This is a genomic window from Actinosynnema sp. NPDC050436 (assembly GCF_040655415.1).
In the GTDB taxonomy this organism is placed as follows: Bacteria; Actinomycetota; Actinomycetes; order Mycobacteriales; family Pseudonocardiaceae; genus Actinosynnema.
Genome location: NZ_JBFAJV010000010.1, coordinates 57,001 through 170,355, shown reverse-complemented (window position 1 = coordinate 170,355; position 113,355 = coordinate 57,001). Strand labels below are relative to the sequence as shown.

Genomic DNA, 113,355 nt, shown 5'->3' with positions numbered 1-113,355 from the left:
GTGGGTGCGGACGTGGCTGCGGCGGGCGTGGGTGCGGACGTGGCTGTCGCGGGTGCGGGTTCAGGTGTGGACGTGGCGGGAGCGGGTGCTGGTGAGGTGGCGGCGGATCGGCGGGAGCAGTTCCTGCGGGCTTACCTGAGGCACCGGGTCGGGGAGCGGCTGGCCGGGTTCGAGCAGGCCCGGACCACCTACGCGAAGGCCCGCCGGTGGACGACCGGGTCGACCGCGCTGCTGTTCACGGCGTCGGCCGCGCTGGGCGCGGTCGCGGTGGCGGACCCCGGCCGGCGTGCGCTGTGGGGGTTCCTTGCCACGGTGGCGGCGGCGCTGGCGACGTCGGTCGCGGTGTACGAGGCGGTGTTCGCGTTCCGCGCGCGGGCGCGGCGCTCGGCCGACAGCGTCGCGCTGTTGCACCTGCTCCAGGCCCACGGCGCACCGCAGGGCGAGGACGGCGTGCACGCTTTCCGCGCCGAAGTCGAAAGCGTGCTGCGGCATTCGGACTAGCTCGACCCGATAGGTGCTATTGCCCGGACTTATGGACTGCGGAGTGCGACCTGCCGTTTTCGGTATTCCCCCACTAAAGTCGGGCACTCCGCGCCGTTTTCCGTGGAGGTTCCCGTGCCACCGAAGATGAAGAAGATCCGGATCCGTCTGCCCGGACCTGTGCCGCTGGCCGCCGCCGCGTGCCTGGTCCCGGCCCTGGCGAGCTGACGGATGGCCGACCACCTCTGGCTCCGGGGACGGCGCGCGGTCGACCGCGCGCGGCTGCGCGCCGGGCTGGAACTGCCGCCCGCGCTGGCCGACGTGAACGCCCACCGGGGCCTGCGCGGCCCGTACACGGCCGGCGGCACCCTGCTGCGGGCGGTGGCGGACGACGCGTTCGCGCGGTGCCCCGAGCTCGCCGCCCGGCACAACACCGAACTGGCCACCGCCGCGCCGGAGCTGGCGGTGTCGGTGCCGACCGCGTGGGCCACCCTGGAGTGGACGGTCGGCGACGAGCAGCGCACCCGGTACTACTCGCGGCTGCACACGCGCAACATCGCCAACGGCATCGCGGACTTCCTGCGGGCGTACCTGGCGTCCCTGGGCGACGCGCCGAGGACGTTGTTCGTGGACAACCTGCACCACGCCGACCCGACCGACCGCGAGCTGCTCGCGGTGTTGTTGCGGCGGCAGGACATCCCGCAGCTCACGGTGGTGGTTGGCACCGGGATGGACCCGGTCGTGGACCCGCCCGGCGAGGTCGCGGTGTCGCTGGCGGACGTGCTGCCCGCGTTCGCGCGGCGGGTGGACTGCGTGGTGGAGTCGGACGAGGTCGAGGACTTCGTGCTCAGCGACGGGACCACGGACGACCCCGGCGCGTTCGAGTCCTATTCGGCCCTGCCGCCCGACGAGCGCGCCCGGCGGCACGACGAGCGGTGCGCGCGGCTGTACGCGTTGGGCGAGCAGTCGCTGGCGTTGGGCGCGATCCCGTTCCACGCGGTGCGCGGCAGCCGGCCGGAGGCCGGTGTCCAGGCGGTCAAGCACGCGCTGGGGCACTGCCGGAAGGTCGGGCTGTACCACGCCGCCGCGTCGCTGGCCCTGCGCGGGCGGGAGCTGGTGGTGCGGGGCTCGGGCGACTGGTGGCACTTCACCGAGGCCGCCGGGGCGTCGCTCGCGGTCGCCGGGCGCGCGGAGGAGGCCCAGGTGGTCTACGCGTCCGCCGCGCAGGTGGCGGACGGCGTGCCACAGCGGTTCCGGCTGGCCCACGGGACGGCGATGCTGCACGTCCGGCACCTGCCGGAACCCCGGCGCGACCTGGTCCGGGCCCGCGACCTGATGAACCGGGCGGTGGCGCTGGCCGCCGAGCTGGACGACCCGGAGGAGCGCGTCTTCCACTCGGTGTTCGCGCGCAACGGCCTGGCGCTGGTGGAGATGCGCGAAGGCCGGGTGGACGAGGCGCTGCGGCTGATCGAGGAGGGCCGGACCGCGCTCGACCGGGCGTTCGGGGCCGCCGAGCACCCGCTGCTGCGGTCCGTGCTGCGGCTCAACCGGGGGCTGCTGCTGGGCATGGCCGGCCGGGACGAGGAGGCCCTCGCCGAGCACTCCGCGAACGCCGTGGTCGACCCCGGGTTCTTCGAGCACCACTTCCACCGGGGGGTGCTGCTGCGCGAGCTGGGGCGCGACGAGGAGGCGGTCTCGGCGTTCGAGCGGGTGCTGCCGCTGTGCCCGCCGTTCCCCGAGGTGCACTACAACCTGGCGGACGCGTGGCTGGAGCTGGGCGACGTCCGGCGGGCGCTGGCCGCGTTCGACTACGTGCTGGAGCTGGACCCCGGGCACGTGCCAGCGCTGGTGAACAGGGCCTCGCTGCGGTGCGAGGTCGGGGATTCGCACGGGGCGTGGGACGACGTGCGGGCCGGGTTGGCGCTGTCGGCGGACAACGTGCACCTGCTGTGCGTGCAGGGGCGGCTGCTGGCGGAGGGCGGTGACGGGCGGCAGGCGTGCGACGTGGTGTCGGCGGCGCTGCGGACCGACCCGGACTTCGCGGCGGGGTGGGCGTTGCGGGGCCAGATCCGCTTCGAGACCGGCGACCTCGACGGGGCGGTGGCGGACTTCGACCGGGCCGTGGCACTGGCCGACTCGCCGGAGGTGCGGTTCAACCGGGCGGTGGTGTTCGAGAAGGTGGGCCGGTTCGGCGACGCGGCGGCGGACTACCGGTCGGTGCTGGCGGTGTCGGAGGACGTGGACGCGCGGTCGCGGTTGGACTTCTGCTTGAGGGCGGAAGGGGTTTGTTGAGGCGAGCCCGGTCGAAGGGGTTCGTCGGGGCGGAGCCAGAGGCGTTCCCTATGGCGGCCGTTTGCCGTGGAGGGGGTGGCCGGGGATCATCTGCGGCACATTTCGGGCGCGGTTCTGCTGGGGAGAGCGCATGGGATCGTCCGTTCGGGGCGGGTAGTCGCCGTGGAGATCCGCAGGTTGGATCCGGGTGAGTTGGTGCGCGACCGGGGGTTGGTGGCGCGGCGGCTGATGCCGTGGCCGGTGGTGAACGCGCCGTTCGACGGGTCGTGGTGCGTGGTGGGGCCGGGTGCTTCGTCGTCCACGCACGGGCACCGGGAGCACGAGGTCTGGGTTGCCGTGTCGGGAGTGGCGGAGATCGTGACGGCGGACGGGGCGGTGCCGTTCTCGGCCGGGGATCTGGTGCACTTCCGGCCCTACGAGGAGCACCGGCTGGTGAACCGGTCCGAGGAGGACTTCCAGTTCTTCGCCGCGTGGTGGGACATGGAGATGGCTGAGCGGTTCGTGGCTCGGGATGAGGACGGGGTGTAGGGGTTCAAGGGGGTTCAAGGGGTTTTAGGGAGTCCTCGCCGGACGGGCGAGCCGCCAAGGATGACGGGTGGTGAGGGTCGTCGTGTCATCCCCGTATGGCCCGGTCAAAGACAACCACCCTTGAGTGGGGTGTGCAAGCGAAGGGCGTGCTTGCACACCCCACTCAAGCGCGGTTCGCTGCGCGCGGGCCATACGGGGATGACACGACGCGCTTGGGTGGGGAGTGCGGGAGTGCGCGAAGGGGTGTGTTAGCTGGCGGCTGCTGCTAGGCCGGTGGGGGTGGCTCGTTGGTGCGGGTTTCCCCAGACCTGTTCCTGGTACGCCTCCAGCAGGGCGGCGTGGATGTCGTCCACGTGTTGGGCCGCCACGTGTTCTCGTTGCCAGGTCAGGGTTACCCGGCGGTGGATCGGATTGCCCGCGATCGGTTTGAGGACGACTCCGGGGAGGTTCTGGGGCGTGGGGAAGAAGCACGCCACGGTCTGCGCCGAACGTACCAGCTCCGCCGCTGCGGCCGGGTCTGCGCCGAAGTGCACGCAGCGGGGGGTGAAGCCGGCGGCTTCGCAGGCCAGGTGGAGGTTGAGCTTGCCGCCGCCGTAGTTCTCCTCGGGGACGGCCCAGTCCTCGTCCGCCAGCTCCGACAGGCGGATCTCGGTGCGGGTGGACAACCGGTGGCCTGCCGGGATTCCCACCAGCATCGGTTCGGTCACCACCGGGCGGTGGGCGACCTCTTCGGGAATCCGCAGTGGACTCTGCGGGAACTCCACGACCAGTGCCACGTCGAGCTTTCCGGTGCGCACCAGTTCCAGCACCGCGTCGCAGCTGCGCTCGATGTGGGTGGTCTGCGGCTGGTCGGGCAGCAGGTCGCGGACGACGCCCACCAGCAACGGCGTCAGCGAGCCGGCCACCCCGCCCAGCCTGATGCCCAGGCTGCCGCTCTCGGCGGCGATCTTGCGCGCGGTGGCCAGCAGGTCGTCGAACCGTTCCACCAGGTCACGCGACCGCTGGACGACGTGCCTGCCCAGCTCGGTCGGTTCCACGCCGTCGCTGCGGCGCACGAACAGCGGACCGCCGAAGCCGCGCTCTATCCGGCGGAGCTGCGCGGTCAACCCGGCCTGCGCGATCTTGAGCGACGAAGCGGCCCGGCTGATGCTGCCCGCTTCGGCCACGGTCAGCACAACGTGGAGGTGTCTCAGCTCCATGTGCACTTCCGCAGCCTAGGGCAAACGGATCAGGTCAAACACCGACCGTGCGAGTGTGAGGGGTTGACGCTCCGTCGCGGAGTTGTCGTACCGCGTTGCTCCAAGAGGTGCATAACTGCCGAGTTATCGCCACCTGCCACCTCCCCGCAAGAGTCGGGTTCCACCACTCTGCTCCATGGCCTGAGCCGGAACCCCGGCGGCGGAACCACGGGAGGTGTGAGCGCATGAGGAAAGCGTTGCGGCTGCGACGGCTTTCCCGGCCGCGTGACGACAGGTACCTGTTCGTCCCGCTGGACCACAGCGTCTCCGACGGGCCCGTCGTGCCGCGCGACCGGTGGCACGAGCTGATCAGGGCGGTCGTCGTCGGCGGTGCCGATGCCGTCATCGTCCACAAAGGACGGGTGCGCACGATCGATCCCGGCCTGCTCGGCAGTTGCGCGCTGGTCGTGCACCTGAGCGCGGGCACCGCGCACGCGGTCGACGCCAACGCCAAGGTGCTGGTCGGCGAGGTGGAGGAGGCGCTGCGGCTGGGCGCGGACGCGGTCAGCGTGCACGTCAACATCGGCTCCGACACCGAGGAGCGCCAACTGGTCGACCTCGGCGTCGTCGCCAACGCGTGCGACTCGTGGAACGTGCCGCTGATCGCCATGGTCTACCCGCGCGGGCCGCGCATCGGCGACCCCCGGGACCCGGCCCTGCTCGCGCACGTGGTCAACATCGCCGTCGACCTCGGCGCGGACCTGGTGAAGACCAACCTGGCGCTGCCCGTCGAGCGGATGGCCGAGGTGGTGGCGAGCTGCCCCATCCCGGTGCTGGTGGCGGGCGGGCCCGCGTCCGGCGGCAACCCCGTCGACCACGCCCGCGCCGCCATGGCGATGGGGTGCGCGGGGCTGGCCGTGGGCCGCCGCGTGTTCACCTCGCCCGCCCCGCTGGCGCTGGTCGCCGAGCTCGCGTCGGTGATCCACGCCGACCACCACGCCGGCCTGGTGCCCGCCATGACCGGTGCCGCGTCCTGACCACGCATTGGAGTCTGGCGTGAAATTCGCCTGGATCGACCTGCGAACCGTTCCCGAGGCGCACCGCGAAGCCGTGGTCGACGCCGCCGTGCACGCCCGGCTGGCCGGGGTCGTGTCCGACGACCCGGCCCTGCTGGACGCCCTGCCGCCGACCGTGACCCGCGTGCTGGTCGCGCCGGAGGCGGTGGACAGCCCGCACCTGGTCGCCGTGACCGTGGACGACCGGGACCGGCTGGACCGGCTCACCGCGAGCGCGGCGTTCGTCCGGGTGCGCGACGACCGGACGCTGAAGCTGGCGTGCGCGGCGGCGGTGCGGCTGGAGCACACCGTCGTCGAGTTCGCCGACCCGACCAAGATCCCGCTGGAGATCGTCATCGCGGCGGCGGACGGGGCGGCGGGCAGGCTCGTCACGGTGGTCGCCGACCTGGAGGAGGCGGCGATCGTGCTGGACGTGCTGGAGCACGGCTCGGACGGGGTGCTGCTCGCGCCGCGCGACGCGGCCGACGTGTTCGCCCTGGCCCGGCTGCTGGAGGTCACCACGCCGCCGCTGGCGCTGACCACGCTCACCGTCGAGGGCATCGAGCACAACGGCCTGGGCGACCGGGTGTGCGTGGACACCTGCTCGCACTTCCGGGAGGACGAGGGCATCCTCGTCGGCTCGTACGCGTCGGGGTTCATCCTGTGCTGCAGCGAGACGCACCCGCTGCCGTACATGCCGACCCGGCCGTTCCGGGTCAACGCGGGCGCGCTGCACTCCTACGTCCTGGGCCCGGACAACCGCACCAACTACCTGTCCGAGCTGCGCTCCGGCAGCGCGGTGCTGGCGGTGGACTCCGAGGGCCGCACCCGCAGGCTCACCGTGGGCCGCGCCAAGCTGGAGTCCCGACCGCTCCTCACGATCACCGCGCACTCGCCGGAGGGCGTGGTGGTCAGCCTGACCGTGCAGGACGACTGGCACGTCCGGGTGCTGGGGCCCGGCGGCAAGGTGCGCAACGTCACCGAGCTGTGCCGGGGTGACGAGCTGCTGGGGCACCTCGCCACCGAGCAGCGGCACGTCGGCATCCCCATCGGCGAGTTCTGCCGGGAGACCTGACCGGTGCGCGAGTTCGTCTCCGACCTGCTGCACCGCTACGGCGACGACGTGCCGGTGCTCACCCACCAGCACACCGTGACGCACGGCCGGTTGCGGGAGTCGGTGGCCGCCGAGGCGGGGCTGTTCGCGGCGGCGGGCGTCGGCGAGGGCAGCAGCGTGGCCGTGCAGGTGCCGCCGAGCTTCACCCGCCTCGAAGTGGTGCTGGCGCTGTGGGTGCTGGGCGCGCGGGTCATCCCGCTGAGCCCCCGGCGCACGCCCGCCGAGCGCGAGGCGGAGCACGCGCTGGTCCGGCCGCAGTTCGTGGTGCGGTCGGCCGGGCGGTTCGGCGGCGCGTTCCGGGAGCGCCACGAGCTGGTCACCGAGCGCCGCGCGGACGGCGTGCCCGCGCTGACCCGGCACCGCCTGGTGCGGCTGCGCCCGGCTGCCGGCGGGCCGTCGGCGGTGGTCGGCCGCTCCACCGAGTCGGTCATCCGCGAGGTGGTGCGGTTCACGTCGGCCGAGGGCGTGGCCCGGCGCGGCGAACGGCTGCTGCTGCCCACCGGCACGTCGACCGGTTTCGGGCTGCTGCACGCGCTGGCCGAGGGCGTGCACCTGGTGTTCCCGGCCACCGGCTCGGCCGGGGACGTCCAGCGCGCCGCCGCCGCGCACGAGGTCGACTTCGTCGCCGGGCTGCCGGTGCACTTCGCGCGGCTGGTGGCCAGTCCGGACCGGGCCGCGCTGCGCACCGCGCGGGCCGCGCTGTCCGGCGGCGAGCCGATGCCGCCCGAGGTGGCCGACGGCTTCGCGCGCGCCTACGGGTTCACCGTCGGCGAGTGCTTCGGCACCACCGAGACCGGCGCGCTGACCGTGGACGTCGCCGGCACGTCCCGCCCGTCCGTGGGCCGGCCGCTGGGCGACACCGCGCTGCGGGTGCGCGACGGGCTGGTGGAGGTGGCGCTGGACGAGTCGCCCTACCTGCACGACGACGGCGGGCGGTACGCGGACGGCTGGCTCCGCACCGGGGACCGGGGCCGGTTCGACGCGCGCGGCAACCTGGTGCTGCTGGGGCGCGGCGACTCCCTGGTGGTGGTGCGGGGCCGCAGCGTCGACCTGACCGAGGTCGAGGCGGTCCTGCGGGCGCACCCGCTGGTCACCGAGTCCATCGCGGTGTTCGACGGGGCCGTGCGAGCCTACGTGGGCGCCGGGGGCGGTGGTCCGGACGAGGCCGAGGTGCTGCGCTGGTGCCGGGAACGCCTGGCGGCGCCCGCCGTGCCGGACCGCGTCCACGTGCTGCCGGCGCTGCCCCGGACGTCGGGCGGGAGGTTGGTGCGCGACGCCGGGGTGCTCGCCGCTTCGCGATGACGCCGGCCGGTGTGGCAGGGTGGCCCGCGTGGAACAAGTCGTGTTGCTGGACGAGTCGGGGACGGGCATCGGCGTTGCCGACAAGGCGCACGTGCACCACGAGGACACCCCGCTGCACCTGGCGTTCTCCAGCTACCTGTTCTCGCCGGACGGTCGGCTGCTGCTGACCAGGCGCGCGCTGCACAAGAAGACCTGGCCGGGCGTGTGGACCAACACCTGCTGCGGCCACCCCGCGCCCGGCGAGGACGTGGCGTCGGCGGTGGCCCGCCGGCTGGTCGACGAGCTGGGCCTGGCGGACGTGCGGCTGGACCTGGTGCTGCCCCGGTTCCGCTACCGGGCGGTGATGGACAACGGCGTGGTGGAGAACGAGATGTGCCCGGTGTTCCGGGGCCTGCTCGACCGCGACCCGACGCCGAACCCGGACGAGGTGGACGACGTGGAGTGGGTGCCGTGGGCGGAGTTCGCGCCCGCCGTGCTGGCCGGGGTGCGGCCGATCTCGCCGTGGTGCGTGCGGCAGGTGGAGGAGCTGGCCGCGCTGGGCGACGACCCGTGGGCATGGCCGGTCGGGTCGGCCGCCGAGCTGCCGCCGGCCGCGCGGGGCTGACCGGCGGCGGTCCGGCCGGTCAGTAGTTGTCGCCGCCGAAGAAGATCTCCTCCAGCCGGTCGGCGGTGCCCGCGAGCAGCGCCAGCGGGTCGGTGAACTCGTGGATGTCCAGGTCGACCAGCGGCAGCGAGTGGCGCAGCACGACGTGCTCGCCCATGATGGCCGCGCCGCACGAGATGGTGGAGTTGCCGACCTCGACCAGCAGCGCGTGCAGGTCCACGTTGGCGGCCAGCCCGATCGGCGAGGCGATCTGGACCCACTCGTGCATGTTGTCGAGCACCTCCCGCACCAGGATGATCACCTGCGTGCGCTCGTCGTCCTCGTCGAACTGCTCGAAGTTGAACAGGATCCGCAGCTCGTCCTCCTGCGCGGCGATGACGTCGTAGGTGTCGTGGACGTACGCGGCGAGGTCGCCCCAAGAAGCCATGTGCTCACCCTAGAGGCGCTACCGCGCCCCACACCGCATCCGCCACCACATCGCGCGACGCGGCCAGGTCGAAGCCGCCCAGCAGGAACCGCCGGGCGCACTCGTGGGCCGGGCCCAGCACCACCGGGTCCAGGGCCCACAGCGGGAACGCGCGCACCTCGCCCCCGGCCATCCGGTCCGCGAACCACCCCGCGACCGGGGCGAGCGCCGCCGCCTTCGCCGCCGGGTCGGCGGTCGGCGGTGCGGCGTAGAGGAACCCGGCCCGCCCGGGGTGCGCGGCGACCCAGTCGAGGTAGCGCCCGGCCAGGCCGCGCACCGCCTCCCGCGCGCCTTCCGCCGCCAGCGCCGGGGTCATCGCCGCGACGCACCGCGCGAAGCTGTCCTGGTACAGCACCGAGAACACCCCGGCACGGCTGCCGAAGTGGTGGTAGATGCTGCCGTTGGACACGCCGGACCGCGCCGTCAGCGCGCTGATCGTCACCGGCTGCCCGGACTCCACCAGCGCCAGCGCCGCGTCGAGCACCGCCTGCCGCCGTTCCGCCCGCACACCCACTAGAGTAACGCTCCAGAGCACCGCTCCGCCGCCTGGAGGACGCCATGGCCCGGTCCATACCCGACCTGCTGCGCGACCGCGTGCGCGCGACCCCGGACGCCGAGGCGCTGCGGCACCGCGCCGACGGCGGGTGGCGGTCGCTGACCTGGCGCGAGGTCGGCGAGCAGGTCCGCGCGCGGGCGCTGGGCTTCCGGCAGCTCGGCGTCCGGGACGGCGTGCGGGTGGCGATCATGGCGCAGACCAGCGCGGAGTGGGTGCTCGCGGACCTCGCCGTGCTCGCGGCCGGTGGCGTGACCACCACGATCTACCCGAGCAGCACCCCGGAGGAGGCCGCGCACATCGTCCGCGACTCGGGCTGCGCGCTGGTGGTGGCCGACCCCGACCTGGTGGACCGGCTGGGCGACGTGCGGGTGGTCACCACCGACGACCTGCCCCGGTCCGACGAGGGCGACTACGACGCGCTGGTCGACGCGCTCGCGCCCGAGGACCTGGCGACCCTGATCTACACCTCCGGCACGACCGGCGTGCCCAAGGGCGTCGAGCTGACCCACGACAACTGGCTCTACACCGCCGAGGCGGTCGTGGAACTGGGCGTGCTGCGGCCCGACGACCTGCACTTCCTGTGGCTGCCGATGTCCCACGCGTTCGGCAAGGTGCTCCAGATCGCCATGATCGCCACCGGCGTGGCCACCGCCGTGGACGGCGCGGCCGACCGCATCGCCGACAACCTCCGGGAGCTGCGGCCGACGATCGTGGCCGGGGCCCCGAGGGTGTTCGAGAAGATCCACAGCCGGGTGGTGGCGGCGGTGCGCGCCGAGGGCGGCGTGAAGGGCAGGCTGTTCGCCTGGGCGCAGGAGGTCGCGCGCAACCCGGGGTGGAAGGTGCGCAACAAGATCGCCGACGTGCTGGTGTTCGGCCGGTTCCGGGCCCGGGTGGGCGGGCGCATCCGGTACTTCGTGTCCGGTTCCGCGCCGCTCTCGCCCGACGTCGGCCGGTTCTTCGCCAGTGCGGGCATGGTGATCCTGGAGGGCTACGGCCTCACCGAGACCTCCGCCGCGTCGTTCCTCAACCGGCCCGGCGAGCAGGCGTTCGGCACGGTCGGCAGACCGCTGCCCGGCACCCGGCTCCGGATCGCCGAGGACGGCGAGGTGCTGGTCGGCGGCCGGGGCGTGATGCGCGGCTACCACAACCTGCCCGAGGAGACCGCGCTGGCGCTGGACGGCGGCTGGCTGCGCACCGGCGACATCGGCGAGCTGGACGACGAGGGCAGGCTCAGGATCACCGACCGCAAGAAGGAGCTGATCAAGACCTCTTCGGGCAAGTACGTCGCCCCGCAGTCGGTGGAGAGCAGGATCAAGGCGGCCAGCCCCTACATCGGGCACGTGCTGGTGCACGGCGACCTGCGCAACTACTGCGTCGCGCTGGTCACCCTCGACCCGGACACCGCCCCGTCCGGCCTGGACGCCGACGCGGAGGTCGGCGCGGCGGTGGAGCAGGCGAACGCGGGCCTCGCCCGGCACGAGACCGTCAAGAAGTTCGCCGTGCTGGAGCAGGACTTCAGCGTCGCCGACGGCACGCTGACGCCCAGCATGAAGATGCGCCGCAAGGAGATCGAGAGCCGCTACCGGGACGTGCTGGACGGCCTGTACGCGGGCTGAGCCGCCGCGATCGCCCACCACCCGAGCGCCAGCACGGCGATGACCTCGACCACGACGAGCAGCCGCTCGACGTACCCGAGCGGCAGCACCCGCCACCACGCCGTGCCGACGACCACGTCCACCAGCACCGCGTACAGGATCGGGGTGAACGCCAGCGCGGACAGCAGCCCCAGCCGGAACGCGCGGGTGGCGTGCCGGCCCCACGCCGCGTCCCGCCGCCACGGCCGGGCGAGCAGCGCCACCGCCACCGGCAGGCTGAGGAACGCGACCAGGCTCGCCACCCGGTGCACCGTGCCGCTCGCGCTCGGCCCGACCGACCAGTCGTGCTTGGGGAACGCCACGACCAGCGCCAGCCCGGCCGACCACGCCAGGAACGCCAGCGAGCCCGGCGAGGTCCAGCGGGCGACGCCCCGGCGCACCAGGACGGCCAGGATCGCCACCGAACCGGCCGCGAGCAGCAGCACGGCGGTGTCGAACACCCAGCGCGTCGGCCCCAGCGCGTACTCGGAGATCGTGCGCCGCAGGCCGACCGCCGAGGTGACCAGGCGGTGCGCGTCCAGCGCGCCCACCATGACGACGGTCAGCGCCACGGCGAGCGCACCGCCCACGGCGAGCGCGCGGGCGGGGGAGCGGGGCGGGGCGTCGGTTCGGGCGGTAGTCGGCACATCGGTCGAAACGGACGGGGGCCGGGCGGAGTTCCGGCGTTCAGCCAACCGACAGCTCCGGGCGGCCGAGCGGCCACGATAGGGCGGCCCGGCGTGATCCATTGGGAAGGCGAATCGCGTCCGCCCGGCGTCCGGCCCCGTCGCGCATAGTCTGTCCGCCGTGTACGAGTCGATGACGGTGCAGGTCCGGGCGGGCCTGGGGGAGTTGCGGCTGGCCGAGGCCGTCGGCGAGCTGGCGCGCGGCCACGGCGTGCTGCGCGACGCCACCGCCGCCGTCCGCCGGGTGGCCGTCGCCGACCTGGCCCGGGTGACCGCCGAGGTGGTGGCGGACGCCCCGGCGCGGGCCGCCGGCTTCCAGGCCGTGTGGCTGGACGCGGGCGAGGAGGGCCGGCTGGTGCTGCTCGCCCGGCACGAGGTGCTCGACGCCCTGCCGTGGCACGTCCTGCTCCCCGAGCTGGTCGCCGCGTGGAAGACCTTCGCCGAGCCGAGGATCCCGGTCCAGGCGCGGTGACCCGGTGCCGGTCAGCCGACCGGCCAGGTGTGCACGGGTTCGTTGCTGTGCATCAGGTCCCGGTAGGTCCGCAGCATCCGCCGCAGCGCCTCCGGCCGGTCCAGCGACGAGTGGTCGTAGTGCCGGTGGAACGCGCGGGCCTGCCAGGTCGCCCCGTTCACGCCGGTGAGGCAGCGCTGCTCGATCACGCCCAGCAGCCGGTCCCGCTCCTGCTGCTCCACCCGCAGCTTCACCAGGCCCTCGTGCGCCAGCGGGAGCAGCCGGCGCAGCACCAGCTCGGCCACCGGCACCGTGCCCAGCCCCGGCCAGTAGACCTTGGCGTCGATGCCGTCGCGCGCGCCGGCGGTGAAGTTCTCCTCGGCCGCGCTGAACGACATCTGCGACCACAGCGGGCGCTCCTCCTCGGCCAGCATCCGCACCAGGCCGTAGTAGAACGCCCCGTTGGCCAGGGTGTCCAGCACGGTCGGCCCGGCGGGCAGCACCCGGTTCTCCACCCGCAGGTGCGGCTGGTCGCGCACCACGTCGTACACCGGCCGGTTCCAGCGGTAGATGGTCCCGTTGTGCAGGCGCAGCTCGCCGAGCGCGGGCGTGTCGCCGCGCTCCAGCACCTGGACCGGGTCCTCCTCCTCGCAGATCGGCAGCAGCGCCGGGAAGTACCGGACGTTCTCCTCGAACAGGTCGAAGATGGAGGTGATCCACCGCTCGCCGAACCACACCCGGGGCCGGACGCCCTGCTCCTTCAGCTCGTCGCTGCGGGTGTCGGTGGCCTGCTGGAACAGCGCGATCCTGGTCTCGCGCCACAGCTCCTTGCCCATCAGGAACGGCGAGTTCGCGCCCACCGCCACCTGCACCCCGGCGATGGCCTGCGCCGCGTTCCAGTAGGACGCGAACGTGTCCGGCGACACCTGGAGGTGGAACTGCGTGGACGTGCACGCGCCCTCGGGGACGATCGAGTCGGCGGTCATCTGGAGCTTCTCCACCCCGCCGATGGAGATCTGGAGGTCCTCGCCGCGCGCGGCCAGCACCTGCTCGTTGAGCAGCGCGTAGCGGGGGTTGCCGGACAGCGCGTCCAGCCCCAGGTGCCGGGCCTGGAGCGTCGGCAGGATGCCGATCGTCACCATGTGCGAGCCGGTCTCGCGGGCCTTGCGCTCGGCCTCGTTGAGCGAGTCGCGCACCACCGCCTCGAACTCGCCGATCCCGCCCCCGCCCAGCTGCCGGGGTGCGACGTTGATCTCCAGGTTCCACTGGCCCAGCTCGGTGACGAAGTCCTCGTCGGCGATCGCCGCCAGCGCCTCGGCGTTGCGCATCGCCGGGTCGCCCGCGTCGTCCACGAGGTTCAGCTCGATCTCCAGCCCGGCGGTCGGGCGCTCGAACTCGAACCGGGACTCGCTCAGCATCCGGGCGAACACGTCCAGGCACCGGCGCACCTTCGTGCGGTACCGGGTGCGGTCATCGCGGGTGAACTCGTGCCGCGCCACCTCGTCGCCCATGCAGCTCCTCCTAGGTCGTCAAGGCAGGTACCGCGATAGCGGTCACCACAAACCCCTCCCGCGCCAGCCAGCGGCCGGTGAACCCGTCCAGCGGCACCCCGTCCACCACCGGCGGGTCGATCAGGACCCGCGCGGTGAACGTCCCGTCGTCCGGGTGCACGGTCACCTCCGCATCCTCGAACCCCAGCCACGCCCGCGCCAGCGGGAACCACGCCTTGTACACGGTCTCCTTGGCGCTGAACAGCAGCCGGTCCCAGGACACGCCGTCGTGCCGGGCGCGCAGCTCCTCGACCATGGCCAGCTCCGCCGGCAGCGCGACGGCGTCCAGCACGCCCGGCGGCGTCGGCGCGTCCGGCTCGGCGTCGATGCCGATCGAGCGGACCGCCGACGTGCGCCCCACGGCCGCCGCACGGTAGCCCTTGCAGTGCGTGATGCTGCCCACCACGCCCGCCGGCCACGTCGGCTCGCGGCTCGGACCGGGCAGCACGGGCGCGGGCGGGTAGCCCAGCAGGCCCAGCGCCGTGCGCGCGCAGTGCCGGCCGGTGGTGAACTCGCGGCGGCGCTTGTCGACGGCCTTGGCGACCAGCGCCTCCTCCTCGGGGAACAGCTGCGCCTCGTGGTCGGCGAACGTGTCGAACGCCGCGACCCCGTCGGGCAGGATGTCGCCGATCACCGGGCGTCGTCCTCCCTGAGCACGTCGAGCAGCGGCGCCTGCGTCCAGCCCCGGGGCTGCCACTCGCGCGGGTAGCCCAGTGACACCTCGTCGAACCGGACGCCGTCCTTGCGGATGGTGCGCGGGATGTGCAGGTGGCCGTAGACCATCACCGCCGCCCGGTACTTCAGGTGCCAGTCGGCGGTGCGCTCCGTGCCGCACCACAGCGCGAACTCGGGGTACCGCAGCACGAACGTGGGGTCGCGGACCAGCGGCCAGTGGTTGATGAGCACGGTGCGCAACGACTCGTCCACGGAGCGCAACCGGCGCTCGGACTCCTCCAACCGGGCCGCGCACCACGCCTCGCGGCTCGGGTACGGGTCGAAGTGCAGGAAGTACTCGTCGGTGCACATCACGCCGGCGTCCTGGGCGGCGTCGAGCGCGGACGCCTTGTCGGTCGTCCCCTCGGGCCGGAACGTGTAGTCGTAGAGGGTGAACAGCGGGGCCACCGCCACCGGGCCGCCCGCGCCCTCGAAGACGGCGAACTCGTCCTCCGGGGTGAGCACGTCGAGGCTGCGGCACAGCTCCACGAGCTGCTTGTAGCGCACCTCGCCCCGCGACTGGGCCGGGTCGTCCTTCACCGTCCACAGCTCGTGGTTGCCCGGCGACCACACCACCTTGCGGAAGCGCTTGCGCAGCACGCCCAGCGCCCACTCCACGTCGGCGAACTTCTCCGCCACGTCACCGGCCACGATCAGCCAGTCGTCGGGGGAGTGCGGGTGGATGGCCGACACGAAGTCGCGGTTCTGCCGGTAGGTCACGTGCAGGTCGCTGGTGGCTAGCAGGCGCGGCGTCACCGTTCGAGGGTATCCGGCCCCGCCCCTGGCGAGGGGGCCTGCCGAAAACCGACCGCTCGCCCGTTCGTCGCTCCAGGAGTGCCGTTGAGCGGCTTCGAGGGGTCCGTGTGACGCTTGCAGACCCCGTTCGGCGGGAACGTGGTTACCCGTGAGCGGCCGGCTTCCTAGCGTGATGGGCATCACGACAGTCCCCTGGCGGAGGACCCGATGAGCAACTACGCACGACCCGCGCAGCCGTTCGGCCGCACGGTGGGCGCCGAGATAGCCCGACAGGCCCAGCAGCACACCTACCCGGCGGTGGCACCCCGGCGGGACGAGGCGGCGCTGGCGACCCTGCTGCGCGCCCGCCAGCGCGGCGACGCCCAGCGCCAGGAGCCGTGGGTGCGCCGCGCCCCCGACTCGCCACCCAAGCCACCGCACGCGGACGTGATCGAGCACCTGGCCAACCGCCTGGTGCCGCCCGCCCTGTGGGCGATGGTGGAACCGCTCATCCCACCCGCGAAGGTCCGCCGCCAGGGCGGCGGCCGGGGCCGGGTGTCCGACCGGGCCATCTTCACGGCCATCGTGTTCGTGCTGACCAGCGGCTGCGCGTGGCGCCACCTGCCCGCGACCTTCGGCGTCACCGTCCCGACCGTCCACCGCCGCTTCCAGGAGTGGACCGACGCCGGCCTGTGGCTGCGGCTGCGCCGGGTGGCGCTGGAGAGCTCGGCGGCCGACGCGGAGTGGCTGAGGCTGGTCCTGGACGCGGCCGAGCGCCGGGGCACCCGCGCGGCGGGCTGAGCCCGGACGGCGGCAGGTCCCGGGACACCCGCGCGAGGGTGCTCCGGGACGCCGTGGGCCGGTGCCGCGACCCGTCACGCGACGGTCGCGGGCGGCTCAGGCGTGCACGCCCGCCTGGTACTTCGGCACCCGGACGCTGATCTTCGTGCCGAGGCCCTGTGCCGTCTCCACGACCAGCCCGTAGTCGTCGCCGTAGCAGCGGCGCAGGCGCTCGTCGATGTTGCCCAGCCCTATCCCGGCCGTTTCGCCGACCTGGCCCGCCAGGGTGCGGCGCAGGGCCTCCGGGTCCATGCCGATGCCGTCGTCCTCGATGGTGATGTGGGCTTCTTCGCCCGCGTCCGCCGCCAGGATCGTGATGCGGCCGGGGCCCACCTTGCCCTCCATCCCGTGCCGCACGGCGTTCTCCACCAGCGGTTGCAGGCACAGGAACGGGACGGTCACCGGCAGCACCTCGGGCGCTATCTGCAACGTCACCTGCAACCGCTCGCCGAACCGGGCGCGTTCCAGTGCCAGGTACTGGTCGATCGAGCGCAGCTCCTCCGACAGCGTGGTGAAGTCGCCGGCCCGCCGGAACGAGTAGCGGGTGAAGTCCGCGAAGTCCAGCAGCAGCGTCCGCGCCCGCTCCGGGTTCGTCCGCACGTAGGAGGCGATGGCGGACAGCGAGTTGTAGATGAAGTGCGGCGAGATCTGCGCCCGCAGCGCGCGCACCTCGGCCTCCACCAGCCGGGTCCGCGACCGGTCCAGCTCCGCCAGCTCCAACTGCCCCGACGCCCACCGGGCCACCTCGTTGGTCGCCCGCACCAGGCCCGCCGACGGTTCCCGGCTGTAGGCGGCCAGCACGCCGACCACCCGGCCCTCCACGGTCAGCGGCGCGAGCACGGCCGTGTGCACCGGGCAGTCCGGTTCGGCGCACGCGATGTCGAACGCCCGCGTCCGCCCGGTGGCGAACACCTCGGCGGCCAGGCCCATCGCGTCGGCCGCGTGGTGGTCGCCGCTGCCCTCCCACGCCACGACCTCGGTCTCGTCGGTCAGCGCGAGCGCCGGGGTGCCGAGCAGGGTCCGCAGGTGCTTCGCGGACTTCTTCGCCGCCTCCGGCACCAGGCCCGCGCGCAGCGGCGGCGCGGCCGACCACGCGGTGTGCAGCGTCTCGAACGTGATGCGCTGCTCCTGGGTGAGGAAGTCGTCGCGGCTGCGGGAGGTCCGCCACAGCGTGATCACCACGGCCAGCCCGGCCAGCAGCACCGCGCCGGCCGTCCACACCCCCGTCACAACCGGTCCTGGCTGCGCAGACCCAGGTTCTCCGGCGCGTGCAAGCGCACCATGACGTGGTTCACCCCCGGCGGCACCTTGCGCGGCGTCATGAGCGACACCACGTACATCACCACGAAGCCCAGCGGCACGGTCCACGCGGCCGGCCGGGCCAGGAACACGTTCCCACCGCCGGCGCTGATCGTCACCAGGCCCGCCACCAGCGCCGGCACGCCGCCCGCGAGCATCCCGGCGACCGCGCCGACCGTGCTGACCCGCGTGCTCCATATTCCCAGCACCAGCAGTGGGCACAGCGACGACGCCGCCACCGCGAACGCCAGCCCGACCATGTCCGCCACCGGCACCTTGCCCACCAGCCAGGTCATCCCCAGCGGCACCAGCACGGCCAGCACGGTCGACACGCGGAACCCCCGGACGTCGCGCTGCCGCAGCACGTCCCGGCTCAGCACCCCCGCCAGCGACACCATCAGGCCCGACGACGTGGACAGGAACGCGGCGAACGCCCCGCCCGCCACCAGCGCGCCCAGCAGCTGGCCGCCCAGCCCGTCGACCACCCGGCCGGGCAGCACCAGCACCACCGCGTCGGTGTCGCCGGTCATCAGCAGCTCCGGCACGTACAGCCGGCCGAGCGCGCCGTAGATCGGCGGCATCAGGTAGAAGACCCCCAGCATCGCCAGCACGATCAACGTCGTGCGGCGGGCCGCGCGGCCGTTCGGGTTGGTGTAGAAGCGGACGATCACGTGCGGCAGCCCCATGGTGCCCAGGAAAGTGGCGATGATGAGCGAGTACACCGCGTAGAGCGGGAAGCCCTCGCCGTCGCGCGTCGGCAGCGCCCACGTCTCGTTGGTGTTGAACGGGATGGACGACATCCGGGGCACTGCGGCCCCTTCGGGGAACACCAGCCGGGACCCGGCGGCGATCGCGTGGTCGCCCTCCTCCAGCACGCGCGCGCCGTTCACCCGCAGCCCGTCGACCGCGCCCGCCCCGTGGAACACCACCGGCCGGTCGACGTGCACGGACGTGTCGGTGTCGAAGGACACCGTGGTGTCGCGCGGGAAGACGGGCAGCTCCGGCCCGGTCAGGTCACGCGCGCCGTGCGCCTGCCACGCCATCACCAGGAACACCACGGGCACGGCGATCGCGGTCAGCTTGAGCCAGTACTGGAACGCCTGCACGAACGTGATGCTGCGCATCCCGCCGGAGATCACGTTCGCGGTCACCACCACGGCCACGAGCAGCGCGCCCACCCAGTCCGGCGCACCGGTCAGCGTGTGCAGGGTCAGGCCCGCGCCCTGCAACTGCGGCAGCAGGTACAGCCACCCGATGCCCAGCGCCAGCACGCTCGCCACCGCGCGCACCGCCGCCGACCCGAACCGCGCCTCGGCGAAGTCCGGCAGCGTGTACGCGCCGCTGCGCCGCAACGGCGCCGCGACCAGGGCCAGCAGCACCAGGTAGCCCGCCGTGTAGCCGACCGGGAACCACAGCATGTCCGGGCCGTGCGCGAAGATCAGCCCGGCGATGCCGACGAACGACGCCGCCGACAGGTACTCGCCGCCGATCGCGGAGGCGTTCCACCACGGCGACACGGTCCGCGACGCGACGAAGAAGTCCGACGTGGTCCGCGACACCCGCAGCCCGTACGCGCCGACCAGCATCGTCCCGACCGCGACCGCCAGCACCGCGATGATCCCGTAGGTACTGCTCACGAACGTTCCACCAGTTCGGCGAACTCCCGCTCGCCCCGCTCGGCCTGCCGCACGTAGAACCAGCCCGCGCCGACGAACACCGGGAACACCAGGCCGCCCAGCAGCAGCCACGGCAGCGGCAGCCCGAACAGCCGCTGCGCGGCGACCGCCGGCGCGAGCGCGAACACCAGCGGCAGCCCCGCCACGCTCCCGCACACCACCGCGCACAGCAGCAGCCCCAGCCGCCGCTGCGTGCGGATCAGCGAGCGCATGTAGACCGCGCCCAGGTCGCTCTGCTCGTCGATCTCCCGCGACGCCGGGTAGGGGCGGGGCGCGCGCGGGGCCCGGGTCCGGGGACTGGTCACCACCACGCGCTGGGTCGGCGGCGGCTGCGCGCCCGGCGGGCGTTCCGGCGTGGTCACGGCGACTGCCGGTTGCGGCGCACCAGCAGTTGGCGCAGGTGCCGGGCGTGCCGCCGGCTGACCGGCAGCACCGCGCCGCCGATGTTGACGCTCAGGTGCCCGTCCTCCAGGCGCAGTTCGTCGATGTGGCCCAGCGACACCAGGTGGCTGCGGTGGATGCGCACGAACCCGGCCGACCGCCAGCGCTCCTCCAGCCCGTTGAGCGCGGCCCGCACCAGCCCGCTGCCGGTCGCCGTGTGCAGGCGGGCGTAGTCGCCGTGCGCCTCCACGTACCGGATGTCCGCGAGCCGGATGAACCGGGTGATCCCGCCCAGCTCCACCGGGATGACCTCGTCGCCGACGTCGGGCGCCTTCCCGGCGGGCGCGGGCGCGACCGGTTCGGCGGCCTTGGAGTCCAGCACCTCGTGCACGATCCGGTGCACCGACTCGGCGAGCCGCTCCGGCCGGACCGGCTTGAGCAGGTAGTCCAGCGCCTTGAGCTCGAACGCCTCGACCGCCGGTTCCTGGTGCGCGGTGACGAACACGATCGGCGGCGGCTGCGCGAACCGCGACAGCACCCGCGCCAGGTCCAGCCCGTCCAGGCCGGGCATCCGGATGTCCAGGAACACCGCGTCCACCGACTGGCCCGCGTCCATCGCCCGGTGCAGGGTCCGCAGCGCCATCGTGGCGTCCGTGACGCCCTCGACGTGCGCGACCCGGGGGTCGGACCTGAGCAGGTAGACCAGGTCGTCCAGGGCGGGCGCCTCGTCGTCCACCGCGAGGACCCGGAGCGTGCGCTCCAGCGCGCCCCGGCGTTCCGGCCCCTCGCAGGTCGGGCACGGCAGTCCAGACGTCATGGAAATCCAATGCGGGTCGACGGCGTCGGCGATTGAACCACCGGACGGTCATCCTCGCCCGTCGGCCCGCCCGTCGCAATGCCCCGGCCCCGCGCTGCCATTCCCCTCGCACCGTTCGGGCGTCAGCCGCAGCCCGGCAGGGGTCAGCCCAGCTCGGCCAGCAGACCTGCCGCCATCGCCGCCAGCCCGCCGAAACCGCAGCGCGCCGACAGCTCGTGGCCGATCCGGGCGTGCCGCGCGGCCTCCGCGCGCCGGCCGTCGAACGCCATGGCCCGCACCAGGTGCAGGTGCGCCACCGCCACGCCGTAGCGGTAGTCGCACGCCGTGGCCAGCTCCAGCGCCCGCAGGTGCGCGGCCACCGCCCGGCCCGGCTTGCCCAGGTGCCGCAGCACCAGGCCCAGCGCGTTGTGCACCTCGCACTCGATCCTCGGGCTGCCGCCCAGCTCCTGCACCAGCGCCAGCGACCGCTGCGCCGTGCGCAACGCCTCCGCGTGCTCGCCGCCCAGGCACAGCGCCGTCGCCAGGTGCGCCATGCCGTCCGCGCGGGCGTGCCGCGCGCCGGTCCGGTACCAGTCCGCCAGCGCCTGCCGCAGCAGCGCCACCGCCCTGGGGTGGTCGCCCTCGGCGGTGCGGCAGCGGCCCAGCAGCGCCGCGCACGTCGCCACGATGTTCACGCCCTCCGCCGCGCGCCCCAGCTCCAGCCCCGCCACCAGGTGCTCCTCCGCCCGGCGGTAGTCGCCGGACATCAGCGCCAGCGCACCCAGCCCGGCCAGGCCGCCCACCCGGATGTGCGGGATGTCCGGCAACTCCTCGCTCAGCTCCAGCATCGAGGCGAACGCCTCGCCCGCCGCCGGGAACTCGCCCAGCTCCAGGTGGACCACGCCCGCCAGGCCCGCGTGCAGCCACCGCGTCCGGCCCGACGGCGACGCCTCCCGCAGGTACCGCCGCGCCGTGCGCAGGTTCCCGAGGTTGCGGTGCTCGGCCGCCAGCCACACCAGCATCGACGTCTCGGCGTCCGGGTCGCCCGCCCGCCGCGCCGCGCCCAGCGCCGCCGTGATCGCCCGCACGAACTCCACGTGGTGCCCGTGCGTGCCGAAGTACCCGCTCACCGCGTCGATCAACTGCCACGACAGCGGCAGCGGCCCCGCCGACGCGCAGTGCTCGGTCGCCGCCAGCAGGCTCGGCCGCTCCGCCGTCAGCCACGCCCGCGCCGCGTCCGAGGTCAGCCCGGTGGCCACCGGGGGAGCGGACGGCGGGCGCAGCTCCGGGTACAGCACGCCGCCCACGTCGGTCGCCGTGCGCAGGTACCACTCGAACAGCCGCCGCCGCGCCGAACCCCCGTCCTCGCCGGCCGCCGCCGCGCGGTCCGCCGCGTAGTCGTGCAGCAGGTCGTGCACCGCGAACCGGTCCGCGCCCACCCGCTGCACCAGGTGCGCCGAGGCCAAGTCCTCCAGCAGCCGCCGGGCCTCCGCCTCCGGCGCGTCCAGCAGCGCCGCCGCGCCGAACGCGCTGAAGTCCGGCCCCGGCGACAAGCCGACCAGCCGGAACAGCCGCGCCGCGTCCGGCCGCAGCGCCGCGTACGACAGGTCGAACGCCCGCCGCACCGCCGCCGTGTCGTCGTTGTCCACCGCCAGCGCCGCCAACCGGTCACCACCGCGCAACTCGTCCACGTAGGACTCGATGTCCGCGTGCGGCAGCCCCACCAGGTTGCCCAGCGCGATCCGCAGCGCCAGCGGCAGGTACCCGCACAGCCGCGCCAGCTCCGCGATCGCGTCGAACTGCGCCAGCGCCGCCTCCGGCCCCAACGACCGGGCCAGCAGCTTCCACGCCTCGTCACCGCGCAGCACGTCCAACCGCACCGCGGTGGCCCGCAACGGTTCCCGCAACTCGTTGCGGCTGGTGATCAGCACCGAGCACCCCGGCTCGCCGGGCAGCAGCGGCAGCACCTGCTCCGCCGACTTGGCGTTGTCCAACGTGATCAGCACCCGCCGGCCGCGCAACCGCGCCCGGTACCCGCGCACGAGGTCGTCCTCGTCCACCGGGATGTGGTCCGCGCGCACGCCCATCGCCCGCAGGAACCGCGCCAGCACCGCCGGCGTGGACAGCGGCGGCGACGTCGAGTGGCCGCGCAGGTTCACGTACAGCTGGCCGTCCGGGTAGCGGTCGCGCACCGCGTGCCCCACCGTCGTGGCGAACGCCGTCTTGCCCACCCCCGGCGGCCCGCACACCACCACCGCCGACGCCGCCCGCGTCAACAACCCCGTCACCCGCGCCAACTCCGCGCCGCGCCCCACGAAGTTGCCCACCGGGGCGGGCAGCTGAGACACCGGGGCCCACGCGTTCGCGGCCGGCTGGTGCAGCGCCGGGTCCCCCGTCAGGATCGCGTGGTGCACCGAGCGCAGCCCGTCGCTGGGGTCCACGCCCAGCTCCCGCGCCAGCGCCGTGCTCGCCTGCCGGTAGGCGTCCAGCGCGTCCGCCTGCCGGTCCGCCCGGAACAGCGCCACCATCAGCTGCGACCAGAACTGCTCGCGCAACGGGTGCTGCGCGGTCAACCGGCGCAGGTCCGCGATCACCTCGTCGCAGCGGCCCAGCCGCAGCTTCACGTCGATCAGCTCCGACGTCACCCGCAGCCTGCGCTCCGCCAGGTTCGACGCCTCGGTCTCGTGCAGCGACTCCGACGGCACGTCCGCCAGCGGCGAGCCCCGCCAGTGGCCCAGGGCCCGCTCGTAGACCTCGCACGCCCCGGCGAAGTCCTCCTCCGCCGCGCGCGCCGCGCCGTCCTCGGCCAGCGCGGCGAAGCGGTGCAGGTCGAGCGCGTCGTGCGGCAGGTCGATCCGGTAGCCGGTCGGGGTCGTGTGGATGAGCTGCGGGTCGCCCAGCGCCCTGCGCAGCCGCATCACGTACACCGGCAGCGTCTGCGCGGCGCGGTCCGGCGGGGCCTCGCCCCACACCCGGCGGATCAGGTCACCCGCCGGCACCGAGCGGTTCGCGCCCAGCAGCAGCGTCGCCAGGACGATCCGGTGCTTGGCGGCGGTGATCGGGACGACCCTGCCCTCCCGGCGGACCACCAGCGGCCCGAGCAAGCCGAACTCGTCCTGCGACAGGGTCAACAGCCTCCGCTCCCTCCCGACGTTGACATGCTGGTACCCCGTTCCGGGCCGGAGTACCACCGGATGGCCCGAAGATTCACAGCGCGCCCGCTTCGGTGACCCGCAGCGCCGCCGTGCCGTGCTCGTCCGACTCCGCCAGGTCGACCTCCGCGACGAAACCCCAGTCGTGGTCCTTCGCCGGGTCGTCGAAGATCTGCCGCACCACCCAGCGGTCCGCCTCCTCGGAGATCACCAGCAGCGCCGGGCCCCGCGCGTCCGGCCCGATCCCGATCTCGTCGTGCTCCTCGAAGTACGGCTCCAGCGCGTCCTGCCAGACCTCGGCGGTGAACCCCGAGTCCCCGTCGAGCCGGCCCAGCTCGTAGTAGTTGCGGCGGGCGGCCAGCTCCACGCGGCGGAACAGCGCGTTGCGCACCAGCACCCGGAACGCGCGCGGGTTGCGGGTCACCGCCGGCGGCGCGTCGTCGACGATCGCCTCCTCGCCGGGGTTGCGCAGCTTCTCCCACTCGTCGAGCAGGCTGGAGTCGACCTGGCGGACCAGCTCGCCCAGCCACTCCTGGAGGTCGTTGAGCTCCTCGGTCTTCGCGTCCTCCGGAACGGTCTGCCGCAGCGCCTTGTAAGCGTCCGCGAGGTAGCGCAGCACCAGGCCCTCGGACCGGGCGAGCTGGTAGAAGGAGACGTACTCGCTGAACGTCATCGCTCGCTCGAACATGTCCCGCACCACCGACTTCGGCGACAGGTGGTGGTCGGCCACCCACGGGTGCCCGCGCCGGTAGGTGGCGAACGCCGCGTCGAGCAGCTCGGCCAGCGGCTTCGGGTGCGTGACCTCCTCCAGCAGCTCCATCCGCTGGTCGTACTCGATGCCCTCGGACTTCATCGCGCCGATCGCCTCGCCGCGCGCCTTGTGCTCCTGCGCCGACAGCACCTGGCGCGGATCGTCCAAAGTGGACTCGACTACGGACAGGACGTCCAGCGCGTAACCCGGCGCGTCCCGGTCGAGCAGCTCGATCGCCGCCAGCGCGAACGGCGACAGCGGCTGGTTGAGCGCGAAGTTCACCTGGAGGTCCACGGTCAACCGGATGTGCGGCCCGTCCCGCTCCACGATCCCGGCCGCCAGCAGCGCCCGGTACATGGAGATCGCGCGCAGGATGTGCCTGCGCTGCGCGGGTCGGTCCTCGTGGTTGTCCTCCAGGAGGTGGCGCATCGCCGCGAACGTGTCACCCGGCCGGCCGACCACGTTGAGCAGCATGGCGTGGCTGACCGAGAAGCTCGACGTGAGCGGCTCCGGCTCGGCGTTCTTGAGCCGCTCGAACGTCTGGTCGCTCCACGACACGAACCCGTCCGGGGCCTTCTTGCGCACCACCTTGCGGCGCTTCTTCGGGTCGTCACCGGCCTTGGCGAGCGCCTTCTCGTTCTCCACCACGTGATCGGGGGCCTGCACCACGACCGTGCCCATGGTGTCGTACCCGGCGCGGCCCGCGCGGCCCGCGATCTGGTGGAACTCCCGGGCCTTGAGGTGGCGGGTGCGGGTGCCGTCGTACTTGGACAGCGCGGTGAACACGACCGTGCGGATCGGCACGTTGATGCCGACCCCCAGCGTGTCCGTGCCGCAGATGACCTTCAGCAGACCGGCCTGGGCGAGCTGCTCCACCAGCCGGCGGTACTTCGGCAGCATCCCCGCGTGGTGCACGCCGATGCCGTGCCGCACCAGCCGCGACAGCGTCTTGCCGAACCCGGAGGTGAACCGGAACCGGCCGATCATCGCCGCGATGGCGTCCTTCTCGGCGCGGGTGGCGACGTTCACGCTCATCAGCGACTGCGCGCGTTCGAGCGCCGACGCCTGGGTGAAGTGCACGACGTAGATCGGCGCTTCCCGGCCGTGCAACAGCTCCTCGATGGTCTCGTGCAGCGGCGTGGTGACGTACTGGAAGTTCAACGGCACCGGCCGCTCGGCCGACCGCACGGTTGTCGTCGGCCGGCCCGTGCGGCGGGTGAGGTCCTTCTCGAAGAACGAGACGTCGCCGAGGGTGGCCGACATCAGCAGGAACTGGACCTTCGGCAGCTCGATCAGCGGCACCTGCCACGCCCAGCCCCGGTCGGGCTCGGAGTAGAAGTGGAACTCGTCCATGACGACCTGCCCGACATCGGCGTCCGCACCGTCGCGCAGGGCGATGTTGGCCAGGATCTCGGCCGTGCAGCAGATGATCGGCGCGGTCTCGTTGACACTGGCGTCACCGGTCATCATGCCGACGTTCTCGGCGCCGAAGGTGTCGATGAGCGCGAAGAACTTCTCGGAGACGAGGGCCTTGATGGGAGCGGTGTAGTAGGTCCGCTTGCCCTCGGCGAGAGCCCAGAAGTGGGCCCCGATGGCGACCAGGCTCTTGCCCGAGCCGGTGGGCGTGCTGAGGATGACGTTGGAGCCCGAGACGAGCTCGATCAACGCCTCCTGCTGCGCGGGGTAGAGCTCGAGCCCCCGCCCGTGCGCCCACTCGGCGAAGGTCTCGTAGACGACGTCGGCATCGGCAGAGGGCGGCAGCAGGTCGGTGAGAGTCATCGCAGCCAGATCATAGGGGGTCCCACCCGACCCCCCACCCGCTCCGCCACCCGACCCACCCAGCCGCCCCGCCACTCCCGCGTCCGCCGCACCCAGCCGCCCCCGCCACTCCGCGCCTGACGCGCCCAGCCGCCCCCGCGCCCGCCACCCCGCGCCTCCGCCACCCCGCGCCTCCCGCCCCAGCGCCCCCGACACCCCTGGGCTCCCAACGTCCCAGGCCCGTCGCTCCGGGGGCACCGCGCTCCCGAGCCGCCTCGCCGCTAGCCACCCGGATGCCCCCACCCCACTACCGTTCCGCCGCCAGCCAGCCAGCCGGGCCGCCAGCCCGCCGCCGTTCTGCCGTCCTTTCGCTGCCCTCCCGGCACCTCAACGCCACTCCGCCGCCGCTCAGCCACCCGCCATCGGCCGAGGCCGCCGCGCCCACTCCCACTCCCGCCCACTCCCACTCCCGCTCCCGCTCTCACCCGCTCCCGTTCGCCGCTGCTCGCCGCACCGCCGCATGTCGCCGCTGCTCACCACCACCCGCACCTGAGTGCGGTCAGGTGCTGCGGCGGACCGGGGACGCCCCGATTGCGGGGCCGGGGGGCCGGGGGGCCGGCAGGCCGCTGGGCCCGAGGTGGGCCGAGGTGGGCCGAGGGCCGAGGGCTGGCGAGATGGTGGGCCGCTGGGCCGGTGGGCCGGTGGGCCGGTGGGCCGGTGGGCCGGTGGGCCGGTGGGCCGGTGGGGCGATGGGGCGATGGGGCGATGGGGCGATGGGGCGATGGGGCGATGGGGCAGTGGGGCAGTGGGGCAGTGGGCCGGCGGGCGGTGGTGGCGAGACCGAGCGCCCGGCTTGCGCGCTCGGTCGGCTCCGCTCGGTCGACTCCGTTCTCCCGGAAGCCCGCGCTCGTCGGAGTCGTCCGTGCGCTCCCAGTTCTCCTTCCTCAAGCGAGCCCGCACACCGTGCGGGTCGGGTTTCCGGGGCGGGCCGGGGCGGGGGCCTTCGTTTTATCCGGCAACGAATGGCAGCGTCGGATAGTGCCTGGTCACAGCACTTCTCACCGCATTGTGTGAATCTTGTACGGCTGGGCGGATCGGGCTCTCCTGTGGGCACGAACCGGAGGTTGCGGGGCGGGTGGCACGGGCATTGCGGGGCGGGGTCCACGGAGCGGTGCGCGTGGCATTCGGGTGGGACCGGGGAGCGGTCCCCATCGTTGTTGCACCGTGCTGGCCACAGCGGGCAGGTGGCAATTACCGTGTGGGCGTGTCCGAACCGGTAGCTATGCACATGAGCGACGGGCTGCTCACCGTGCCGACGTCGCTGGCCTTCGTGGCCGTGGCCGTCATCGGCGTCGGGGTGGCGTTGGTCAAGGCGCGGGGCGACCTCGACGACCGCACGGCACCCATGGCCGGGCTGGTGGCGGCGTTCGTGTTCGCCACCCAGATGCTGAACTTCCCCGTCCTGCCCGGCGTCAGCGGGCACCTGCTCGGGGGTGCGCTGGCCGCCATCCTGGTCGGGCCGTGGGTCGGGGCGCTCTGCGTGACGATCGTCCTCGTCGTGCAGTCCCTCTTCTTCGCCGACGGCGGCGTCACGGCGCTCGGCGCGAACGTCACCAACATGGCCCTCATCGGCACGGCGGTCGGGTACCTGACCGCCGTCGCGCTGCGGCCCCTCGCCAAGCGCGGCAAGGGCGGCCTCGCCCTGGTCGCCTTCCTCTCCGCCCTGGTCAACACCGTTCTCGCCTCGTTCGGCTTCGTCGTCGAGTACGCCATCGGCGGCGCGGGCGGCGTGGGCTTCGGGACGGTCGCGGCGGCGATCCTCGGCGTGCACGTGCTGATCGGCGTCGGCGAAGGGGTGATCACCGCCGCCACCGTCACGGCGGTCGCGGCGGCGCGGCCCGATCTCGTGTACCTGTTGCGCGGCGTGCCGCAGAAGCTGGAGCTGAGGGGATGAAGCGCTTCTTCGCCTGGTTCGCCGTGGTGAGCCTGGTGCTCGCGGGGGTCGTGTCGTACTTCGCCGACTCCGACCCCGACGGCCTCGACCACGTCACCGAGGAGCACGGCATCGCCGAGCACGCGCAGGACCACCCGCTGGCGGGCAGCCCGCTCGCCGACTACGCCGTGGGCGGCGACGACCGGCTCACCGGGCTCGCGGGCGTGATCGGCGTCGTCGTGACGCTCCTCGTGGCCGGTGGCCTGTTCTGGCTGCTGCGCACCAAGAGCGCCAAGGGGTGAGCACGGGCGTTCTGCACCGGGCGGGTGACTCGCCGGTCCACCGGCTCGCCCCGCAGGTGAAGATCGTCGCCGCGGTGGTCGCCGTGCTGTGCGTGGTGGCCACGCCGCGCGAGGCGTTCTGGGCGTTCGGGGCCTACCTGCTGGTGGTCACGGCGGTGTGGTTCGTCGCCCGGGTCCCGCCGACGTGGTTCGCGTCGCGCGCGCTGATCGAGGTGCCCTTCGTGGTGCTGGCGCTGGTGCTGCCGTTTACCGGGCCCGGTCCGACCACCGACGTCCTCGGCGTGCCCGTCTCGGTCGAGGGCGCGCTGGCGGGCTGGAACATCCTCGCCAAGGGCACCCTCGGCGTCCTAGTCTCGCTCACGCTCGCCGCGACCACCGCGCCGCAGGACCTCCTGCTCGGCCTGCAACGCCTCCGGATGCCCGACGTCCTGGTCACCATCGCCACCCTGATGCTCCGCTACGCCGACGTCGTGGTGGCGGAGGCGAAGCGGATGCGCGTGGCCCGCGTCTCGCGCGGGGACGACCCGCGCTTCCTGTGGCAGTTGGGCGCGACGGCGCGCGGCGTCGGCAGCCTGTTCATCCGCTCCTACGAGCGCGGCGAGCGCGTCCACCTGGCCATGGTGTCGCGCGGCTGGACGGGCCGGATGCCGGACGGGCGGGGGAGCGCGGCGGTGCAGCCGGTGCACGTCGCGCCGACCGCGCCCGCGCTGCTCGTGGAGCGCCTGGCGTTCGCCTACCCGGACGGCCACCAGGCGCTGTTCGGCGTGGACCTGCGGGTGGAGCCGGGCGAGCGGGTCGCGCTGCTCGGCCCGAACGGCGCGGGCAAGACGACCCTCGTGCTGCACCTCAACGGGGTGCTCGGTGGCGGGGAGGGGCGCATCGAGGTGGCCGGGCTGCCGGTGGTGAAGGAGCACCTGCGGGAGGTCCGGCGCCGGGTGGGCGTGGTGTTCCAGGACCCCGACGACCAGCTGTTCCTGCCCACGGCGCGGCAGGACGTGGCGTTCGGGCCGGCGAACTTCGGGCTGCGCGGCGCGGAGCTGGACGAGCGCGTGGCGCTGGCCTTGGCGGCGGTGGGCATGGCGGACGTCGCCGACCGCTCGCCGCTGCACCTGTCGGGCGGGCAGCGGCGGCGGGTGGCGCTGGCCACGGTGCTGGCGTGCGACCCGGAGGTGCTGGTGCTGGACGAGCCGTCCGCGAACCTGGAACCGGTGGCCCGCCGCGAGCTGGCGGAGGTCCTGCTCGGCCTCGACCGCACGATGCTGATCGTGACGCACGACCTGCCGTACGCGGTGCAGGTCTGCCCGCGCAGCGTGCTGATCGACGGCGGGGTGGTGGTGGCGGACGGCCCGACCCGGGAACTGCTCGCCGACACCGAACTCCTGGCCCGCCACCGCCTGGAACTCCCCTTCGGCTTCCGCCTCGACTGAGCACCGCGCCCGGTCCGGCGGACGCGCGTGAGGTCGCGGAACAGGTACCGGCCGGCAGCGGAGTGCGGGATCGGTGAACGAGAGGTTTCAGCGGTTCCGATTGGCAGCGGCCGGGGTGGGCGGGCTGCGGCGGGGGGAGACCTCCGACAGGGTGGCGCGGGCGTCGGACGGGGACAGGCGGCGCATCCCGGCCGACACGCAGCGGCGGACCAGCGACGGTTGTTCGCGCAGCAGGCGCAGACCTCGGCGGAGCAGGAACGGGACCGGTTTGCGCGCCTCGGCCACGTCTCGGGTGAACCTCCGCACGAACGTCACGAAAGCGTTGGGTGCCAGCACGATCGCGTCCAGCAGCACGCCCGCCTCGCGGCACCCGGATACGAGCCGGTCCGCGAACAGCCCCTCCGCGATGAACGGCCCGTCCGCCTCCACCACGTGGCACCCGACCCGCCGGTCCTCGCCCAGCGCGTACACCGGGGCCTCGACGCGGCCCGTGGTGGCCAACTCCACCACCGCGCGCAGCGCGTCCTCGGTGTTCCACGACCCCTCGGCGTCCCAGTCCGGCCGGCCCGCGTCGTCGCGGGGCAGCAGCGGGTCGTCGCCCTCGCGGTAGAAGTCGTCCAGGCGCAGGACCGGCCACCCCAGGTGGGCGGCGAGCGTGGACTTGCCCGAGCCGGACGGGCCGGCGAGCAACACGACACGGGCGTGAACGGCGGATGACGGCACGGGGGACGATTCTCGCACGCCCTGCTCGACCGCGCGCCTCCCGAGGTTCCGGAGCACCGGGCGACTTCACGCCCCCCGAGCTGCACCAGGCCATCCCACGCCGAAGACCTGACGCGACCTCGTGTTTGTCCGTACGTGCACCCGACCTGCTCCCGTTGTGCACCCGGTCTGGTCGTCGCGCGCCGCGCCCGTCACGATGTGCGTCATGGTGAGGGTGCGCGGCATCGAGGACGCCAAGCGGTTGCGCGACGGGTTCGAGCGCGAGGAGCGGGGGCGACCCGCCCCGCCGCCGCGCGTCGACGCGCCCGGCACGGCCGGTGCGACGCCGATCGTCGCCCAGGACGGTGACCGCGTCGCGCTCGACTTCGACGAGCTCGACAGCGCTCTCACCAGGCTCGACGAGCTGCACAACACCCTGCACGAGCACCTGCGCCGGTCCGACGGCCTGTCCGACGACCTCGGCGACGGCAAGGGGCCGGTCGCGCTGCACATGCGGCGGGCGTTCGGGTTGCGCGGCGGCGGGCAGGACGGCGGCGTGCAGTCGTCGCTCCAGTCCTACCTGGACGAGCTGGGCGCGTTGCGCGCCGCGCTGCGCCAGGTCGGTTCCACCCACCGCGCCGAGGACGAGGCGGCGGCCGAGGCGATGAGGACGCTGTGACGGGGCACGAGCGCAGGCACCGGTTCCACTCCGAGGACCACCCGGCGACCGCGAGGCAGCGCCGCGCGGCCCGCAAGGTGTCCGACCGCAAGAAGGCCAACCGCCGGCTGGAGCGGTTCGGCAAGATCAACTGGAACGTCTACGCGCACCGCGACCTCTGGGACATGGTGAAGTCCGCCGACCTGGCCCGGATGGGGCAGCGCACGCACGACTGGCAGGTGCTGGCCCGCGACCTGGGCGAGGCGACCGAGGACGTCCAGCGGCTGGTCGGCACGCTGGTGCAGTCCTGGCACGGCCCGTCCTCGGCGGTCGCGGCAGACTCGGTGTCCCGGCTCACCCGGTGGGCCACCGAGGTGTCCGACCGGGCCTACCGCGTCGGTGCCGGCATGGACGCCTACACCTGGGCCGTGGGCGAGGCGGCCCGCCGGATGCCCGAGCCGGTCCACCCGGACGCCGAGCGGTGGTTCCGCGACGGGTACGACGTGACCACGTTGGACGGTCCGCAGGGCGCGTACCTGGCCGACCAGCTCTTGGACGACCACTTGCCGTCCAAGAAGGAGCAGCAGGCCGCGAAGGCGGAGGCGGTGCGCGTGATGGACGCCTACGAGCAGGCGAGCCGCGCCGAGTACGACCGCCTGCCGCTGTTCGACGACGCCCCGGCCGGCGCGAAGGTCGAGCCCGACCACCGCCCGTGGACCGGCGGACCGGACCGGCCCCCGACCGCGCCGCCGACCACCCCGCAACCGCCGACCGCGCCGCCCTCGACGCCGCAGCCCCCGGTCGACCAGCCGCCGCCGCCCGGCGTGCGCCCCGGCGACACCACGGCCGTCGCGGCGGCCGGCGGCCCGGCGGGCTTCGGGGTGCCCGGCCTGCCCGGCGGGTCGGCCGTGCCCGGTGGTTACGCGGCGGGCCCGCCCGGCGGGTTCGGCCCCGGTCCGGGCGGCTACGGTCCGGGCGGCTACGGCACGGCGTTCGGTCCCGGCGGCCACGGCCCGGTCGGACCCGGCGGCTCGTCGGGCGTGATCGGCGCGGCGCCCGGCGGCGCGGTGGCGCGCGGCGGCGCCGTGCCGGTGCCGGCGGGCGGTCCGGGCGGGTACGGCGTGGTCCCGCCGGCCGCGCCCGGCAACCGGGAGGAGGACCGGGAGCACCGCAACCGCTACGACAACGGCCTGGACCTGCTGGACGACCTGCCGCCCGCGTTCCCGCCGGTGCTCGGCGAGTGACCGGCTACCGGGTCGACCCGGACGAGCTGGCCGGGTACGCGCACCGGCTGGCGGACGCCGGCGACGACCTGCGCGCCGTGCGGTCCGCGCTGGCCGAACCGGTCGGCGACCTGGGGCCGGAGGGCGTCGCCGAGGCGGTCGCCGGGCTGTTCGCCGAGTGGGCGGGCACCCTGCGCGGGCTGGACCCGGGCGTGCTCGCCGACGAGGTCCGGGCGGCCGGCGAGACCTACCGGCGGGCGGACGAGCTCGACCATGGCTGACTACCGGGGCCTCGGCTTCGACCCCGCGCCCGGCAGCGCGGGGGCCGTTGCGGCGGCGAGCGCGCGCTGCGCGGTCGAGGTGCCGGTGCCCGGTGTGCCGGTGGGGTGGGAAGGAGCGGCGGCCGAGGGGTTGCGGACCCGGTTGGAGGCGGTGGTGTCGGAGCTGACGGCGGTGCGGCGCGCGATGCGGGCCGCGTCGGAGGTGCTCGACGCCTGGGCCACCACGCTGCTGGGCAACCAACGGCGGGCCGAGGATTTGGACCGGCGGGCCGTGGCGCTGCGCCGGGACCTCTCCGACGCCGCCGACGAGGTCGACCGCGCCGGGGCGCTGGCCGCGTTCACGCCCGCGCACGCCGAGGTGCACGCGGACGCGGTGGCCCGGCACGACCGGGTCGCCCGGCAGCTCGACGACGTGCTGGAGGAGGCCCGCCTGCTGGCCCGCGACCACCACGCCGAGGCGCGGCGGGTCGCCGAGCGGCTGCGCTCCGAGGAACCGTCCACGGCGCTCGCCGACGCCCTCGCGGACTTCTCCGCGCTCACCGCCGAACTGGCGTCGGTGCTGCTCGGGCCACCCGCGCGGGCCGCCGGGCGCGGCGCGGCCGACGCGTTCGCGGCGGGCCTCGGGTGAGACTCGCTCCCGTGCCGGGGGTGACCCCGGTGGCTCTCGGCTCCCCCGAGCGCACCGCCGCCGAACTGCTCGCGGTGCTGCGCCGCGTCAAAGGCACCCGCGACCCCGGTCTGGAGGTCTCCGCGACGCAGGCGGCGGAGCTGGCGCACCGGCAGGACTGCGGCCTGCTCGCCGTGGTCGAGCACCCGGACGCCGACCCGGCGCTGCTGCTCGCCGGCGTGCTCCCGGTGGACCGGCCGGTCGACCCGGCGCTCGGCGTCCAGCTCGACGGGCCGGCCATCCGCGACGTGACGAAGGGCGTGACCTCGACGGGCTGCCCGGTGGTGATCGTGGAGCGCATCCCGGTCACCGGCACGGGCGCGCAGCTCCAGGTGGTGGTGACCGACCCGGCGCACCCGAGGGTCGCGGTGTTCACCCTGCACTCGCCCACCGGGCGGGGGTGGCTGGAGGTGGCGGGCCTGGCCGGGCGGTTCGTGTCGGGCGTCCGGTTCGACGAACCCGGGCTCACCGGCCCCGGAACTCGCTCGGCGTCCGCCCGACCACCTGGCGGAACGTCCGGGAGAAGTGCGCCGCGCTGACGAAACCGCAGTCCTTGGCGATCTCGCCGATGCCCCGGCCCGCCTTCGCCGGGTCGGCCAGCAGCGCCCGCGCCCGGTCCACCCGCAGCCCCCGGATGCGCTCGGACACGCCCTGCCCGTCGTCGAAGAGCTGGTAGAGCCGGCGGCGGGAGATGTGCAGGGCGGCGGCGACGGCGTCCGCGCCCAAGGTCGGGTCGGCCAGGTGGTCGCGGATGTAGTCCAGCGCCTCGCGGCGGCGCGCGGCCAGCGCGTCCACCCGGTCCAGCTCGGCCTTCAGCGCGCTGCGCAGCACCAGCTCGGCGAGCCCGAGCAGGTGGTGCGACAGGCCGTGCGGGTCCAGCACGTGCGCGGCGGCCAGGACGTGCGCGATCGCCCCGGAGAACACCGAGCGCAGCGCCGCCTCCACCGGGACCGGCTGGAACATCAGCGGTTTCAGCTCGGTGAAGCCGACGGTCAGCTTCGCCTCGGCGACGGTCAGCAGCACCACGCCCGGCACGACGTGCAGCGAGCAATCGGGAAACCGAAGCTCCGCGCCGCTGCGGGGCAGGCCGCGCGGCACCGCGCAGCCCATCAGGAGCTGGATGCGCTCGGGCGTGCCCGGGGTGCCGCCCGACGCCCCGTCCAGCGCCGCACGGGCCGCCGCCGCACCCGACGCGCGCACCGTGAGCAGCCCGTTGGCGAGGTCCACGCCGGCCAGGGTAAGGCCGGGTTCCGGCCGACCCGCCCGGACCCACCCGCTATCTTCGGCCGGCATGGCACGACGTACGGCGACCGCGGTCGTCCTGTCCCACCTGGAGTTCGACCTGCTGTGGGAAGACCTGGGGGTGGGCGAGCCGCCGTACCCGCTGGAGGTCGACTCGCACGGCGCGACCGAGGCCGACCGCGAGGACCTGGGCGTGGACGTGTTCCGCGCGCTGGCGTCGGCGGGCCTGGCCGAGGACGGCGGACCCGCGCCCGAGCTGGAGGACCTGTTCGGCCGGCTGGCCAACCGCACGCTGTCCGTGGACGCCCTGGTGTTCCGGCCCACGCCGTGGCGGGTGCTGGCGGCCCTGCGCGGGCCGCGCGGGGTGCTGGCCGTGCTGAACGACCAGGAGGTCGCGCTGGAGCCGATCACCGACGCGGTCGCCGCGATGGCGCGGGTGGTCGGGGAGGGCGTGCCGGGGCCCGGCGACCAGGTCCGGCTGCCGCGCGCGGTGTTCTCGGCCGCGATGCGCGGCTACGCGGACGCCGGCCACCCCGGGCTGGAACGCGCGCTGGCGTCCGGCGGCGTCACCGGGCGGGCGACCCGCGCGGTCACCACCCTGGCCGAGGCCGGCCGGGTCGCTGCCGGGCAGCTCGCCTGCACCGGGCCCGGCGGCCGGTCGTCGGTGCTGAGCTGGACCGACACCACGGCCGGCCGGTACGCGATGGCGGCCGAGGAGGTGGCGGGCGAACCGTGGGTGCTGCTCACCCCGGCGGACGGCGCGTGGCTGACCCGCCGGCTGTCCGAGCTGCTCGCCGGCGTGGCGTAGCCGGTGCGCTGCACGAGGCGTTGAGCGGACAGCGCACCGGCGGTCCGCACCGCACGGGTTCTCGCTCCGCCGGGAGCGAACCCGGCTCCGGCAGCGGCTCACGGGTGAGAACCCACCGGGGGTGCCGAGCCGTGGCCGGGGCGGGAGCCGGAGTCCAGCAGCCCGGCGGGCACGACCTCGGTGACCACGGCCAGCCCGCGCGCCAGCGCGTCGGCCGCCGCCTCGTCGGCCAGCCGCCGCACGGTCTCGGCGAGCGCGGACGGGGTCCGGGTGAACGCCTCCCGCGCGAACTCCAGCCCGACGGGCTTGCCGTGCAGGTCGACGGTCACCGTCACCCCGTCGCCGGACGCCGTCGCCCGGATCGCGTCGAGCCGCCCGCCCAGTGACGGCACGTCCGGCGACGGCACGTCCGGTGGTGGGCTGCTCGCAGCGCCTGGGGAGCCGCCCGGCCCGGTGCCGCGCCGGCCGGAGGTCCCGAACTCGGGCATCAGACCCTCCACGTCGTCGGGGTGGTGTCCTCGACCGCCTCGACCTGCCGGGCGGGCACCGCGAGCCCGAGCGCGGCCAGGTCGCCCAGCACGCCGGCGGCGCGGGCGTTGGCCTTCGCGGTCGCCGCGTCGACCAGGTCCAGGACGGCGCGCGCCAGGTCGGGGCCCAGGCGCAGGGCGCGGGTGTCCAGGGTCAGGTCGCGCAGCGCGCCACCGGGCCCCACCTCCACCGCGACACCCCGGTCGGGGTCGTGCGCGTGCGCGGTGATCACGGGTGCACCCCTCCGTAGAACGTGGTCGGGCTGAGCCGGTGGGTGTTGCGGCGCACGGCGTCGCCGGAGTTGCCCTCGATCAGGGTCACCGCGCCGCCGGACACCTTCTCCACGATCCCGATGTGCTTGCTGGTCGTCGGGCTCTGCGGCCCGGTGCCGAACAGCAGCACGTCGCCGGGGCGCACGTCGGCCAACTCGGTGTAGGACTTGCCGTTGCGCTGCCCCCAGCGGAACACGTCACCGGTAAAGGGCAGCAGCGGGATGTCCACGCCCGCCTTGCGCCACATGGCCGTGGCGAACGACGAGCACCACGCGGCGGTCGGCCCGTACGGGTTGCGGTTGCTGCCCGGTGGGTTCTCGCGCACGCCCAGCTCGCGCCGCGCAGCGGAGACGATCGTGCGGGACCGGCCGCGCTCCTTCGCCTTCGCGGGGCTGGTGCGCGGTCGCGCGTCGACCACGCCGTCGTGCTCGACGTCCTTCTCCAGGGCGCGCAGCCGGCGTGCCGCGTCCTCCATCTCGTCCCGCGTCCGCCGCAGCGCCGAGGCGGTCTCCCTGGTGTAGCGGGGTTCCAGGTCGGCGGCTGCGGCGACGGCCTTGAGCAGCGCGGCCCCGGTCCCCACCGCGACGCCGGCGTCGAGCAGGCGGGTGGCCCGCTCCAGGTACTCGTCCACGGCCTGGCGTGCCCTGGCGTGCCCGGTGGTCAGCGCGGCGCTCACGCCCGCGACGACCTCCTCCGCGTCCCGCGCGGCCTCCGAGGTCGCCCGCAGCTGCCTGCCCAGCCTCCCGGAGCGCTTCTCGAACCCCTCGGACTGGGTGCCCTTCCAGTGCTCCAGCACGGTCCTGGACGCCGCCAGGTGGTCCTCGTGCTGCTCGGTGAGCCCGGTCGCCGTGCGGTTGAGCGCGTACTGGACCTTGACCGCGTCCTCCGCCTTGCCCGCCAACGCGTTCCGGTGCCCGATCATGCTCTCCGCGATGTACCGCGCGGTCGCTCTCGTGTCCACGGTGGGCTCCTCAGCTCAGCGAACGGGCGATGTCGTCGTCCTGCTCGCGGTAGGCGCGGGCGGACTTGGCGGCGGACGCGGCCAGCGCGTCGGTGTTGTGCGCGACGCCCTTGACCTGCTTGCGCAGCGCCGCCCCGAAACCGTCGAGCGCGGCGGCGAAACCGGACTGCCGGCCCACCGCGCCGAAGCTGTCCTCGGCGATCTCCCGGACCTCGCGCACGTGCCTGCGGCCCAGCGCCGTCAGGTCGTCGGCGGTGTTCTGGGTGCGCCGCGCGTAGTCGCGCAGCACCCCGACGTCCACCGAGTACCCGCCCCCGGCGCCGCCACGACCGCCGCCCCCTGAACCGCCGCCGCCACGACCGCCGCCCCCTGATCCGCCGCCGGAGCCGGTGCGCTGCAACGCCTTCACCCCGCGCCGGGCTTCGTCCAGGTGCGCCCGGTACGCCCCGTTGGTGTAGGTCGACCACGGCGTCCACGACCGCCCGCCGCCGGAGATCCGGTGGGCCGCCTCGGCGTTCTCGCGCGGGTCGAACAGCGCGCTGTCCGACGGGAGCCCCAGCTCGCGCCGCCGCGCCGGGCCCAGCGACCCCAGCATGTTGACCTGCCACAACCCGTACGAGTCGTCCGGCGGCCTCGCGTTGTGGGCGCGCGGGTCGCCGCCGGACTCGGCCAGCGCGACCGCCACCGCGATCGTCAGGTCCTCGCCCCGGAACCCCGCGTCGTGCGCGTGCCGGGCGATCTGCTCCGGACTCAGCCTGCTCATGGCACCGACCCTGGCCCGCGCGGGCCGGGCGCGGAACCGGTGCTGCACGCTCGGACAGCGGGAGTGCACAGGGCGACTACAGTCGAACAGGTGAACGAAAGGCTGTTCGACGAGGGCTTGTTCGGCGTGCCCGAGGAGGAGCGCGCGGAGCGGATCGCGGCGAACGCGCCGCTGGCCGTGCGGATGCGCCCGCGCACGCTGGACGAAGTGGTCGGCCAGGGCCACCTGCTGGGCCCCGGTGCGCCGCTGCGCCGGCTCGTGGAGGGCTCCTCGCCCGCGTCCGTCATGCTCTACGGCCCGCCCGGCACCGGCAAGACCACCCTGGCCACCCTCGTGTCCCGGGCCACCGGCCGCCGGTTCGCCGCGCTGAGCGCGCTCAGCGCGGGCGTCAAGGAGGTCCGCGCCGTCATCGACGAGGCACGCCGCCGGCTGGTCCGGTCCGGCGAGTCGACGGTGCTGTTCATCGACGAGGTGCACCGGTTCTCCAAGACCCAGCAGGACGCCCTGCTCGGCGCGGTCGAGGACCGGATCGTGCTGCTGGTCGCGGCCACCACGGAGAACCCGTTCTTCTCCGTCGTCTCGCCGCTGCTGTCCCGGTCGCTGGTGCTCCAGCTGCGCCCGCTGGGCGACGACGACGTGCGCGGGCTGGTCCGCCGCGCGGTCGCCGACGAGCGCGGGCTGGCCGGCGCGATCACCGTCGCCCCGGACGCCGAGGACCACCTCGTGCGGTTGGCCGGCGGGGACGCGCGGCGCGCGCTGACCGCGCTGGAGGCCGCCGCCGACGCGGTCCCGGGCGGCGGGGAGCTCGACCTGGCCACGTTGGAGGCGACGGTCGACCGCGCGGCCGTGCGCTACGACCGGCAGGGCGACCAGCACTACGACGTGACCAGCGCGTTCATCAAGTCCATCCGGGGTTCGGACGTGGACGCCGCGCTGCACTACCTGGCCCGCATGATCGAGGCGGGGGAGGACCCGAGGTTCATCGCCCGCCGGCTGGTGATCCACGCCAGCGAGGACGTGGGCATGGCCGACCCGACCGCGTTGCAGACCGCCGTCGCCGCCGCGCAGGCCGTGCAGCTCATCGGGCTGCCCGAGTGCGCGCTGAACCTGGCCCACGCGACCGTCCACCTGGCGACCGCGCCCAAGTCGAACGCGGTGACCACGGCGATCGGCGCGGCCGTGTCGGACGTGCGCAAGGGCTCGACCGGGTCGGTGCCCGCGCACCTGCGCGACGGCCACTACGCGGGCGCGGAGAAGCTGGGCAACGCGCGCGGCTACCGGTACCCGCACGACGTGCCCGAAGGCGTGCTCACCCAGCAGTACCCGCCGGACGACCTGGTCGGCCGCGACTACTACGAGCCGACCGGCCGGGGCGCGGAGCGCTACATCGCCGAGCGGCTGCCCCGGCTGCGGCGGGTCGTGCGGGGCGAGGAGTAGGAAAAATCCGGTGCCGATCGGCCCGGCGTCTGCAACGGTGTGCGCCGTGACGGATGCCCCGACCGACGGCCACGCCCTCCTCGACTTCAACTCGCCGCTCTCGGACGCCAAGTCCTACGACCTGATCGGGACGCTCGGACCGCTGGACGGGGCGACCGTCGTGGACTACGGCTGCGGCTGGGCGGAGCTGCTGCTGCGCACCGTCGAGCACGCGCCGGGCGCGACCGGGCTGGGCGTCGACGACGACGAGCGCGCCATCGACCGGGGCCGGGCGAACATCGCGGCGCGCGGCCTGGGGGACCGGGTCCGGCTGGAACGCGCCGACGTCACCACGTGGGCCGCCGACCCGGCGGACGTCGTCGTGTCGATCGGGGCGTCCCACGCCTGGGGCGGCACGCGGGGGACACTGGAGGCCATGCACACCCGCCTCAAGCCCGGCGGCCGGTTGCTGCTCGGCGACGGCATCTGGGACGGCGAGCCCAACGCGCGCGCCCTGGAGATCTTCCCCCGCGAGGAGTTCCTGCTGCTCCACGAGCTGGTGGACCTCGCCCTGGCGACGGGGTTCCGGCTGCTCAACCTGACCACGGCCAACCGCGACGAGTGGGACTCGTTCGAGTCGCGGTGGTGCGCGTCGCGGGAGCGCTGGCTGCTGGACAACCCGGACCACCCGGAGGCCGCCGAGGTCGCCAGGGTCGTGGACGAGCACCGCGACGGCTGGCTCAAGGGCTACCGGACCAGCATGGGCCTGGCCTACCTGACGCTGGCCCGCCGGTAGGGGACCTGTCGTCCCGTCCGGTCGGGGATGCCGGGCGGGACGACACCCGCCCGGGTCAGGCCGTGACGAGCGCCTTGATCGTGCGGGTGGTGTAGGCGGACGGCGCGATCACGCCCGAGCAGCGGCTGGTGCCGACCGCGCTAGCGACGTTGCGGTGCACGGTGACCTCGTACAGGTGGTCCAAGCCCTGGACGGTCACCACGCGCGCCTCGCCGTCCTCGGACTCCACCGGCCGCTCCGCGACGCCCAGCGCCGCGTCCAGCCCGCGCAACCCGAGGTGCTTGCGCACCGCGATCTCCGCGTACTGGGTCCACGCGCTCACCGCCGACGTGCGCCCGCGCAGCTGGTCGGGCTGCACCTGGCCGCCCAGCGCGGCCTTCGCCACCAGGGCCGCCTCGCCCGGGTCGAGCTGGCCGTGCAGGAAGCCGTCCGGCACCACCAGCAGGTTGCCCGCCCAGCGGTCGCCGCCGACGTGGCTGACCTCCCACGCGCGGCCGGGGTGGTTCTCGCCCAGCACGCCCGCGAGCGGGCGGCCGAGCACGGCGCAGCACAGGTCCTTGGTGCCGTGCGTGCAGACCAGGAACAGCGGGCCGTCGACCCGCTCGCCGTGGCCGGGGATGCTGGCTGCCAGCGCGCCGAGGTCGAGCGAGGCCAGGTCGGCCAGGTCGGCGACCTCCAGCCGCTCCAGCCACCGGTTGCCGGGCACGCCGCTGGCCAGGTAGACGGTGCGCGGTGCGCCGGGGTCGCGCTGGTGCTTGCCGGGACGGCGGATGAGCAGCGGTCGCAGCCCGGCGGCGCGCGGCCCGTCCAGCCGGCCCGGCGCGAACACCGGGGCCAGGGTTTGCTCCAACGCGTCGGCGGGCCACGGGCCGGGCTGCTCGATGAGCAGCCACGACGTCATGTGGGCCGCCGTGCCGGCCGGGTTGCCGCCCAGTTGACGCGTGAGGACCGCGCACCCCGGGAGCCCGCCCGAACTTGCGTTAGGCATACCTAAGCTTACCCGATCACGCGGGTCCTACCACTCCCCGTGTGACCAATTCAGCGAGCAGGGCCCGGACCGTGGCCCGGTCCAGGGCCGGCGCACCGGCCGCCACCAGCGACCCCACCGCGTGGCGGGTGCCTCCCACGAGCACTTCCAGAACCGGCAGCGCCGCCGCCGCGAACACCAGGCGCTTGCCCGCCGCCTCCAGCGCCACCGTCTCCGCACCCGGCGTGAGCACCGCGCGCGGGGTCAGCACCCTGACCTCGGCGTCGTCACCCGGCGGCAGCAGGTCCGAGGTCGCGGTCCACGGCAGCCCCACGTGCGGCAGCGCCGGGGCCTGCGCGTCCCGGTCGGCCAGGAACCGCCCGACCACGTCGGCGTCCATCAACTCGGCGACCCGGGCCTTGAGCAGCTCGGTGTGGGCCCGCTGCTCCGCCTCGGGCGCGAACCGGGGCAGGTCGACGCGGAACGCCTCGTCCGCCCGGAGCCGGTCGGCCAGCCACGCCACCAGGTCGACGCCGGTCGCCCGGTTGAACCCGATGGTGAGGTGCAGCGACTCCTCGCCCAGGGCGGACACGTCGTGCCAGTGCCCGCGCGGCACGTACAGGACGTCGCCGTCCTCCAGCACGAAATCGTCGAGCGGCTCCGAGGTGGGCGGGGTCGGCAGCTCGACGTCCCGGCGCAGGGGCGCGACCCGGGTCGCACCGTGCAGCCGCCACCGCTTGCGCCCGGAGACCTGCACGATGAGCACGTCGTGGTCGTCCCAGTGCACGTCGAAGCCGTGCGTCTTGCCCCAGCCCGCGTACAGGTTCGCCCGCACGCGCTCCCGCAGCTCGTGCTCCAGCGCCGAGGTCAGCTCGCCGACCCGGTCGAACAGCTCGTGGACGGAGTCCATCACCAGCGTCGCGCCGCCGCGCATCTTCTCCGCGAACGCCGCCGGGACCAGCCGGGACGGGGGTTGGCGCGACTCGACCACGTCGGTGTAGGTGTGCGCCGGGACGATCTCGCCGCCCTGGGCGAGCCGGAGCCGGGGGTGCTCCAGCGGGTACTGCCGCAGCACGCGGTTGACCTCCGACCACGGCAGCAGGTCGGCGAACCGCCCCGCCCGGCCGGGGAACCGCTGGTGGGTCCGGCCCTGCACCGCCGCGAAGAACTGGCTGACCTCGACCGGTGCGACGAGGTCAGCCAGGGTCGGGAAGGTCACTTGTCGGCGCCGCCGTCGGCGTCGTCGAGCGCCCCGTTGGCCTTGCCCCGGTCGACCGCGCCGGTCAGCGCCTCGGTGCTGAGCAGCAGGCCGCTGGACGGGGCCTCGTACGCGTTGTTCTCCTGAGCCATGCCGTTTCCTCCTGAAGTGGGGGGTCGCAACAGCGTTGATCACGCTACGGCACCGGATCGGCCCAGGTCATCGGTCATCCGAGTACTTCTCACAAGTGGATCAGGTGGTCCGGCAGGCGCAACCGAGATCCACCAGACGTCATTCGGGCGACTCGCGGTAACCTTGGACACCCCAACGCCCAGCAAGCCCTCAGGAGGATCCGTGTCGCCAGGGCAGATCGCCGCACTGGTCGCCGCCGGTGCGTTCGTGCTGCTGGTGATCCTGCTGGCCATCCCGCTGATCAAGCTGGGCCGGACGCTGGACGAGGCCACCATCGCCATCCGCAAGGCGCACCAGAACAGCGACCCGCTGTTCACCGGCGCGAACACCACGATCACGCACGTGAACGCCCAGCTCGAACGGGTGGACGGCATCACCGCCAACGCGCGCGCGGTCACCGGCAACGTATCGGCGCTGACCTCGCTGTTCACCGCCACCCTGGGCGGTCCGCTGGTCAAGGCCGCCGCGCTGTCCTACGGCGTCGGCAAGGCCATCCGGGCCCGGCGCGGTGCCGGGCAGTCGCCGAAGAAGCACACCCGGCGGGGTAGGCGATGAGGCGGCTGTTCTGGTTCGGCCTGGGCATCGCGGCCGGCGTGTTCGCCACCCGCAAGGCGGGCCAGGCGGCGCACGCCGCCACCCCGGCGGGCATCGGCGCCAACGTCGGCGAGGGCCTGCGGGAGCTGGCCGGCGCGATCGGGTCGTTCGGCGCGGAGGTCCGCGCGGGGATGAGCGAGCGCGAGCAGGAGCTGCACGACACCGTGGAGCGCCAGACGGGCCAGGCGCCGGGTCGGCGAGCGCGCAGGGCGGGCGACCGCCACTAGGGCTCGTCCGCCTCACCGCGCCCAGACCACTTCGCACCCGAGGACCACCCGTGCAGACCCACGACATCATCAAGCGCTTCCGCGAGCACTTCGAGAACGCCGGCCACACCTACGTGCCCAGCGCCTCGCTCATCCTGGACGACCCGAACCTGCTGTTCGTCAACGCCGGCATGGTGCCCTTCAAGCCCTACTTCCTGGGCGAAGCCCCGCCGCCGTTCCCGCGCGCCACCAGCATCCAGAAGTGCGTGCGCACGCCGGACATCGACGAGGTCGGCAAGACCACCCGGCACAACACGTTCTTCCAGATGGCGGGCAACTTCTCGTTCGGCGACTACTTCAAGGAAGAGGCCATCCGGCTGGCCTGGGAGCTGATCACCAAGTCCCAGGACGACGGCGGCTACGGCTTCGACCCGGAGCGCATCTGGGTCACCGTCTACCTGGACGACGACGAGGCCATCGAGCTGTGGAAGAAGGTCGCCGGCCTGCCCGACGAGCGCATCCAGCGCCGCGACGGCAAGGACAACTACTGGGACATGGGCGTGCCCGGTCCCGGCGGCCCGTGCTCGGAGATCTACTACGACCGGGGCCCCGAGTACGGCCGGCCCGGCGGTCCGGTGGTGGACGAGGACCGGTACCTGGAGATCTGGAACCTGGTCTTCATGCAGGACGAGCGCGGTGAGCTCAGCCCCAAGCTCGGGCACCCGCCGGTCGGCTCGCTGCCCAGCCGCAACATCGACACCGGCATGGGCGTCGAGCGGGTCGCGTTCCTGCTCCAGGGCGTGGACAACGTCTACGAGACCGACCTCGTGCTGCCGGTGATCCGCGCCGCCGAGGAGCTGTCCGGCCGCAAGTACGGCGCGAACCCGGTGGACGACGTCCGGTTCCGGGTCATCGCCGACCACGCCCGCAGCGGCGTGCTGATCGTCGGCGACGGCGTGACGCCCGGCAACGAGGCCCGGGGCTACGTGCTGCGCCGCCTGCTGCGCCGGATCGTGCGCTCCGCCCGCCTGCTCGGCATCGACGAGCCGGTGCTGGTCCGCTTCGCCGAGCTGGTCCGCGACGCCATGGGCCCCACCTACCCCGAGCTGGTCAGCGGGTTCCCCCGGATCGCCCAGGTGCTCAAGGCGGAGGAGGACACCTTCCTGCGCACCCTGGAGGCCGGGTCCCGGATCTTCGACACCGCCGCCGGCGAGGTCAAGGGCGCCGGCCGCGCCACGCTGCCCGGCGACAAGGCGTTCCAGCTGCACGACACGTACGGCTTCCCGATCGACCTCACCCTGGAGATGGCCTCGGAAGCGGGCCTGACCGTGGACGAGGACGGCTTCCGCAAGCTGATGGCCGAGCAGCGCGCCCGCGCCAAGGCCGACGCCGCGGGCAAGAAGACCGGCCACGGCGACCAGACCGCCTACCGCGAGCTGCTCGACCTCGGCGCCACCGAGTTCACCGGCTACCAGGAGCTGGCCTCCGAGGCCACGCTGCGCGGCATCGTCCGCGACGGCAAGCGGGTGCGCTCGGCGAAGGAGGGCGAGATCGTCGAGGTCGTCCTCGACCGCACCCCGCTCTACGCCGAGTCCGGCGGCCAGGAGAGCGACGCCGGCACGATCGTGTCCGGCACCGCCGAGCTGGAGGTCGTGGACGTCCAGAAGGTCGCCCGCAAGCTCTGGGTGCACCAGGTGCGGGTGCTCTCCGGCGAGATCGCCGAGGGCGAGCGGGTCGAGGCCCGGGTGGACCCGGAGTGGCGGATCGGCGCGCGCCAGGGCCACTCCGGGACGCACGTCGTGCACGCCGCCCTGCGCCAGGTGCTCGGCCCGTCGGCCCTGCAGAGCGGTTCCTACAACAAGCCCGGCTACCTGCGGCTGGACTTCGCCTGGACCGGCGGCCTGTCCGACGTGGCGCGCAGCGAGATCGAAGAGGTCTCCAACCTGGCCGTCCGCCGCGACCTGCCGGTGAGCGTCGTCTACACCGACATGGGCGGCGCCCAGGCCATGGGCGCGGTCGCCCTGTTCGGCGAGACCTACGACGACACCGTCCGGGTGGTCGAGATCGGCGGCGAGTGGTCGCGCGAGCTGTGCGGTGGCACGCACGTCGAGCACTCGTCCCAGATCGGCCCGATCACCGTGATCGGCGAGTCGTCGGTGGGGTCGGGCGTGCGCCGGCTGGAGGCGTACGTCGGCATCGAGGCGTTCCAGTACCTGGCCCGGGAGCGGGCCCTGGTGCAGAACGTCGCCGGGCTGCTCAAGGTGCCCGACGCCGAGGTGCCCGCCCGGGTGGAAGCCCTGGTCGAGCGGCTGCGGGTGGCCGAGAAGGAGCTGGAGCGGGTCCGCTCGGCCCAGCTGCTGTCCTCCGCCGGGTCGCTGGCCGAGCAGGCGCTGGACGTGCGCGGCGTGGCCGTGGTCGCGGTCGAGCTGCCCGGCGGGATCGCCGCCGGCGACGTGCGCACGCTGGCCGGCGAGGTGCGCAACCGGCTGGGCGGCCGGCCCGGCGTGGTGGCGCTGTTCGCCCCGGACGGCGACAAGGTGAGCTTCGTGGTGGCCACCACCGAGGCCGCCCGCTCGCTCGGGCTGGCGGCGGGCAGGCTGGTGCCCGCCTTCGCCCCGGCCGTGGGCGGTCGCGGCGGCGGCAAGCCGGACCTCGCCCAGGGCGGCGGCACCGACCCCGCCGGCGTCGCGCAGGCCCTGGCCGCCGTGCGCGCCGAGGTGGACCGCGCCGTTGAGCAGCACTGATCGCCCCGGTGTCGACGACCCCGGCCTCGGCAGGAGGCTGGGCGTCGACGTCGGGGCGGTGCGGGTCGGCGTCGCGCTGAGCGACCCCGGCGCCTTCCTGGCGACCCCGCTGGTTACCCTGGCCCGCGACGAGAAGGCCGGCCGGGACCTCGCGGACCTGGTCGGGCTCGTCGCCGAGCACGACGTCGTGGAGGTCGTGGTCGGCCTGCCCCGCACCCTGGCCGGGCGACACGGGCCGGCAGCGGAGGCGGCGACCGCGTACGCTGCGGCGTTGGCCGGGCGCGTCGCGGTGCCGGTGCGGCTGCACGACGAGCGGCTGACCACCGTCACGGCGAGCCGGGTGCTGGCCGAGCGGGGGGTGCGAGGCAAGAAGCAACGTGCTGTCGTGGACCAGGCTGCCGCAGTCGAGATCCTCCAGTCCTGGCTGGACGCACGGGCACGACACGTGGCCCGTTCCGCAGACGAGGAGCAGGCCCCCGGAGCGAAGGACCGCACGTGAGCGACGACCTCGGGTTGTTCAGCGAACCTGACGTGCACCAGGACCGCCCCCGCGGCAGCAAGGTCGCGGGTCCGCGCAGGCGCAACCACAAGAAGACGATCCTGTGGGTCGTGGTCGCGCTCGTCCTGGTGATCGGCGGCGGCGGCGCGTACTACGGCTACCAGGTGCTCAGCGGCATCGGGTCCTACGACGACTTCCCGGGCGCGGGCGAAGCCGACGTCGTGGTCGAGGTCAAGGACGGTGACCTGGTCTCCTCGATCGCCGCCACGCTCAAGGAGCAGGGCGTGGTGGCCAGCCCCCGGGCGTTCACCGAGGCGGGCAAGGAGGACGCCCGCGTCACCGCCATCCAGCCGGGCTTCTACCTGATGAAGACCAAGATGTCGGGCAAGGCCGCCGTGGAGCGGATGACCGACGCCAAGGCCAAGGTCGTGCCGCTGGAGGTCAAGGGCGGCAACGTCCTGCACGACATCACCTCGCCGGACGGCAAGAGCGTCACCAAGGGCATCCTGTCGATGCTGTCCGACGCCTCGTGCGCGGAGCTGGACGGCGTGAAGAAGTGCGTCACCGTGGACGAGCTGCGCGCCGCCGCCGACACGGCCGACGCCGCCGCCCTGGGCATCCCGGACTGGGCGCTGGCCGACTTCGCGCGCGCGCCCAAGGAGAACCGGCTGGAAGGTCTGATCACCCGGGGCCTGTACCACCTCAAGCCCGGCGCGTCGGCCCCCGAGCTGATCAAGAGCGTGATCGAGACGTCGAACACCCGGTTGCAGGGCTACGGCATCCCGGCGGGCACCAAGACCACCGGGTTCCGGCCCTACGAAGTGCTGGTCGTGGCGTCGCTGATCGAGAAGGAGGGCTTGGAGAAGGACTTCGGGAAGATCTCCCGGGTCATCTACAAGCGCCTGTCGGTCAACCAGCCGCTCCAGTTCGACTCGACGGTCAACTACAAGCTCGACCGGCCCATCGTGACCACCAGCGACGAGGACCGCGACCGCTCCGGCCCGTACAACACCTACAAGAACAACGGGCTGACGCCGACCCCGATCGGCTCGCCCAGCCGTGAGGCGATCACCGCCGCGATCAACCCCGAGCAGGGGCCGTGGCAGTACTTCGTGAAGTGCCAGAAGGACGGCACCACGTGCTTCTCGGACAACCTGGACGAGCACAACCGGCTCGCGGACAAGGCCCGCGCGGAAGGCGTCTTCTGAGCATGTCCGGCCAGTCCACGGCGGCCCGCCGGGCTGCGGTCCTCGGGTCGCCGGTGCGGCACTCGCTGTCGCCGGTGCTGCACAACGCCGCGTTCCGGGCGTTGGGCCTGGACTGGACCTACGGGCGCGTCGAGTGCGACGAGGCCGGCGTGCCGGCGCTCGTGCGCGGCCTGGACGCGTCGTGGGCCGGCCTGTCGGTGACGATGCCGGGCAAGCGGGCCGCGCTGGCCGTGGCGTCCTCGGCGACCCCCCGCGCGCTGCTGGTCGGCGCGGCGAACACGCTCGTCCCGGTCGACGGCGGCTGGCGCGCGGACTGCACCGACGTGGACGGCGTGCTGGGCGCGTTGCGCGCGGTGTGCGGGTTCACGTCCGGGTCGCGCGCGGTCCTGCTGGGCGCGGGCGGCACGGCCACGGCTGCGCTGGTCGCGCTGGCGTCGGTGGGCGTGGCGGAGGTGTCGCTGGTCGTGCGGTCGCCGGAGCGGGCCGGGGAGGCGCGGGCGTGCGCCGAGCGCGCCGGGGTGGCGTTGGCGGTGTCGGCCTGGGACAGCACCGACTTCGCGGCGCTGGCGGAGGCGTCGGACGTGCTGGTGAGCACCGTGCCGCCGGCGGCCACCGAACCGGTCGCGACGGCGCTGGCCGGGGCGCCGTGCGTGCTCGACGTCATCTACCACCCGTGGCCCACGCCGCTGGCGGACGCCGTGCAGCGGCGCGGCCGGATGCCCGCGACCGGGTTGGACATGTTGCTGCACCAGGCTTTCGGCCAGTGCGAGCAGTTCACCGGCCGGCCCGCGCCGCGCGCGGAGATGCGGGACGCGCTGCGCGCCGCGACCGACCACGTCCTGCCGCTGCCGCTGGGCGGCTGACCCGCCCGAGGCGGTCCGGGGAGCACTTCCCGCAATTCGCACTTTCGCGTGAAAAACAGTGGGGCCCCGCGCGATCGAGCGGGGGCCCCCCCGCGTCGCGCGGATCAACCCCCCGGGTGGGGCGGGGCGGAAACGGGGGGGGTGGCCGCCAGGGGGTCGGCCCCGCCCGGGGCCTCGGCGGCCAGCACGACCTCGTCCCCGTGCATCGCGCCGAGGGTCATCAGACCCAGCACGCTGCCCGCCTCCACCGGGTCGCCGTCCGCCTTGCGGATGGTGACCTTCACCGGCTGACCGGCAGCCGCCTTCGCCAGCAGGGCGGCAGGCCGCGCGTGCAGTCCTACCTTGCTCGCCACGGTGACCCGTCGCTCAGGCATGATCCGTCCTCTCGTGTGTGCTTCCGGGTGGTCAGGACGACGTCGCGCCCCGGCCCCGGGTTTCCTTCGTCTCCGCGCCGCCGGCCTCCACGACGCTGGCGTCGGCCTCCGGGTCCTCGTCGTCGTCGCGGCCCGGCGTCCGCAGGTTCCACTTGGTGATGACGAAGCGGAACACGAAGTAGTAGATCACCGCGTAGATCAGGCCGATCAGCACCAGCAGCCACGGCTTGGTCGAGATGCCCCAGTTCAGGGCCATGTCGATCAGACCGGCGGAGAACGAGAAGCCGTCGTGGATGCCCAGGGCGTTGGTGATCGCCAGCGAGGTGCCGGTGAGGAGCGCGTGGATCAGGTAGAGCGGCCACGCGACGAACATGAACGCGAACTCCAGCGGCTCGGTCACACCGGTGATGAACGCGGTGAGGGCGGCCGAGCCCATGATGCCGGCGATGATCTTCTTCTGCGCCGGGCGCGCGGTGTGCACGATCGCCAGGGCGGCGGCGGGCAGCGCGAACATCATGATCGGGAAGAAGCCGGTCTGGAACGTGCCCGCGCTGGGGTCGTGCGCCAGGAAGCGCGGGATGTCGCCGTGCACGACCTTGCCGGCCGCGTCGGTGTACTCGCCGAACTGGAACCACACCACGTTGTTGATGATGTGGTGCAGGCCGAGCGGGATGAGCAGGCGGTTGACGACGCCGAACAGGCCCGCGCCGATCACCGTGCTGCCGGTCACGGCCTCACCGATGGCGGTGATGCCGGAGTTGAACCACGGGTAGACCAGGCCGAGCAGCACGCCGACGACGACCATGACCACGGCGACCAGGATCGGCACGAACCGGCGACCGCCGAAGAAGGCCAGGTACGGCGGCAGTTTCACGCGATGGTACTTCTGCCACAGCGCGGCGGTGATCAGACCCACGACGATGCCGCCGAGGACCCGGTAGTCGATCAGGACCGCCTTGGCGGTCGGATCGGTCGGCTGGTCGAGGACCAGCGGCGACATCGCCTTGAAGACGCCCTGCATCACCAGGTAGCCGACGACCGAGGCCAGCGCCGTCGAACCGTCGCCCCGGCGGGCGAAACCGATCGCGATGCCGACCGCGAACAGCAGCGGCAGGTTGTCCATGATCGCGAGACCGGCGTTGCCGATGACCGCCGCGACCTTGTCCCACCCCAACCCGTCCTTGCCGAGCAGGTCGGGCTGGCCCAGCCGGGCCAGGAGACCTGCCACGGGCAGCGCGGCGATCGGCAGCATGAGGCTGCGACCGAACCGCTGCAACGTGGCGAGTCCCTTGATGTCACGACCGCCGACCGCCTGTGGGGCGCTGGCGCTCATGGGTTACCTCCCTTGGCGGAGAAATGGCCGGAATCCGGGTCGGTCCGGTCCAATTGCATGGTCACCTGGTAGAGATCGCCCCGGTACCAGGACGTCATGTCCTCCACGGGGCGCCCAGCGGAGCTGGACACCCGGCGGAAGACGAGGAGCGGGCCGCCGGTCCTGATGCCCAGCAGCCGTGCCGTCTCGGGGTCGGCGGCCTCGGCCCACACGGTCTGCGCGGCGTGGTCGAGCTGCACGCCGTAGGTGTCGGCGAGAATGGTGTAGAGCGATCCGGTCAGGTCGTGCCGGTGCAGGTCGGGCACGATCCGGGGGTGGTACCAGCCGCGCTCGACGGCCAGCGGCACGCCGTCCGCCGACCGCACGCGCACGAGGTGGCACGCCGGCTCGTGCGGGGGCAGGCCGAGCGCGGTCGCCGCCTGAGGTGGCGGGGCCTCGTCGGCGCACCGGTGCACCTGCGTGGTGGGGGTGAGGCCGCGCCGCCGCATGTCGTCGGTGAAGGACTCCAGGTAGAGCTGGACGTCCATCCGGCGGCGCGCGGTGAAGGTACCCCGCCCCTTCGCCCGGGTGAGCAGGCCCTCGGCGACGAGCTGGCCGACGGCTGCGCGCACCGTGATGCGGGACACCCGGTACTGCTGCGCGAGGTCGCGTTCGGACGGGATGGGCGAGCCCGGCGGGAGTTCCTGCTCCGCCATGCGCCGCAGGATGTCCCTGAGCTGGGCGTGCTTGGGCTTGGGGCCGTCGACGATCTCGTTGCGGTTCATGACACCTCCCCGGTGCTCGCGGAGCCCGACCGGCATTGGTACTTTCCGGTCTAGACCAGTTGGTGCGGGGAGGATGCTCCGCGCCGTTGGCGGGTGTCAACCGCCGTTACGGGACCGTGCCCGAGCGGTGGCACCCTCACCCGAGGTGTCGAGAGAGGACTTGAAGTGGCTGACGACAAGGCGGAGAAGATCCTCGCCGGGCTGGGCGGCGCGGACAACATCGTGGAGATCGAGCCGTGCATCACGCGGCTGCGCTGTGAGCTGTCCGACGGCAGCCTGGTGGACGAGAAGGCGCTCAAGTCGGCGGGCGCGCACGGCGTGATGCGTTCGGGCAACGTCGTGCAGGTCGTGGTGGGTCCGGAGGCGGACACCATCGCCAGCGACATCGAGGACCTGCTGTGACGCTGCGCGTGCTGAGCCCGGTCGGCGGCCGGGTGGTGCCGCTCACCGAGGTGCCGGACCCGGTGTTCGCCCAGGCCATGGTGGGCCCCGGCATCGCCGTGGAGCCCGACCGGGCGGCGGCCGAGGTGGTGTCGCCGGTGGACGGCAGGGTGGTGACCCTGCACCCGCACGCCTTCGTCATCGCCACCGACGACGGCGCGGCCGTGCTGGTGCACCTGGGCATCGACACGGTGAAGCGCAAGGGCGAGGGCTTCACGCTGCACGTGGTCAAGGACGAGGTGGTGCGCGCCGGGCAGCCGGTCGTGACCTGGGACCCGGCCGAGGTGGAAGCCGCCGGGTTCGCCCCGATCTGCCCGGTCGTCGCGCTCGACGCGACGCCCGACGTGCTGCTGGACGTGGCCCGGCCGGGTCCCGTGGCGGCGGGCGACGTGCTGTTCTCCTGGCAGCGCTGAGCGCGGTCGCGGACACCTCGGGCGGCGCCGCCCGCTGACGGGTCCGACCGGATGGTCCATTCGGTCGGACCCTTCCTTGTGCGCCGAACGGCCCAGTGGGCAGGGTGGGTCCATGGTCCTCCCGCTGTCCGGCCTCGTCGCCGGAGCCCTGGGTGCGGGGCTGCTGCGCGCAGTCCCGCGTGGTGCGAACATCCGATGGCTGTGGTGCGCACTGCCCACCGCCGCGCTGTGGGCGGTGACCGCGCGGGCAGCCGTGCCGGCCTCCTGGTCACCCGTCCCGCTGCTCCTCTCGTGGCTGCTCGTCCTCCTTGCGGCTGCGGACATCCGCCACTCCCGCCTGCCCGACGCGCTGACCCTGCCCGCGTACCCGGCGCTGGCGGTCCTCCTGTGGTTCGCCGGGGCGGACCCGATCCGGTCGGTCATCGGATGTCTGGTGTTCTTCGGGGTGCACCTGGCCGTGCACCGGTGGTGGCCGGCGGCCCTCGGCGGGGGCGACGTGAAGCTGGCCGGGGCGCTGGGCGCGGTGCTCGGCGCGGTGTCGTGGGTCGCACTGCCCGCTGCGGCCGGCCTGGCGAGCGCGATCACGCTGGTCGGCGCGCTGTGGCGGCCACGGGACGCGTTGCCGCACGGGCCGGGCCTCGCGGCGGCGACCTGGCTCACGTCGCTGTGGGGGCCCGGGTGAGGCTGTGGAAGGATTCGGCGCGTGCTGCGCTGGATCACCGCTGGGGAGTCCCACGGACCGGCCCTGGTAGCCGTGCTGGAAGGCATGGTCGCCGGGGTGGAGGTCACCACTGCCGACCTGACCGTCCAATTGGAACGGCGACGGCTCGGTTTCGGGCGGAGCCCCCGGATGGGCTTCGAGGCCGACGAGGTCGAGATCCTCGGCGGGGTCCGCCACGGGCTCACCCAGGGCGGCCCGATCGCCGTGCGGATCGGCAACACCGAGTGGCCCAAGTGGGAGAAGGTGATGTCCGCCGACCCCGTCGACCCGTCCGAGCTCAAGCCGACCGGCCGCAACGAGGCGCTGACCCGGCCCCGGCCCGGTCACGCCGACCTGCCCGGGATGCAGAAGTTCGGGTTCGACGAGGCGCGGCCGGTGCTGGAGCGGGCCAGCGCGCGGGAGACCGCCGCCCGCACCGCGCTGGGCACCGTGGCCCGGCACTTCCTCGAGCAGGTCTTCGACGTGGGCGTGGTCAGCCACGTGGTGTCGATCGGCAGGGCCAGGACGCCCGCCGACGCGGCGGTACCCGGCCCCGGCGACCTGGCGGCCGTGGACGCCAGTCCGGTGCGCGCCTTCGACCCGCGCGGCACCGAGGCGATGGTGGCCGAGGTGGAGGCGGTGAAGGAGGCCGGTGACACGGTCGGCGGCGTGATCGAGGTCATCGCCTACGGCCTGCCGCCCGGCCTCGGCTCCCACGTGCACTGGGACCGGCGGCTGGACGCGCGGCTCGCGGGCGCGCTGATGGGCGTGCAGGCGATGAAGGGCGTGGAGGTCGGCGACGGCTTCACCACGGCCGAGCGGTGGGGCAGCGAGGCGCACGACGAGATCGACCGGGGCACCGGGCCCAAGGGCGTGACGCGGCGCTCGAACCGGGCCGGCGGGCTGGAGGGCGGCATCACCAACGGCGAGCCGCTGCGCCTGCGGGTGGCGATGAAGCCGATTTCCACCGTGCCGCGCGCCCTGTCCACTGTGGACGTGCGGACCGGCGAGCCGGCCGTGGCGATCCACCAGCGCTCCGACGTGTGCGCGGTGCCCCGGGCCGGTGTGGTGCTGGAGTCCGTGGTGGCCCTGGTGCTCGCGGAGGCGGCGCTGGAGAAGTTCGGCGGCGACTCGATCGCCGAGACCAAGCGCAACGTCGCGTCCTACCTGGAGGCGCTGGAAGCCCGCTGGGAGGGGCGGTGAGCCCGCGCTACGTCGTCCTGGGCCCGCCCGGAGCGGGCAAGACGACGGTCGGGCAGCTCCTCGCCGCCCAGCTCGGCGTGTCCTTCCGGGACACCGACGAGGACGTCGTCGCCGCGGCCGGGAAGTCCATTTCGGACATCTTCACCACCGACGGCGAACCGGCGTTCCGGGCGCTGGAGGAGGCGGCGGTCGCGGCGGGCCTGGCCGAGCACGACGGGGTGCTGGCGCTGGGCGGCGGCGCGGTGCTCTCGGCGGTGACGCGGGAGCGGCTCGCCGGCCACGCCGTGGTGTTCCTCAACGTCGGCACGGCCGAGGGCGTGCGGCGGACCGGCCTGTCGACCGCGCGGCCCCTGCTGGCCGGGGTGAACCCGCGCTCGACGTTCAAGGCGCTGCTCGACGCCCGGCTGCCGCTGTACCGGGAGGTCGCGGCGATCGAGGTGGCCACCGACGAGCTGGAGCCGGAGCAGGTGGTCGCCGCCGTGCTCGCGCGCGGCGCGGCCCCCGCGTGACCCGGTGGACCTGACCGCCGAGCAGGTCCTCGCGCACCGCGCCTCGGTGCAGGGGCTGTCCGGCGGCGACCTGGGCGTGCTCGCGCTCGGGGTCGTGGACAGCCCGCCGAACACCGGCGAGGCGGCCCTCGCCGTGCGCCGGCTCGGGCACGGCGAACCGCTGGTGCGCGTGCTCAGCCTGCGCGGTGCGCCGCACCTGCACCGGCCCGCCGACCTGCCCGCGCTGCGCCGGCAGTTGCGGCCCCGCACGCCCGAGCAGCTCGCGGCGTGGTGCGGCGCGCACCCGGTGCCCGCGCTGGAGCACGTGGACCTCGTGGTCGCGGCGATGGGCGCGGCGATGGCCGAGCAGTTCTCCAGTGCGTCGGCGACCAAGGGCGAGCTGTCCGGCGCGATCACCGCGTCGCTGCCGCCCGACGTCCGGCCGCACTGCGGGCCGTGCGGGACCGGGCACGTGATCGAGGGGCTGTTCCGCCTCTGCACCCTCCTGGCCGGTCTCGAACTGGAGCCGGCGGGCGTGAAACTCCTCTTCCGCCGGCCGATCGCGGTTTCTGCCGGTTCTGCCGGTCGGGACCCGTCGGCCGGGGCCGACCCGGCCGTGCCCGGACTGGTGCGGGACCACGCGCGGTTCGTCGGGCCGTTCGCCAAGGCCGACGTGCTGCGGTGGCTGGGCGCCGGGCCGCAGCGGTGGCCGGAGTCGGTGCCCGTCCGGGTCGGCGGCCGGCGGCTGCACCTGCCCGCCGACGACCCCGGCGGCTGGGCGGACCCCGCGCCGGAGCCGCCCGCCGGGCTGCTGCTGTTCCCGCGCGACCCCTACCTGCTCGGCCCCCGGTGGCTGCTCGCCGACGCCGACGTGGCGAAGCGGGTGTGGCGGCCGGTCGGCAGCCCCGGCGCGCTGGTCGTGCACGGGCGGGTGGTCGGGGCGTGGCGGTACGCGTTCAGCGGTCGGACGATGAGCTTCCACGTCGAGCGCTGGTCGGCGGTCCGGGGTGCCGCGCGGCGCGCGGTCCGGGACCAGGCCGACGTGCTGGCGGGCGTGTGGGGCCGCGACGCGCTCGGAGCGGTCGTGGTCGAATGGTGAGCAGACGAAGGGGAGTGGTGATGGGCGAGCCGGTGCGGATCCGCGTGGCCGCGGAGCGACCGTACGACGTGGTGGTGGGGCGCGGGCTGCTCGGCGACCTGGTCGAGACCCTGCGCGGCACGGCCAAGGCCGCGATCGTCCACACGCCCACGCTCGGCGAGACCGCCGAGGCGGTCCGCGAGGAGCTGGCGGCGGCCGGTGTCGACGCGCACCGGGTCGAGGTGCCCGACGCCGAGGACGGCAAGGAGCTGCGGGTCGCCGGGTACTGCTGGAACGTGTTCGGCCAGGTCGGGCTGGGCCGCTCGGACGCGGTGATCGGCCTGGGCGGCGGCGCGGTGACCGACCTGGCCGGGTTCGTCGCGTCCACCTGGATGCGCGGCGTCAAGCTGGTGCACGTGCCGACCACGCTGCTCGGCATGGTCGACGCGGCGGTCGGCGGCAAGACCGGCATCAACACCGACGCGGGCAAGAACCTGGTCGGCACGTTCTACGAGCCGCACGCCGTGCTGGTCGACCTGGCCACGCTGGAGACGCTGCCGCGCAACGAGCTGGTCGCCGGCATGGCCGAGGTCGTGAAGGGCGGTTTCATCGCCGACCCGGTCATCCTCGACCTGATCGAGGCCGACCCGCAGCGCGCGCTGGACCCGACCGGCGACGTGCTGGAGGAGCTGGTGCGGCGCAAGATCCAGGTCAAGGCGGACGTGGTGTCGAGCGACCTGCGCGAGTCCGACCTGCGGGAGATCCTCAACTACGGCCACACCCTCGGCCACGCGATCGAGCGCCGCGAGCGCTACCGCTGGCGGCACGGCGCGGCGGTCAGCGTCGGCCTGGTGTTCGCCGCCGAGCTGGCCCGGCTCGCGGGCCGGCTGGACGACGCGACCGCCGACCGGCACCGCCGCGTGCTCGACGCGCTGGGCCTGCCCACCCGGTACGACCCGGACGCGCTGCCCCAGCTCATGGACGGGATGCGGGTGGACAAGAAGAACCGCGCCGGCGTGCTGCGGTTCGTGGTGCTCGACGGCCTGGCCAAGCCCGGCCGCCTGGAGGGCCCGGACCCGTCGCTGATCGCCGCCGCGTACTCGGCGGTCGCGGCCGAGCCGACGTCCGGCGGGAGCGTGCTGCTGTGAAGGTGCTCGTGCTGAACGGCCCGAACCTGGGCCGCCTGGGCACCCGCGAGCCGGACGTCTACGGGGCCACCACCCACGCCGATTTGGTCGCGCTGTGCGAGGAGACCGGGCGTGAGCTGGGCGTCGAGGTCGAGGTGCGGCAGACCGACACCGAGGGCGAGATGCTGGGCTGGCTGCACGGGGCGGCGGACGCCGGTCTCCCCGTGGTGCTCAACGCGGCGGCGTGGACGCACTACTCGATCGCGGTGCGGGACGCGTGCGCACAGCTCACCGCGCCGCTGATCGAGGTGCACATCTCGAACGTGCACAAGCGCGAGGAGTTCCGCCACCACAGCGTCCTGTCCGCGATCGCCGAGGGCGTCATCGTCGGCCTGGGCGTGCGGGGCTACCAACTGGCGATCCGCTGGCTGGCGGAGCGGCCCGCGAGCTGACCAGGCCGCCCCGGGCCGAACCGGCCCGGGTGGAGCAGGTCCAGGGGCAGGCCGACCCGGGGACCGCACTGCGCGAGGCCGGGCCGCCCCGGGGCTGAGCGAGGTTGCGCTGGGCGGTGCCGCGCGGGTCCGGGTAGGCCGAGCCCGGCCAGGCGGGCGGTCGCGCAGCAGCCCAGAGCGGTTCCGCCGCCGCCCCCGCCGCACCGCACCGCCGCACCGCGCCGCCGCCGCGCCGTCCCCCGTCGCGCCGTCGGCCGCCCTGGCGGCTGCCCCGCCCCTGGCGCGTCCGCCTCCGTCGCCTCCAGCCCTGGTGGCTCCGCACCTGTCGGGCCGCTGCCGTCTGCCGGTTCGTGCTCCGGGGGTGGGTTCGAGCACCGGGCCGGGTACCTGGAGGGCGCCGGGGACGTCGCGCGCCGAGGTCGTCGCCTCGGTCGGATCTCGCCCGGACGGGTGAGTTGATCTCTACACTGAACCGGAACCGGGCTCGGCGCGTACCCCCGGTGTCGCACCCGTCGCCCGGAAGTGGAGACCATGGCCGGCCTGAAGAGGCTCCTCGGCACCCTCCTCGTCCTCGCCGCCGCGGCGGCGTGCGCGCCGGGTGTCGCCGAACCCGTCGCCGCGCCCGCGCCGACCACCACGTCCACCACCCGGCCGAGCCGGCCGGCACCGCCCGCGCCGCGCCCGGTCGCCGACCGGGGGCGGCAGGGGGCCGGTGTCGTCGCGGCCGGCCCGGAGGCCCCGTACAACTACGGCCCGGCCGTGCTGGTGGAGGGCGGGCGGGTGCGGATGTGGTGGTGCAGCCAGCTCCGGTTCGCCGACCCGCCCGGCGACGACCTCCTGCACGCGCAGGCCGCGAGCCCGTCCGGCCCGTTCACCGCGCCGGACGGCAGCTCCGGCCAGGTGGTGCTCAGCGGCAGCGTCACCGGGTTCGACGGCAAGCACGTGTGCGACCCGTCCGTGCTCAAGGTCGGCAGCACCTACTACCTGTACTACACCGGCGCGGCCGGCGAGCACGCCAACGGCAACGCGATCGGCGTCGCCACCAGCCCGGACGGCGTGCGCTGGACCCGGGAGGCGGGCGGGCAGCCGATCGTCAGCCCCGCGTACGACACCACCCGCGAGAACACCTACGGCGCGGGCCAGCCGTCCGTGCTCTACGCCGACGGCTGGTTCTACCTGATGTTCACCGACACCACGGGCCGCGCGGCGGGCTGGAACGGCGCGGGCCAGTTCGTGCTGCGCGCCCGCAACCCCGCGTTCCAGAGCCACGTCGAGGCGCTCGGCGAACGCGGGTTCGAACCGGTCGCGGACACCCGCCGGCCGCGCACCCGCTCGGTGGTCGACGCGTTCAGCGCGGACTGGATGTACGTGGACGCGCTGCGGGCGTTCGCCATCGCCCACGAGACCGAGCAGGGCACCACGATCACGTTCTGGGACCACGACTTCACCGGCAACCCGGTCCCGCCGGTCACCATCCCCGGGCCGTGGCGCGAGGGTCCCGGCCTGGTCCGCACGCCGGACGGCCACGCCCCGCTGTCCCCCGAGGACCCGTGCGGCCGGGTCCCGCTGGACGTGGTGCGCGCCACCGTCGACGGTGCCGCCGCCGCGCCGACCGACCTGGGGCACTTCGGCCTGGACCTGGCGAACGCGCCCGGCTGCCGGACCGCCGAGGCGGCCCGGGTGCTGGACGGCTACGCCGTGCCGTCGCCGGAGAACACCGTGGACCTGGTGGTCGACGGCCGGGTGGTCCGCGTCGAGCGCCGCTCGGTCACCGACCGGCTGGCCACCCGCGTCCTCGACCGCCGCCCGCCGGTCGTGGACGAACTGCCGCTCGCCGCCCGCGTCCCGGCCGGCGCGAAGGCGGTGCGCGCCCCGGACGGCCGGCTCGCCCTGCTGCTGGACGGCGGGCTCTGGCTCGTCCCGGCGGACGAGGTGGCGACGCTCAACTCCTCCACGATCACCGCCGTCACCCAGAAGACCTGGGACGGCTACCCGCCGGCGGGCGACCTGCGCCGCTGACCACCCGGGCGGTCAGCGGGCAGCGGAGCCGTCGGGCTGGGGGAGGAGGTTGCCCAGGCCCATCCCGGCGGTGGCGGTGACCAGCACGAGCAGGGCGGTGAACGCCGCGCCGCCGGTCAGCGCCGCGCCCAGGGCCTCCACCCCGGTCTGGTCCACCAGCGCCGACTTGCCGACCACGCCGACCAGCCCGGCCACCGGCCCGGCGACCAGCGCGGCGAAGAACCACACCATCCCGCGCCCGTCGAGCTGCCGCCAGGCGTCCAGCGCGCCCCACAGCAGGCCGGCGACCACGACCAGGGCCAGCGCGACGTACCGGATCGGCGAGCCCGCCCCCGGGCTGTGCACCGCGACCGCGTCGGTGCCGACCTGCGCGCCGCCGTGCAGCAGTCCCATCCACAGCCCCCGGGGCAGCCACCTGCGCATGGGCCCACCCTAGGCCCGCTGTACCGCCACCGGCGAGCCTCTAGGCTGCGGGTATGCCCCACTCGACTCGCCGCGCCACGCTGCGCGCCACGCTCCGGGACCGGGAGCTGGACGCGCTGCTGGTGACCAACCTGCTCAACATCCGCTACCTCACCGGGTTCACCGGGTCGAACGCCGCGCTGCTGGTGTCCGCCGAGTCCGACGAGGCCACCGTGTTCTGCACCGACGGCCGGTACCTCACCCAGGCCGCCGGGCAGGTGCCGGACCTGGAGCGGGTGGTCGACCGGCCGTGCGACGTCGCGCTGGCCGCGCGGGCGGACCGGGCGGGGCTGCGCCGCGCGGGCTTCGAGAGCCGGCACGTGACGGTCGAGGGGCTCGACGGCCTCACCGAGGCGGCCGGCCCGGTCGAGCTGGTCCGCGCGCCGGACCTGGTCGAGCAGCTCCGGCTGGTCAAGGACGACGCGGAGGTCGAGGCGCTGCGGATGGCGTGCGCGGCGGCCGACCGCGCGCTGGCCGACCTGGTCGAGCACGGCGGGCTGCGGGCGGGGCGCACCGAGCGGGAGATCGCCCGCGAGCTGGAGAGCCGGATGCTCGACCACGGCGCGGCCGGCCCGAGCTTCGAGAGCATCGTCGCGGCCGGCGCGAACTCGGCCGTCCCGCACCACCGCCCCACCGACGCCGTCGTGCACGCCGGCGACTTCGTGAAGCTCGACTTCGGCGCGCTGGTCGACGGCTACCACTCGGACATGACCCGGACCCTGGTCGTCGGCCAGGCGGCGGACTGGCAGCGGGAGCTCTACGAGCTGGTCGCGGCCTCGCAGGCGGCCGGCCGGGAGGCGCTCGCGCCGGGCACGGCGGTCAGCGCGGTGGACGCCGCGGCGCGCGCGGTGATCGAGGAAGCGGGGTACGGCGAGCAGTTCCTGCACGGCCTCGGGCACGGAGTCGGACTCCAGATCCACGAGGCTCCGGCGTTGGGCAAGGCGGGGGCCGGTACACTTCTGCCCGGTATGGCGGTCACCGTCGAGCCCGGTGTGTACCTGGCCGGGCAGGGCGGTGTCCGCATCGAGGACACGCTGGTGGTGCGCCAAGGCGCTCCGGAGCTCCTCACCCTGACCACGAAAGAGCTAGTGGTCGTCTGACGCCCGCAACCCGGATAACAGGAGAGCCCACCCCGTGGCCACCACCAACGACCTGAAGAACGGCCTGGTGCTGAACCTCGACGGCCAGCTGTGGACCGTCACCGCGTTCCAGCACGTCAAGCCGGGCAAGGGTGGCGCGTTCGTGCGCACCACGTTGAAGCACGTCCTGTCCGGCAAGGTCGTGGACAAGACCTTCAACGCGGGCACCAAGGTCGAGACGGCCACCGTGGACAAGCGCGGCATGACCTACCTGTACAGGGACGGCACCGACTTCGTCTTCATGGACGGCGACACCTACGACCAGCTGAACGTGCCGGCCGAGACGGTGTCGGACGCGGCGAACTACATGCTGGAGAACCAGGAGGCGGTCGTCGCCGTCCACGAGGGCGTCGCGCTCTACGTGGAGCTGCCGACCAGCGTCGAGCTGGTCATCCAGCACACCGACCCGGGCCTGCAGGGCGACCGCAGCACCGGCGGCACCAAGCCCGCCACGCTGGAGACCGGCGCGGAGATCCAGGTCCCGCTGTTCGTGACCACCGGCGAGAAGATCAAGGTTGACACGCGCGACGGTCGCTACCTCGGCCGAGTCAACGGCTGACATGGGCGCACGCAGCAAGGCCCGGAAACGGGCGGTGGACGTCCTCTACGAGGCCGATCTGCGCGGTGTGGACGCGGTCACCCTGCTCGCGGAGCGGGTGGGCTCGCCGGACGTGCCGCCGATCAACGACTACACGATCGGCTTGGTGGAGGGCGTCACCGGGCACCGCGCCCGGATCGACGACCTGATCTCCGAGCACGCCGAGGGCTGGACGCTGCAGCGGATGCCGGGCGTGGACCGCGCGGTGCTGCGGGTCGGCCTCTACGAGCTGCTGTGGGCGGCCGACGTGCCGGACGCGGTCGCCATCGACGAGGCCGTCGAGCTGGCCAAGCAGCTGTCCACGGACGACTCGCCGCGCTTCGTCAACGGCGTGCTCGGCCGGATCGCGGTGATCGCGGACCAGCTGCGCGCCGTCCTGTAGGCGGCCCGGCGTCGCAAGGAGGCCCTCGCGCGGACCGCGCGGGGGCCTTTCCGCACGTCCGGACCCGTCCGGGACGCGCGGAAGAGGGGCCGTCGCGGTGTGCCGCGCGGCCCTCTCTCACGTCGTGCTCAGTCCTCCTTGGCCGGTCGGGCCTCGGGAGGCAGCACACCCCAGTCGATGAGCTGCTCGGTCAGCTCGCCCGGCGTCATGTCGTAGATGATCGCCAGCGAGCGCAGGTCCTCGGTCCGGATGGACAGGACCTTGCCGTTGTAGTCGCCGCGCTGGCTCTGGATGGTGGCCGCGTACCGCGCGAGCGGTCCGACCTTCTCCGCGGGCAGCTGCTGCAACCGTTCGAGGTTGATGACGATCTTCGTCGCGGGTTCGGCCCCGGAGGGCACGCGGCCCTCCGGCAGCAGCTCCGCGACCGGCACACCGTAGAAGTCGGCCAGCTCGGCGAGCTTCTGCACGGTCACGGCCCGGTCGCCGCGCTCGTACGAGCCGACGACCACGGCCTTCCAGCGACCGCCGGACTTCTGCTCGACGCCGTGCAAGGACAGGCCCTGCTGCTGGCGGATCGCGCGGAGCTTGGCCCCCAGCGCCTTGGCGTAGTCGCCCATGTGGCGGTTCTCCGTTCATTCGCCCCGTCAGCCGGTAGGGGACTGCCGCGGGGAGGCTTAGATCAATACGCAGAGTAATGATTGCTCTCCGTGGTCACCAGGTCAAGCTGATCTCGTCGGTCCAGGTGGGCGAGACCACGCGGACCACCCGGAAGATTGACCCGGAAAGCCTGATACCGTGCTGGTCAGCCCGGTCGAAGCCGGGTGTCCGACGTCCTTTAAGGACCCGTCCAGCGAGGCGGGGAAGGAGGTCCAACCGTGGCGCCACGTCAACGTGGCGCGACGGACCCGGCCGGGGAGCGCGAGCTCCTGTCGGCCGGCGACGTCGCGCGCACCGTCGCCCGAATGGCCCATCAGATCATCGAGAAGACCGCTCTCGATGCACCCAGCGCACCCGCGGTAGTCCTGATGGGGATTCCAAGCCGGGGTGCGCCCCTGTCCCGCAGGCTCGCGGTCAAGATCCGGGAATTCAGCGGTGTGGCGGTACCCACCGGGACCCTGGACGTGACGCTCTACCGGGACGACCTGCGGCGGGGCCCGACCCGGCCGCTGGAGACCACCGAGCTGCCGGACGGCGGCGTCGACGACCGCCTGGTCGTCCTGGTGGACGACGTCCTGTTCTCCGGCCGCACGATCCGGGCCGCCCTGGACGCCCTGCGCGACCACGGCCGCCCGCGCGCCGTGCAGCTCGCGGTGCTGGTCGACCGGGGCCACCGCGAGCTGCCGATCCGCGCGGACTACGTCGGCAAGAACGTTCCCACCGCCCGGTCGGAGGAGGTCCACGTGCTGCTGGAGGAGTTCGACCAGCGGGACGGGGTGGTGCTGCGGTGAAGCACCTGCTGTCCACCGAGGGCATCGACCCGGCCGACGCCACCGCGATCCTGGACACCGCCGCGAGCCTCAAGCAGTCGCTGGAGGGCCGCGAGGTGCGCAAGCTGCCCACGCTGCGCGGGCGCACGGTCGTCACGGTCTTCTACGAGAACTCCACCCGCACCCGGGTCAGCTTCGAGATCGCCGGCAAGTGGATGAGCGCGGACGTGGTGAACGTCTCGTCCTCGGGCTCCAGCGTGGGCAAGGGCGAGTCGCTGCGCGACACCGCGCTCACCCTGGCCGCCGCCGGCGCGGACTGCGTCGTCGTCCGGCACCCGGCGTCCGGCGCCGCGCACCGGCTCGCCGGCTGGCTGCGGCACACCGGCACGTCCGTGGTCAACGCGGGCGACGGGATGCACGAGCACCCCACCCAGGCGCTGCTGGACGCGGCCACCCTGCGGGAGCGCCTCGGCGACCTGCGGGACCGCCGGGTCGCCATCGTCGGCGACGTGCTGCACAGCCGGGTCGCCCGGTCGAACGTGCACCTGCTGACCGCGCTCGGCGCGGAGGTCACCCTGGTGGCCCCGCCGACGCTGCTGCCCGCCGGCGTGGCGGGGTGGCCGGTCACCGTCTCGCACGAGCTGGACGCCGAGCTGCCCAGCCAGGACGCGGTCATGCTGCTGCGGGTGCAGGCCGAGCGGATGCACGGCGGGTTCTTCCCGTCGGCCCGCGAGTACTCGATCGCCTACGGCCTCAACGAGCGCCGGCTGGCCCTGCTGCCCGACCACGCCGTGGTGCTGCACCCCGGCCCGATGCTGCGCGGCATGGAGATCGCGAGCGCGGTCGCCGACTCGCCCCGCGCCGCCATCACCGACCAGGTGCGCAACGGCGTGCACGTGCGCATGGCCGTCCTGTACCACCTGCTTGCCCACGAGGAGGAGAACGCGTGAACCCCTTGATCCTCAGGGGAGTGCGGCCCTACGGCGAGGGCGACCCGGTCGACGTGCTGGTCCGCGACGGCGTGATCGCCGCCATCGGCCAGGTCACCGAGGCCGGCGCCGAGGTCGTGGAGGGCGGCGGCGCGGTGCTGCTGCCCGGCTTCGTCGACCTGCACACCCACCTGCGCGAGCCCGGCCGCGAGGACACCGAGACCATCGAGTCCGGCTCCGCCGCCGCCGCGCTGGGCGGCTACACGGCCGTGTTCGCCATGGCCAACACCGACCCGGTCGCCGACAACGCCGTGGTGGTCGAGCACGTCGCCCGGCGGGGCCGCGAGGTCGGCCTGGTCGACGTGCACCCGGTGGGCGCGGTCACCGTCGGCCTCGAGGGCGAGAAGCTCGCCGAGCTGGGCACCATGGCCAGGGCCGGCGTCCGGGTGTTCTCCGACGACGGCCTGTGCGTGCACGACCCCCTGATCATGCGCCGCGCCCTGGAGTACTCCAAGGCGCTGGACGTGGTGGTCGCGCAGCACGCCGAGGAGCCCCGGCTGACCGCCGGCGCGCAGGCCCACGAGGGCGAGCGCGCCGCGCGGCTGGGTCTCCAGGGCTGGCCGGCCGCCGCCGAGGAGGCCATCGTCGCCCGCGACTGCCTGCTCGCCGAGCAGGTCGGTGCCCGGCTGCACGTCTGCCACGTCTCCACCGCCGGCACCGCCGACGTGCTCGCCTGGGCCAAGTCCCGGGGCACGGACGTCTCGGCCGAGGTCACGCCGCACCACCTGCTGCTGACCGACGACCGGCTGGAGACCTACGACCCGGTCAACAAGGTCAACCCGCCGCTGCGCACCGCCGCCGACGTCGAGAAGCTGCGCCAGGCGCTCGCCGAGGGCGTGATCGACTGCGTGGCGACCGACCACGCCCCGCACGCCGTGCAGGACAAGGACTGCGAGTGGGCGGCGGCCCGGCCCGGGATGCTGGGGTTGCAGACCGCGCTGTCGGTCGTCGTCGAGACGATGGTCCGGACCGGCCTGCTGACCTGGCGCGGCGTCGCCCGGGTGCTCAGCGAGCGGCCGGCCGAGATCGCGGGCCTGACCGACCACGGCCGGCCGGTCGAGGTGGGCGAGCCCGCCAACCTCGTGCTGGTCGACCCGGACGCCACCTGGACGGTCCGGGGCGCGGACTTCGCCAGCATCGCGGCCAACACCCCGTTCGAGGGCATGGAGCTGCCCGGCCGGGTCGTGGCCACGCTGCTGCGCGGGCGCGTCACCGCCACCAGCGGAAGGATCACCGCATGACCCGCGTGCTGCTGTCCCTGGCGGTGCTCGCCGTCTTCGCCCTGGCCCTCTACGGCATGTGGCACGGCTGGCGCGGTCGCGCCCGCCGGCAGGCCGAGGTGCTCCCGGAGTTCCCGCAGCCGCCCGCCGAGACCGGCGACGCGAAGCTGGAGGCGACCGGCGTCTACGTCGGCACGACGATCGGCGACGACTGGCAGGACCGGGTCGCGGTCGGCGACATCGGCCACCGCGCCGAGGCGGTGCTCCGGCTGACCGACACCGGCGTGCTGGTGGAGCGGACCGGCGCGAGCGCCATGTGGATCCCGCTGGCCGACGTGGTGGACGCCCGCACCGCGCGCGGTCTCGCGGGCAAGGTGATGACCGCCGACGGCCTGCTGGTGGTGCGCTGGCAGTGGGAGGGCCGGACGTTCGACACCGGCTTCCGGGGCGACGACAAGGACGTGTACGAGCAGTGGGTGCAGGCGCTGGGAGGCCGTGCGTGAACAACTCCGCCAACAACAACTCCGCGACCGCCGGGGCGGCCCTGGTGCTGGAGGACGGCCGGGTCTTCCGGGGCGAGCCCTACGGCGCGCTCGGCGCGAGCCTGGGCGAGGTCGTCTTCTCCACCGGCATGACCGGCTACCAGGAGACCCTGACCGACCCGTCCTACCACCGCCAGATCGTGGTGCAGACCGCGCCGCAGATCGGCAACACCGGCTGGAACGACGAGGACGACGAGTCGTCCCGGATCTGGGTGGCGGGCTACGTGGTCCGCGACCCCGCGCGGGTGCCGTCCAACTGGCGCTCCACCCGGGGCCTGGACGAGGAGCTGGTGCGCCAGGGCGTGGTCGGCATCGCCGGCATCGACACCCGGATGCTCACCCGCCACCTGCGCGAGCGCGGCGCGATGCGCGCCGGCGTGTTCTCCGGCGACGACCTGGGCAGCGCCGAGGAGATGCTGGAGCGGGTGCGCACCGCGCCGGGCATGGCGGGCGCGGACCTGGCCGGCGACGTCACCGCGCCGGAGAAGTACGTGGTGGACGCGATCGGCGAGCGCCGGTTCCGGGTCGCGGCGCTGGACCTGGGCATCAAGTCCAACACGCCGAGGATGATGGCCGCGCGCGGCATCGAGGTGCACGTGCTGCCGCTGCACTCCACGTTCGCCGACATCGAGGCGGTCGCGCCGGACGGCGTGTTCCTGTCCAACGGCCCCGGCGACCCGGCCACCCAGGCGCACGCCGTCGGGCTGACCCGCGAGGTGCTGGAGAAGAAGATCCCGCTGTTCGGCATCTGCTTCGGCAACCAGATCCTGGGCCGCGCGCTGGGCCGCGACACCTACAAGATGCGCTACGGCCACCGGGGCATCAACATCCCGGTGATCGACGTCGCCACCGGCAAGGTGGCCATCACCGCGCAGAACCACGGGTTCGCGCTGGAGGGCGAGCCGGGCCAGGAGTTCGGCTCGGACTTCGGCCGCGTCCAGCTCAGCCACTACTGCCCGAACGACGGCACCGTGGAGGGCGTGCGCGCCCTGGAGGTGCCCGCGTTCAGCGTGCAGTACCACCCCGAGGCGGCGGCCGGACCGCACGACGCCGCCCCGCTGTTCGACGAGTTCTGCAACCTGATGTCCGGCTCCGCCGGCGGACAGACGATGGGCGAGGGTCGCTGATGCCGAAGAGGACTGATCTCAAGCACGTGCTGGTGATCGGCTCGGGGCCGATCGTCATCGGCCAGGCGTGCGAGTTCGACTACTCGGGCACCCAGGCGTGCCGGGTGCTGCGTGACGAGGGCCTGCGGGTCAGCCTGGTCAACTCCAACCCGGCCACCATCATGACCGACCCGGAGTTCGCCGACGCCACCTACGTCGAGCCGATCACGCCGGAGTTCGTGGAGAAGGTGATCGCCGCCGAGCGCCCGGACGCGATCCTGGCCACCCTGGGCGGGCAGACCGCGCTGAACACCGCCATCGCCCTGCACGAGCGCGGGGTGCTGGAGAAGTACGACGTCGAGCTGATCGGCGCGGACATCGACGCCATCCAGCGCGGCGAGGACCGGCAGATCTTCAAGGACCTGGTGCGCCGGATCGGCGCCGAGGTCCCGCGCAGCGCCGTGTGCCGCACCATGGACGAGGTCCGCGCCACCGTCGCCGACCTCGGCCTGCCGGTGGTGATCCGGCCGTCGTTCACCATGGGCGGCCTGGGCTCGGGCATGGCGCACACCCCCGAGGAGCTGGAGCGGCTGGCCGCCTCCGGGCTCGCGGAGTCCCCGGTCACCGAGGTGCTGATCGAGGAGAGCGTGCTCGGCTGGAAGGAGTACGAGCTGGAGCTCATGCGCGACCGCAACGACAACGTGGTCGTGGTGTGCTCGATCGAGAACATCGACCCGATGGGCGTGCACACCGGCGACTCGGTGACCGTCGCGCCGGCGATGACGCTGACCGACCGCGAGTACCAGCACATGCGCGACGTCGGCATCGCGGTCATCCGCGAGGTCGGCGTGGACACCGGCGGGTGCAACATCCAGTTCGCCATCAACCCGGAAACCGGGCGGATGGTCGTGATCGAAATGAACCCGCGCGTTTCCCGCTCCTCCGCGCTGGCGTCGAAAGCCACCGGCTTCCCGATCGCCAAGATCGCCGCGAAACTCGCCATCGGCTACGCCCTGGACGAAATCCGCAACGACATCACCGGCGAGACCCCGGCCAGTTTCGAGCCGACCCTCGACTACGTCGTGGTGAAGGTGCCGAGGTTCGCCTTCGAGAAGTTCCCCGGCGCGGACCGCACGCTGACCACGACCATGAAGTCGGTCGGCGAGGCGATGTCCATCGGCCGCAGCTTCATCGAGGCGCTGGGCAAGGCCCTGCGCTCCATGGAGACCAAGGCGGCGGGCTTCTGGACCGCGCCGGACCCGGAGGGCACGCTGGAGTCCGCGCTGGACGCCCTGCGCACCGGCCACGACGGGCGGCTCTACACCGTGGACCGGGCGCTGCGCCTGGGCGCGACCGTCGAGCAGGTGCACGAGGCGTCGGGCATCGACCCGTGGTTCGTGGAGCAGATCGCCTGGCTGGTCGAGCTGGGCCGGGAGATCCAGGACGCCCCGGTGCTCGACGAGCGCCTGCTGCGCAAGGCCAAGCGGGCGGGCCTGTCCGACCGGCAGATCGCCGCGCTGCGCGCCGAGCTGGCCGGCGAGGACGGCGTGCGGGCGCTGCGGCACCGGCTGGGCGTGCGTCCGGTGTTCAAGACCGTCGACACCTGCGCCGCCGAGTTCGCCGCCCGGACCCCGTACCACTACTCGGCCTACGAGCTGGACCCCGACGCCGAGACCGAGGTCACCGAGCAGCGCGACAAGCCCAAGGTGCTGATCCTGGGCTCCGGGCCGAACCGGATCGGGCAGGGCATCGAGTTCGACTACTCGTGCGTGCACGCGGCCATGGCGCTGCGCGCCGCCGGGTACGAGACGGTGATGGTCAACTGCAACCCGGAGACCGTGTCCACCGACTACGACACCTCCGACCGCCTGTACTTCGAGCCGCTGACGTTCGAGGACGTGCTGGAGGTGTTCCACTCCGAGCAGCGCTCGGGCACCGTCGCGGGCGTGATCGTGCAGCTCGGCGGGCAGACGCCGCTGGGCCTCGCGCGGCGGCTGGAGGCCGCGGGCGTGCCGGTCGTCGGCACCCCGCCGCACGCCATCCACCTCGCCGAGGACCGGGGCGCGTTCGGCCAGGTGCTCACCGACGCGGGCCTGCCCGCGCCCAAGTACGGCACCGCCACCTCGTTCGCGCAGGCCAAGGCCATCGCCGACGAGATCGGCTACCCGGTGCTGGTGCGGCCGTCCTACGTGCTGGGCGGGCGCGGCATGGAGATCGTCTACGACGAGGACACCCTGGCCGGCTACATCGCGCGGGCCACCGAGGTCAGCCCGGAGCACCCGGTGCTGGTGGACCGGTTCCTCGACGACGCCATCGAGATCGACGTCGACGCCCTGTTCGACGGCGAGGAGGTCTTCATCGGCGGCGTGATGGAGCACATCGAGGAGGCCGGCGTGCACTCCGGCGACTCGGCGTGCGCGCTGCCGCCGATCACCCTGGGCGAGACCGACGTGGACAACGTGCGGCGCTCCACCCGGGCCATCGCCGAGGGCATCGGCGTGCGCGGCCTGCTCAACGTCCAGTACGCGCTCAAGGACGACGTCCTGTACGTGCTGGAGGCCAACCCGCGCGCGTCGCGGACCGTGCCGTTCGTGTCCAAGGCGACCGCCGTGCCGATGGCCAAGGCGGCGGCCCGGGTGATGCTCGGCGCGACCATCGCCGAGCTGCGCGCGGAGGGGCTGCTGCCCGCGTCGGGCGACGGCGCGAAGCTGCCGCCGCACGCCCCGGTCGCGGTCAAGGAGGCCGTGCTGCCGTTCCACCGGTTCCGCACGCCGGAGGGCAAGGGCGTGGACTCGCTGCTCGGCCCGGAGATGAAGTCGACCGGCGAGGTCATGGGCATCGACGTGTCGTTCGGCATGGCGTTCGCCAAGTCCCAGACCGCCTCCTACGGCTCGCTGCCCACCTCGGGCCGGGTGTTCGTGTCGGTGGCCAACCGGGACAAGCGGGCCATGATCTTCCCGGTCAAGCGGCTCGCCGACCTGGGCTTCGAGGTGCTGGCCACGGCCGGCACCGCCGAGGTGCTGCGCCGCAACGGCATCCCGTGCACGGTCGTCCGCAAGCACTTCGAGGGCGACAAGAACATCGTGGACGCCATCCTGGACGGGACGGTCGACATGATCATCAACACGCCGTACGGCAACCACGGCCCCCGGGTGGACGGCTACGAGATCCGCACGGCGGCCGTGGCGAAGGACATCCCGTGCGTGACGACCATCCAGGGCGCCGCCGCCGCCGTGCACGGCATCGAGGCCGCCATCCGCGGTGACATCGGCGTACGGCCCCTCCAGGCGCTCCAGGCGGCCCTGCGGGGTGACGCGTGAGGTTCGGGGAGCGGCTGGCCGGGGCCGTCGCGGCGCACGGCCCCCTGTGCGTCGGCATCGACCCCCACCCGGGGCTGCTGGACGCCTGGGGCCTGCCCCGGGACGCCTCGGGCCTGGAGCGGTTCGCGCTGACCTGCGTGGAGGCGTTCGGCGGCCACGTGGCCGTGGTGAAGCCCCAGGCGGCGTTCTTCGAGGCGCACGGCTCGAAGGGCGTGGCGGTGCTGGAGCGGGTCGTGGCGGACCTGCGCGGCAGCGGCACGCTGGTCCTGGTGGACGCCAAGCGCGGCGACATCGGGTCCACCATGGCCGCCTACGCGCAGGCGTACCTCACCGAGGGCTCGCCGCTGGCCGGTGACGCGGTGACGCTGTCGCCGTACCTCGGCTTCGGGTCGCTGGAACCGGCGCTCGACGCCGCACGGGCGAGCGGGCGCGGCGTATTCGTGCTCGCGTTGACTTCGAACCCGGAGGGTGCCTCCGTGCAGCGCGCGACCGGCTCGGAGGGGCGCTCGGTGGCCCAGTCCGTCATCGACGGGGCGGCCCGCCGCAACGCCGGCGCGGACACCCCGGGCGACGTCGGGCTGGTCGTCGGCGCGACCGTGCGCGAACTCGACGTCGACCTGTCCGACCTGCGCGGACCCGTCCTGGCCCCGGGTTTCGGGGCCCAGGGCGCGACCGTCGCGGACCTGCGCCGGCTGTTCGGCGACGGGCTGCCCGGCGTGCTCCCGGCCAGCTCCCGGGACGTGCTCCGGCACGGACCGGACCCCGCAAGTCTGCGGTCCTCGGCACGAGCCGTGGGGGACTCCCTGGCCCTGTGACGGCGATCAAATCACGACACGCTTTGCGTGGTCCGCTCACCTGCGTAAACGGTGCCTGGTACGGTCCTGGCGACCGGCGGGACCAAGCCCCACCGAGCGCATACCACACAGGTCGTGCGCAAGGCGTTACCGGTGGCGGTGATGGGCCTGTCGGCGGGTGTTGGTACTACTACCACCCGCCGAGACCACCAGGCGCGGAACAGTTTCACCTGACTGGGACCCACGTTGTACCCAGGCAATTGCGCTCGGTACGGTCGCGGCACCGATCCAGAATTGAAATTCCCACACCACGGAGGAAATCGTGGCCCTTCCCCAGCTTACCGAGGAGCAGCGGGCCGCAGCGCTGGAGAAGGCTGCTGCCGCTCGTCGCGCTCGGGCTGAGCTCAAGGAGCGCCTCAAGCGTGGCGGCACGACCCTGACGGACGTGCTGAAGGCCGCCGAGAGCGACGAGGTCCTTGGCAAGATGAAGGTGTCCGCGCTGCTCGAAGCCCTTCCGGGCGTCGGCAAGGTCCGCGCGCAGCAGATCATGGAGCGGCTTGAGATCGCTCCGAGCCGTCGGCTGCGCGGCCTGGGTGAGCGGCAGCGCAAGGCGCTGCTCACCGAGTTCAGCGGCGAGTGAGTGATGGCACCGGGGCGGGACCGGGCGCGCGCGCCCGGTCCCGCCTCACCGTACTTTCCGGGCCCTCGGGCGTGGGCAAGTCCAGCGTGCTGGCCGCGCTCCGCCGCAGGGATCCCGACCTGCACTTCAGCGTCTCGGTGACCACCAGGGAACCGAGGCCGGGCGAGGTCGACGGGGTGCACTACCACTTCGTCGGACCCGCCGAGTTCCGCGCGATGGTCGCCGCCGGCGAGCTGCTGGAGCACGCCGAGTTCGCGGGCAACTGCTACGGCACGCCCCGGGAGCCCGTCGAGCGGGCGCTGGCCGCCGGCCGGCCGTCCCTGCTGGAGATCGAGCTCCAGGGCGCCCGCCAGGTCCGGGCCGCCATGCCGGAGGCCCAGCTGGTCATGCTCGCGCCGCCGTCCTGGGAGGACCTGGTCGAGCGGCTGACCGGCCGGGGCACCGAGGACCCCGCCGTGGTGGCCCGCCGGCTGGAGATCGCCCGCGACGAGCTGGCCGCCGAACCCGAGTTCGACGAGGTCGTGGTGAACGCCGACGTCGAGTCGGCGGCCACCCGCTTGCTAGACTTGGTGGTCGGCCCGTCGCCCGTCGCGCGCCAGCGCGTTCCGCAGGCGTGGGACGACCCCTTGGACACACCAAACCGCAGGAGCGTTGACGAGTGACCACGCACACCGAGCTGGGCCCGCTGTCGGGTTCCCCGGAGGGCATCACCAACCCGCCGATCGACGACCTGCTGGAGCAGGTCAGCTCGAAGTACGCGCTGGTGATCTACGCGGCCAAGCGGGCGCGGCAGATCAACGACTACTACGCCCAGCTGGGCGAGGGCCTGCTGGAGTACGTCGGCCCGCTGGTCGAGCCGGGCCCGCGCGAGAAGCCGCTGTCCATCGCGCTCCGGGAGATCCACGCGGGTCTCCTCGAGCACACCGAGGGCGAGTGACCGAGGCGGTCGGAGCCCGCCCCCGCGTCGTGCTGGGGGTGGGCGGGGGGATCGCCGCCTACAAGGCGTGCGAGGTGCTGCGCCGGCTCACCGAGTCCGGTCACCAGGTGCGGGTCGTCCCCACCGAGGGCGCGCTGAACTTCGTCGGCGCGGCCACCTTCGAGGCCCTGTCCGGGCAGCCGGTGCACGCCGGCGTGTTCTCCGACGTCCCGTCGGTGCAGCACGTGAAGCTCGGGCAGGAGGCCGACCTGCTCGTGGTCGCCCCGGCCACGGCGAACCTGCTGGCCAAGGCCGCCCACGGGCTGGCCGACGACCTGCTCACCAACGCCCTGCTGACCGCGCGCTGCCCGGTCCTGATGGTCCCCGCGATGCACACCGAGATGTGGGAGCACCCGGCGACCAGGGCCAACGTGGCGCTGCTGCGGTCGCGCGGCGTGGTCGTGGCCGAACCCGCCAGCGGCCGGCTGACCGGCAAGGACACCGGCAAGGGCCGGCTGCCCGAGCCGGCCGAGATCGTCGAGCTGGCCCGGCTGCTGCTGGAGCGCCCCGACGCGCTGCCCCGCGACATGGAGGGCCTGCACGTCGTCGTCTCCGCCGGCGGCACCCGCGAGCCGCTGGACCCGGTGCGCTTCCTGGGCAACCGCTCGTCGGGCCGGCAGGGCTACGCGCTCGCCCGGGTCGCCGCCCAGCGCGGCGCGCGGGTCACCCTGGTCGCCGCGCACACCGCCGACCTGGCCGCGCCCGCCGGCGTCGAGGTCGAGCGCGCGGGCAGCGCCGCCGAGCTGCGCGACGCCGTGCACTGGGCGGCCAAGGACGCCGACGTGGTGGTGATGGCCGCCGCCGTGGCGGACTTCCGCCCGGTGGACCTGGCCGAGCACAAGATCAAGAAGTCGGACCGCGACCCGGACCCGGTGCGGCTCACCCGCAACCCGGACATCCTGGTCGAGCTGGTCGGCGCCCGCCGCCCCGGCCAGGTCGTCGTCGGCTTCGCCGCCGAGACCGGGGACGACCGCGGAGACGTCCTCGAACACGGTCGCGCGAAGCTCCGGCGCAAGGGCTGCGACTGGCTGGTCGTGAACGCCGTCGGCGACGGCCTGGCCTTCGAGGTCGAGGACAACGCAGGTTGGCTGCTGTCCGCCGCCGGCGAGGAGACCGCGCTGCCGCACGGCACGAAGCTTCGGCTCGCGTCCGCAGTGTGGGATGCGGTCCTCACGACTTCCCGCTGAGCACCCCTTCCGGGAGGGGTGCTCAGTACAGTGGGCGGCGATCGCAGGCGCGGTGGCGGTCGCAGGTGGAACCCGGATCGAGTCGGATTGAGGAGTGCCGTGAGCCAGCACAGCAGCAGGCTGTTCACCAGTGAGTCGGTGACCGAGGGGCACCCGGACAAGATCTGCGACGCGATCAGCGACTCGATCCTGGATGCGCTGCTGGCGAAGGACCCCCGGTCGCGCGTGGCCGTGGAGACCCTGATCACCACGGGCCAGGTGCACGTGGCCGGCGAGGTGACCACCGAGACCTACGCCGACATCCCCTCGATCGTCCGGGAGAAGATCCTGGAGATCGGCTACGACTCGTCGGCCAAGGGCTTCGACGGCCGCTCGTGCGGCGTGAACGTGGCGATCGGCGCGCAGTCCGCCGACATCGCGCAGGGCGTGGACACCGCCTACGAGCAGCGGGTCGACGGCGCGGACGACGACATCGACAAGCAGGGCGCAGGTGACCAGGGCCTGATGTTCGGCTACGCGTGCACCGACACGCCCGAGCTGATGCCGCTGCCGATCGCGCTGGCGCACCGGCTGTCCCGCCGGCTGACCGCCGTGCGCAAGGACGGCACCGTCCCCTACCTGCGCCCGGACGGCAAGACCCAGGTCACCATCGAGTACGCGGGCGACCAGCCGGTGCGGCTGGACACCGTCGTGGTGTCCACCCAGCACGCGGACGGCATCGACCTGGAGAAGCTGCTCGGCGTCGACATCCGCCGGCACGTGGTCGCGCCCGAGGTCGAGGCGCTCGGCCTGGAGACCTCGGACGTGCGCCTGCTGGTCAACCCGACCGGCCGGTTCGTCATCGGTGGCCCGATGGGCGACGCGGGCCTGACCGGCCGCAAGATCATCGTCGACACCTACGGCGGCATGGCCCGGCACGGCGGCGGCGCGTTCTCCGGCAAGGACCCGTCGAAGGTGGACCGGTCGGCCGCGTACGCGATGCGCTGGGTGGCGAAGAACGCGGTGGCGGCGGGCCTGGCCACGCGCATCGAGGTGCAGGTGGCGTACGCGATCGGCAAGGCCGCCCCGGTCGGCCTGTTCGTGGAGACCTTCGGCACCGAGACGGTCGACCCGACCAAGATCCAGCAGGCCATCGGCGAGGTCTTCGACCTGCGCCCGGCCGCGATCATCCGCGACCTCGACCTGCTGCGCCCGATCTACGCCCCGACCGCCGCGTACGGCCACTTCGGCCGCACCGACGTCGAGCTGCCGTGGGAGAACACCGACCGGTCGGACGCCCTGCGCGCCGCCGCCGGTGCCTGACGCCTTCGGGTGCGGGAGGCGTTAAAACGGCGGCTGGTGCGCGGTGACGCCGTCGACTTCGCCGGCCGGACCATCCCCGCGTCGCTGATCCGCGACCTGCTGACCGACCAGCTCGACCAGCGGGGGCTGAGGATCAGCGGCGCGCACCTGTCCGGGCAGCTCGACCTGTCGGACGTGGCCGTGGCGCGGCCGGTGGTGCTGCGCGACTGCACGGCGGAGCGCCCGGTCCTGCTGGACCGGGCGCGGTTCGCGTCCCTGGACCTCAGCGGCCTGGTCGCGCCCTCGCTGTCCGCGCCGTGGCTCCGGCTCGACCACTACCTGCTGGTCCAGGACGCCCGGCTGACCAGCGAGGACGGCTGGGCGCTCGACCTGGCCGAAGCGGACGTTGGCGGCCACGTCAGCCTGCGCGGGTCGCGGCTGTCCGGCGTCGAGCACGCGCTGCACGCGCCGAAGCTGCGCACCGGCAGCCAGCTCCACCTGGCCGAGGTGCGCGCGGACGGCACGGTGTTCCTCGACGGCGCGCGGCTGGGCGGCAACCTGAGGTGCGACGGCGCCACGTTCACCGCGACCGGGGTGGCGCTGCTCGGCGTCGACATGCAGGTCGAGGACAACGTCTACCTGCGCCGGGGCTTCCGCGCCCGCACCGGGTCGGACCGGCTCGCGGCGGTGCGGATCAGGGGCTCGCGGATCGGCGGCCAACTGGTGCTGCGCGACTGCCGGTTGACCGGGCAGCGGGCGCTGGACGTGAAGCACGTGAAGACGGGCAAGGAGATCCTGCTCTCGCCCGAGGCGCTCGACGGCGGGGTGGAGCTGGACGGGCTGACCTACGTCGGCGTGCCGCGCGACGCGTCGGTGGACGAGTGGCTGGACCTGCTCGCGACGCGGACGCCGACCTACGCGAGCCAGCCGTACCTGCAACTGGCGGCGGCCCACCAGGCGGCGGGCAACGAGCGCGACGTGCGCCGCACCCGGATCGCCCAGCAGCGCGACCTGATCCGCCGGGGCAGGCTGACCAGGTGGGGCCGGCTGTGGCACCGGGTGACCGGCGCGACCGTGGGCTACGGCTACCGGCCGGCGCTGGCCCTGGTGTGGCTGGTCGGGACGCTGCTGGCGGCGGTGGTCCTGGTGGCGGCCGTGGCCGGCCCGGCGGGCCTGGTGCGGTCGTGCTCGACGGTGGAGCAGGTCGGCCACGCGCTCAACGCGGTGACCCCGCTGGCCAAGCCCGAGGGCGTGAAGTGCCAGGTCCTCACGACCACCGGTCTGGGCCGGTTCGTGGTCGTGTCGACCTGGGTGCTGCAACTGCTGGCCTGGGCGTTCGCCACCCTGTTCGTCGCAGGCTTCACCGGCCTGGTCCGCAAGACCACCTGACCCGCCGCCACCTGGTGTCGGCCGCCGGCCTCAGAGGACTTCCAGCGGGTCGAGCTTCACCCTGATCGGGTCCGGGTCCTTGCGGGCGCTGCGGGTGGCCTGGAGCACGGTCAGGGCTTCGGACAGGGGTTTGCCGTCCGAGCGGGGGACGCGGATCAGCGCCCGTTCGCGGTGGCCGTCGTCGGAGAGCGGGACCGGGCCGAGGATTTCGCCGGACGAGGGCAGTTCCAGGTCCTCCAGCGCGGTGGCCAGGGCGTCCGGTGCGCCGTCGACCGTGGCCATCCGGACCGCCGGCGGGAAGCCCAGCTCGGTGCGGGCGGCCAGTTCCTGGCGCGCGTGCCACACCGGGTCCCAGCGCACCAGCGCCTGCACCGGGGGCAGGCTGGAGTCGGCGACCACCACGACCTTGCCCGCCGGGCGGGTCAGGGCCGCTGCGGTCATCCAGCGGCGGAGGGTCTCCTCGGTCGCGCGCAGGTCGGCGCGGCCCAGCAGCGCCCAGCCGTCCAGCAGCAGGACCGCGCCGTAGCCCCCCTCTGCGGTCGGCTCGGCTCCCGGGGTCGCCACCACCAGGGCCCGGCCGCCCGGCACGGTCGACAGCACCTCGTCGGCCCCCGACGTGCGCACCGGGATGTTGCTGAACGCCCGGCCCAGCTCCTCGGCCGTGCGCCGGGCCCCGATCACCTGGCCCCGCAGCCGCCGCGACCCGCACGCCGGGCAGCGGAACGCCGCCTCGGTCGCACCGCACCAGCGGCAGTACGCGGGCTTCGGCACGCCGTCGTCCGTGCCGCCGGGCAGCGCCAGCGGCCCCGCGCACCGCCGGCAGCGCGCCGGGGCGCGGCACGTCCCGCACGCCAGCGACGGCACGTACCCCCGCCTCGGCACCTGGATGAGCACCGGGGCGTCCTCGGCGAACGCCGCCCGCGCCGCGTCGAACGCGATGGACGGCAGCCGCGCCGACCGCGCCGCCGGGTCCTTCACGTCCTGCCACGCGTTGTCGCCCACCGCCGCGACCCGGGGCGCGACGGCCCGCAACGTCTCGCGCGCCGCCACCACCTCGTGCGCCCACCCGCTGTCCACCAGCAACTGCGCCTCGGCGGTCCGCGCGAAACCGCCGACGAGCAACGACGCCCCGGTCAGGTGCGACCGCTGCACCAGCACGTCCCGCACGTTCGGGTAGGGCATCCGGGGTTCGGCGTGCAGGTCGTCACCGTCGTCCCACACCACGACCAGCCCCAGGTCGTGCACGGGCGCGAGCGCCGCCCCGCGCGTCCCGAGCACCAGCCGGACCGCCCCGCGCCGCACCGCCAGCCAGCGCTTGTACCGCTCGGACGGCCCCAGGTCCGACGACAGCGTCACCACCGCCTCCGGCCCCGCCAGCGCCGCGCACGCCGCGTGCAGCCGGGCCAGGTCGCGGTGGTCCGGCACCACCACCAGCGCACCCCGCCCGGTGCTCACGACGGACGTCGCCACCTCGGCCAGCCGCGCGGGCCAGTCCTCGGCGGGCAGCGCCTGCCACACCGCCCGCGCCGCACGCCCCGAGCGCAGCGCGTCGAGCAGGTTCGGCCCGAACGGGTACCGTGCCCAGCCCTCCGCCGCCGGCGCGGCCGGCACCGGTGCCGGGTCCGGCGACGGCTTCGCCTCGACCCGCGCGTGCCGGGGCGGGATCGCCATCCGCAGGACGTCGATCAGCGAGCCCGCGTACCGGTCCGCGACCGCCCGCGCCAGCTCCGCGACCTCCGGGGCCAGCACCGGCTCCGCCGAGATCACCCGGTCGAGGAAGCTCAGCTTGCTGCCGTAGCCGGACTCCTCGGCCCGCTCGATGAGGTAGCCGTCGACCAGCTGGCCCGCGAACCGCACCCGGACCCGGCAGCCGGGCACCGCGTCCGCGTCCTGGTCGGTCGAGACCTGGTAGTCGAACAACCGGTCGAGGTGCGGCAGCGGCACGTCGACGCAGATCCGGGCGACGGGCAGCACGGCGGCGGGTACGCGTTCCCCGCGCCGGGTGCTCGCCTTGGCTGCCATGGGCTGAGGTCTACCAGAGTGCCTCCTCGGGGGTGACGGGGTGGTGGGGCCGACCGGGTGAGCGGCGAGCGCGGGCGGTGCGGGCCGGACGGGGTGGAACGCGCGGTGCGGGCGGTGGTGACATGGGTCCATCTTCGAACAGGTGTTCTAGGGATGCAAGATCACTTATGGGTGATCGTGAGCGGGGGAGGTGGCTCGGGCACGCGCCGGAGGAGGGTGGGATTCGTGCCGGCGGGGGTTCACCGGCCACCCGCTCCAGGAGTAGAAGGGAACGATGCTCCGCTCGACGGTCGTCAGCGTCCTGGCATCCCTCCTCCTCGTCGGCCCGCTCGTGCCCGCCCCGGCGGACCCGCAGGTCCCCGGCCGGCCGGCCCTCGGCCAAGCGACGCCCGGCGACCTGCTGCCCGGCGACCCACTGCCTGATGACCTGCTGCCCGGCGATCCACTGCCCGGCGACCTGGCCCCGAACCGACCGCCGGGCCACCCGGCCCACGGCTGGTCCGCGCCCGGCCGACCGCCCCTCGACCCCGAGGCACCCGGACAGCCGGCACGGGCACGAGCGCAGGAAGGGCAGGACCGGCGGGCGGAGCCGCCTCGCCTGCCCGAGGCGGTGGGGGCCGGCGGCGTCGTGTCCAGCGTCGACCCCGAGGCGTCCCGGATCGGCGTCGACGTGCTGCGCGGCGGCGGCAACGCCGTGGACGCGGCGGTCGCGGTGGCGGCGGCGCTCGGCGTCACCGACCCCTTCTCGGCCGGTGTCGGCGGGGGTGGGTTCCTGGTCTTCTACGACGCCCGCACCCGCCGCGTGTCCACCATCGACGGACGGGAGACCGCCCCCGCCGACACCGGCCCGGACCTGTTCCTCGACGGCGGCCGGCCGATCCCGTTCGCCGAAGCCGTGACCAGCGGCCTGTCGGTCGGCGTCCCCGGCACCCCGCGCACCTGGCAGCGCGCCCTCCAGCGCTGGGGCTCGTACTCGCTGGACCGGGCGCTCGCACCGGCCGAAGCCCTGGCCCGCCGGGGTTTCCGGGTGGACGCCACCTTCCACCGCCAGGTCATCGACAACGCCGAGCGCTTCGCCGACATCACCCCGACCCGCGAGCTCTACCTCCCGGCCCCGGCGGTCGGCAGCACGTTCCGCAACCCCGACCTCGCCGACACCTACCGCGAGCTGCGCCGCCACGGCGTCGCCGCGTTCTACCGGGGCCCGATCGGCCGCGACCTGGTCGCGGCGGTGAACCGGCCCCCGGTCGACCCGGCGGCCACCCGCACCGTCCGCCCCGGCCGGCTCACCGCAGCCGACCTGGGCGACTACGACGCCCCGCAACGCGAAGCGAGCCGCACCCGCTACCGCGACCTCGACGTGCACGGCATGGCCCCGCCCTCCTCCGGCGGCATCGCGGTGGGCGAGGCGCTCAACGTCCTGGAGTCCACGACGCTCGCCGACGAGACGCCGACCCAGTACCTGCACCGGTTCCTGGAGGCGTCGCGGCTGGCGTTCGCCGACCGCGACCGCTGGGTGGGCGACCCGGCCTTCGCCGACGTGCCGGTCCGCGAGCTGCTGTCCCAGCGGTTCGCCGACTCCCGCGCCTGCCTGATCTCCCCGAGCGCCGTCCTGACCAGCCCGGTCGCCCCGGGAGACCCGCGCAGGCCCGTGCCATGCGGCACCTCCGGCGAACCGGCCGCCACCCCGTACGAGGGCACCGACACCACGCACCTCACGGTCGCCGACAAGTGGGGCAACGTCGTCGCCTACACGCTCACCATCGAGCAGGAGGGCGGCAGCGGGATCGTGGTGCCCGGCCGGGGCTTCCTGCTCAACAACGAGCTGACCGACTTCTCGTTCACCCCGGTCACGCCCGGCGTCCCGGACCCCAACCTGCCCGGTCCCGGCAAGCGCCCGCGCTCCTCGATGTCGCCGACGGTCGTGCTGCGCCACGGCGAGCCGGTGCTCGCGGTGGGCTCGCCGGGTGGCGCGAGCATCATCACGACGGTCCTCCAGGTGCTGACTCAACGCCTCGACCGGGGTCTGCCGCTGGTGGGGGCGATCGCCGCGCCGCGCGCGTCCCAGCGCAACGCGGCGACCACCCAGGCCGAGGCGGCGTTCCTGGCCACGCCCGAGGCCGCCGCCCTGCGCGACCTGGGCCACCGCTTCACGTCCACCGCCGAGATCGGTGCGGTGACCGCCGTCGAACGCCTGCCGGACGGCCGGTGGCGGGCCGCCGCCGAGACCTCCCGCAGGGGAGGCGGGGCGGCCCGCGCCGTCTGGCCGCGTCAGGCGGCCGGACCGTCGTAGACGACCGTGCCGGCCCGGTCGAACGCCCGCACCCGCGTGTCGGTCGGCGCGTCCTCCGGCAGCGACCCCCCGGGGAACCACGCCACGAACGTCCCGTCCCGGACCTCCGCGCGCACCGGGGCCTGCCCGCCGCGCTGGAGTTCCAGGCCGGCCACCCCGTCCCGCACGATCCCGCCGGCCAGCCCGGTCGGCACCGGCCCGGCGGAGTCCGAGGCGGGCAGCACGACCGCCCGGAACGGCTTGGCCGGGTCGCCGTCGTGGTCCGGGGCCGTGTACACGCTCTTCGCCCTGAACTCGTCCACCCAGCAGAACGCGGTGGCACCGCCCGGCCCGCGCAACGCCGCGAACCCGCCGACCGCCTCGGTCCGGACCGTGGCCCCGAGGGACCACGCCCCGCTGTCGTCGATCTTGTCGACGCTGTCCCGCATCCCGACGTCCAGGCAGCGGGCCAGCACGTTGTCGGGGTCGGCGGGGTCGGGGGAGCCGCCCGGGAACCGGTCGCGGACCACCGCCGCGTCCGGGACGGACCGCACGACGAGTTCGCCGGACCGCGCCGCTCCCTCGTCGCCCGACCTGGTCCCGACGGTGGCCGACGCGCCCCGGGGCACGACCACCAGGCGGCCGTCGGCCAGCGGCATCGTGGTCGTCGGCATACCCGACCCGACCGTCACCTCGATCGACGTGGCACCCGGTCCGGGCCTGAGGACCACGACGCCGGACGGCGACCGCCACAGCACCTCCGCCCCGCCCACGACCAGGTCCGCGTACTTCGCCGGGTCGGACCGGGCCACCGTCGTGTAGGTCAGCTCGCAGTACTGGTCCTGCGGCGTGAGCAGCAGCCGCCGGCCCGGCATCCGCACCGTGGCGACCTGCCCGCCGCTCACCCCGCACGCGTCGAGGTCCTCCGGCAGGGTCGGCACGAACTCGGCTTGCAGCGGCGCGGCGAACCCCCTGGGCGCGGCGGTCGCCTCCCCACCGGCCTGGGTCGGGGGTCCCTGGACGTGCCGGGCCGCGACCGCGCCCACCCCGACCAGCAGGACGGCCGCCGCAGCGGCGACCAGCGGGCCGCGCCGCTTCCGGCGAGGTCCGACCGGGTGCCCGCCGGGTCGGGGGAACGGGTGGTCGTCGGGCGGGGTGACCGGGTGCACCCCGGGTTCCGCGACCCCGGTCAGGACCTGGCGGCGCATCCGCTCCCGCACGTCGGCGGGCAGGGCGCGGCGTCGGGGCAGTTCGGGACCGGTCATCGGGCCTCCTCGACTCGTCCGGCGCGCAGCCGGGCACGGGCGCGCGAGATGCGCGAGCGGACCGAGACCTCGGCCACGCCCAGCACCCCGGCCGCCTCGGCGGTGGACAGCTCGCCGAGCAGGCACAGCTCGACGGCCTCGCGCTCGGCGGCGGGCATCCCGCGCACCGCCTCCAGCACCCGGCGCAGCTCGCGGTCGTCGTCCACCGACGAGATGACGCGTTCGGCGTGGTCGGGGACCACGCCCCGGTCGGGCACCCGGCGCAGCGCCCGCCGGAACCGGCCGAGCCGGCGGAACTCGGTGCGGGCCAGGTTGCCCGCCACGGTGTACAGCCACGGCAGCGCCGAGTCGCGCACCAGGGTGACCTCCGCCCGCCTGCGCCACGCGGCCAGGAACGTCGCCGAGGTCAGGTCCTCGGCCGTGGCCCAGGACGCGGTCAGCCGGTAGCAGTGGTTCCACACCGCTTCGGCGTGGCGGTCGAACAGCGCGGCGAACGCGGCCCGGTCACCGCGCGCCCACAGGTCGGCGTCGGTTTCGGCCACCGGCGGCGCCCCCTGCCGGTTCGTCGTCTCAGCGATCATGCCAGTAGGTAGCCGCAGGTCCCCCCGCCGTTGCACCCGTGCTCATCCCCGGGGCGTACGGGGGTCCGCTACTCCGAGCGGACGCGCGCGCACGGCCCGTCGCGCGATCCTGGTACCACCGCCGCACGAAGAGGAGAGCGACATGGCCGCCATCACGATGACCAGCACGAACACCCCGGCGCCCTGGGCGGCGCTGCTCACCGCCGGCCGGTTCGCGGGCCACTTCCTGGCCGCGCTGGTCGGTGTGACCTTCCTCGGCCGCCACGCCGAGCACTGAGCCCGACCGCGTTTTGGCCGCTCTCCTAGACTGGCCGTCTGCCCCCGTTCGAGGAGAGTGCGTGACCGTCCAACCCATTCGGCTGTTCGGCGACCCGGTGCTGCGGACCCCCGCCGTCGAGGTCACCGAGTTCGACGCGGAGCTGCGCAAGCTGGTCCGGGACCTGTGGGACACCATGAGCGAGGCCGGTGGCGCGGGTCTCGCGGCCCCCCAGCTCGGGGTCGGCCTGCGGGTGTTCACCTACCACTGCGACGGCTTCGCCGGTCACCTGGTCAACCCGACCTTCGAGGTCGTCGGCGACGAGACCCAGGACGGCCCCGAGGGCTGCCTGTCCATCCCCGGCCTGGGCTGGGACTGCGTGCGCCACCGCGACGTGGTCGCGCACGGCTGGAACATGCACGGCGAGCCGGTCGAGGTGGTGGGCACCGACCTGCTCGCCCGGTGCATCCAGCACGAGACCGACCACCTCGACGGCGTGCTGTTCCTGGACCGCCTGGACGAGGAGACCCGCAAGCTGGCGATGCGCGAGATCCGGCAGCAGGAGTGGTTCGACGGCGCCCTGCCGACGCTCAAGCAGTCGCCGCACCCGCTGTTCGGGGGTGGGGGCGCATGAGGCTGGTCTTCGCGGGCACGCCCGAACCGGCGCTGCCGTCGCTGCGCGCGTTTTTGGACTCGCCCCGGCACGAGGTGGTCGCCGTGGTGACCCGACCCGACGCGCCCGCCGGTCGCGGTCGCCGGGTCGAGCGGTCGCCGGTGGCGGCGCTGGCCGACGAGCACGGCATCGAGGTGCTGACCCCGGCCAAGGCGTCGGACCCCGACTTCCAGGCCCGGCTGCGCGCGCTGCGCCCGGACCTGTGCCCGGTGGTGGCCTACGGCGCGCTGCTGCCCGAGTCCGCCCTCGCCATCCCGACCCACGGCTGGGTGAACCTGCACTTCTCGGTGCTGCCCGCGTGGCGCGGCGCGGCCCCCGTGCAGGCGGCCGTGCGGCACGGCGACGACATCACCGGCGCGACCACGTTCCGGATCGTGAAGGCGCTGGACGCGGGCCCGGTGTACGGGGTGGTGACCGAGCGGGTGCGGGAGCGGGACACGTCCGGCGACCTGCTGGGCCGGCTCGCCGAGTCCGGCGCGAAGCTGCTGCTGTCCACCGTCGACGGCGTCGAGGACGGCACGCTGCGCCCGGTCGACCAGCCGGAGGAGAACGTCACGTACGCGCCGAAGGTCACCGTGGACGACGGCCGGCTGGACTTCGGCACCCCGGCGGCGGCGCTGGACCGCGTCGCGCGCGCGGTGACGCCGGACCCCGGTGCGTGGGCTGAGTTCCGGGGCGAACGGCTCAAGCTCGGACCGGTGACCCCGGTCGAGGAGGACTGCCTGCCCCCCGGCGAGGTCCGGGTGGAGCGCAGGCGCGTGCTGGTCGGCACGGCCACCACACCGGTGGTGCTCGGCGAGGTGCAGGCGCAGGGGAAGAAGCGGATGACGGCGACGGACTGGGCGCGCGGCGTCCGCATCGAGGCGGGGGAGCGCATCTCATGACCCAGCGCTCTTCACGGCCGTCCCGGCCGCAGCGCCCCCACCCGCCGCGCCGGCGCAGCGGCCCGCAGCGCCCGCCGGTCGACGACCCGGCCCGGCTGGCCGCGCTGGACACGCTGCGCGCGGTCCGGCAGCGCGACGCCTACGCCAACCTGGTGCTGCCCGGCCTGCTCCGGGACCGCCGGATCACCGGCCGCGACGCGGCCCTGGCCACCGAGCTGGCCTACGGCACCGCCCGGGCGCAGGGCCTGCTGGACGCGGTGCTCGCCGCGTGCTCCGACCGGCCGCTGTCCGAAGTGGACGGCTCGGTGCTGGACGCGCTGCGGCTGGGCGCCTACCAGCTGCTGCGCACCAGGATCCCCCCGCACGCCGCCGTGGCGTCCACCGTGGACCTCGTGCGCGCCGAGCTGGGCTCGGGCGCGGCGGGCTTCGCCAACGCCGTGCTGCGCCGGGTGACCGGCCAGGACGAGGCGGGCTGGGTGGACGAGGTCGCACCGGACGAGGAGACCGACCCGATCGGCTACCTGGCGATGGCCAACGCGCACCCCAGGTGGATCGCGCAAGCGTTCGCGGAGGCGCTGGGCAGCCGGGGCGAGCCGCTGCGGGACGCCCTGGTGGCCGACGACACGCGCCCGGCGGTGCACCTCGCGGCCCGGCCGGGGGAGTGCGGCGCGGACGAGCTGGCCGCGATGACCGGCGGCGAGGTCGCCCCGTACTCGCCGTACGGGGTGCTGCTGGAGCCCGGCGCGGGCGACCCGGGCGACCTGGACCCGGTGCGCGAGAAGCTGGCGTCGGTGCAGGACGAGGGCAGCCAGCTGTGCGCGCTGGCGCTGACCCGGCAGCCGCTGGACGGCCCGGACGAGCGCTGGCTCGACCTGTGCGCCGGGCCGGGCGGCAAGGCGGTGCTGCTGGGCGCGCTGGCGCGGCTGTCCGGCGCGACCCTGGAGGCGGTGGAGAAGGCACCGCACCGCGCGGAGCTGGTCCGCAAGGCGGCGGGCGACCTGCCGATCACCGTGCACGTGGCCGACGGCCGCTTCTCGGACCTGCCGGAGGGCTCGTTCGACCGGGTGCTGGTCGACGCGCCGTGCACCGGCCTGGGTGCGCTGCGCCGCCGGCCCGAGGCGCGGTGGCGGCGCAAGCCGTCCGACGTCGCGCCGCTGGCCCGGCTCCAGCGCGAGCTGCTGACGGCGGCGCTGACGCTGGTCCGGCCGGGCGGGGTGGTGGCGTACGTGGTGTGCTCGCCGCACCTGTCGGAGACCGTGGGCGTGGTCGCGGACGTGGCCCGGCGGACCGGTGCCGAACGCCTGGACACCCGCGAGCTGTTCCCCGGCGTGCCGGACCTCGGGGCCGGCCCGCACGTGCAGCTGTGGCCGCACCTGCACGGCACCGACGCGATGTTCTGCGCGCTGCTGCGCCGCCCGGCGTAGCCGGTGGCGGGGTCCGGGACCGGTGCGGAGCCGGCACGGCCGGTGCTGGGGCTGGTCGCCTCGGCGGGCGGCGGGGTCGAGCGGTGGCTGCGGCCGGGGTTGGCGGAGCCGCTGGCGCGGGCCGGGTGGCGGTTGGCGGTCACGCTGACCCCCACCGCCGCCCGGTGGCTCGAACCGGAGGTCGCGGGGCTCGCGGCGCTGACCGACCTGCCGGTGCGCTCGACGTCCCGGCTGCCGGGAGAGCCGAAGCCGCACCCGGTGCCGGACGCGTTCGTGTTCGCGCCCGCCACCCTCAACTCGCTGGCCAAGCTGGCCGTGGGCATCGGTGACAACCAGGCGCTGACCGTGCTGGCCGAGGCGCTCGGCCGGCGCGCGCCGATGGTCGTGCTCGCGCAGGTCGGCCCGGAACAATCCCGGCACCCCGCCTATCGCGGCCATCTGGCGGTGTTGCGGGAGGCCGGCGCGAGGGTGGTCGGCGGCGGACCTGAAGACGTGCTGAGGGAACTCGCCGAGGTTGCGCCGTTCGTCGCATTCGACAATAGGGCGTGAATTGACAGCCAGACGAGACGCGTAGCAGGCTTGAATGTGTCGAAATTGTACGGCCGGGATCGTGAATGGGCTTCGGTTCTCCGCTTCCTGTCCGCGCCCGGGGGCCTGCTGGCCATCGACGGGCCGCCGTGCTCCGGCAAGACCTCGCTGCTGCACGAGGCGGCCGACGCCGCCCGGGACCGGGGCTACGCGGTGGTCCTGCTGCCCGCCGACGAGGTCCGGGGCTCGACGGCGGTGCCGGGTCAGGCCGATCGCGAGCCGACCGGGCACGACCCGACCCGCGCCCGCCACGGAGGGGCCGACCGCGACCCCACCGGCCGTGAGCCGACGGGGGACGACCTCGTCGGGCGCATCCCGGCCCGCCGCGAACCGGACGCCCGCACCCTGGTCGCGATCGACCACGCGCACCGCGACCCGGCCGCCGTGCTCGCCCTGCTGCCCCGCCTGCGGGCCCGGCGGGTCACCGCGCTCGTCGCGCTGACCGGGGCGCACGCGGGCGGCGGGCTGCGCGCGGCGCTGGCTGCCGGCGGCGAGGTGCTCACCCTCGGGCCGGTCGGCGCGGACGTCGTGGACGGGGTGCTCGCCGACCTGCTCGGCACGGCCCCGCACGCGGACCTCGCGGCGCTGGCGGCCTCCGCCGGCGGCGACCCCCGGATGGTCGCGGAGCTGGTCACCGGCCTGCGCGAGGAGGGCCGGCTGGACACCCGCGACGGCACCGCCCGGCCGCGCGGCGACGCGCTGCCGCGCCGGGTCGGCGGCCTGGTCCGGGACCGGGTCGACCTGCTGTCCGCCAAGTCCACCCAGCTCGTGCGGGTCGCGGCGGTGATCGGCCGGTCGTTCCGGCCGCACGACGCCGCCGCCGTGATGGGCGAGACGACCGGCGCGCTGCTGCTGTCCGTGGACGAGGTGCTCGCCTCCGGCCTGGTCCGGCCGGCCGGCGACCGCCTGGAGTTCGACTCCGAGCTGGTCTGGCGGTCGGTCGTGGACTCCATCCCGGACGCCGTGCGGCACGCCCTGCGCCATGACGCCACCGCCGTGCGCGCGGCGTCGCGGGGCACCCGGCCCCCGCCGGACGCGCCGCCGTCCGCCGGGGAACGCGGCTCGGCCGCCGTGCACGCGGTCCGCGCGCAGGCCGCGAACGGCCGGCTCGGGTCGGCGATCGCGCTGGCCCGCGACAGCCTGGCCGGTGGGCTGCCCGCCGGTCCCGCCGCCGAGCTGCACACGGCCCTGGCGGGCATCCTGCTCGCCGACGGCCGCCCGGTGGACGCGGTGGCCGAGATGGACCGCGCGCTGGCCGCGCCCGCCGTGTCCGGGCCGCGCCGCAGGCTGGCCGCCGCCGGGCGGCTGCTGTCGCTGTACTTCGCCACCGGCAGCCGGGCCGGCGCGCACGCGCTGTCCGTGCTCACCGCGCGCGACCGCGAGGCCAGCGACGCGGACGTGGTGATGGCCGCGACCGTCCACTCGTGCCTGGAGTGGACGGCGGGCCACCTCGCCGAGGGCCTGTACTGGGGCCGCGAGTCGACCCGCTGGGAACTCGACGCGCCCACCGCCTGGTGGCAGTCGCAGGCCGAGGTGGCGTTCGCGCTGAAGCTGTCCGCGCTGGGCGAGTTCGAGCAGGCCGAGAAGCTGGTGCGCGGCGACGGCCCGGACACCGACGACGCCGTCACCGCCGGCGCCCCGGCCGCCCGGATGATCGCCCGCGCCCGGGTGCTCACCCAGGCGGGCAAGCTGGTGCCCGCCCAGGTCGCGGCGCACTCCGGCATGTCGCTCGCGCGCGACCGGGGGCTGCGCCTGCTGGTGCCGCTGGCGTCGACCGTGCTGGCGACCGTCGCGCTGCACCGGGGCGACGTGCCGGCGGCGGCGGAGCACGTCCGCCGCTACCGGGGCGACCTGGCGGGCGGCGAGGCGGTGCTGCACTCCGGCCAGTACGACTGGGTGGAGCTGCTGCTCGCGCACGCCCAGGACGGCCCGGCCCGCGCGTCCGAGCTGGCCCGTGCCCGGCTGGCGGACCTCGACGGCGCCCGCCGGATGCTGGTCGAGGAGCCCGGCGCGGCACCGTGGCTGGTCCGCCTGGCGCTGGCCGTGGACGACGGCCGGCTGGCCGGGTCGGTCGTCGGCGCGGCGGAGGAGCTGGCGTCGGGCAACCCGGGCTTCGCCTCGGTGTCGGTGGGCGCGAGCCACGCCCGCGCCCTGCTCGACCACGACGAGGAGGCGCTGCTGGCGGCTGCGGACCGGCACCACCACCCGTGGGCCCGCGCGAACGCGAACGAGGACCTGGCGGCCGTGCTCGCGGACAGCGGGCAGACCGCCCGCGCGGACGCGCACCTGGCCTCGGCGCGGCGGATCTTCGAGCTGATGGGCGCGGACGCCGAGGCGGCCCGGCTGCGCGCCCGGTCCGGCGCACCCGCCGGCGCTCGACCGGACGTCGACACCTCGACCGACACCACCCGGTCGAGCACCGGGGCGACCCACGCCGGCGGCCGGCCGGGTGCCGGGGGCGAGGAGTGGCGGCGGCTGTCCGAGCCGGAGCGCGACATCGCCCGGCTGGTCGGCGCGGGCCTGACCAACCGGCAGGTGGGGCGCCAGCTCTTCCTGTCCCCGCACACGGTGAACTACCACCTGCGCGGCATCTTCAAGAAGCTGGGGATCAGCTCGCGGGTCGAACTGGCCCGGCTCGCCCACGAGCAGGAACACGCTGAGGTCTGACCCCGGCCGCCTTCAGCATTCCGCGCCACCCAGGCGACGACCACCCCGCCTGGCGGGCATCGCGCTGCTCCAGGCGACCCCTGCCCCGCCTTGCACCGCCTACGCAACCACCGCTCCGCCTTACGCGGACACCGCGCTGTCCGGCACGGGGTCGGCGAGCAGGGAGCACACCTCTTCCGCGACCCGGCTCGGGTCGTCCGGCGCGACCACCGCGCAGCGCACGCCCCGGACCGCGGCCTCGACCGCCAGGTGCTCGGTGTAGGTGACGGCGGCGGCGAGCGAGGCCGCGTACGCGGCGGCCGTCGTGCGTGGCACGGCGACCGGGCGCGCGGCGATCAGGGCGATGGCACCCCGCCCGCGCTGCACCATCCGCGCGGCGACCGCCCGCGACGCGTGGAACACGCCGTCCGCGTTGACCGCGAAGCTGTGCGCCCAGTCCGCGTCCGACACCGTCAGCGCCTGACCCGGCCGCACCTCGCCGGCCGTGGCGACCAGGGCGTCGATCGGCCCGAACTCGCGTTCCACCTGGTCGACCAGGGCGTCCACCGCCGCGCCCGAGCCCACGTCGATCTGCCGGCCGGCGACCCGCAGGCCCGCGCCCTGCAACCGCTCGACGAGGGCCGCGAGCCGGGCCCCGTCGCCGTCCACGGCGGCGACCAGCGCGCCGCGCCGGGCCAGCGCCTCCGCGACCGCCGCGCCCGGTGCCGCGCACGCGCCCGTCACCAGTGCGATCCTGTGACCGAATTCGGCTTTCATCCCCGCCGCTCCCCAGTTCTGGCTCCACCCCGAACGTAATCGGCGGACGGCTCGCGGGGGAACTACTCGCGTGGGTAGTCGGAAAGGCCGCGCGAACCGCAAAACCCCGGTCGGGCGGCCGAGGTGAAATACGACTCCCCGGTAGGTGGGCGCAATCGCGGAACCCTAGACTGACCACCCGTGGTCCACCAGCCGATGATCGCCCCGAGCATCCTGTCCGCCGACTTCGCCCGACTCGCCGACGAGGCCGCCGCCGTCGCCGGCGCGGACTGGCTGCACGTGGACGTCATGGACGCGCACTTCGTGCCCAACCTGACCCTCGGCCTGCCGGTGGTGAAGTCGCTGCGGCGCGCGACCGACATCCCGCTGGACTGCCACCTGATGATCGAGGACCCGGACCGCTGGGCCGTCGGCTACGCCGAGGCGGGCGCGTACAACGTGACCGTGCACGTGGAAGCCGCCGCCGACCCGGTGCGGCTGGCGAAGGACCTGCGCGCGGCCGGTGCCAAGGCCGGCCTGTCGCTCAAGCCCGGCACGCCGATCGAGCCTTACACCGACGTCCTCAAGCACTACGACACGCTGCTGGTGATGTCGGTCGAGCCCGGTTTCGGCGGCCAGGCGTTCATGGCCGACGTGCTCGACAAGGTGCGCACCGCCCGCCGCCTGGTCGACACCGGCCACCTGACGCTGGTCGTGGAGATCGACGGCGGCATCAACGCGGACACCATCGAGCAGGCCGCCGAAGCCGGGGTGGACTGCTTCGTCGCCGGTTCCGCCGTCTACGACGCCGCCGACCCCGGCCAGGCCGTCGAACGGTTGCGCGCGCAGGCCGCCCGGCACCGCCCGTGAACGAGCGCGCCTGGTCCGCCGCCATGGCCTCGGCCATCGACGCGGGCGCGCGGGCGCACGGCACCACCAGCCCGAACCCGCCGGTCGGCGCGGTCGTGCTGGACCGCGCGGGCGCGCTGGTCGGCACCGGGCACACCCGGCCGCCGGGCCAGGCGCACGCCGAGGTCGTCGCGCTCGCCGAGGCCGGTGAGCGCGCCCGGGGCGGCACGGCCGTGGTCACGCTGGAGCCGTGCGCGCACCACGGCCGCACACCGCCGTGCACCGACGCGCTGGTCGCCGCCGGGGTCGCCCGCGTGGTGTACGCCACCGCCGACCCGAACCCGCAGGCCGCCGGCGGGGCCGAGGTGCTGCGCGCCTCGGGCGTCGAGGTCGTGCACCTGCCCGCGCACGTCGAGGCGCTGCGCGCGTGGCTGCACTTCGCCCGCACCGGCCGCCCGCACGTGACCTGGAAGTACGCCGCCACCCTGGACGGCCGGGTCGCCGCCGCCGACGGCAGCAGCCGGTGGGTCGGCTCGCCGGAGTCGCGCGCCGAGGTGCACGCGCTGCGCACCACCGTCGACGCGGTCGTGGTCGGCTCCGGCACGGTCCGCGCCGACGACCCGAGGCTGACCGCGAGGGGAACAGGCGCGGCCCGGCAGCCGTTGCGGGTGGTCGTGGGGATGGGCGACCTGCCGCGCGGCGCGCGCGTGCTGGACGGGGAGGTGGAGACGCTGCACGTCCGCACGCACGACCCGGACGTCGTGCTGGCGGAGCTGACGGCGCGGGGAGCGGTCGACGTGCTCCTGGAGGGCGGGCCTACGCTGGCGGGTGCCTTCGCGCGCGCCGGCCGGGTCGACCGGGTGCTGGCGTACGTCGCGCCGAAGCTGCTGGGGGACGGGCCGACCGCTCTGCGGGACGCGGGGGTGTCGACCATCACCGACGCTGTGGGATTGGTCGTGGAGCAGGTCAGTATGAGCGGACCGGACGTGCGGATCTCCGCTGTGCCGGCCTCGGCGCGGTAGAGGAGGAACGGTGTTCACCGGGATCGTCGAAGAGTTGGGTGAGGTCGTCGCGGTGACCGACCTGCCGGACGCGGCGCGGATCACCATCGCGGGCCCGCTGGTGACCGGCGACGCCAAGCACGGCGACTCGATCGCGGTGAACGGCGTGTGCCTCACCGTGGTGGACGTGGTGGGCGGCGCGTTCACGGCGGACGTGATGCGCGAGACGCTGCTGCGCAGCAGCCTGGCCAAGGTCGCCGAGGGCGACCGGGTCAACCTGGAGCGCGCGGCGGCGGTCGGGCAGCGGCTGGGCGGCCACATCGTGCAGGGCCACGTGGACGGCACCGGGACGGTGCTCGCCCGGGAGAAGGCGGCGCACTGGGAGGTCGTGCACGTCGGCCTGCCCCGCGACCTGGCCCGGTACGTGGTGGAGAAGGGCTCGATCACCGTGGACGGCGTCTCGCTGACCGTGGTGTCGGTGGCCGACGACAGGTTCTCGGTGAGCCTGATCCCGACCACCCTGGAACTGACCACGCTGGGTCGGCGGAGCCCCGGCGACCCGGTCAACCTGGAGGTGGACGTGCTGGCCAAGTACGTCGAGCGGCTCGCCGCACCCCACTTCGCGGGCAAGCCTGAGGAGAACCGGTGAAGGACTTCGCCGACATCGAGCGGGCCATCGCGGCCGTCGCGGAGGGCCGCGCGGTCGTCGTCGTGGACGACGAGGACCGCGAGAACGAGGGCGACCTCATCTTCGCCGCCGAGAAGGCAACGCCGGAGCTGCTGGCCTTCATGGTGCGCTACACGTCCGGGTACGTGTGCGTCGCGCTCACCGAGGCCGACTGCGACCGGCTCGACCTGCCGCCGATGTACCACACCAACCAGGACCAGCGCGGCACCGCGTACACGGTGACCGTGGACGCCCGCGAGGGCGTGTCGACCGGCATCTCCGCCGCCGACCGCGCGCACACGATGCGCCTGCTGGCCGACCCGTCGTCGGAGGCCAAGGACTTCAGCCGGCCCGGCCACGTGGTGCCGCTGCGCGCCCGCGACGGCGGCGTGCTGCGCCGGCCCGGCCACACCGAGGCCGGGGTGGACCTGGCCCGGCTCGCCGGGCTCGCGCCCGCCGGCGTGCTCTGCGAGATCGTGTCGCAGAAGGACGAGGGCGACATGGCGCGGCGCGACGAGCTGGAGGTGTTCGCCGCCGACCACGACCTGGTGCTGATCACCATCGCCGACCTGATCGCCTACCGGCGGCGGGTGGAGACCCAGGTCGAGCGGGTCGCCGAGGCGCGCATCCCGACCGCGCACGGCACGTTCACCGCCGTCGGCTACGACTCCAAGCTGGACGGCATCGAGCACGTCGCGCTGGTGTTCGGCGAGCTGGGCGACGGTGAGGACGTGCTGGTCCGGGTGCACTCGGAGTGCCTGACCGGCGACGTGTTCGGGTCGCTGCGCTGCGACTGCGGCCCGCAGCTGGACGCGGCGCTGGAGGCGGTGGCGGCGCAGGGGCGCGGCGTGGTGCTCTACATGCGCGGGCACGAGGGCCGGGGCATCGGCCTCATGCACAAGCTCCAGGCGTACCAGTTGCAGGACAACGGCGCGGACACCGTGGACGCGAACCTGGCGCAGGGCCTGCCGGCGGACGCGCGGGACTACGGCACCGGCGCGCAGATCCTGTGCGAGCTGGGCATCAAGTCCATGCGGCTGCTCACCAACAACCCGGCCAAGCGGGTCGGCCTGGAGGGCTACGGCCTGCGCGTGATCGACCGGGTGCCGCTGCCCATCTCGCCGAACCCGGAGAACCTGCGCTACCTGCGCACCAAGCGCGACCGGATGGGGCACGAGCTGCACCAGCTGGAGCAGTACGAGGCCCTGGGCCAGGGCGGCGCGATCGTCAGCACGGAGGGTGTGGAATGAGCGGCGAAGGACGGCCGGAACCGTCGGTGCCGGACGCGACCGGCGTCCGGCTGGCCGTGGTGGCCACCCGGTGGCACGAGGAGATCACCGGCCGGCTCGTGGACCGCGCGGTCGCCGCCGCGAGCGCGGCCGGCGTGCCGGACCCGACCGTGGTGCGGGTGCCCGGCGCGATCGAGCTGCCGGTGGTGGTCCAGGAGCTGGCCCGCACGCACGACGCGGTCGTCGCGCTGGGCGTGGTGATCCGGGGCGGGACGCCGCACTTCGAGTACGTGTGCGACTCGGTGACGGCCGGCCTGACCCGGGTCGCGCTGGACGAGTCGACGCCGGTCGGCAACGGCGTGCTCACCTGCGACACCGAGGAGCAGGCGCTGGCCCGCGCGGGCTTCCCCGACTCGGCGGAGGACAAGGGCCACGAGGCGGTGGTGGCGGCGCTGGAGACGGCGCTGGTGCTGCGGTCGCTGCGGGCGGAGTCGTGATCGCGGTGGCCGTCGAGTTCCGGCCCCGGCGGATTCGCACCGTCGCGGTGATCAGCGCGGTGTTCCTGGTCGGGGTGTTCTCCGTGGTCGGCTGGCTGCTGACCGACACCCCGACCGGCGTGATCTTCCGGACGTCGGACCAGGTGGCGATGGTGGTGCTCGGCGTGCTGCTGGCGTGCGGCGTGCTGCTGCTGGCCCGCCCCCGGGTGCGCGCCGACGAGACCGGCGTCGAGGTCCGCAACGTCGTGACCGTCCGCCGCTTCGACTGGTCGGAGGTGCTGCACGTGTCGTTCCCGGACGGCGCGTCGTGGGCCCGGCTGGAGCTGCCGGAGGACGAGTACGTGTCGATCATGGCGATCCAGGCCGTGGACCGCGACTACGCCGTGTCGGCGGTCCGCGCCCTGCGCGAACTCCACCGCACCGCCACCGGCTGATCGGCTTCCCGGCGGGGCCGGCTCCGGCGTGACTGCCGGAGCCGGCTCCGGCCGAGACCGCCCTCGGGTCAAGCGGTGTAGTGGCGGAGGAACTCGTTCGTCTCCGGGTCCTCGGCGTAGACGCAGACCCCCTGCATACCCCGGGTCAGCAACACCTTGTACGTGTTGCGGATCAACCGGTCGAAGGTCGGCCCGGGAACCCGCTTCAAGGCGTCGTCCTCCGTGCGGTCCGGCTTGGCCACCCAGCCACCGTTCTCGATCACGAGGTCCTGGCCGATGATCACGCCGGCCCAGTCGTACTCGAAGCCCTGGGCCGTGTAGATGCAGCCGATCTGCCCGAAGCCCCGGGGGTCGGAAGCCCAGTAGGACGCGGAGGGCACGTCGGGCACGTCCACCTCATGCCGGGCGTTCCACGGTCGGTGCCACCCGCCGATCCTCACGTCCTTGATGAGGCTGAGCGTGCCGTTGTCGGACTTCGGCTGGGACCACTTCCAGCAGAAGCCGGCAGCGATCCGTGCGCTGGCCCCGGTGTCCCTGGTCCGCGCGAGCAGCCACGCCTCGAGCGCGTGCGGGGCCGCCGCCGACTCGACGACGTACTCGTCATCGGTGTCCGCGACCAGTTCGGACCACGGCACCGGTGGCCGCGGGTCCAGCCCGAGCAGGCGCAGCACCCACTGGTCGAACAGCGGTGACCCGCCGCACCGGAACTGGCCGTCGAGGTCCACCTCGACGACTTGGCAGCCCATGGCCCGCGCGATCGCCAGGACGTCGTCCGGCGAGCCGATCTCACGCGGGCGCACCACCTGGTGGTCGTCGAGGAGGAAGACGGGGACCTTCGCCGCGTCGATGATCTGGTGGATCTGGCCGCGCAGCTTGCCGCGCCAACGATCGGGCACGTTGCCTTGACCTCGGAGCCGGTGTGCTTCGTCGCAGATCACGACGTCCAATGCGTCCACCTGGGCACGCTCGAAGTTGTTGAAGTACTTGAAGACGTCCTCGCCCTGCCAACCGCTCTCGCCGAAAACGGCTCGCCGGAGGGTTTCGGTCAGGGCTTTCGAACCGGTCGCGTGGACCACTTTGATGCCGCGACGCGCCATCGCCGAATAGAGGTTCAACGCGATGGCGCTCTTCCCGGTACCCGGTCCGCCTCGGACCAGGATGACCTTCTTCGGCGCGGTGCTGTTGCCGAACGCATCGACAACAGCACTGCGAACTGCTTCGAAGGCGACCTGCTGTTCGTCCAGCAGCACGAGATCCGTACGCGCCGAGACGGAACCGGCGGCCGTGGTCAGCAGTGACCGCGCGGGCGCCCGCCGGGCACTGGTCAACCGTTCGGCGGCGTCGTCGGCGACCGCGAGGAACGAGGTGAGGTCGGTTGCCAGATCGCCGAGTTGATCGACCGTGTAGAGCCGGCTGTAGTCGTCGCTGTTGTAGTCGTCCAGTTGCCAGCCGTCGTCGCGCCGGGCGTTGTGCAGGTAAGCCAGCCCTTTCACGCACGAGGGCATTCGGGCCAGCGACGGCACGAATCCCAGCAGGTGCGCGCAGTACCGGCGGACCTGCTCGGCCGGGTGAAGGACCGGCTGGCCTTTCAGCTTGTTGTAGCGGACCAGCCCACGCCCGACCACTTCGGCGGTCGTCCACTGCTTGAGTTCGACCAGGATGTAGGACTGCGCACCGGTTTCCGGGTGGACCCCGCACAACACCGCGTCGACCCGCTTGGGGCTGTACGGGAGTTGGTACTCGAGGATGACCTGCAGATCGGCCAGGCCGCAGTCGCAGAGCAGTCCCAGCAGCGCCGGGACGCTCCTCTTCCACGCGCCCAGTTCGCCGCGCTCCTCGTCGCGCTGGTACGGGACGCCCACGTGCGCCGCCAAGGCGGGGACCAGCTTCCCCTCGTCGAACGCGCGCAGCAGAGCGCGCGCGGAACCCTGCACCAACCTTGCCCTCCCGACAACGTCGATACATAACCCTCGATCGTGTCGATCATTCGAGTATTGGGCACTATCGGCAACCGAAAGCTGAAAAGGATGACAAAATAAGGGATCAATTGCGCCATTCAGCAGTCCTGCCGGTCCGAATGGAGTAAAGGTGGTCGCCACTGATCGTCATCTCGAGGCGGTGCACGCCACGTGCGAGGCGGGTGGCGTCCACTAGGCTTCGTGGATCACGAGGCCGCACGACCACGCGACCCGGTCAGCGCGCCGAGCCGACGACATGCGACCAGGGGGACCGCTTTGGCTCTGATCCGAGGCAGCGCCGACGAGCTGCTGGCCGAGGCCCGCGCCGGTCGGCTCCACACCCGTCTCCGCGAGCAGGCGGGACACGCGATCGGCACGCGCCCCGGCGTCGGCGAGGTCAAGTCCTGGCAGCGGAGCCTGCCCGTGCTGCTCCAGCACGTCGCGGACGCCGGTCTGGGCGAGGTGGAAGTCCTGCTGGAGCACCAGCTACCGCACAGCAAGCAGCGCATCGACGTCGTGCTCTGCGGCGTGCACCCCCGCACGGCGGAGCACTGCTTCGTGTTCGTGGAGCTCAAGCAGTGGTCCAAGGCGGAGCTGCACATCGCTGCCGTGCTGAACGTGCCCGGACTGCCCGGGATGCACCTGCACCCGGTCGACCAGGTGCGGGGCTACTGCCAGTACGTCGTGGACCACACACCCGCCCTGGCCGAGCGCCCGCGTGCGGTGCGGGGCCTGGCGTACCTGCACAACGCGCACCGCGCGGACGTCGCCCAACTCCTCGCCCACCAGGTCGACGACTACGGGCAGATGTTCACGATGGACGACAACGCGAAGCTCGTCAGCCACCTGCGTTCGGTTCTCGACCCGGCAGCGGGGAGGGCGGTCGACCTAGCGGCCGGCGACGAGTTCCTGAACTTCGAGCACCGGCCGACCAAGCCCCTGCTGGCGCTGGCCGCGAAGGAGATCCAGGACCGCGAGCAGTTCGTCCTCCTCGACGCGCAGAAGGTTGCCTACGAACTGGTCCTGAACGCGGTGGAGCGGTCGCGTGCGGCGCAGACCAGGACGGTCGTCGTGGTGGAGGGCGGTCCCGGTTCCGGCAAGAGCGTCATCGCGCTGAGCCTCCTCGGCGAACTCGCCCGCCGCGGCCTGACCGTCCACCACGCCACCGGTTCCAAGGCGTTCACCCAGACCATGCGCAAGTACGCGGCACGCGGCAACCCTCGCGTCAGAGGGCTGTTCAAGTACTTCAACTCCTACGTGGGCAGCCACCCGAGGGAGCTGGACGTCGTGCTCTGCGACGAGGCGCACCGCATCCGGGAGAACGGGCTTGACCGGTTTACCAAGAAGGAACAGCGGGAAAGGGCCGGGCGGCAGATCGATGAGCTGATCAACATCGCGAACGTGCCCGTGTTCCTGCTCGACGAGAACCAGGTCGTGCGACCGGGCGAGATCGGCTCGCTGGCCGAGATCACCGAAGCGGCGCGTGCGCTCGGCTGCCAGGTCGAGGTCGTGCGGTTGCACGACCAGATGCGCTGCGGCGGTTCCGTCTGGTACGACACGTGGGTCGCGCGGCTGCTCGGGCTCGGCGGGAGTCCCGAGCCGGCGATCCCGTGGAGCAAGCTCGCCGGCCCGCTCGACCAGGGCATCTCCCTGGCCAGTGCGAGTTCACCCGAGTCACTGGAAGCCTGGGTACTCGACCGGCAGGCCGAGCATGGCGGCATCGCCCGCCTCACCGCCGGGTACTGCTGGTCCTGGAGCGACCCGGTCGGCGACGGAGACGAGCGACGCCTCGTCGGCGACGTCCGCATCGGTTCGTGGGAACGGCCCTGGAACGCGAAGTCCGAGGGGAGGCGGGCCGTGCCCGGTGTTCCCGAATCGGACTACTGGGCCACCGACCCGCGCGGCTTCGGCCAGGTCGGTTGCGTCTACACCGCCCAGGGGTTCGAGTTCGACTGGTCCGGGGTCATCTTCGGGCCGGACCTGGTGCGCCGCGACGGGATGTGGCAGCCCCGTCGGTCCGAGTCCGAGGACCCGCTGGTCAAGCGCGCGGACGACCTGCGCTTCGCCGCGCTGATCAAGAACACCTACAAGGTCCTGCTCACCCGGGGTATGCGCGGTACCGCCATCTACTCCACCGACCCGGAGACCCAGGAGTTCCTCGAGGAGATGACGGGCTGACCCGGTGTCCGCTGGACCGAGCCGTCCACCGCCACCGGCTGATCGTCGTGGTGCCGTTGGCGGACCGGTGTCCGCCAACGGCACTCTTCCCCGGAATGTCCGGTCTGCCTAGGTTCGAAAGATCGACACGAACCCAGGGGGCCGGGACATGCGCAGACGTACTCTCCTGACGGGTGCCGCCGCAGCGGCCGGTGCGGTCGCGTTCGGGCTCAACCCGGTGGCCAACGCCCAGCGGCCCGGCGCGTCGCAGGCCCCTGACCTGCTGCTCGGCGACTACCCCGTCGTCGGTCGCGTGCGGGCTCGGCGGGCGGTGGAGCACCTGCGGGTGCTCAGCGAGCGGATCGGGCAGCGGATCGGCGGGACCGAGTCCGAGCACCGCGCCCGGGACTACCTCGCGCGCGTGCTGCGCGACCTGCGCTACCGCGTCGAGCTCCAGCCGTTCAGCGTGCCGGACAAGTACCTGTCCACGTTGACGCTGCCCGACAAGTCCCGCTGGAACGCGGGCGCGTCCCGGTTCGGCGCGCTCGACACCACCGCGTCCGGGCCGCTGCTCGACGCCGACACCGGCGCGGACCTGCCCGCCGACGTCACCGGCAAGGTCGTGCTGCTGGTCAACGTGCCCACCGGCTCGACCGCCGTGTACGACGCGGTCGCGCGCGGTGCGGCGGCCGTGCTGATCGGTCGGGTGTCCACGCCGCCCGCCGGGAAGACCGGCGCGTTCTCGCCCACGCTGACGTCGACCGTCGCGGTCCCGGTGCTGGGTGTCGCCCAGGTGCACGTCGAGCGCCTGCGTGCGGCCAGGCCCGCGCGGCTGACCGTCTCCACAACCCACCACCCCTCGCTGACCTCGTACAACGTCATCGCCGAACGGCCCGCGACGTTCGGCGGCAAGGGCGTGGTCATGGTGACCGCGCACTACGACAGCGTGCCCGGCTCGCCCGGCGCGAACGACGACGGCAGCGGCACCGCGCTCACGTTGGAACTCGCGCGCGTGCTGCGCCACCTGCCGACGCACAAGGCGCTCCGGTTCGCGCTGTGGGGTTCGGAGGAGCAGGGCCTGCTGGGCTCGCGCCACTACGTCTCGCAGCTCACCGACGTCGACGCCGCGCTCATCTCCGGTGTCTTCCAGAACGACATGGTCGCCACCAGCCACGGTCCGGCGACCGCGTACTGGCTGCTGTCCGTGGACGGCGGCGACAACAACACCACCCGCGAGGTCGCGGCGGCGGCCGGGCGCCTGGGCTACGACCCGCGCGTGCACGGCCCGGTGGCCCGGGGCAGCAGCGACCACGTGCCGTTCCACGAGCGGAAGATCGCGGCGGCGAACTTCAGCTGGCGCGGCGAGGGCGGCCCGCACGAGCTGGAACCGCTATACCACACGCCCGAGGACACCATCGCGGCCAACGTGAGCGTCGAACGCCTCCAGGTGTCGCTTGAACTCATCGGCGCGGCGGCCTACCGCCTGGCCCGCACGCGGGGCTAGCGCGCGTCACGGCCCCGGTGGCGGAGTGTCGGCACCGACCGAACGGGCCGCGCCGAGGAACCGCTCGCCGAGCACCCGCAGGTGCTCGGCGAGTTCCGGCGGCTCCAGCACGTCGAAGTCGATGCCGAACATCCCGATCCACAGGCCGATCTCCTCCAGCGACGGCGAGCCGACCGTGAGCAGGGTCCGTTCGTCGTCGATGCGCTCCAGGTGGACGGAGGACCACGACGCGCGCGCTGCCACCACGTCGAGCGGGGCGTGCATGACCAGCTTCGCCTGGTGCGTGTAAGGCGCGACGGAGAGCTGCCGCGACACGTAGAGCGCCAAGTCCTCGGCCGGTGGTTCGCGGGGCGTGAACCGGGCGGCCACGGTGGGCTCCTCGGTGATCCGGTCCACCCGGAACGTCCGCCAGTCCTCCTTGTCGACGTCCCACGCCACCAGGTACCAGCGCCGCCCGGTGTGCGCGAGCCCGAGCGGCTCGACGTGCCGCTTGCTGTCGCCCTCCCGGCCCGCGTACGGGAACCGCAGCCGCTGGTGGTCGCGGCACGCGCCGGCGATCGCGGTCAACGTCCGGGAGTCGACCCGCGCCACGGTCGGCGTGAGCGAGATCGTGTGCTCCTGGAGGGCGTTGACCCGCCGGCGCAGCCGCGACGGCAGCACCTGCTCCAGCTTCGCCAACGCCCGCACGGACGTCTCCTCGATGCCCGACACCGTGCCGTTCGCCGCCGTCCGCAACCCCACGGCGACCGCCACGGCCTCGTCGTCGTCCAGCAGCAGCGGTGGCAGCTCCGCACCCGCCCCGAGCTGGTAGCCGCCCGAGACGCCGGGCGCGGCGTTGACCGGGTAGCCGAGGCTGCGCAGCTTGTCGACGTCCCGGCGCACCGTGCGCACGTCGACCTTGAGCCGCGCCGCCAGGTCCGCGCCGGTCCAGTCCCGGCGGACCTGGAGCAGGGACAGCAGCTTGAGCAGGCGTGCCGAGGTCTCCAGCATGGTGCCGAGTCTCGCACCGATCGCGGACAGCAAGTGTCCTCGATCGACGGGTCAGGTCTTCCGCCTCGCCTCCTCCGGCCACACGACCACCACCGGCACGCCCGACGCGCGCGCCGTCTCCACGACGTCCGCCGTGCCGCCGCGACCGTCCGGCGGGTTGCCGTCCCACACCGCGATCAGCAGCTCGACCGACGCGAGCATCCGCTCGTTGGCCATCACGTACGCGTGCCGCCCGGACACCTCGTTGGGCAGGATGCTGACCACGTCCGCCTTGGCCAGCAGCTCGTCGTACGCGGCCCGCCGCTCCGGCTTGAGCTTGTCCCGGTAGTCCATGGCGGGCAGCACCGCCTCGACCCGGCCGCCCAGGTCGAGCACGGCGCGCGCGAACAGCTGGTCCGCGCCCGGCGCCAGGCAGGTCACCCCGACCAGGGATGACCCGCCCGCCGCCTCGGCCTCCAACGCCGCCCGGATCGCTGCCCGCACGGCGTCGACGCATTCGGGCACCAAGTTGCTGTGCCCGGTGATCCCCACGCGCATCAGGCCGTCCGCACCCCGCGAATCGCCTCGCGGGTGTCGCGCACCACCGGCAGCTCCCGGTGGCGCTCCGCCTCCTTGGCGAAGTCCTGCAACTTGCGCAGCACCCGCCCCGACGCGAGCCCCGCCGCTGTCGGCAGGACGTCGTGGATCAGCCCGCAGGCCTCCTCCGGCTCACCGGAGACCATCCGCGTGCGCGCCAGCCCGATCACGTCGAACGTGTGGTTGCGCACCCTGGCGGGGTCGCGCAGCCGCAACGCCCGGCGGATGTGCTTCTCCGCCAGCGGTGCCTGCCTCGGGTCGTGCCCGGACAGGTCGCGCATCCGGGCCCCGATCACGCCTTCCAGCTCCGCCTCGTCGAAGCTGTCCAGCCACCACGGCTCCGCGCCGTCCTTGCGCTGCGCGAAGCTGTCCTGCGCCTGTCCGACGGCGCGGTGGAACTCCCGCACCCGACCCATCTGCGCGTACGCCCACGCTTCCCGCGTGCGCAGCAGCGCTTCTAACGTCGGGGTGGCGTTGCGCCGCGTCCCGTACTGGCCCAACTGCACCAGCTCCAGTCCGTCCTCCGGTCGTCCCAGGTCGAACATCTGACGTGCCATCGCCGCGAGGCACAACGCGGCGAACGGGTCGTTGCGGCCCGCCTTCGCCATGCGCACCCCGAGGACGTAGTAGCGCTGCGCCGCGTCGTGCATCCCGGCGTCCCAGGACATGCTCGCCGCGACCTTCGACAACTCCGCACCGATGAAGAAAGCCCGCTCCGTGGTGGGACCCGCCGGCGCCCGTGACAGCCGCTCGGCCAGTTCCTCCAACTGCCCGAGCACCGCCTTGCGCGCCAGCCCGTACCCGCCCCGTCCGCCCCACCCGCGCAGCCCGTCGGCGACGTTCTGCAACGCCGCCAGCTCGTCCTCGCTGATCGCCGCGCTGGACGACCACTTGGACAGGGGCTGGAGGGGGTGGAGCCACCGCTGTAGCGGCTCGACCAGGGTGGGACCCATGGCCACCGCGGCTGCTCCGGTGAGCGCCGCCCGTCTGCTGATAGCCAAGTCGCTCCTCGCCGTCTCCTCGACCGATCTTGCGATGCTCGCCGCGTCCCACGCCGGGGCGAGCACATCGGGCGGGGCTCCGCGTTCGGGGCCCGCCTTGCTTGGGATTCCGACTCGGTCGAACCAGACCCGGTCGCCGGGGACGCCGAGCGCCCGCGCGAAGTGGCGCAGGCGGTCGATCCGGTCGATCGGGTTCTCGCCGGTCTCGTACCGCGAGAGCTGCGCCTGGCTGATCCCCAACCAGGACGCCATGCGGTCCTGGGTGACGCGGCTGACGTGGTGCGGGTGGTGGCGGTAAGCGGCGAGGACCGCTCCCATGTCGCGGTCGGCGAAGGCGGCGGCCATCGCCTCGTGGTCCCAGAAGTCGGCCGGGACCTCGGGCGGGCCGAACAACTCGGTGCGCGCGTTGCGCCGGCAGCGGTGGCACAGCCGGTCTGTGTTGTCGGCGGCGATCAGCGCTCCGCACGACGGACAAGCGCGCCTGGTACTGGATGCTCTTCGAGCTTTCGGTTCCATCGGCTCGCTCCCGTCACTGAGCGTGCTCACCAGCATATAGAGCCGTCACGTCGAGTCCATGCATTTGATGCATAAGACGGGGTGAAGCGTCGTGTCGGTGGTTCCGGGGCGCCGCGCGGCGGATGGGCTTGACCCGGCCGGTGCATGGCCCCCACCCGGTACCTGTGTGGTGGTCGCGCGCCCCGGGGACGACCCTGCCGGTGTGCCTGCATCGGGACGACCCCCGTGCCCGAGCACCCGCCCGCTCCACCCGACCGGGGAGGGACCTCCGCCGATGAGCAGCACCGCCACCACGACCGCTGATTCGAGCCCGCGAACCGGGCCCCGCGACCGCGCGCACCAGCAGGCGCTCGGAGAGGCCATCGCGGGCTACCGGCTGCTGGGATGGAAGGTGTCCGTCACCGAGCAGGGCGTCTTCCTGCCGCTGGGCCCGGCCACCACCGCGCTGGCGATGCCCGCCCGCATCGGGTCGCGCGTCCTGGCCGACCTCAAGGCCAGGATGCTGGCCGGACCCGTCACCGTCATCCCGGGTCCCCGCGAGCACTGGATCTTCCTCGCCGAACTCGTCGCCCTGCTGCCCACGCACCTCAAGGCGCCGCCCGAGGTCCAGTTCGTCCGCTCGCCGCAGCGGATCGCGCTCCCGCCCACGATGACCCGGTACGGCTCGCTGCGCTGGGCGAACCCGCCGTCGCACTCCCGGCACTGGTTCCCGCCGTTCACGGCGGTGCTGGCGCTGGCCCGCACGGCGACCGCCCAGGGCCGCTAGGCGAAGATGGGCGGGTGGAAAGACGGACGCTGCTGCTGTGCGGCCTGCTCGCCCTGACCGGATGCGGTGCCGCCGGCACCGCTCGGAAGCCCGGCGTGGGTTCCGCCAAGGCGGGGGACCGGGTCGCCGGGCTGGCCGACGTGCCGGAGGGCACCGGCAAGCTGGTCGACCTGCCCGGTGACGGGCAGGTGCTGGTGGTCCGCACGGACGCCGGCGTGCGCGTGTTCAACCCGGCCTGCCCGCACCAGGGGACGGTGGTGAACCCGCCCGCCAAGGGTGTGATCACCTGCCCGACCCACCGCAGCGCGTTCGACCCGTCCACCGGGGCGGTGCTGTCCGGGCCGTCGCCGAGGGGCCTGGTCGAGGTGCCCGTCCGGGTGACCGGCGACGACGTGCTGCTGGCCTGACCTGTCGATGTCGACAGGTGGCGGTCGGTCGAGGTGTCGAACCGGACCGCCCGTGGTCTCGTATTGGTGGTGTGACCGAACGACCACCCACCACCACGCGGAGGCCGGTGTGAGCACCGACGAGAACCCGGGGCCGTCCCGACGATCGATCCTGTGCGGCGTGCTCGTGGCCCTGGCCGTGCCCGGCGGCCTGGCGGCGTGCGGCGACGCGAGCACCCCCACGACCGGCGGCGGCTCGACGGGCGCCACCCCGTCCGGCTCCAGCCCCGGCACGACCCCCGGCGGCGCGGCGCGGGGCGTGGTCGCGCTGTCCGACGTCCCGGACGGCGGCGGCGTGGTCGTGGAGACCCCGGACAAGCCGCTCGTCATCACCCGATCGGGGAACACCGTGCAGGCGTTCGACGCGACCTGCCCGCACGCCGGCACGACCGTGGGCGCACCCGTGAACGGGGTCATCACGTGCCCGAACCACGGCAGCACGTTCACCGCGTCCGACGGGGCCCGCACCGGCGGCCCGGCCACCACCGGTCTGAAGACCGTGCAGGTCAAGGTGGAGGGCGACCAGGTGATCGTCCTGCCGTGACCCGCCCGCGCCCGCCCGGTGCCCGTCGCGCGCGCGGGCGGGCCACCCGCCGCCGGGCCCGGCGCGCGCACCACCCCGGTCCGCCGCCGCCCGACCCCGGGCAGGGGTCGGGCGGCCGATCGATTGTCGGTGGGCGCACGTAGGCTTGTCGGGTGGCCGACCCGTCGACCTATCGCCCTGCGACAGGCACCATCCCCGAAGCACCCGGCGTGTACAAGTTCCGCGACGCGACCGGCCGCGTCGTCTACGTCGGCAAGGCCAAGAGCCTGCGCCAGCGGTTGAACTCGTACTTCGCCGACATCTCCGGCCTGCACCCGCGCACCCGCCAGATGGTGACCACGGCCGCCGGTGTGGAGTGGACGGTCGTCGGCACCGAGGTCGAGGCGCTCCAGCTGGAGTACAACTGGATCAAGGAGTTCGACCCGAGGTTCAACGTCCGCTACCGGGACGACAAGTCCTACCCCGTGCTCGCGGTCACCCTCAACGAGGAGTTCCCGCGCCTGCACGTCTACCGGGGCCCCCGGCGCAAGGGCGTGCGCTACTTCGGCCCGTACGCGCACGCGTGGGCCATCCGCGAGACGCTGGACCTGCTGCTGCGCGTCTTCCCGGCGCGCACCTGCTCGGCCGGCGTGTTCAAGCGGCACGGCCAGATCGGCCGGCCCTGCCTGCTCGGCTACATCGACAAGTGCTCCGCGCCGTGCGTGGGCCGCGTCACCGCCGACGAGCACCGCGACATCGTCGAGGACTTCTGCGACTTCCTGGCGGGCAGGACCGACGCCATGGTCCGCCGTCTGGAGCGGGAGATGACCGCCGCCGCCGAGGAGCTGGAGTTCGAGAAGGCCGCCCGGCTGCGCGACGACCAGGCGGCGCTCAAGCGCGCCCTGGAGAAGCAGGCCGTCGTGCTCGGCGACGGCACCGACGCCGACGTCGTGTCCTTCGCGCAGGACGACCTGGAGGTGTCCGTGCAGGTGTTCCACGTGCGCGGCGGCCGGGTCCGGGGCCAGCGGGGCTGGGTGGTGGACCGGGTGGACGAGACCGGGGTCGCCGACCTGGTCGACCAGTTCGTCACCCAGTTCTACGGCGAGCAGGCCGACTCGGCGCGGGTCAGCGGGGTGGAGTCCGCGCCCGTGCCGCGCGAGGTGCTGGTGCCCGAGCTGCCCGACGACGTGGCCGCCGTGGAGAAGTGGCTGTCGGACCTGCGGGGCGGCAAGGTCGTGCTGCGGGTGCCGCAGCGCGGCGACAAGAGGGCGCTGATGGAGACCGTCGAGCGCAACGCCAAGGAGGCGTTCCAGCAGCACAAGCTGCGCCGCGCGGGCGACCTGACGGCCCGGTCGGCGGCGTTGCAGGAGCTGCAGGACGCCCTGGGCCTGGACACCGCGCCGCTGCGCATCGAGTGCACCGACATCAGCCACGTCCAGGGGACGGACGTGGTGGCGTCGCTGGTCGTGTTCGAGGACGGCCTGGCCCGCAAGTCCGAATACCGGCGCTTCGCCGTCCGCGAGGGGGCGGAGCAGGGCGACGTGGCCTCGATCGCGGAGGTGGTGCGCCGGCGGTTCCAGGCGTACCTGCGGGAGAACGCCGACCGGCCGGACGGCGCGCTGCCCGGCATCGACCCGGACACCGGCAAGCCGCGCCGGTTCGCCTACGCGCCGAACCTGCTGGTGGTCGACGGCGCGGGGCCGCAGGCGCAGGCGGCGTCGGACGTGCTGGCCGAGCTGGGCATCACGGACGTGGCCGTGGTGGGCCTGGCCAAGCGGCTGGAGGAGGTGTGGGTGCCCGGTGAACCCGACCCGGTGATCCTGCCCCGCACCAGCGAGGCCCTCTACCTGCTGCAACGGGTGCGCGACGAGGCGCACCGGTTCGCCGTGGCCTACCACCGGCAGAAGCGCTCCAAGCGGTTGACGACCTCCGCGCTGGACGAGGTGCCGGGCCTGGGGCAGACGCGCAAGGCCGCGCTGCTCAAGCACTTCGGCTCGGTCAAGAAGCTGCGCGAGGCGAGCGTCGAGGAGATCAGCGGGGTGCCCGGAGTGGGCAGGCGCACCGCGGAGGCCGTGCACGCGACCCTGGGCGCGGCCGGTACGGAGAGCGTCGGCGGAGCCGACCAGCAGAGGGAGCACAAGTGAGCGCACAGGCCGGCGAGAAGTCCGGCATCGAGGTCGCGGTGGTGACGGGCCTGTCGGGGGCGGGCCGCAGCACCGCCGCGAAGTGCCTGGAGGACCTGGGCTGGTTCGTGGTGGACAACCTGCCGCCCGAGCTGATCGCGACGATGGTGGAGCTGGGCGCGCAGGCGCGGGGGGCCATCACCAGGGTCGCGGTCGTGATGGACGTGCGCAGCCGCGCGTTCACCGAGGACCTGGCGGCGGTGATCAAGGACCTGGACGCCCGGGGCTACAAGCCGAGGGTGCTGTTCCTGGAGGCCACCGACGACGTGCTGATCCGGCGGTTCGAGTCGGTGCGGCGCGGCCACCCGATGCAGGCCGACGGGCGGCTGGCGGACGGCATCGAGGCCGAGCGCGTGCTGCTCACGCCGCTGCGCGAGGAGGCCGACCTGGTGCTGGACACCTCCGCGCTGTCGGTGCACCAGCTCCGGGCCAAGATCGAGGACACCTTCGGCACCGAGTCGGCGACCAGGACCCGCGTCACGGTGCTGTCCTTCGGCTACAAGTACGGCCTGCCGATGGACTCCGACCTGGTGATGGACGTCCGGTTCCTGCCGAACCCGTTCTGGATCCCGGAGCTGCGCGAGCAGACCGGCCTGGACGGGGACGTCCGCAACTACGTGCTCACCCAGGAGGGCGCGGAGGAGTTCCTGGACCGCTACCACGAGCTGCTGCGCCTGATCGGGGCCGGCTACCGGCGCGAGGGCAAGCGGTACCTGACGCTCGCCGTGGGCTGCACGGGCGGCAAGCACCGCAGCGTGGCCATCTCCGAGGAGCTGGCCGCGCGGCTGGCCGCCGAGGACGGCATGGCGGTCAAGGTCGTGCACCGGGACCTGGGACGCGAGTGAGCCGGCGGGTCGACGCACCGAAGGTGGTGGCGCTGGGCGGTGGGCGCGGGCTGCACGTCACGCTCACCGCCCTGCGGCGGATGACCGACGACGTCACGGCGGTGGTGACGGTCGCCGACGACGGCGGCTCGTCCGGCCGGCTGCGCCGGGAGCTGGGCCTGCTGCCGCCCGGCGACCTGCGCAAGGCGATGGTGGCGCTGGCCGACCCCGAGGGCAGCGGTGCGCTGTGGGCGACGCTGTTCCAGCGCCGCTTCGGCGGCACCGGCGCGCTGGCCGGCCACGCCGTGGGCAACCTGGTGCTGGCCGGGCTGCTGGAGGAGCTGGGCGACCCGGTGGCGGTGCTGCGCGAGGCGGGCCGGCTGCTCGGCGTGCGCGGGCGCGTGCTGCCGATGTGCACCGAGCCGCTGGAGATCGAGGCGGACGTCACGGGCCTGGACGAGGACGTGGCCGTGGTGCGCCGCATCCGGGGACAGGTGGCGATCGCCACCACCCCCGGCCGGGTGCAGCGCATCCGCCTGCACGGGCCCGGCGGGCCGGGCGAGCCGCCGAGGGGCTGCGCGGAGGCGGTGGACGCGGTGCTGGGCGCGGACGTCGTGCTGCTCGGGCCGGGGTCGTGGTTCACCAGCGTGCTGCCGCACCTGCTGGTGCCCGAGCTGCACGACGCGCTGACGCGGACGGCGGCGAAGAAGGTCGTGGTGCTCAACCTCGTCCCCCAACCGGGGGAAACCGCCGGCTTCTCGCCGGAGCTGCACCTCGACGTGCTGTGCGCGCACGCACCGACGTTGCGGGTGGACGCGGTGATCGCGGACGTCGACGCGGTGCCCGTGCCGGACAGCCTGCGCCGCGCCGCCGCAGCTCTCGGCGCTGCCGCGCACCTGTCGCCGATCGCGCAGCCGGGTTCCCCGGACCGCCACGACCCGGTCGCCCTGGCGTCGGGCATCCGCCGCGCGTTGGACGGCCTGCCTGCGGTGGCCGGTGAGCCGTCAAGTACAACCCTCCAGGACGAACGCGAGAGCAGGGGAGGCGATGAGCCGTGGCGATGACGTCTGCGGTCAAGGACGAGCTGAGCAGGCTGGCCGTCTCCAAGACCTGCTGCCGCCGGGCGGAGGTCGCCTCGCTGCTGCGGTTCGCGGGCGGCCTGCACATCGTGGGCGGCCGGGTCGTGGTCGAGGCGGAGCTCGACCTGGGTTCCACGGCGCGGCGGCTGCGCCGCGAGGTCCACGAGCTCTACGGCCACCAGTCCGACGTGTTCACCATCACCTCCAGCGGGCTGCGCAAGGGCACCCGGTTCGTGGTCCGGGTGGTGAAGGACGGTGAGGGCCTGGCCCGCCAGACCGGCCTGCTCGACCCGCGCGGCCGGCCGGTGCGCGGGCTGCCCGCCCCGGTGGTGTCCGGCGGGGTGTGCGACGCCGAGGCGGCGTGGCGCGGCGCGTTCCTGGCGCACGGCTCGCTGACCGAACCCGGCCGCTCGTCGTCCATGGAGGTCACCTGCCCGGGTCCGGAGGCCGCCCTGGCCCTGGTCGGCGCGGCCCGGCGGATGGGCATCGGCTCCAAGCAGCGCGAGGTCCGGGGCGCGGAGCGGGTGGTGATAAGGGACGGCGACGCGATCGGCGCGATGCTGACCCGCCTGGGCGCGCACGACAGCGTGCTGGCCTGGGAGGAGCGGCGGATGCGCCGCGAGGTCCGGGCGACGGCGAACCGGCTGGCGAACTTCGACGACGCCAACCTGCGGCGCTCGGCGCGGGCGGCGGTCGCGGCGGCGGCGCGCGTGCAGCGGGCGCTGGAGATCCTCGGCCCGGAGGCCCCCGACCACCTGGCGGCGGCGGGCGCGCTGCGCCTGGCCCACCGCCAGGCGTCGCTGGAGGAGCTGGGCCAGCTCTCCGACCCGCAGATGACCAAGGACGCGGTGGCGGGCCGGATCCGGCGGCTGCTGGCCATGGCCGACAAGCGCGCGCGGGAGCTGGGTATGCCGGACACCGAGTCGGCCGTCACCGCGGACATGCTCGAAGCCGAGGTCTGACCCGCCCGCCGCGTCGGTCGCGTCTCAGCGCCGGTCGCCCTTCAGCGCCGCCGGGGCCGGCCCACCCGCCTGCCGGCCGGTGCGGCACCCGTCCGCAGCCGTCCCCGGCTCGGGCCCACCGCGCCACTCGCCGCCGTGCCCGACGCCCTCGGCGCGGCGGACCGCATCCGGGCTGTTCTCCGCAGTCCTGCGGGAGATCGGGGCGGCCGACCGGGTGGCGGCGGGTCCTCGGCCACCGGGCGGACCGTCTCGTACCGAAATGCGCAGACGTCACCGGACGTGGTGGTTACTGAACCGTAGCTCTGGATTTTCTTGCTCGATAAAGAGATCCTGGTGGTCCACGTGACCAGGGACGCAGCGCAAAGGATAGGCTGGTTCGCGGCTGCTCGCAGCCAATCCGCACGCACCCTGGCGCATCGCCAGACGAGTATCGAGGAGACTCACCGTGACGGTTCGGGTAGGTGTCAACGGTTTCGGCCGCATCGGTCGCAACTTCTGGCGGGCCGTTCAGGCCAGCGGGCACGACATCGAGATCGTCGCCTTCAACGACCTCGGTGACGTCAACACGATGGCCCACCTGCTGAAGTACGACAGCATCCTGGGGCGGCTGCCGTACGACGTGAGGGTGAACGACGAGGGCATCGAGGTCGACGGCAAGACGATCAAGGCGCTGGCCGAGCGCGACCCGGGCAAGCTGCCCTGGAAGGACCTCGGCGTCGACGTCGTGGTCGAGTCCACCGGCTTCTTCACCGACGCCGCCGCCGCGCGCAAGCACGTGGACGAGGGTGGCGCGAAGAAGGTCATCATCTCCGCGCCGGCCAAGGGTGAGGACCTCACCGTCGTGCTGGGCGCGAACCACGAGCAGTACGACGGCTCGCAGACCGTCATCTCCAACGCCTCGTGCACCACCAACTGCCTGGCTCCGCTGGCCAAGGTGCTGCACGACGCGTTCACGATCGAGCGTGGCCTGATGACCACCATCCACGCCTACACGCAGGACCAGAACCTCCAGGACGCGCCGCACAAGGACCTGCGCCGCGCCCGGGCCGCCGCGCTGAACATCGTGCCCACCAGCACGGGTGCCGCGAAGGCGATCGGCCTGGTCCTGCCCGAGCTGAAGGGCAAGCTCGACGGCTACGCGCTGCGCGTGCCGGTGCCGACCGGCTCGGCGACCGACCTGACCGTGACCGTCGGCCGGGAGACCACCGTCGACGAGGTCAACGCCGCCTACAAGGCCGCGGCCGAGGGCGCGCTGAAGGGCTACCTCCGCTACAACGAGGACCCGATCGTGTCCACCGACATCGTGACCGACCCGGCGTCGTGCATCTACGACGCGCCGCTGACCAAGGTCATCGGCAACCAGGTCAAGGTCATCGGCTGGTACGACAACGAGTGGGGCTACTCCAACCGCCTCGCGGACCTGGTCGACCTGGTCGCCTCGAAGCTCTGACCTGCCTGGCCACCGAGCGGAAAGACCGGTTGTGAAGACTCTCAGCGACCTCATCGCCGAGGGTGTCTCGGGTCGGCGCGTCCTCGTGCGCGCCGACCTGAACGTCCCCCTCGACGGCGACAAGATCACCGACGACGGCCGCGTCCGCGCGTCGGTGCCGACCCTCAAGGCGCTGGTCGACGGGGGCGCGCGCGTCCTCGTCGCCGCCCACCTGGGCCGCCCCAAGGGCGAGCCCGACCCGAAGCTCTCGCTCGCCCCGGTCGCCGCGCGGCTGGGCGAGCTGCTCGGCCGCCCCGTCGAGCTGGGCACCGAGGCGGCCGGCGACGGCTCGGTCGTGCTGCTGGAGAACATCCGCTTCGACGCCCGCGAGACCAGCAAGGTCGACGCGGAGCGCGAGGCGCTGGCCGACGAGCTGGCGGCGAAGGCGGACGCGTTCGTCTCCGACGGCTTCGGCGTCGTGCACCGCAAGCAGGCGTCGGTCTACGACGTGGCCCGGAAGCTGCCCGCCTACGCCGGGAACCTGGTGCTCGCCGAGGTCCAGGTGCTGCGCAAGCTGACCGACGACCTCAAGCGCCCGTACGTCGTGGTGCTGGGCGGCGCGAAGGTGTCCGACAAGCTCGGCGTCATCGCGAACCTGCTGACCAAGGTCGACCGCCTGCTCATCGGCGGCGGCATGGCCTACACCTTCCTCAAGGCCCAGGGCCACGAGGTCGGCCGGTCGCTGCTCCAGGAGGACCAGCTGGAGCAGGTCGCGGGTTTCCTGGAGGACGCCGAGGCGCGCGGCGTGGAGCTGGTGCTCCCCGTCGACGTGCTGGCCGCGACCGACTTCGCCGCCGACGCGGAGTTCGAGGTCGTCCCCGCCGACGCGATCCCGGCCGACCGGCAGGGCCTCGACATCGGCCCGAAGTCGCGCGAGCTGTTCGCCTCGAAGCTGGCCGACGCCAGGACGGTGTTCTGGAACGGCCCGATGGGCGTGTTCGAGTTCGACGCGTTCGCCGGCGGCACCCGCGCGGTGGCCGAGGCGCTCGTGGCGAGCGAGGCGTTCACCGTGGTCGGCGGCGGAGACTCGGCGGCAGCCGTGCGCGCGCTGGGCCTGCCCGAGGACGGCTTCTCGCACATCTCGACCGGTGGTGGCGCCTCCCTGGAGTACCTGGAGGGCAAGGAGCTGCCCGGCGTCGCCGTGCTCGAAGGGGGTAACGCCTGATGGCCGCCCGACAGCCGCTGATCGCGGGCAACTGGAAGATGAACCTCAACCACCTCGAGGCCATCGCCCTGGTGCAGAAGATCGCCTTCTCCCTGCCGGAGAAGTACTTCGCCAAGGTCGAGGTCGCGGTGCTGCCGCCGTTCATCGACATCCGGTCCATCCAGACCCTGGTCGACGGCGACAAGCTGCTGCTCAAGTACGGCGCGCAGGACCTGTCGCCGCACGACTCGGGCGCGTACACCGGTGACGTGTCCGGTCCGATGCTGGCCAAGCTGGGCTGCTCCTACGTGACGGTCGGCCACTCCGAGCGGCGCGAGTACCACCACGAGGACGACGCGCTGGTCAACAAGAAGGTCAAGGCGGCGCTCAAGCACGGCGTCACCCCGATCTTCTGCCTGGGCGAGCGGGTGGACGTGCGCGACGCGGGCAACCACGTCGAGCACTGCACGAACCAGCTGGTGGAGGGCCTGAAGGGGCTGTCCGCCGAGCAGGTCGCCAAGGTCGTCGTCGCCTACGAGCCCGTCTGGGCGATCGGCACCGGCAAGGTGGCGTCGTCGGCGGACGCGCAGGAGGTGTGCGCGGCGCTGCGGGCGAAGCTCGCCGAGCTGCACGGCGAGGACGTGGCATCCACCGTTCGGGTGCTCTACGGCGGTTCGGTGAAGTCCGGGAACATCGCCGAGCTGGTCGCGCAGAAGGACGTCGACGGCGCCCTGGTGGGCGGCGCGAGCCTGGACGCGGACGAGTTCGCCAAGCTGTGTGCCCTCGCGGCCGGCGGCCCTCTACCCTGAGTCATGGAAATGCCCCACCACCTCAGTGGTCCACGGTCGGCAGTCGACCGGGTACTCTGTGGCGTCACCTGCCTGACAGCGAGGAAGAAATG

At 73.9% G+C, this 113,355-nt stretch carries 112 protein-coding genes and 2 pseudogenes (2 of these 114 cut by a window edge); 79 read left to right on the top strand and 35 right to left on the bottom strand.

The window, feature by feature from the left end; all coding sequences use genetic code 11:
• The 3 genes from AB0I60_RS24015 to AB0I60_RS24005 form a co-directional block, all read left to right on the top strand.
• Positions 1-501, top strand: partial view of a hypothetical protein gene (locus AB0I60_RS24015; RefSeq protein WP_360733095.1) — the 3' portion only. The gene continues 21 nt to the left of window position 1, outside the view; only the last 501 of its 522 coding nucleotides appear in the window; its start codon lies beyond the left edge, outside the window; the stop codon is at positions 499-501.
• 210 nt (positions 502-711) lie between these two features.
• Positions 712-2,772: a tetratricopeptide repeat protein gene (locus AB0I60_RS24010; protein WP_360733094.1), complete on the top strand. Its 2,061-nt coding sequence runs from the start codon at positions 712-714 to the stop codon at positions 2,770-2,772.
• Positions 2,773-2,934: 162 nt separating this feature from the next.
• Positions 2,935-3,300: a cupin domain-containing protein gene (locus AB0I60_RS24005; protein ID WP_360733093.1), complete on the top strand. Its 366-nt coding sequence runs from the start codon at positions 2,935-2,937 to the stop codon at positions 3,298-3,300.
• Between the two features lie 248 nt (positions 3,301-3,548).
• On the opposite strand, the gene AB0I60_RS24000 is transcribed toward AB0I60_RS24005, so the two are convergent.
• Positions 3,549-4,499 (bottom strand): LysR family transcriptional regulator, encoded by a 951-nt coding sequence (locus AB0I60_RS24000; protein ID WP_360733091.1) that lies wholly within the window; start codon positions 4,497-4,499, stop codon positions 3,549-3,551.
• A 224-nt stretch (positions 4,500-4,723) separates the two neighbouring features.
• On the opposite strand from AB0I60_RS24000, the gene AB0I60_RS23995 reads away from it, so the two are divergent.
• From AB0I60_RS23995 to idi, 4 genes are read left to right on the top strand one after another with little or no spacing between them, the layout of a single operon-like run.
• Positions 4,724-5,515: a 2-amino-3,7-dideoxy-D-threo-hept-6-ulosonate synthase gene (locus tag AB0I60_RS23995; RefSeq protein WP_360733089.1), complete on the top strand. Its 792-nt coding sequence runs from the start codon at positions 4,724-4,726 to the stop codon at positions 5,513-5,515.
• A 19-nt stretch (positions 5,516-5,534) separates the two neighbouring features.
• Positions 5,535-6,608, top strand: coding sequence for a 3-dehydroquinate synthase II (locus tag AB0I60_RS23990; RefSeq protein ID WP_360733087.1), 1,074 nt, complete (start codon positions 5,535-5,537; stop codon positions 6,606-6,608).
• 3 nt (positions 6,609-6,611) lie between these two features.
• Complete coding sequence (locus AB0I60_RS23985) at positions 6,612-7,949, top strand: AMP-binding protein (RefSeq protein ID WP_360733085.1); 1,338 nt, start codon at positions 6,612-6,614, stop codon at positions 7,947-7,949.
• 28 nt (positions 7,950-7,977) lie between these two features.
• On the top strand, positions 7,978-8,553 hold the full coding sequence (idi, locus tag AB0I60_RS23980; protein WP_360733083.1) for an isopentenyl-diphosphate Delta-isomerase: 576 nt from the start codon (positions 7,978-7,980) through the stop codon (positions 8,551-8,553).
• Positions 8,554-8,572: 19 nt separating this feature from the next.
• Here the strand turns inward: idi and AB0I60_RS23975 are convergent, their stop codons facing one another.
• The gene (locus AB0I60_RS23975; RefSeq protein ID WP_360733082.1) at positions 8,573-8,980 is read right to left on the bottom strand and encodes a hypothetical protein; all 408 of its coding nucleotides are present in this window, start codon (positions 8,978-8,980) and stop codon (positions 8,573-8,575) included.
• Positions 8,981-8,984: 4 nt separating this feature from the next.
• Positions 8,985-9,527, bottom strand: coding sequence for a TetR/AcrR family transcriptional regulator (locus AB0I60_RS23970; RefSeq protein ID WP_360733080.1), 543 nt, complete (start codon positions 9,525-9,527; stop codon positions 8,985-8,987).
• A 50-nt stretch (positions 9,528-9,577) separates the two neighbouring features.
• Here AB0I60_RS23970 and AB0I60_RS23965 point away from each other — a divergent pair, with 50 nt between their 5' ends.
• A complete protein-coding gene (locus AB0I60_RS23965; protein ID WP_360733079.1) occupies positions 9,578-11,191 on the top strand; it encodes an AMP-dependent synthetase/ligase in 1,614 nt (537 codons plus the stop codon).
• Here the strand turns inward: AB0I60_RS23965 and AB0I60_RS23960 are convergent.
• A complete protein-coding gene (locus AB0I60_RS23960) occupies positions 11,155-11,781 on the bottom strand; it encodes a DUF998 domain-containing protein (RefSeq protein ID WP_360733077.1) in 627 nt (208 codons plus the stop codon). The genes AB0I60_RS23965 and AB0I60_RS23960 overlap by 37 nt on opposite strands.
• 235 nt (positions 11,782-12,016) lie before the next feature.
• Between AB0I60_RS23960 and AB0I60_RS23955 the strand changes: the two genes are divergently transcribed.
• The gene (locus AB0I60_RS23955) at positions 12,017-12,367 is read left to right on the top strand and encodes a hypothetical protein (protein ID WP_360733076.1); all 351 of its coding nucleotides are present in this window, start codon (positions 12,017-12,019) and stop codon (positions 12,365-12,367) included.
• 11 nt (positions 12,368-12,378) lie between these two features.
• Here the strand turns inward: AB0I60_RS23955 and AB0I60_RS23950 are convergent, their stop codons facing one another.
• Genes AB0I60_RS23950 through AB0I60_RS23940 form a run of 3 tightly spaced genes read right to left on the bottom strand, consistent with a single transcriptional unit; the run spans position 12,379 to position 15,366 of the window.
• Positions 12,379-13,857 carry a glutamate--cysteine ligase gene (locus AB0I60_RS23950; protein WP_360733074.1) on the bottom strand — a complete coding sequence of 493 codons (1,479 nt, stop codon included), beginning with the start codon at positions 13,855-13,857 and terminating at the stop codon, positions 12,379-12,381.
• A 10-nt stretch (positions 13,858-13,867) separates the two neighbouring features.
• Positions 13,868-14,530, bottom strand: a complete 663-nt coding sequence (locus AB0I60_RS23945) for a 4'-phosphopantetheinyl transferase superfamily protein (RefSeq protein ID WP_360733073.1) — start codon at positions 14,528-14,530, stop codon at positions 13,868-13,870.
• Positions 14,527-15,366 carry a metallophosphoesterase gene (locus AB0I60_RS23940; protein WP_360733072.1) on the bottom strand — a complete coding sequence of 280 codons (840 nt, stop codon included), beginning with the start codon at positions 15,364-15,366 and terminating at the stop codon, positions 14,527-14,529. The genes AB0I60_RS23945 and AB0I60_RS23940 overlap by 4 nt, the downstream gene beginning before the upstream one ends.
• Before the next feature lie 426 nt (positions 15,367-15,792).
• Between AB0I60_RS23940 and AB0I60_RS23935 the strand changes: the two are divergent.
• Positions 15,793-16,068, top strand: a pseudogene (locus AB0I60_RS23935) (transposase); the annotation flags it as partial.
• 174 nt (positions 16,069-16,242) lie between these two features.
• Here the strand turns inward: AB0I60_RS23935 and AB0I60_RS23930 are convergent.
• The 6 genes from AB0I60_RS23930 to AB0I60_RS23905 all read right to left on the bottom strand — a co-directional run bounded on the left by AB0I60_RS23930 (position 16,243) and on the right by AB0I60_RS23905 (position 26,019).
• Entirely contained in the window at positions 16,243-17,415 is a 1,173-nt protein-coding gene (locus AB0I60_RS23930; protein ID WP_360733071.1) for a histidine kinase, read from the bottom strand.
• The gene (locus tag AB0I60_RS23925; protein WP_360733069.1) at positions 17,412-19,121 is read right to left on the bottom strand and encodes a cation acetate symporter; all 1,710 of its coding nucleotides are present in this window, start codon (positions 19,119-19,121) and stop codon (positions 17,412-17,414) included. Before AB0I60_RS23925 ends, AB0I60_RS23930 begins: the two co-directional genes overlap by 4 nt.
• On the bottom strand, positions 19,118-19,522 hold the full coding sequence (locus tag AB0I60_RS23920) for a DUF485 domain-containing protein (protein ID WP_360733067.1): 405 nt from the start codon (positions 19,520-19,522) through the stop codon (positions 19,118-19,120). The genes AB0I60_RS23925 and AB0I60_RS23920 overlap by 4 nt, the downstream gene beginning before the upstream one ends.
• Complete coding sequence (locus AB0I60_RS23915) at positions 19,519-20,358, bottom strand: LytTR family DNA-binding domain-containing protein (protein ID WP_360733065.1); 840 nt, start codon at positions 20,356-20,358, stop codon at positions 19,519-19,521. The genes AB0I60_RS23920 and AB0I60_RS23915 overlap by 4 nt, the downstream gene beginning before the upstream one ends.
• A gap of 143 nt (positions 20,359-20,501) precedes the next feature.
• A complete protein-coding gene (locus AB0I60_RS23910) occupies positions 20,502-23,468 on the bottom strand; it encodes a BTAD domain-containing putative transcriptional regulator (RefSeq protein ID WP_360733064.1) in 2,967 nt (988 codons plus the stop codon).
• 76 nt (positions 23,469-23,544) lie between these two features.
• The gene (locus AB0I60_RS23905; protein ID WP_360733062.1) at positions 23,545-26,019 is read right to left on the bottom strand and encodes a DUF3516 domain-containing protein; all 2,475 of its coding nucleotides are present in this window, start codon (positions 26,017-26,019) and stop codon (positions 23,545-23,547) included.
• Between the two features lie 1,243 nt (positions 26,020-27,262).
• Here AB0I60_RS23905 and AB0I60_RS23900 point away from each other — a divergent pair.
• From AB0I60_RS23900 to AB0I60_RS23885, 4 genes and pseudogenes are all read left to right on the top strand, one after another.
• Positions 27,263-27,952: an energy-coupling factor ABC transporter permease gene (locus AB0I60_RS23900; protein WP_360733060.1), complete on the top strand. Its 690-nt coding sequence runs from the start codon at positions 27,263-27,265 to the stop codon at positions 27,950-27,952.
• On the top strand, positions 27,949-28,233 hold the full coding sequence (locus AB0I60_RS23895; protein WP_360733059.1) for a PDGLE domain-containing protein: 285 nt from the start codon (positions 27,949-27,951) through the stop codon (positions 28,231-28,233). Before AB0I60_RS23900 ends, AB0I60_RS23895 begins: the two co-directional genes overlap by 4 nt.
• Positions 28,230-28,862 (top strand): annotated as a pseudogene (gene cbiQ / locus AB0I60_RS23890) (cobalt ECF transporter T component CbiQ); the annotation flags it as partial. The gene AB0I60_RS23895 and the pseudogene cbiQ, both read left to right, overlap by 4 nt.
• Before the next feature lie 15 nt (positions 28,863-28,877).
• Complete coding sequence (locus AB0I60_RS23885; protein ID WP_360733374.1) at positions 28,878-29,660, top strand: ABC transporter ATP-binding protein; 783 nt, start codon at positions 28,878-28,880, stop codon at positions 29,658-29,660.
• Between the two features lie 87 nt (positions 29,661-29,747).
• On the opposite strand, the gene AB0I60_RS23880 is transcribed toward AB0I60_RS23885, so the two are convergent.
• Positions 29,748-30,353, bottom strand: coding sequence for a uridine kinase (locus AB0I60_RS23880; RefSeq protein ID WP_360733058.1), 606 nt, complete (start codon positions 30,351-30,353; stop codon positions 29,748-29,750).
• A gap of 235 nt (positions 30,354-30,588) precedes the next feature.
• Here AB0I60_RS23880 and AB0I60_RS23875 point away from each other — a divergent pair, with 235 nt between their 5' ends.
• From AB0I60_RS23875 to AB0I60_RS23855, 5 genes are read left to right on the top strand one after another with little or no spacing between them, the layout of a single operon-like run.
• On the top strand, positions 30,589-31,041 hold the full coding sequence (locus tag AB0I60_RS23875; RefSeq protein WP_360733057.1) for a hypothetical protein: 453 nt from the start codon (positions 30,589-30,591) through the stop codon (positions 31,039-31,041).
• Positions 31,038-32,264, top strand: coding sequence for a PPE domain-containing protein (locus AB0I60_RS23870; RefSeq protein ID WP_360733056.1), 1,227 nt, complete (start codon positions 31,038-31,040; stop codon positions 32,262-32,264). The genes AB0I60_RS23875 and AB0I60_RS23870 overlap by 4 nt, the downstream gene beginning before the upstream one ends.
• Positions 32,261-32,524, top strand: coding sequence for a hypothetical protein (locus AB0I60_RS23865; protein WP_360733055.1), 264 nt, complete (start codon positions 32,261-32,263; stop codon positions 32,522-32,524). Before AB0I60_RS23870 ends, AB0I60_RS23865 begins: the two co-directional genes overlap by 4 nt.
• Positions 32,517-33,152: a hypothetical protein gene (locus AB0I60_RS23860; protein WP_360733054.1), complete on the top strand. Its 636-nt coding sequence runs from the start codon at positions 32,517-32,519 to the stop codon at positions 33,150-33,152. The genes AB0I60_RS23865 and AB0I60_RS23860 overlap by 8 nt, the downstream gene beginning before the upstream one ends.
• A gap of 20 nt (positions 33,153-33,172) precedes the next feature.
• Entirely contained in the window at positions 33,173-33,730 is a 558-nt protein-coding gene (locus tag AB0I60_RS23855) for a hypothetical protein (RefSeq protein ID WP_360733053.1), read from the top strand.
• Here the strand turns inward: AB0I60_RS23855 and AB0I60_RS23850 are convergent.
• On the bottom strand, positions 33,657-34,418 hold the full coding sequence (locus tag AB0I60_RS23850; RefSeq protein WP_360733052.1) for an AraC family transcriptional regulator: 762 nt from the start codon (positions 34,416-34,418) through the stop codon (positions 33,657-33,659). The two genes, AB0I60_RS23855 and AB0I60_RS23850, sit on opposite strands and share 74 nt — an antisense overlap.
• A gap of 64 nt (positions 34,419-34,482) precedes the next feature.
• Between AB0I60_RS23850 and AB0I60_RS23845 the strand changes: the two genes are divergently transcribed.
• Complete coding sequence (locus tag AB0I60_RS23845; protein ID WP_360733051.1) at positions 34,483-35,241, top strand: ESX secretion-associated protein EspG; 759 nt, start codon at positions 34,483-34,485, stop codon at positions 35,239-35,241.
• Between the two features lie 98 nt (positions 35,242-35,339).
• Here AB0I60_RS23845 and AB0I60_RS23840 read toward each other — a convergent pair whose 3' ends face one another.
• The 4 genes from AB0I60_RS23840 to AB0I60_RS23825 are packed head-to-tail and all read right to left on the bottom strand — an operon-like array spanning position 35,340 to position 37,765.
• The gene (locus AB0I60_RS23840; RefSeq protein ID WP_360733050.1) at positions 35,340-35,729 is read right to left on the bottom strand and encodes a hypothetical protein; all 390 of its coding nucleotides are present in this window, start codon (positions 35,727-35,729) and stop codon (positions 35,340-35,342) included.
• Complete coding sequence (locus tag AB0I60_RS23835) at positions 35,729-36,001, bottom strand: YbaB/EbfC family DNA-binding protein (RefSeq protein WP_360733049.1); 273 nt, start codon at positions 35,999-36,001, stop codon at positions 35,729-35,731. Before AB0I60_RS23835 ends, AB0I60_RS23840 begins: the two co-directional genes overlap by 1 nt.
• On the bottom strand, positions 35,998-37,002 hold the full coding sequence (locus tag AB0I60_RS23830) for a CHAP domain-containing protein (RefSeq protein ID WP_360733048.1): 1,005 nt from the start codon (positions 37,000-37,002) through the stop codon (positions 35,998-36,000). Before AB0I60_RS23830 ends, AB0I60_RS23835 begins: the two co-directional genes overlap by 4 nt.
• Positions 37,003-37,012: 10 nt before the next feature.
• Positions 37,013-37,765 carry a type VII secretion target gene (locus AB0I60_RS23825; protein WP_360733047.1) on the bottom strand — a complete coding sequence of 251 codons (753 nt, stop codon included), beginning with the start codon at positions 37,763-37,765 and terminating at the stop codon, positions 37,013-37,015.
• A gap of 90 nt (positions 37,766-37,855) precedes the next feature.
• On the opposite strand from AB0I60_RS23825, the gene AB0I60_RS23820 reads away from it, so the two are divergent.
• Both AB0I60_RS23820 and AB0I60_RS23815 read left to right on the top strand, forming a co-directional pair.
• Positions 37,856-39,202 carry a replication-associated recombination protein A gene (locus AB0I60_RS23820; RefSeq protein WP_360733046.1) on the top strand — a complete coding sequence of 449 codons (1,347 nt, stop codon included), beginning with the start codon at positions 37,856-37,858 and terminating at the stop codon, positions 39,200-39,202.
• Between the two features lie 46 nt (positions 39,203-39,248).
• Positions 39,249-39,977, top strand: coding sequence for a methyltransferase domain-containing protein (locus AB0I60_RS23815; protein WP_360733045.1), 729 nt, complete (start codon positions 39,249-39,251; stop codon positions 39,975-39,977).
• 55 nt (positions 39,978-40,032) lie between these two features.
• Here AB0I60_RS23815 and AB0I60_RS23810 read toward each other — a convergent pair whose 3' ends face one another.
• From AB0I60_RS23810 to AB0I60_RS23800, 3 genes are read right to left on the bottom strand one after another with little or no spacing between them, the layout of a single operon-like run.
• Positions 40,033-40,965 carry a sucrase ferredoxin gene (locus tag AB0I60_RS23810; protein ID WP_360733044.1) on the bottom strand — a complete coding sequence of 311 codons (933 nt, stop codon included), beginning with the start codon at positions 40,963-40,965 and terminating at the stop codon, positions 40,033-40,035.
• 16 nt (positions 40,966-40,981) lie between these two features.
• Positions 40,982-42,163, bottom strand: coding sequence for a cupin domain-containing protein (locus tag AB0I60_RS23805; protein ID WP_360733043.1), 1,182 nt, complete (start codon positions 42,161-42,163; stop codon positions 40,982-40,984).
• Positions 42,160-42,294 (bottom strand): hypothetical protein, encoded by a 135-nt coding sequence (locus AB0I60_RS23800; protein ID WP_360733041.1) that lies wholly within the window; start codon positions 42,292-42,294, stop codon positions 42,160-42,162. The genes AB0I60_RS23805 and AB0I60_RS23800 overlap by 4 nt, the downstream gene beginning before the upstream one ends.
• 202 nt (positions 42,295-42,496) lie before the next feature.
• Between AB0I60_RS23800 and AB0I60_RS23795 the strand changes: the two genes are divergently transcribed.
• From AB0I60_RS23795 to AB0I60_RS23770, 6 genes are read left to right on the top strand one after another with little or no spacing between them, the layout of a single operon-like run.
• Positions 42,497-42,889, top strand: a complete 393-nt coding sequence (locus AB0I60_RS23795) for a DUF948 domain-containing protein (protein ID WP_360733040.1) — start codon at positions 42,497-42,499, stop codon at positions 42,887-42,889.
• A complete protein-coding gene (locus tag AB0I60_RS23790) occupies positions 42,886-43,155 on the top strand; it encodes a hypothetical protein (protein WP_360733039.1) in 270 nt (89 codons plus the stop codon). The genes AB0I60_RS23795 and AB0I60_RS23790 overlap by 4 nt, the downstream gene beginning before the upstream one ends.
• Positions 43,156-43,205: 50 nt before the next feature.
• Positions 43,206-45,878, top strand: a complete 2,673-nt coding sequence (gene alaS, locus AB0I60_RS23785) for an alanine--tRNA ligase (protein WP_360733038.1) — start codon at positions 43,206-43,208, stop codon at positions 45,876-45,878.
• Positions 45,865-46,377 carry a Holliday junction resolvase RuvX gene (ruvX, locus tag AB0I60_RS23780; RefSeq protein WP_360733037.1) on the top strand — a complete coding sequence of 171 codons (513 nt, stop codon included), beginning with the start codon at positions 45,865-45,867 and terminating at the stop codon, positions 46,375-46,377. The genes alaS and ruvX overlap by 14 nt, the downstream gene beginning before the upstream one ends.
• Complete coding sequence (gene mltG, locus AB0I60_RS23775; RefSeq protein ID WP_360733036.1) at positions 46,374-47,585, top strand: endolytic transglycosylase MltG; 1,212 nt, start codon at positions 46,374-46,376, stop codon at positions 47,583-47,585. The genes ruvX and mltG overlap by 4 nt, the downstream gene beginning before the upstream one ends.
• Before the next feature lie 2 nt (positions 47,586-47,587).
• Entirely contained in the window at positions 47,588-48,448 is an 861-nt protein-coding gene (locus AB0I60_RS23770) for a shikimate dehydrogenase (protein WP_360733035.1), read from the top strand.
• 104 nt (positions 48,449-48,552) lie between these two features.
• Here the strand turns inward: AB0I60_RS23770 and AB0I60_RS23765 are convergent, their stop codons facing one another.
• The 3 genes from AB0I60_RS23765 to AB0I60_RS23755 are packed head-to-tail and all read right to left on the bottom strand — an operon-like array spanning position 48,553 to position 50,919.
• Entirely contained in the window at positions 48,553-48,822 is a 270-nt protein-coding gene (locus tag AB0I60_RS23765) for an HPr family phosphocarrier protein (protein WP_360733033.1), read from the bottom strand.
• Positions 48,823-48,853: 31 nt separating this feature from the next.
• Positions 48,854-50,155, bottom strand: coding sequence for a PTS transporter subunit EIIC (locus AB0I60_RS23760; RefSeq protein WP_360733031.1), 1,302 nt, complete (start codon positions 50,153-50,155; stop codon positions 48,854-48,856).
• Positions 50,152-50,919, bottom strand: coding sequence for a GntR family transcriptional regulator (locus tag AB0I60_RS23755; RefSeq protein ID WP_360733029.1), 768 nt, complete (start codon positions 50,917-50,919; stop codon positions 50,152-50,154). The genes AB0I60_RS23760 and AB0I60_RS23755 overlap by 4 nt, the downstream gene beginning before the upstream one ends.
• A 165-nt stretch (positions 50,920-51,084) precedes the next feature.
• Here AB0I60_RS23755 and AB0I60_RS23750 point away from each other — a divergent pair, with 165 nt between their 5' ends.
• The 9 genes from AB0I60_RS23750 (at position 51,085) to AB0I60_RS23710 (ending at position 58,840) form a co-directional block, all read left to right on the top strand.
• Positions 51,085-51,321 carry a PTS glucose/sucrose transporter subunit IIB gene (locus tag AB0I60_RS23750; protein WP_360733027.1) on the top strand — a complete coding sequence of 79 codons (237 nt, stop codon included), beginning with the start codon at positions 51,085-51,087 and terminating at the stop codon, positions 51,319-51,321.
• Complete coding sequence (locus AB0I60_RS23745) at positions 51,318-51,773, top strand: PTS glucose transporter subunit IIA (RefSeq protein ID WP_360733026.1); 456 nt, start codon at positions 51,318-51,320, stop codon at positions 51,771-51,773. Before AB0I60_RS23750 ends, AB0I60_RS23745 begins: the two co-directional genes overlap by 4 nt.
• Before the next feature lie 112 nt (positions 51,774-51,885).
• Positions 51,886-52,455: an A24 family peptidase gene (locus AB0I60_RS23740; RefSeq protein ID WP_360733024.1), complete on the top strand. Its 570-nt coding sequence runs from the start codon at positions 51,886-51,888 to the stop codon at positions 52,453-52,455.
• Positions 52,456-52,476: 21 nt separating this feature from the next.
• Positions 52,477-53,676 (top strand): chorismate synthase, encoded by a 1,200-nt coding sequence (aroC, locus tag AB0I60_RS23735; RefSeq protein WP_360733023.1) that lies wholly within the window; start codon positions 52,477-52,479, stop codon positions 53,674-53,676.
• Positions 53,673-54,185 carry a shikimate kinase gene (locus tag AB0I60_RS23730; protein WP_360733022.1) on the top strand — a complete coding sequence of 171 codons (513 nt, stop codon included), beginning with the start codon at positions 53,673-53,675 and terminating at the stop codon, positions 54,183-54,185. The genes aroC and AB0I60_RS23730 overlap by 4 nt, the downstream gene beginning before the upstream one ends.
• A gap of 4 nt (positions 54,186-54,189) precedes the next feature.
• Positions 54,190-55,263 (top strand): crosslink repair DNA glycosylase YcaQ family protein, encoded by a 1,074-nt coding sequence (locus tag AB0I60_RS23725; RefSeq protein ID WP_360733020.1) that lies wholly within the window; start codon positions 54,190-54,192, stop codon positions 55,261-55,263.
• 20 nt (positions 55,264-55,283) lie between these two features.
• Complete coding sequence (gene aroB, locus AB0I60_RS23720; RefSeq protein WP_360733019.1) at positions 55,284-56,390, top strand: 3-dehydroquinate synthase; 1,107 nt, start codon at positions 55,284-55,286, stop codon at positions 56,388-56,390.
• The gene (gene aroQ, locus AB0I60_RS23715) at positions 56,387-56,821 is read left to right on the top strand and encodes a type II 3-dehydroquinate dehydratase (protein ID WP_360733018.1); all 435 of its coding nucleotides are present in this window, start codon (positions 56,387-56,389) and stop codon (positions 56,819-56,821) included. The genes aroB and aroQ overlap by 4 nt, the downstream gene beginning before the upstream one ends.
• 531 nt (positions 56,822-57,352) lie before the next feature.
• On the top strand, positions 57,353-58,840 hold the full coding sequence (locus tag AB0I60_RS23710; protein WP_360733017.1) for a beta-xylosidase: 1,488 nt from the start codon (positions 57,353-57,355) through the stop codon (positions 58,838-58,840).
• Positions 58,841-58,852: 12 nt separating this feature from the next.
• On the opposite strand, the gene AB0I60_RS23705 is transcribed toward AB0I60_RS23710, so the two are convergent.
• On the bottom strand, positions 58,853-59,263 hold the full coding sequence (locus AB0I60_RS23705) for a B-4DMT family transporter (protein WP_360733015.1): 411 nt from the start codon (positions 59,261-59,263) through the stop codon (positions 58,853-58,855).
• Between the two features lie 53 nt (positions 59,264-59,316).
• On the opposite strand from AB0I60_RS23705, the gene AB0I60_RS23700 reads away from it, so the two are divergent.
• Genes AB0I60_RS23700 through nusB form a run of 3 tightly spaced genes read left to right on the top strand, consistent with a single transcriptional unit; the run spans position 59,317 to position 61,421 of the window.
• On the top strand, positions 59,317-60,402 hold the full coding sequence (locus AB0I60_RS23700) for a Xaa-Pro peptidase family protein (RefSeq protein ID WP_360733014.1): 1,086 nt from the start codon (positions 59,317-59,319) through the stop codon (positions 60,400-60,402).
• 34 nt (positions 60,403-60,436) lie between these two features.
• A complete protein-coding gene (gene efp / locus AB0I60_RS23695; protein ID WP_360733013.1) occupies positions 60,437-61,000 on the top strand; it encodes an elongation factor P in 564 nt (187 codons plus the stop codon).
• 1 nt (position 61,001) lies between these two features.
• A complete protein-coding gene (gene nusB / locus AB0I60_RS23690) occupies positions 61,002-61,421 on the top strand; it encodes a transcription antitermination factor NusB (RefSeq protein ID WP_360733011.1) in 420 nt (139 codons plus the stop codon).
• Between the two features lie 128 nt (positions 61,422-61,549).
• Here nusB and AB0I60_RS23685 read toward each other — a convergent pair whose 3' ends face one another.
• Positions 61,550-62,038, bottom strand: coding sequence for a transcriptional regulator (locus AB0I60_RS23685; RefSeq protein WP_015103676.1), 489 nt, complete (start codon positions 62,036-62,038; stop codon positions 61,550-61,552).
• A gap of 258 nt (positions 62,039-62,296) precedes the next feature.
• Here AB0I60_RS23685 and pyrR point away from each other — a divergent pair, with 258 nt between their 5' ends.
• The 13 genes from pyrR (at position 62,297) to AB0I60_RS23620 (ending at position 76,292) form a co-directional block, all read left to right on the top strand.
• Complete coding sequence (pyrR, locus tag AB0I60_RS23680) at positions 62,297-62,869, top strand: bifunctional pyr operon transcriptional regulator/uracil phosphoribosyltransferase PyrR (protein WP_360733010.1); 573 nt, start codon at positions 62,297-62,299, stop codon at positions 62,867-62,869.
• A complete protein-coding gene (locus tag AB0I60_RS23675; protein WP_360733008.1) occupies positions 62,866-63,798 on the top strand; it encodes an aspartate carbamoyltransferase catalytic subunit in 933 nt (310 codons plus the stop codon). The genes pyrR and AB0I60_RS23675 overlap by 4 nt, the downstream gene beginning before the upstream one ends.
• Positions 63,795-65,078 carry a dihydroorotase gene (locus tag AB0I60_RS23670; RefSeq protein WP_360733007.1) on the top strand — a complete coding sequence of 428 codons (1,284 nt, stop codon included), beginning with the start codon at positions 63,795-63,797 and terminating at the stop codon, positions 65,076-65,078. Before AB0I60_RS23675 ends, AB0I60_RS23670 begins: the two co-directional genes overlap by 4 nt.
• Positions 65,075-65,560, top strand: coding sequence for a transporter (locus AB0I60_RS23665; RefSeq protein ID WP_360733005.1), 486 nt, complete (start codon positions 65,075-65,077; stop codon positions 65,558-65,560). The genes AB0I60_RS23670 and AB0I60_RS23665 overlap by 4 nt, the downstream gene beginning before the upstream one ends.
• Positions 65,557-66,726, top strand: coding sequence for a glutamine-hydrolyzing carbamoyl-phosphate synthase small subunit (gene carA / locus AB0I60_RS23660; RefSeq protein ID WP_360733003.1), 1,170 nt, complete (start codon positions 65,557-65,559; stop codon positions 66,724-66,726). The genes AB0I60_RS23665 and carA overlap by 4 nt, the downstream gene beginning before the upstream one ends.
• The gene (gene carB / locus AB0I60_RS23655; RefSeq protein ID WP_360733001.1) at positions 66,726-70,025 is read left to right on the top strand and encodes a carbamoyl-phosphate synthase large subunit; all 3,300 of its coding nucleotides are present in this window, start codon (positions 66,726-66,728) and stop codon (positions 70,023-70,025) included. The genes carA and carB overlap by 1 nt, the downstream gene beginning before the upstream one ends.
• Entirely contained in the window at positions 70,022-70,840 is an 819-nt protein-coding gene (gene pyrF / locus AB0I60_RS23650; RefSeq protein WP_360733000.1) for an orotidine-5'-phosphate decarboxylase, read from the top strand. The genes carB and pyrF overlap by 4 nt, the downstream gene beginning before the upstream one ends.
• A gap of 301 nt (positions 70,841-71,141) precedes the next feature.
• On the top strand, positions 71,142-71,459 hold the full coding sequence (mihF, locus tag AB0I60_RS23645) for an integration host factor, actinobacterial type (RefSeq protein WP_033427832.1): 318 nt from the start codon (positions 71,142-71,144) through the stop codon (positions 71,457-71,459).
• Positions 71,456-72,121 (top strand): guanylate kinase, encoded by a 666-nt coding sequence (gene gmk / locus AB0I60_RS23640; RefSeq protein WP_360732997.1) that lies wholly within the window; start codon positions 71,456-71,458, stop codon positions 72,119-72,121. The genes mihF and gmk overlap by 4 nt, the downstream gene beginning before the upstream one ends.
• Positions 72,118-72,396, top strand: coding sequence for a DNA-directed RNA polymerase subunit omega (rpoZ, locus tag AB0I60_RS23635; protein ID WP_015103666.1), 279 nt, complete (start codon positions 72,118-72,120; stop codon positions 72,394-72,396). The genes gmk and rpoZ overlap by 4 nt, the downstream gene beginning before the upstream one ends.
• Positions 72,393-73,622 carry a bifunctional phosphopantothenoylcysteine decarboxylase/phosphopantothenate--cysteine ligase CoaBC gene (gene coaBC / locus AB0I60_RS23630; RefSeq protein WP_360732996.1) on the top strand — a complete coding sequence of 410 codons (1,230 nt, stop codon included), beginning with the start codon at positions 72,393-72,395 and terminating at the stop codon, positions 73,620-73,622. The genes rpoZ and coaBC overlap by 4 nt, the downstream gene beginning before the upstream one ends.
• A 99-nt stretch (positions 73,623-73,721) precedes the next feature.
• Positions 73,722-74,924: a methionine adenosyltransferase gene (metK, locus tag AB0I60_RS23625; protein ID WP_360732994.1), complete on the top strand. Its 1,203-nt coding sequence runs from the start codon at positions 73,722-73,724 to the stop codon at positions 74,922-74,924.
• A 36-nt stretch (positions 74,925-74,960) separates the two neighbouring features.
• Positions 74,961-76,292 carry a hypothetical protein gene (locus tag AB0I60_RS23620; protein ID WP_360732992.1) on the top strand — a complete coding sequence of 444 codons (1,332 nt, stop codon included), beginning with the start codon at positions 74,961-74,963 and terminating at the stop codon, positions 76,290-76,292.
• A gap of 30 nt (positions 76,293-76,322) precedes the next feature.
• Here the strand turns inward: AB0I60_RS23620 and AB0I60_RS23615 are convergent, their stop codons facing one another.
• The gene (locus AB0I60_RS23615) at positions 76,323-78,314 is read right to left on the bottom strand and encodes a primosomal protein N' (protein WP_360732990.1); all 1,992 of its coding nucleotides are present in this window, start codon (positions 78,312-78,314) and stop codon (positions 76,323-76,325) included.
• A 274-nt stretch (positions 78,315-78,588) separates the two neighbouring features.
• Here AB0I60_RS23615 and ggt point away from each other — a divergent pair, with 274 nt between their 5' ends.
• A complete protein-coding gene (gene ggt / locus AB0I60_RS23610) occupies positions 78,589-80,607 on the top strand; it encodes a gamma-glutamyltransferase (RefSeq protein WP_360732989.1) in 2,019 nt (672 codons plus the stop codon).
• Here ggt and AB0I60_RS23605 read toward each other — a convergent pair.
• Together AB0I60_RS23605 and AB0I60_RS23600 are read right to left on the bottom strand one after the other, a co-directional pair.
• Positions 80,586-81,851, bottom strand: coding sequence for a hypothetical protein (locus AB0I60_RS23605; RefSeq protein ID WP_360732987.1), 1,266 nt, complete (start codon positions 81,849-81,851; stop codon positions 80,586-80,588). The two genes, ggt and AB0I60_RS23605, sit on opposite strands and share 22 nt — an antisense overlap.
• Entirely contained in the window at positions 81,848-82,432 is a 585-nt protein-coding gene (locus tag AB0I60_RS23600) for an RNA polymerase sigma factor (RefSeq protein ID WP_360732985.1), read from the bottom strand. Before AB0I60_RS23600 ends, AB0I60_RS23605 begins: the two co-directional genes overlap by 4 nt.
• A 142-nt stretch (positions 82,433-82,574) precedes the next feature.
• On the opposite strand from AB0I60_RS23600, the gene AB0I60_RS23595 reads away from it, so the two are divergent.
• The 6 genes from AB0I60_RS23595 to AB0I60_RS23570 all read left to right on the top strand — a co-directional run bounded on the left by AB0I60_RS23595 (position 82,575) and on the right by AB0I60_RS23570 (position 88,924).
• Positions 82,575-82,709 carry a hypothetical protein gene (locus AB0I60_RS23595; protein WP_360732983.1) on the top strand — a complete coding sequence of 45 codons (135 nt, stop codon included), beginning with the start codon at positions 82,575-82,577 and terminating at the stop codon, positions 82,707-82,709.
• Positions 82,710-82,770: 61 nt separating this feature from the next.
• On the top strand, positions 82,771-83,322 hold the full coding sequence (gene def / locus AB0I60_RS23590; protein ID WP_360732981.1) for a peptide deformylase: 552 nt from the start codon (positions 82,771-82,773) through the stop codon (positions 83,320-83,322).
• Positions 83,319-84,245 carry a methionyl-tRNA formyltransferase gene (gene fmt / locus AB0I60_RS23585; protein WP_360732979.1) on the top strand — a complete coding sequence of 309 codons (927 nt, stop codon included), beginning with the start codon at positions 83,319-83,321 and terminating at the stop codon, positions 84,243-84,245. Before def ends, fmt begins: the two co-directional genes overlap by 4 nt.
• Positions 84,242-85,669 carry an RsmB/NOP family class I SAM-dependent RNA methyltransferase gene (locus AB0I60_RS23580; protein WP_360732977.1) on the top strand — a complete coding sequence of 476 codons (1,428 nt, stop codon included), beginning with the start codon at positions 84,242-84,244 and terminating at the stop codon, positions 85,667-85,669. The genes fmt and AB0I60_RS23580 overlap by 4 nt, the downstream gene beginning before the upstream one ends.
• A 42-nt stretch (positions 85,670-85,711) precedes the next feature.
• A complete protein-coding gene (locus AB0I60_RS23575; protein WP_360732976.1) occupies positions 85,712-86,218 on the top strand; it encodes a flavoprotein in 507 nt (168 codons plus the stop codon).
• Between the two features lie 36 nt (positions 86,219-86,254).
• The gene (locus AB0I60_RS23570; RefSeq protein ID WP_360732974.1) at positions 86,255-88,924 is read left to right on the top strand and encodes a LuxR C-terminal-related transcriptional regulator; all 2,670 of its coding nucleotides are present in this window, start codon (positions 86,255-86,257) and stop codon (positions 88,922-88,924) included.
• Positions 88,925-89,044: 120 nt separating this feature from the next.
• On the opposite strand, the gene AB0I60_RS23565 is transcribed toward AB0I60_RS23570, so the two are convergent.
• Positions 89,045-89,647, bottom strand: a complete 603-nt coding sequence (locus tag AB0I60_RS23565; RefSeq protein WP_360732973.1) for an SDR family NAD(P)-dependent oxidoreductase — start codon at positions 89,645-89,647, stop codon at positions 89,045-89,047.
• Between the two features lie 228 nt (positions 89,648-89,875).
• Here AB0I60_RS23565 and rpe point away from each other — a divergent pair, with 228 nt between their 5' ends.
• From rpe to AB0I60_RS23535, 6 genes are read left to right on the top strand one after another with little or no spacing between them, the layout of a single operon-like run.
• Entirely contained in the window at positions 89,876-90,529 is a 654-nt protein-coding gene (gene rpe / locus AB0I60_RS23560) for a ribulose-phosphate 3-epimerase (protein WP_360733372.1), read from the top strand.
• A 23-nt stretch (positions 90,530-90,552) separates the two neighbouring features.
• Positions 90,553-91,530 carry a bifunctional diaminohydroxyphosphoribosylaminopyrimidine deaminase/5-amino-6-(5-phosphoribosylamino)uracil reductase RibD gene (gene ribD, locus AB0I60_RS23555; protein WP_360733370.1) on the top strand — a complete coding sequence of 326 codons (978 nt, stop codon included), beginning with the start codon at positions 90,553-90,555 and terminating at the stop codon, positions 91,528-91,530.
• 10 nt (positions 91,531-91,540) lie between these two features.
• Entirely contained in the window at positions 91,541-92,158 is a 618-nt protein-coding gene (locus tag AB0I60_RS23550; RefSeq protein WP_360732972.1) for a riboflavin synthase, read from the top strand.
• On the top strand, positions 92,155-93,426 hold the full coding sequence (locus tag AB0I60_RS23545) for a bifunctional 3,4-dihydroxy-2-butanone-4-phosphate synthase/GTP cyclohydrolase II (RefSeq protein WP_360732970.1): 1,272 nt from the start codon (positions 92,155-92,157) through the stop codon (positions 93,424-93,426). Before AB0I60_RS23550 ends, AB0I60_RS23545 begins: the two co-directional genes overlap by 4 nt.
• The gene (gene ribH, locus AB0I60_RS23540) at positions 93,423-93,902 is read left to right on the top strand and encodes a 6,7-dimethyl-8-ribityllumazine synthase (RefSeq protein ID WP_360732969.1); all 480 of its coding nucleotides are present in this window, start codon (positions 93,423-93,425) and stop codon (positions 93,900-93,902) included. The genes AB0I60_RS23545 and ribH overlap by 4 nt, the downstream gene beginning before the upstream one ends.
• A 5-nt stretch (positions 93,903-93,907) precedes the next feature.
• Complete coding sequence (locus tag AB0I60_RS23535; protein ID WP_360733368.1) at positions 93,908-94,336, top strand: PH domain-containing protein; 429 nt, start codon at positions 93,908-93,910, stop codon at positions 94,334-94,336.
• Positions 94,337-94,404: 68 nt separating this feature from the next.
• Here the strand turns inward: AB0I60_RS23535 and AB0I60_RS23530 are convergent, their stop codons facing one another.
• Positions 94,405-96,210 carry a DNA/RNA helicase domain-containing protein gene (locus AB0I60_RS23530; RefSeq protein WP_360732967.1) on the bottom strand — a complete coding sequence of 602 codons (1,806 nt, stop codon included), beginning with the start codon at positions 96,208-96,210 and terminating at the stop codon, positions 94,405-94,407.
• Between the two features lie 360 nt (positions 96,211-96,570).
• Between AB0I60_RS23530 and AB0I60_RS23525 the strand changes: the two genes are divergently transcribed.
• Positions 96,571-98,472, top strand: coding sequence for a DUF2075 domain-containing protein (locus AB0I60_RS23525; RefSeq protein WP_360732966.1), 1,902 nt, complete (start codon positions 96,571-96,573; stop codon positions 98,470-98,472).
• Positions 98,473-98,620: 148 nt separating this feature from the next.
• On the top strand, positions 98,621-99,955 hold the full coding sequence (locus AB0I60_RS23520; protein WP_360732964.1) for a M28 family peptidase: 1,335 nt from the start codon (positions 98,621-98,623) through the stop codon (positions 99,953-99,955).
• Between the two features lie 6 nt (positions 99,956-99,961).
• Here AB0I60_RS23520 and AB0I60_RS23515 read toward each other — a convergent pair whose 3' ends face one another.
• The 3 genes from AB0I60_RS23515 to AB0I60_RS23505 are packed head-to-tail and all read right to left on the bottom strand — an operon-like array spanning position 99,962 to position 103,074.
• Complete coding sequence (locus tag AB0I60_RS23515; protein ID WP_360732963.1) at positions 99,962-100,945, bottom strand: YafY family protein; 984 nt, start codon at positions 100,943-100,945, stop codon at positions 99,962-99,964.
• Between the two features lie 51 nt (positions 100,946-100,996).
• Positions 100,997-101,482 (bottom strand): hypothetical protein, encoded by a 486-nt coding sequence (locus tag AB0I60_RS23510; protein WP_360732962.1) that lies wholly within the window; start codon positions 101,480-101,482, stop codon positions 100,997-100,999.
• Positions 101,482-103,074: a helix-turn-helix transcriptional regulator gene (locus tag AB0I60_RS23505; RefSeq protein WP_360732961.1), complete on the bottom strand. Its 1,593-nt coding sequence runs from the start codon at positions 103,072-103,074 to the stop codon at positions 101,482-101,484. The genes AB0I60_RS23510 and AB0I60_RS23505 overlap by 1 nt, the downstream gene beginning before the upstream one ends.
• A 238-nt stretch (positions 103,075-103,312) precedes the next feature.
• On the opposite strand from AB0I60_RS23505, the gene AB0I60_RS23500 reads away from it, so the two are divergent.
• The 11 genes from AB0I60_RS23500 to secG all read left to right on the top strand — a co-directional run.
• The gene (locus AB0I60_RS23500) at positions 103,313-103,804 is read left to right on the top strand and encodes a hypothetical protein (RefSeq protein WP_360732959.1); all 492 of its coding nucleotides are present in this window, start codon (positions 103,313-103,315) and stop codon (positions 103,802-103,804) included.
• Positions 103,805-103,818: 14 nt separating this feature from the next.
• Positions 103,819-104,211, top strand: a complete 393-nt coding sequence (locus tag AB0I60_RS23495; RefSeq protein ID WP_360732957.1) for a Rieske (2Fe-2S) protein — start codon at positions 103,819-103,821, stop codon at positions 104,209-104,211.
• 109 nt (positions 104,212-104,320) lie between these two features.
• Positions 104,321-104,794: a Rieske (2Fe-2S) protein gene (locus AB0I60_RS23490; protein ID WP_360732955.1), complete on the top strand. Its 474-nt coding sequence runs from the start codon at positions 104,321-104,323 to the stop codon at positions 104,792-104,794.
• Between the two features lie 152 nt (positions 104,795-104,946).
• Positions 104,947-106,917 carry an excinuclease ABC subunit UvrC gene (uvrC, locus tag AB0I60_RS23485; RefSeq protein WP_360732954.1) on the top strand — a complete coding sequence of 657 codons (1,971 nt, stop codon included), beginning with the start codon at positions 104,947-104,949 and terminating at the stop codon, positions 106,915-106,917.
• Positions 106,914-107,801, top strand: coding sequence for an RNase adapter RapZ (gene rapZ / locus AB0I60_RS23480; protein ID WP_360732952.1), 888 nt, complete (start codon positions 106,914-106,916; stop codon positions 107,799-107,801). Before uvrC ends, rapZ begins: the two co-directional genes overlap by 4 nt.
• On the top strand, positions 107,798-108,844 hold the full coding sequence (yvcK, locus tag AB0I60_RS23475; RefSeq protein WP_360732951.1) for a uridine diphosphate-N-acetylglucosamine-binding protein YvcK: 1,047 nt from the start codon (positions 107,798-107,800) through the stop codon (positions 108,842-108,844). Before rapZ ends, yvcK begins: the two co-directional genes overlap by 4 nt.
• Positions 108,835-109,821, top strand: a complete 987-nt coding sequence (gene whiA, locus AB0I60_RS23470) for a DNA-binding protein WhiA (protein WP_360732950.1) — start codon at positions 108,835-108,837, stop codon at positions 109,819-109,821. Before yvcK ends, whiA begins: the two co-directional genes overlap by 10 nt.
• 445 nt (positions 109,822-110,266) lie before the next feature.
• Positions 110,267-111,271: a type I glyceraldehyde-3-phosphate dehydrogenase gene (gap, locus tag AB0I60_RS23465; RefSeq protein ID WP_360732949.1), complete on the top strand. Its 1,005-nt coding sequence runs from the start codon at positions 110,267-110,269 to the stop codon at positions 111,269-111,271.
• A 31-nt stretch (positions 111,272-111,302) separates the two neighbouring features.
• Positions 111,303-112,475, top strand: a complete 1,173-nt coding sequence (locus AB0I60_RS23460; protein WP_360732947.1) for a phosphoglycerate kinase — start codon at positions 111,303-111,305, stop codon at positions 112,473-112,475.
• On the top strand, positions 112,475-113,263 hold the full coding sequence (tpiA, locus tag AB0I60_RS23455) for a triose-phosphate isomerase (RefSeq protein WP_360732946.1): 789 nt from the start codon (positions 112,475-112,477) through the stop codon (positions 113,261-113,263). Before AB0I60_RS23460 ends, tpiA begins: the two co-directional genes overlap by 1 nt.
• An 89-nt stretch (positions 113,264-113,352) precedes the next feature.
• On the top strand, positions 113,353-113,355 hold the 5' portion of the coding sequence (gene secG, locus AB0I60_RS23450; protein ID WP_360732945.1) for a preprotein translocase subunit SecG. The gene runs 231 nt beyond the window's last position; the window shows 3 of its 234 coding nt (coding positions 1-3); it begins with the start codon at positions 113,353-113,355; the stop codon falls past the right edge of the window.

Excerpts from the sequence above, each read along its gene's own strand:
- AB0I60_RS23755 (WP_360733029.1), bottom strand. The coding sequence starts at position 50,919 with ATGAACCGCAACGAGATCGTCGACGGCCCCAAGCCCAAGCACGCCCAG.
- AB0I60_RS23825 (WP_360733047.1), bottom strand. The coding sequence starts at position 37,765 with ATGAGCAGGCTGAGTCCGGAGCAGATCGCCCGGCACGCGCACGACGCG.
- aroB (WP_360733019.1), top strand. The coding sequence starts at position 55,284 with ATGGGCGAGCCGGTGCGGATCCGCGTGGCCGCGGAGCGACCGTACGAC.
- AB0I60_RS23975 (WP_360733082.1), bottom strand. The coding sequence starts at position 8,980 with ATGGCTTCTTGGGGCGACCTCGCCGCGTACGTCCACGACACCTACGAC.
- AB0I60_RS23765 (WP_360733033.1), bottom strand. The coding sequence starts at position 48,822 with ATGCCTGAGCGACGGGTCACCGTGGCGAGCAAGGTAGGACTGCACGCG.
- AB0I60_RS23665 (WP_360733005.1), top strand. The coding sequence starts at position 65,075 with ATGACCCGCGTGCTGCTGTCCCTGGCGGTGCTCGCCGTCTTCGCCCTG.
- AB0I60_RS23500 (WP_360732959.1), top strand. The coding sequence starts at position 103,313 with ATGAGCAGCACCGCCACCACGACCGCTGATTCGAGCCCGCGAACCGGG.
- AB0I60_RS23515 (WP_360732963.1), bottom strand. The coding sequence starts at position 100,945 with ATGCTGGAGACCTCGGCACGCCTGCTCAAGCTGCTGTCCCTGCTCCAG.
- AB0I60_RS23950 (WP_360733074.1), bottom strand. The coding sequence starts at position 13,857 with ATGGGCGACGAGGTGGCGCGGCACGAGTTCACCCGCGATGACCGCACC.
- AB0I60_RS23915 (WP_360733065.1), bottom strand. The coding sequence starts at position 20,358 with ATGACGTCTGGACTGCCGTGCCCGACCTGCGAGGGGCCGGAACGCCGG.
- AB0I60_RS23760 (WP_360733031.1), bottom strand. The coding sequence starts at position 50,155 with ATGAGCGCCAGCGCCCCACAGGCGGTCGGCGGTCGTGACATCAAGGGA.
- AB0I60_RS23615 (WP_360732990.1), bottom strand. The coding sequence starts at position 78,314 with ATGGCAGCCAAGGCGAGCACCCGGCGCGGGGAACGCGTACCCGCCGCC.
- AB0I60_RS23595 (WP_360732983.1), top strand. The coding sequence starts at position 82,575 with ATGGCCGCCATCACGATGACCAGCACGAACACCCCGGCGCCCTGGGCG.
- AB0I60_RS23800 (WP_360733041.1), bottom strand. The coding sequence starts at position 42,294 with ATGGCTCAGGAGAACAACGCGTACGAGGCCCCGTCCAGCGGCCTGCTG.
- AB0I60_RS23995 (WP_360733089.1), top strand. The coding sequence starts at position 4,724 with ATGAGGAAAGCGTTGCGGCTGCGACGGCTTTCCCGGCCGCGTGACGAC.
- AB0I60_RS23875 (WP_360733057.1), top strand. The coding sequence starts at position 30,589 with ATGGTGAGGGTGCGCGGCATCGAGGACGCCAAGCGGTTGCGCGACGGG.
- tpiA (WP_360732946.1), top strand. The coding sequence starts at position 112,475 with ATGGCCGCCCGACAGCCGCTGATCGCGGGCAACTGGAAGATGAACCTC.
- AB0I60_RS23845 (WP_360733051.1), top strand. The coding sequence starts at position 34,483 with ATGGCACGACGTACGGCGACCGCGGTCGTCCTGTCCCACCTGGAGTTC.
- nusB (WP_360733011.1), top strand. The coding sequence starts at position 61,002 with ATGGGCGCACGCAGCAAGGCCCGGAAACGGGCGGTGGACGTCCTCTAC.
- AB0I60_RS24010 (WP_360733094.1), top strand. The coding sequence starts at position 712 with ATGGCCGACCACCTCTGGCTCCGGGGACGGCGCGCGGTCGACCGCGCG.
- AB0I60_RS23510 (WP_360732962.1), bottom strand. The coding sequence starts at position 101,482 with ATGCGCGTGGGGATCACCGGGCACAGCAACTTGGTGCCCGAATGCGTC.
- AB0I60_RS23600 (WP_360732985.1), bottom strand. The coding sequence starts at position 82,432 with ATGATCGCTGAGACGACGAACCGGCAGGGGGCGCCGCCGGTGGCCGAA.
- AB0I60_RS23710 (WP_360733017.1), top strand. The coding sequence starts at position 57,353 with ATGGCCGGCCTGAAGAGGCTCCTCGGCACCCTCCTCGTCCTCGCCGCC.
- ggt (WP_360732989.1), top strand. The coding sequence starts at position 78,589 with ATGCTCCGCTCGACGGTCGTCAGCGTCCTGGCATCCCTCCTCCTCGTC.
- fmt (WP_360732979.1), top strand. The coding sequence starts at position 83,319 with ATGAGGCTGGTCTTCGCGGGCACGCCCGAACCGGCGCTGCCGTCGCTG.
- AB0I60_RS23790 (WP_360733039.1), top strand. The coding sequence starts at position 42,886 with ATGAGGCGGCTGTTCTGGTTCGGCCTGGGCATCGCGGCCGGCGTGTTC.
- AB0I60_RS23965 (WP_360733079.1), top strand. The coding sequence starts at position 9,578 with ATGGCCCGGTCCATACCCGACCTGCTGCGCGACCGCGTGCGCGCGACC.
- AB0I60_RS23770 (WP_360733035.1), top strand. The coding sequence starts at position 47,588 with ATGTCCGGCCAGTCCACGGCGGCCCGCCGGGCTGCGGTCCTCGGGTCG.
- ribD (WP_360733370.1), top strand. The coding sequence starts at position 90,553 with ATGGCCTCGGCCATCGACGCGGGCGCGCGGGCGCACGGCACCACCAGC.
- AB0I60_RS23580 (WP_360732977.1), top strand. The coding sequence starts at position 84,242 with ATGACCCAGCGCTCTTCACGGCCGTCCCGGCCGCAGCGCCCCCACCCG.
- AB0I60_RS23505 (WP_360732961.1), bottom strand. The coding sequence starts at position 103,074 with ATGCTGGTGAGCACGCTCAGTGACGGGAGCGAGCCGATGGAACCGAAA.
- AB0I60_RS23740 (WP_360733024.1), top strand. The coding sequence starts at position 51,886 with ATGGTCCTCCCGCTGTCCGGCCTCGTCGCCGGAGCCCTGGGTGCGGGG.
- AB0I60_RS23840 (WP_360733050.1), bottom strand. The coding sequence starts at position 35,729 with ATGCCCGAGTTCGGGACCTCCGGCCGGCGCGGCACCGGGCCGGGCGGC.
- ribH (WP_360732969.1), top strand. The coding sequence starts at position 93,423 with ATGAGCGGCGAAGGACGGCCGGAACCGTCGGTGCCGGACGCGACCGGC.
- AB0I60_RS23860 (WP_360733054.1), top strand. The coding sequence starts at position 32,517 with ATGGCTGACTACCGGGGCCTCGGCTTCGACCCCGCGCCCGGCAGCGCG.
- AB0I60_RS23810 (WP_360733044.1), bottom strand. The coding sequence starts at position 40,965 with ATGCCTAACGCAAGTTCGGGCGGGCTCCCGGGGTGCGCGGTCCTCACG.
- AB0I60_RS23605 (WP_360732987.1), bottom strand. The coding sequence starts at position 81,851 with ATGACCGGTCCCGAACTGCCCCGACGCCGCGCCCTGCCCGCCGACGTG.
- AB0I60_RS23885 (WP_360733374.1), top strand. The coding sequence starts at position 28,878 with ATGCCGGACGGGCGGGGGAGCGCGGCGGTGCAGCCGGTGCACGTCGCG.
- carB (WP_360733001.1), top strand. The coding sequence starts at position 66,726 with ATGCCGAAGAGGACTGATCTCAAGCACGTGCTGGTGATCGGCTCGGGG.
- AB0I60_RS23895 (WP_360733059.1), top strand. The coding sequence starts at position 27,949 with ATGAAGCGCTTCTTCGCCTGGTTCGCCGTGGTGAGCCTGGTGCTCGCG.
- AB0I60_RS23685 (WP_015103676.1), bottom strand. The coding sequence starts at position 62,038 with ATGGGCGACTACGCCAAGGCGCTGGGGGCCAAGCTCCGCGCGATCCGC.
- AB0I60_RS23705 (WP_360733015.1), bottom strand. The coding sequence starts at position 59,263 with ATGCGCAGGTGGCTGCCCCGGGGGCTGTGGATGGGACTGCTGCACGGC.
- AB0I60_RS23700 (WP_360733014.1), top strand. The coding sequence starts at position 59,317 with ATGCCCCACTCGACTCGCCGCGCCACGCTGCGCGCCACGCTCCGGGAC.
- rpe (WP_360733372.1), top strand. The coding sequence starts at position 89,876 with ATGATCGCCCCGAGCATCCTGTCCGCCGACTTCGCCCGACTCGCCGAC.
- AB0I60_RS23905 (WP_360733062.1), bottom strand. The coding sequence starts at position 26,019 with ATGACTCTCACCGACCTGCTGCCGCCCTCTGCCGATGCCGACGTCGTC.
- AB0I60_RS24000 (WP_360733091.1), bottom strand. The coding sequence starts at position 4,499 with ATGGAGCTGAGACACCTCCACGTTGTGCTGACCGTGGCCGAAGCGGGC.
- AB0I60_RS23520 (WP_360732964.1), top strand. The coding sequence starts at position 98,621 with ATGCGCAGACGTACTCTCCTGACGGGTGCCGCCGCAGCGGCCGGTGCG.